Annotated in this window: 107 protein-coding genes, 2 pseudogenes and 1 other annotated feature (2 of these 110 running past the window's edge); of the genes and pseudogenes, 76 read left to right on the top strand and 33 right to left on the bottom strand. The window is 44.9% G+C overall.

The annotated features are described in order from the left end of the window. The 7 genes from parE to BLQ13_RS05945 form a co-directional block, all read left to right on the top strand. A protein-coding gene (parE, locus tag BLQ13_RS05975; protein ID WP_090917064.1) for a DNA topoisomerase IV subunit B crosses the window boundary here: on the top strand, positions 1-257 show its 3' portion. The gene continues 1,723 nt to the left of window position 1, outside the view; only the last 257 of its 1,980 coding nucleotides appear in the window; the start codon falls outside the window, past its left edge; the stop codon is at positions 255-257. A 12-nt stretch (positions 258-269) separates the two neighbouring features. Next, positions 270-2,732, top strand: a complete 2,463-nt coding sequence (gene gyrA, locus BLQ13_RS05970; protein ID WP_090917062.1) for a DNA gyrase subunit A — start codon at positions 270-272, stop codon at positions 2,730-2,732. Between the two features lie 225 nt (positions 2,733-2,957). Then, positions 2,958-3,404 (top strand): MarR family winged helix-turn-helix transcriptional regulator, encoded by a 447-nt coding sequence (locus tag BLQ13_RS05965; RefSeq protein ID WP_090917060.1) that lies wholly within the window; start codon positions 2,958-2,960, stop codon positions 3,402-3,404. 281 nt (positions 3,405-3,685) lie between these two features. Next, a complete protein-coding gene (locus BLQ13_RS05960) occupies positions 3,686-4,003 on the top strand; it encodes an ArsR/SmtB family transcription factor (RefSeq protein ID WP_090917058.1) in 318 nt (105 codons plus the stop codon). Continuing rightward, positions 3,996-6,476, top strand: coding sequence for an FAD-dependent oxidoreductase (locus BLQ13_RS05955; RefSeq protein ID WP_090917056.1), 2,481 nt, complete (start codon positions 3,996-3,998; stop codon positions 6,474-6,476). The genes BLQ13_RS05960 and BLQ13_RS05955 overlap by 8 nt, the downstream gene beginning before the upstream one ends. 366 nt (positions 6,477-6,842) lie before the next feature. After that, a complete protein-coding gene (locus tag BLQ13_RS05950) occupies positions 6,843-7,289 on the top strand; it encodes a MarR family winged helix-turn-helix transcriptional regulator (protein WP_090917054.1) in 447 nt (148 codons plus the stop codon). Beyond that, on the top strand, positions 7,286-8,803 hold the full coding sequence (locus BLQ13_RS05945) for a DHA2 family efflux MFS transporter permease subunit (RefSeq protein ID WP_090917052.1): 1,518 nt from the start codon (positions 7,286-7,288) through the stop codon (positions 8,801-8,803). Before BLQ13_RS05950 ends, BLQ13_RS05945 begins: the two co-directional genes overlap by 4 nt. Before the next feature lie 141 nt (positions 8,804-8,944). Here the strand turns inward: BLQ13_RS05945 and BLQ13_RS05940 are convergent, their stop codons facing one another. From BLQ13_RS05940 to BLQ13_RS05930, 3 genes are all read right to left on the bottom strand, one after another. After that, complete coding sequence (locus BLQ13_RS05940; RefSeq protein WP_090917050.1) at positions 8,945-9,301, bottom strand: MGMT family protein; 357 nt, start codon at positions 9,299-9,301, stop codon at positions 8,945-8,947. 166 nt (positions 9,302-9,467) lie between these two features. Then, positions 9,468-10,199 (bottom strand): RluA family pseudouridine synthase, encoded by a 732-nt coding sequence (locus tag BLQ13_RS05935; RefSeq protein WP_090917048.1) that lies wholly within the window; start codon positions 10,197-10,199, stop codon positions 9,468-9,470. A 2-nt stretch (positions 10,200-10,201) separates the two neighbouring features. Continuing rightward, complete coding sequence (locus tag BLQ13_RS05930; RefSeq protein WP_090917045.1) at positions 10,202-11,065, bottom strand: class I SAM-dependent methyltransferase; 864 nt, start codon at positions 11,063-11,065, stop codon at positions 10,202-10,204. A gap of 257 nt (positions 11,066-11,322) precedes the next feature. Between BLQ13_RS05930 and BLQ13_RS05925 the strand changes: the two genes are divergently transcribed. The 3 genes from BLQ13_RS05925 to BLQ13_RS05915 are packed head-to-tail and all read left to right on the top strand — an operon-like array spanning position 11,323 to position 13,199. Continuing rightward, positions 11,323-11,775 carry a flavodoxin gene (locus tag BLQ13_RS05925; RefSeq protein ID WP_090917043.1) on the top strand — a complete coding sequence of 151 codons (453 nt, stop codon included), beginning with the start codon at positions 11,323-11,325 and terminating at the stop codon, positions 11,773-11,775. Beyond that, positions 11,724-12,587: a hypothetical protein gene (locus BLQ13_RS05920; RefSeq protein ID WP_244159230.1), complete on the top strand. Its 864-nt coding sequence runs from the start codon at positions 11,724-11,726 to the stop codon at positions 12,585-12,587. The genes BLQ13_RS05925 and BLQ13_RS05920 overlap by 52 nt, the downstream gene beginning before the upstream one ends. A gap of 45 nt (positions 12,588-12,632) precedes the next feature. Then, positions 12,633-13,199: a nitroreductase family protein gene (locus BLQ13_RS05915; protein ID WP_090917039.1), complete on the top strand. Its 567-nt coding sequence runs from the start codon at positions 12,633-12,635 to the stop codon at positions 13,197-13,199. Between the two features lie 63 nt (positions 13,200-13,262). Here BLQ13_RS05915 and BLQ13_RS05910 read toward each other — a convergent pair whose 3' ends face one another. Together BLQ13_RS05910 and BLQ13_RS05905 are read right to left on the bottom strand one after the other, a co-directional pair. Further along, positions 13,263-14,720, bottom strand: coding sequence for a 4-hydroxyphenylacetate 3-hydroxylase family protein (locus BLQ13_RS05910; RefSeq protein WP_090917037.1), 1,458 nt, complete (start codon positions 14,718-14,720; stop codon positions 13,263-13,265). Positions 14,721-14,913: 193 nt separating this feature from the next. Then, the gene (locus BLQ13_RS05905; protein ID WP_090917035.1) at positions 14,914-15,066 is read right to left on the bottom strand and encodes a DUF1540 domain-containing protein; all 153 of its coding nucleotides are present in this window, start codon (positions 15,064-15,066) and stop codon (positions 14,914-14,916) included. Positions 15,067-15,428: 362 nt separating this feature from the next. On the opposite strand from BLQ13_RS05905, the gene BLQ13_RS05900 reads away from it, so the two are divergent. Continuing rightward, entirely contained in the window at positions 15,429-16,241 is an 813-nt protein-coding gene (locus BLQ13_RS05900) for an AAA family ATPase (protein ID WP_090917033.1), read from the top strand. Positions 16,242-16,312: 71 nt separating this feature from the next. Here the strand turns inward: BLQ13_RS05900 and BLQ13_RS05895 are convergent, their stop codons facing one another. Together BLQ13_RS05895 and BLQ13_RS05890 are read right to left on the bottom strand one after the other, a co-directional pair. Further along, positions 16,313-17,791, bottom strand: a complete 1,479-nt coding sequence (locus tag BLQ13_RS05895) for a HAMP domain-containing sensor histidine kinase (RefSeq protein WP_090917030.1) — start codon at positions 17,789-17,791, stop codon at positions 16,313-16,315. Next, positions 17,776-18,462, bottom strand: coding sequence for a response regulator transcription factor (locus tag BLQ13_RS05890; RefSeq protein WP_090917028.1), 687 nt, complete (start codon positions 18,460-18,462; stop codon positions 17,776-17,778). Before BLQ13_RS05890 ends, BLQ13_RS05895 begins: the two co-directional genes overlap by 16 nt. Positions 18,463-18,654: 192 nt before the next feature. Here BLQ13_RS05890 and BLQ13_RS05885 point away from each other — a divergent pair, with 192 nt between their 5' ends. From BLQ13_RS05885 to BLQ13_RS05860, 5 genes are all read left to right on the top strand, one after another. Then, complete coding sequence (locus BLQ13_RS05885) at positions 18,655-19,374, top strand: YceI family protein (protein ID WP_090917026.1); 720 nt, start codon at positions 18,655-18,657, stop codon at positions 19,372-19,374. 351 nt (positions 19,375-19,725) lie between these two features. Then, complete coding sequence (locus BLQ13_RS05880) at positions 19,726-24,099, top strand: glycosyl hydrolase 53 family protein (protein WP_167375650.1); 4,374 nt, start codon at positions 19,726-19,728, stop codon at positions 24,097-24,099. Between the two features lie 176 nt (positions 24,100-24,275). Beyond that, complete coding sequence (locus BLQ13_RS05875) at positions 24,276-25,319, top strand: SPFH domain-containing protein (RefSeq protein WP_090917023.1); 1,044 nt, start codon at positions 24,276-24,278, stop codon at positions 25,317-25,319. A gap of 229 nt (positions 25,320-25,548) precedes the next feature. After that, positions 25,549-26,568, top strand: a complete 1,020-nt coding sequence (locus tag BLQ13_RS05865) for a diacylglycerol kinase catalytic domain-containing protein (protein ID WP_420848905.1) — start codon at positions 25,549-25,551, stop codon at positions 26,566-26,568. Between the two features lie 199 nt (positions 26,569-26,767). Further along, positions 26,768-27,109, top strand: a complete 342-nt coding sequence (locus BLQ13_RS05860) for a cupin domain-containing protein (protein ID WP_090917019.1) — start codon at positions 26,768-26,770, stop codon at positions 27,107-27,109. Between the two features lie 225 nt (positions 27,110-27,334). Here the strand turns inward: BLQ13_RS05860 and BLQ13_RS05855 are convergent, their stop codons facing one another. The 5 genes from BLQ13_RS05855 to BLQ13_RS05835 are packed head-to-tail and all read right to left on the bottom strand — an operon-like array spanning position 27,335 to position 30,180. Then, positions 27,335-27,634, bottom strand: a complete 300-nt coding sequence (locus BLQ13_RS05855; protein ID WP_090917017.1) for a metal-sulfur cluster assembly factor — start codon at positions 27,632-27,634, stop codon at positions 27,335-27,337. 25 nt (positions 27,635-27,659) lie between these two features. After that, positions 27,660-28,892 carry a hypothetical protein gene (locus BLQ13_RS05850; RefSeq protein WP_090917015.1) on the bottom strand — a complete coding sequence of 411 codons (1,233 nt, stop codon included), beginning with the start codon at positions 28,890-28,892 and terminating at the stop codon, positions 27,660-27,662. 13 nt (positions 28,893-28,905) lie between these two features. Further along, positions 28,906-29,559 carry a DUF2249 domain-containing protein gene (locus BLQ13_RS05845; RefSeq protein ID WP_090917013.1) on the bottom strand — a complete coding sequence of 218 codons (654 nt, stop codon included), beginning with the start codon at positions 29,557-29,559 and terminating at the stop codon, positions 28,906-28,908. Beyond that, positions 29,552-29,929 (bottom strand): hypothetical protein, encoded by a 378-nt coding sequence (locus BLQ13_RS05840; RefSeq protein ID WP_090917011.1) that lies wholly within the window; start codon positions 29,927-29,929, stop codon positions 29,552-29,554. The genes BLQ13_RS05845 and BLQ13_RS05840 overlap by 8 nt, the downstream gene beginning before the upstream one ends. Positions 29,930-29,946: 17 nt before the next feature. After that, complete coding sequence (locus BLQ13_RS05835; protein ID WP_090917009.1) at positions 29,947-30,180, bottom strand: DUF2249 domain-containing protein; 234 nt, start codon at positions 30,178-30,180, stop codon at positions 29,947-29,949. 320 nt (positions 30,181-30,500) lie between these two features. On the opposite strand from BLQ13_RS05835, the gene moaA reads away from it, so the two are divergent. From moaA to BLQ13_RS05805, 6 genes are read left to right on the top strand one after another with little or no spacing between them, the layout of a single operon-like run. Next, entirely contained in the window at positions 30,501-31,502 is a 1,002-nt protein-coding gene (gene moaA, locus BLQ13_RS05830; RefSeq protein ID WP_090917008.1) for a GTP 3',8-cyclase MoaA, read from the top strand. A gap of 41 nt (positions 31,503-31,543) precedes the next feature. After that, complete coding sequence (locus tag BLQ13_RS05825) at positions 31,544-35,260, top strand: nitrate reductase subunit alpha (RefSeq protein ID WP_090917006.1); 3,717 nt, start codon at positions 31,544-31,546, stop codon at positions 35,258-35,260. Next, positions 35,250-36,722, top strand: a complete 1,473-nt coding sequence (gene narH, locus BLQ13_RS05820) for a nitrate reductase subunit beta (RefSeq protein ID WP_090917004.1) — start codon at positions 35,250-35,252, stop codon at positions 36,720-36,722. Before BLQ13_RS05825 ends, narH begins: the two co-directional genes overlap by 11 nt. A gap of 17 nt (positions 36,723-36,739) precedes the next feature. Next, a complete protein-coding gene (gene narJ / locus BLQ13_RS05815; protein ID WP_090917002.1) occupies positions 36,740-37,396 on the top strand; it encodes a nitrate reductase molybdenum cofactor assembly chaperone in 657 nt (218 codons plus the stop codon). Between the two features lie 14 nt (positions 37,397-37,410). Beyond that, complete coding sequence (gene narI, locus BLQ13_RS05810; RefSeq protein ID WP_090917322.1) at positions 37,411-38,124, top strand: respiratory nitrate reductase subunit gamma; 714 nt, start codon at positions 37,411-37,413, stop codon at positions 38,122-38,124. Further along, positions 38,125-39,636, top strand: coding sequence for a nitrate/nitrite transporter (locus BLQ13_RS05805; protein WP_090917000.1), 1,512 nt, complete (start codon positions 38,125-38,127; stop codon positions 39,634-39,636). A 186-nt stretch (positions 39,637-39,822) separates the two neighbouring features. Here BLQ13_RS05805 and BLQ13_RS05800 read toward each other — a convergent pair whose 3' ends face one another. Further along, positions 39,823-40,524, bottom strand: a complete 702-nt coding sequence (locus BLQ13_RS05800; RefSeq protein WP_090916998.1) for a Crp/Fnr family transcriptional regulator — start codon at positions 40,522-40,524, stop codon at positions 39,823-39,825. A gap of 57 nt (positions 40,525-40,581) precedes the next feature. Here BLQ13_RS05800 and BLQ13_RS05795 point away from each other — a divergent pair, with 57 nt between their 5' ends. From BLQ13_RS05795 to BLQ13_RS05785, 3 genes are all read left to right on the top strand, one after another. Continuing rightward, positions 40,582-41,331 carry a YwiC-like family protein gene (locus BLQ13_RS05795; RefSeq protein ID WP_090916996.1) on the top strand — a complete coding sequence of 250 codons (750 nt, stop codon included), beginning with the start codon at positions 40,582-40,584 and terminating at the stop codon, positions 41,329-41,331. 714 nt (positions 41,332-42,045) lie between these two features. Continuing rightward, complete coding sequence (locus BLQ13_RS05790; RefSeq protein WP_090916994.1) at positions 42,046-43,041, top strand: glycoside hydrolase family 43 protein; 996 nt, start codon at positions 42,046-42,048, stop codon at positions 43,039-43,041. Positions 43,042-43,233: 192 nt separating this feature from the next. Continuing rightward, positions 43,234-43,959 (top strand): ZIP family metal transporter, encoded by a 726-nt coding sequence (locus tag BLQ13_RS05785; RefSeq protein WP_090916992.1) that lies wholly within the window; start codon positions 43,234-43,236, stop codon positions 43,957-43,959. A gap of 153 nt (positions 43,960-44,112) precedes the next feature. On the opposite strand, the gene BLQ13_RS05780 is transcribed toward BLQ13_RS05785, so the two are convergent. The 3 genes from BLQ13_RS05780 to BLQ13_RS05770 all read right to left on the bottom strand — a co-directional run bounded on the left by BLQ13_RS05780 (position 44,113) and on the right by BLQ13_RS05770 (position 46,358). Next, entirely contained in the window at positions 44,113-44,538 is a 426-nt protein-coding gene (locus BLQ13_RS05780; protein ID WP_090916990.1) for a YlbF/YmcA family competence regulator, read from the bottom strand. A gap of 120 nt (positions 44,539-44,658) precedes the next feature. After that, the gene (locus tag BLQ13_RS05775) at positions 44,659-45,342 is read right to left on the bottom strand and encodes a Crp/Fnr family transcriptional regulator (RefSeq protein WP_090916988.1); all 684 of its coding nucleotides are present in this window, start codon (positions 45,340-45,342) and stop codon (positions 44,659-44,661) included. Positions 45,343-45,365: 23 nt separating this feature from the next. Then, positions 45,366-46,358 carry a multicopper oxidase domain-containing protein gene (locus BLQ13_RS05770; RefSeq protein ID WP_090916986.1) on the bottom strand — a complete coding sequence of 331 codons (993 nt, stop codon included), beginning with the start codon at positions 46,356-46,358 and terminating at the stop codon, positions 45,366-45,368. 282 nt (positions 46,359-46,640) lie between these two features. On the opposite strand from BLQ13_RS05770, the gene BLQ13_RS05765 reads away from it, so the two are divergent. From BLQ13_RS05765 to BLQ13_RS05735, 7 genes are all read left to right on the top strand, one after another. Beyond that, positions 46,641-47,249, top strand: coding sequence for an FmdB family zinc ribbon protein (locus BLQ13_RS05765; RefSeq protein WP_090916984.1), 609 nt, complete (start codon positions 46,641-46,643; stop codon positions 47,247-47,249). A gap of 30 nt (positions 47,250-47,279) precedes the next feature. Beyond that, the gene (locus BLQ13_RS05760; RefSeq protein ID WP_090916982.1) at positions 47,280-47,930 is read left to right on the top strand and encodes a hypothetical protein; all 651 of its coding nucleotides are present in this window, start codon (positions 47,280-47,282) and stop codon (positions 47,928-47,930) included. Next, a complete protein-coding gene (locus tag BLQ13_RS05755) occupies positions 47,927-48,487 on the top strand; it encodes a hypothetical protein (protein WP_090916980.1) in 561 nt (186 codons plus the stop codon). Before BLQ13_RS05760 ends, BLQ13_RS05755 begins: the two co-directional genes overlap by 4 nt. A 62-nt stretch (positions 48,488-48,549) precedes the next feature. Continuing rightward, positions 48,550-49,299: an SMI1/KNR4 family protein gene (locus BLQ13_RS05750; protein ID WP_090916977.1), complete on the top strand. Its 750-nt coding sequence runs from the start codon at positions 48,550-48,552 to the stop codon at positions 49,297-49,299. A 26-nt stretch (positions 49,300-49,325) separates the two neighbouring features. Further along, positions 49,326-50,627: a hypothetical protein gene (locus BLQ13_RS05745; protein WP_090916975.1), complete on the top strand. Its 1,302-nt coding sequence runs from the start codon at positions 49,326-49,328 to the stop codon at positions 50,625-50,627. A gap of 55 nt (positions 50,628-50,682) precedes the next feature. After that, positions 50,683-51,129, top strand: coding sequence for a hypothetical protein (locus BLQ13_RS05740; RefSeq protein ID WP_090916973.1), 447 nt, complete (start codon positions 50,683-50,685; stop codon positions 51,127-51,129). Then, on the top strand, positions 51,126-51,737 hold the full coding sequence (locus tag BLQ13_RS05735) for an SMI1/KNR4 family protein (RefSeq protein WP_167375649.1): 612 nt from the start codon (positions 51,126-51,128) through the stop codon (positions 51,735-51,737). The genes BLQ13_RS05740 and BLQ13_RS05735 overlap by 4 nt, the downstream gene beginning before the upstream one ends. Positions 51,738-51,851: 114 nt before the next feature. Here the strand turns inward: BLQ13_RS05735 and BLQ13_RS28230 are convergent, their stop codons facing one another. Further along, entirely contained in the window at positions 51,852-52,148 is a 297-nt protein-coding gene (locus BLQ13_RS28230) for a hypothetical protein (RefSeq protein WP_139168858.1), read from the bottom strand. A gap of 182 nt (positions 52,149-52,330) precedes the next feature. Here BLQ13_RS28230 and BLQ13_RS29080 point away from each other — a divergent pair. The 5 genes and pseudogenes from BLQ13_RS29080 to BLQ13_RS05700 form a co-directional block, all read left to right on the top strand. Then, positions 52,331-52,847: pseudogene (locus BLQ13_RS29080) on the top strand (cupin domain-containing protein); the annotation flags it as partial. Positions 52,848-53,454: 607 nt separating this feature from the next. After that, a complete protein-coding gene (locus BLQ13_RS05715) occupies positions 53,455-53,901 on the top strand; it encodes a carboxymuconolactone decarboxylase family protein (RefSeq protein WP_090916963.1) in 447 nt (148 codons plus the stop codon). Between the two features lie 55 nt (positions 53,902-53,956). Continuing rightward, positions 53,957-54,901, top strand: coding sequence for a sigma-70 family RNA polymerase sigma factor (locus BLQ13_RS05710; RefSeq protein ID WP_090916961.1), 945 nt, complete (start codon positions 53,957-53,959; stop codon positions 54,899-54,901). Positions 54,902-55,133: 232 nt separating this feature from the next. Further along, entirely contained in the window at positions 55,134-55,850 is a 717-nt protein-coding gene (locus BLQ13_RS05705) for a DUF1361 domain-containing protein (protein ID WP_090916959.1), read from the top strand. Positions 55,851-55,860: 10 nt separating this feature from the next. Beyond that, entirely contained in the window at positions 55,861-56,883 is a 1,023-nt protein-coding gene (locus BLQ13_RS05700) for a serine hydrolase domain-containing protein (RefSeq protein ID WP_090916957.1), read from the top strand. 179 nt (positions 56,884-57,062) lie between these two features. Here BLQ13_RS05700 and BLQ13_RS05695 read toward each other — a convergent pair whose 3' ends face one another. After that, positions 57,063-58,070 (bottom strand): serine hydrolase domain-containing protein, encoded by a 1,008-nt coding sequence (locus tag BLQ13_RS05695; RefSeq protein ID WP_090916954.1) that lies wholly within the window; start codon positions 58,068-58,070, stop codon positions 57,063-57,065. 130 nt (positions 58,071-58,200) lie between these two features. Here BLQ13_RS05695 and BLQ13_RS05690 point away from each other — a divergent pair, with 130 nt between their 5' ends. The 6 genes from BLQ13_RS05690 (at position 58,201) to BLQ13_RS05665 (ending at position 63,032) form a co-directional block, all read left to right on the top strand. Further along, positions 58,201-59,268 carry an ankyrin repeat domain-containing protein gene (locus BLQ13_RS05690; RefSeq protein WP_090916952.1) on the top strand — a complete coding sequence of 356 codons (1,068 nt, stop codon included), beginning with the start codon at positions 58,201-58,203 and terminating at the stop codon, positions 59,266-59,268. 273 nt (positions 59,269-59,541) lie between these two features. Beyond that, on the top strand, positions 59,542-60,849 hold the full coding sequence (locus BLQ13_RS05685; RefSeq protein ID WP_090916950.1) for an SPFH domain-containing protein: 1,308 nt from the start codon (positions 59,542-59,544) through the stop codon (positions 60,847-60,849). After that, complete coding sequence (locus BLQ13_RS05680) at positions 60,849-61,592, top strand: hypothetical protein (protein ID WP_139168857.1); 744 nt, start codon at positions 60,849-60,851, stop codon at positions 61,590-61,592. The genes BLQ13_RS05685 and BLQ13_RS05680 overlap by 1 nt, the downstream gene beginning before the upstream one ends. 23 nt (positions 61,593-61,615) lie before the next feature. Beyond that, positions 61,616-61,987, top strand: a complete 372-nt coding sequence (locus tag BLQ13_RS05675; protein ID WP_090916946.1) for a hypothetical protein — start codon at positions 61,616-61,618, stop codon at positions 61,985-61,987. A gap of 41 nt (positions 61,988-62,028) precedes the next feature. Beyond that, a complete protein-coding gene (locus BLQ13_RS05670; RefSeq protein ID WP_090916944.1) occupies positions 62,029-62,451 on the top strand; it encodes a hypothetical protein in 423 nt (140 codons plus the stop codon). Positions 62,452-62,534: 83 nt separating this feature from the next. Then, entirely contained in the window at positions 62,535-63,032 is a 498-nt protein-coding gene (locus BLQ13_RS05665; protein WP_090916942.1) for a hypothetical protein, read from the top strand. 81 nt (positions 63,033-63,113) lie between these two features. On the opposite strand, the gene BLQ13_RS05660 is transcribed toward BLQ13_RS05665, so the two are convergent. Beyond that, complete coding sequence (locus tag BLQ13_RS05660; protein ID WP_090916941.1) at positions 63,114-64,652, bottom strand: hypothetical protein; 1,539 nt, start codon at positions 64,650-64,652, stop codon at positions 63,114-63,116. Positions 64,653-64,899: 247 nt separating this feature from the next. Between BLQ13_RS05660 and BLQ13_RS05655 the strand changes: the two genes are divergently transcribed. The 5 genes from BLQ13_RS05655 (at position 64,900) to BLQ13_RS05635 (ending at position 70,948) form a co-directional block, all read left to right on the top strand. Next, positions 64,900-65,484, top strand: a complete 585-nt coding sequence (locus BLQ13_RS05655) for a cupin domain-containing protein (RefSeq protein WP_090916939.1) — start codon at positions 64,900-64,902, stop codon at positions 65,482-65,484. A gap of 172 nt (positions 65,485-65,656) precedes the next feature. After that, on the top strand, positions 65,657-66,340 hold the full coding sequence (locus tag BLQ13_RS05650) for a hypothetical protein (RefSeq protein ID WP_090917318.1): 684 nt from the start codon (positions 65,657-65,659) through the stop codon (positions 66,338-66,340). Positions 66,341-66,887: 547 nt separating this feature from the next. Beyond that, a complete protein-coding gene (locus BLQ13_RS05645) occupies positions 66,888-68,477 on the top strand; it encodes a methyl-accepting chemotaxis protein (RefSeq protein ID WP_090916936.1) in 1,590 nt (529 codons plus the stop codon). A 24-nt stretch (positions 68,478-68,501) separates the two neighbouring features. After that, positions 68,502-68,927, top strand: coding sequence for a chemotaxis protein CheW (locus BLQ13_RS05640; protein ID WP_090916934.1), 426 nt, complete (start codon positions 68,502-68,504; stop codon positions 68,925-68,927). 14 nt (positions 68,928-68,941) lie between these two features. Next, complete coding sequence (locus tag BLQ13_RS05635; RefSeq protein WP_090916932.1) at positions 68,942-70,948, top strand: chemotaxis protein CheA; 2,007 nt, start codon at positions 68,942-68,944, stop codon at positions 70,946-70,948. A 117-nt stretch (positions 70,949-71,065) separates the two neighbouring features. Here BLQ13_RS05635 and BLQ13_RS05630 read toward each other — a convergent pair whose 3' ends face one another. Beyond that, the gene (locus BLQ13_RS05630; RefSeq protein WP_090916930.1) at positions 71,066-71,971 is read right to left on the bottom strand and encodes a LysR family transcriptional regulator; all 906 of its coding nucleotides are present in this window, start codon (positions 71,969-71,971) and stop codon (positions 71,066-71,068) included. Between the two features lie 112 nt (positions 71,972-72,083). On the opposite strand from BLQ13_RS05630, the gene zwf reads away from it, so the two are divergent. The 4 genes from zwf to BLQ13_RS05610 all read left to right on the top strand — a co-directional run bounded on the left by zwf (position 72,084) and on the right by BLQ13_RS05610 (position 77,186). Next, complete coding sequence (gene zwf / locus BLQ13_RS05625; RefSeq protein ID WP_090916928.1) at positions 72,084-73,607, top strand: glucose-6-phosphate dehydrogenase; 1,524 nt, start codon at positions 72,084-72,086, stop codon at positions 73,605-73,607. 44 nt (positions 73,608-73,651) lie between these two features. After that, complete coding sequence (fsa, locus tag BLQ13_RS05620; RefSeq protein WP_090916923.1) at positions 73,652-74,317, top strand: fructose-6-phosphate aldolase; 666 nt, start codon at positions 73,652-73,654, stop codon at positions 74,315-74,317. Between the two features lie 66 nt (positions 74,318-74,383). After that, positions 74,384-75,802 (top strand): NADP-dependent phosphogluconate dehydrogenase, encoded by a 1,419-nt coding sequence (gene gndA / locus BLQ13_RS05615; RefSeq protein ID WP_090916921.1) that lies wholly within the window; start codon positions 74,384-74,386, stop codon positions 75,800-75,802. A gap of 280 nt (positions 75,803-76,082) precedes the next feature. Further along, a complete protein-coding gene (locus BLQ13_RS05610; protein WP_090916919.1) occupies positions 76,083-77,186 on the top strand; it encodes a metallophosphoesterase in 1,104 nt (367 codons plus the stop codon). A 58-nt stretch (positions 77,187-77,244) separates the two neighbouring features. On the opposite strand, the gene BLQ13_RS05605 is transcribed toward BLQ13_RS05610, so the two are convergent. Then, positions 77,245-78,261, bottom strand: coding sequence for a hypothetical protein (locus tag BLQ13_RS05605; RefSeq protein ID WP_090916916.1), 1,017 nt, complete (start codon positions 78,259-78,261; stop codon positions 77,245-77,247). A 267-nt stretch (positions 78,262-78,528) separates the two neighbouring features. Here BLQ13_RS05605 and licT (BLQ13_RS05600) point away from each other — a divergent pair, with 267 nt between their 5' ends. The 4 genes from licT (BLQ13_RS05600) (at position 78,529) to BLQ13_RS05585 (ending at position 83,611) form a co-directional block, all read left to right on the top strand. Then, entirely contained in the window at positions 78,529-79,371 is an 843-nt protein-coding gene (gene licT, locus BLQ13_RS05600; protein WP_090916914.1) for a BglG family transcription antiterminator LicT, read from the top strand. A 123-nt stretch (positions 79,372-79,494) separates the two neighbouring features. Then, positions 79,495-81,420 (top strand): beta-glucoside-specific PTS transporter subunit IIABC, encoded by a 1,926-nt coding sequence (locus BLQ13_RS05595; RefSeq protein ID WP_090916912.1) that lies wholly within the window; start codon positions 79,495-79,497, stop codon positions 81,418-81,420. A 16-nt stretch (positions 81,421-81,436) separates the two neighbouring features. Beyond that, positions 81,437-82,900 (top strand): glycoside hydrolase family 1 protein, encoded by a 1,464-nt coding sequence (locus BLQ13_RS05590; RefSeq protein ID WP_090916910.1) that lies wholly within the window; start codon positions 81,437-81,439, stop codon positions 82,898-82,900. A 138-nt stretch (positions 82,901-83,038) separates the two neighbouring features. Further along, entirely contained in the window at positions 83,039-83,611 is a 573-nt protein-coding gene (locus BLQ13_RS05585) for a 5' nucleotidase, NT5C type (protein WP_090916908.1), read from the top strand. 34 nt (positions 83,612-83,645) lie between these two features. On the opposite strand, the gene BLQ13_RS05580 is transcribed toward BLQ13_RS05585, so the two are convergent. Next, a complete protein-coding gene (locus BLQ13_RS05580; RefSeq protein ID WP_090916906.1) occupies positions 83,646-84,527 on the bottom strand; it encodes an AraC family transcriptional regulator in 882 nt (293 codons plus the stop codon). A gap of 137 nt (positions 84,528-84,664) precedes the next feature. Between BLQ13_RS05580 and BLQ13_RS05575 the strand changes: the two genes are divergently transcribed. From BLQ13_RS05575 to BLQ13_RS05540, 8 genes and pseudogenes are all read left to right on the top strand, one after another. After that, positions 84,665-87,355, top strand: coding sequence for a family 78 glycoside hydrolase catalytic domain (locus BLQ13_RS05575; protein ID WP_090916904.1), 2,691 nt, complete (start codon positions 84,665-84,667; stop codon positions 87,353-87,355). A 126-nt stretch (positions 87,356-87,481) separates the two neighbouring features. Next, positions 87,482-88,570: an acyltransferase gene (locus BLQ13_RS05570; RefSeq protein WP_090916902.1), complete on the top strand. Its 1,089-nt coding sequence runs from the start codon at positions 87,482-87,484 to the stop codon at positions 88,568-88,570. A 206-nt stretch (positions 88,571-88,776) separates the two neighbouring features. Next, positions 88,777-89,337: an AAA family ATPase gene (locus BLQ13_RS05565; protein ID WP_090916900.1), complete on the top strand. Its 561-nt coding sequence runs from the start codon at positions 88,777-88,779 to the stop codon at positions 89,335-89,337. A 75-nt stretch (positions 89,338-89,412) separates the two neighbouring features. Continuing rightward, a complete protein-coding gene (locus BLQ13_RS05560; protein WP_090916897.1) occupies positions 89,413-89,718 on the top strand; it encodes a hypothetical protein in 306 nt (101 codons plus the stop codon). 156 nt (positions 89,719-89,874) lie between these two features. Then, positions 89,875-90,714 (top strand): BglG family transcription antiterminator LicT, encoded by an 840-nt coding sequence (licT, locus tag BLQ13_RS05555; protein WP_090916894.1) that lies wholly within the window; start codon positions 89,875-89,877, stop codon positions 90,712-90,714. A gap of 340 nt (positions 90,715-91,054) precedes the next feature. Beyond that, a complete protein-coding gene (locus BLQ13_RS05550; protein WP_090916892.1) occupies positions 91,055-92,968 on the top strand; it encodes a beta-glucoside-specific PTS transporter subunit IIABC in 1,914 nt (637 codons plus the stop codon). Between the two features lie 63 nt (positions 92,969-93,031). After that, positions 93,032-94,474 carry a 6-phospho-beta-glucosidase gene (locus BLQ13_RS05545; RefSeq protein ID WP_090916890.1) on the top strand — a complete coding sequence of 481 codons (1,443 nt, stop codon included), beginning with the start codon at positions 93,032-93,034 and terminating at the stop codon, positions 94,472-94,474. Between the two features lie 300 nt (positions 94,475-94,774). Continuing rightward, positions 94,775-95,173, top strand: a pseudogene (locus BLQ13_RS05540) (RidA family protein). Positions 95,174-95,309: 136 nt separating this feature from the next. On the opposite strand, the gene BLQ13_RS05535 reads toward BLQ13_RS05540, so the two are convergent. After that, positions 95,310-96,470, bottom strand: coding sequence for a S8 family peptidase (locus BLQ13_RS05535; RefSeq protein WP_090916888.1), 1,161 nt, complete (start codon positions 96,468-96,470; stop codon positions 95,310-95,312). A 198-nt stretch (positions 96,471-96,668) separates the two neighbouring features. On the opposite strand from BLQ13_RS05535, the gene BLQ13_RS05530 reads away from it, so the two are divergent. The 5 genes from BLQ13_RS05530 (at position 96,669) to BLQ13_RS05510 (ending at position 99,166) form a co-directional block, all read left to right on the top strand. Continuing rightward, positions 96,669-97,190: a GNAT family N-acetyltransferase gene (locus BLQ13_RS05530; RefSeq protein ID WP_090916885.1), complete on the top strand. Its 522-nt coding sequence runs from the start codon at positions 96,669-96,671 to the stop codon at positions 97,188-97,190. Positions 97,191-97,207: 17 nt separating this feature from the next. Beyond that, the gene (locus BLQ13_RS05525) at positions 97,208-97,666 is read left to right on the top strand and encodes an SMI1/KNR4 family protein (protein ID WP_090916883.1); all 459 of its coding nucleotides are present in this window, start codon (positions 97,208-97,210) and stop codon (positions 97,664-97,666) included. A 51-nt stretch (positions 97,667-97,717) separates the two neighbouring features. Further along, entirely contained in the window at positions 97,718-98,578 is an 861-nt protein-coding gene (locus tag BLQ13_RS05520; RefSeq protein WP_208606754.1) for a Cof-type HAD-IIB family hydrolase, read from the top strand. Between the two features lie 37 nt (positions 98,579-98,615). Continuing rightward, on the top strand, positions 98,616-98,876 hold the full coding sequence (locus BLQ13_RS05515; RefSeq protein WP_090916881.1) for a hypothetical protein: 261 nt from the start codon (positions 98,616-98,618) through the stop codon (positions 98,874-98,876). A 104-nt stretch (positions 98,877-98,980) separates the two neighbouring features. Further along, positions 98,981-99,166: a YjfB family protein gene (locus tag BLQ13_RS05510; RefSeq protein WP_420848903.1), complete on the top strand. Its 186-nt coding sequence runs from the start codon at positions 98,981-98,983 to the stop codon at positions 99,164-99,166. Positions 99,167-99,290: 124 nt separating this feature from the next. Here the strand turns inward: BLQ13_RS05510 and BLQ13_RS05505 are convergent, their stop codons facing one another. From BLQ13_RS05505 to BLQ13_RS05490, 4 genes are all read right to left on the bottom strand, one after another. Continuing rightward, a complete protein-coding gene (locus BLQ13_RS05505; protein WP_090917314.1) occupies positions 99,291-100,004 on the bottom strand; it encodes an HAD family hydrolase in 714 nt (237 codons plus the stop codon). A 127-nt stretch (positions 100,005-100,131) separates the two neighbouring features. Beyond that, positions 100,132-101,169 carry a zinc-dependent alcohol dehydrogenase gene (locus BLQ13_RS05500; protein WP_090916877.1) on the bottom strand — a complete coding sequence of 346 codons (1,038 nt, stop codon included), beginning with the start codon at positions 101,167-101,169 and terminating at the stop codon, positions 100,132-100,134. Between the two features lie 73 nt (positions 101,170-101,242). Continuing rightward, entirely contained in the window at positions 101,243-102,481 is a 1,239-nt protein-coding gene (locus BLQ13_RS05495) for an aspartate aminotransferase family protein (RefSeq protein ID WP_090916875.1), read from the bottom strand. Positions 102,482-102,588: 107 nt separating this feature from the next. After that, on the bottom strand, positions 102,589-103,797 hold the full coding sequence (locus BLQ13_RS05490; protein ID WP_090916873.1) for an MFS transporter: 1,209 nt from the start codon (positions 103,795-103,797) through the stop codon (positions 102,589-102,591). Positions 103,798-104,107: 310 nt separating this feature from the next. Between BLQ13_RS05490 and BLQ13_RS05485 the strand changes: the two genes are divergently transcribed. Then, the gene (locus tag BLQ13_RS05485) at positions 104,108-104,824 is read left to right on the top strand and encodes a pseudouridine synthase (RefSeq protein WP_090916871.1); all 717 of its coding nucleotides are present in this window, start codon (positions 104,108-104,110) and stop codon (positions 104,822-104,824) included. Positions 104,825-104,957: 133 nt separating this feature from the next. On the opposite strand, the gene BLQ13_RS05480 is transcribed toward BLQ13_RS05485, so the two are convergent. Then, positions 104,958-105,887, bottom strand: coding sequence for a DMT family transporter (locus BLQ13_RS05480; protein ID WP_090917312.1), 930 nt, complete (start codon positions 105,885-105,887; stop codon positions 104,958-104,960). A gap of 5 nt (positions 105,888-105,892) precedes the next feature. Next, complete coding sequence (locus tag BLQ13_RS05475; RefSeq protein WP_090916869.1) at positions 105,893-106,744, bottom strand: AraC family ligand binding domain-containing protein; 852 nt, start codon at positions 106,742-106,744, stop codon at positions 105,893-105,895. Between the two features lie 212 nt (positions 106,745-106,956). Here BLQ13_RS05475 and BLQ13_RS05470 point away from each other — a divergent pair, with 212 nt between their 5' ends. From BLQ13_RS05470 to tyrS, 5 genes are all read left to right on the top strand, one after another. After that, positions 106,957-107,265 (top strand): Dabb family protein, encoded by a 309-nt coding sequence (locus tag BLQ13_RS05470; RefSeq protein ID WP_090916867.1) that lies wholly within the window; start codon positions 106,957-106,959, stop codon positions 107,263-107,265. Between the two features lie 159 nt (positions 107,266-107,424). Next, positions 107,425-108,894 (top strand): protein adenylyltransferase SelO, encoded by a 1,470-nt coding sequence (locus tag BLQ13_RS05465; RefSeq protein WP_090916865.1) that lies wholly within the window; start codon positions 107,425-107,427, stop codon positions 108,892-108,894. A gap of 129 nt (positions 108,895-109,023) precedes the next feature. Beyond that, positions 109,024-109,491, top strand: a complete 468-nt coding sequence (locus BLQ13_RS05460) for an Imm63 family immunity protein (RefSeq protein ID WP_167375648.1) — start codon at positions 109,024-109,026, stop codon at positions 109,489-109,491. Continuing rightward, positions 109,488-109,934 carry a DMP19 family protein gene (locus BLQ13_RS05455; RefSeq protein WP_090916861.1) on the top strand — a complete coding sequence of 149 codons (447 nt, stop codon included), beginning with the start codon at positions 109,488-109,490 and terminating at the stop codon, positions 109,932-109,934. The genes BLQ13_RS05460 and BLQ13_RS05455 overlap by 4 nt, the downstream gene beginning before the upstream one ends. 73 nt (positions 109,935-110,007) lie before the next feature. Next, positions 110,008-110,250 (top strand) — a binding site (T-box leader). 335 nt (positions 110,251-110,585) lie between these two features. After that, on the top strand, positions 110,586-111,848 hold the full coding sequence (gene tyrS / locus BLQ13_RS05450) for a tyrosine--tRNA ligase (RefSeq protein ID WP_090916859.1): 1,263 nt from the start codon (positions 110,586-110,588) through the stop codon (positions 111,846-111,848). A gap of 99 nt (positions 111,849-111,947) precedes the next feature. Here the strand turns inward: tyrS and BLQ13_RS05445 are convergent, their stop codons facing one another. The 4 genes from BLQ13_RS05445 to BLQ13_RS05430 all read right to left on the bottom strand — a co-directional run bounded on the left by BLQ13_RS05445 (position 111,948) and on the right by BLQ13_RS05430 (position 114,151). Next, the gene (locus tag BLQ13_RS05445) at positions 111,948-112,229 is read right to left on the bottom strand and encodes a YxcD family protein (protein ID WP_090916857.1); all 282 of its coding nucleotides are present in this window, start codon (positions 112,227-112,229) and stop codon (positions 111,948-111,950) included. A 5-nt stretch (positions 112,230-112,234) separates the two neighbouring features. Further along, on the bottom strand, positions 112,235-112,735 hold the full coding sequence (locus BLQ13_RS05440) for a hypothetical protein (protein ID WP_090916855.1): 501 nt from the start codon (positions 112,733-112,735) through the stop codon (positions 112,235-112,237). A gap of 99 nt (positions 112,736-112,834) precedes the next feature. Continuing rightward, a complete protein-coding gene (locus BLQ13_RS05435) occupies positions 112,835-113,401 on the bottom strand; it encodes a PadR family transcriptional regulator (protein WP_090916853.1) in 567 nt (188 codons plus the stop codon). A gap of 174 nt (positions 113,402-113,575) precedes the next feature. Continuing rightward, positions 113,576-114,151 (bottom strand): beta-class carbonic anhydrase, encoded by a 576-nt coding sequence (locus BLQ13_RS05430; protein WP_090916851.1) that lies wholly within the window; start codon positions 114,149-114,151, stop codon positions 113,576-113,578. A gap of 224 nt (positions 114,152-114,375) precedes the next feature. On the opposite strand from BLQ13_RS05430, the gene BLQ13_RS05425 reads away from it, so the two are divergent. Continuing rightward, positions 114,376-115,343 carry the 5' portion of a carboxypeptidase M32 gene (locus tag BLQ13_RS05425; RefSeq protein WP_090916848.1) on the top strand. It continues 547 nt past the right edge of the window, so only the first 968 of its 1,515 coding nucleotides appear in the window; its start codon is at positions 114,376-114,378; its stop codon lies off the right edge, out of view.

Below are 115,343 nucleotides of genomic sequence, written 5' to 3'. Positions count from 1 at the left end.
CGGACGAAGAACTTGCGAATTATATGAAAGAGTTCGGAAATAATGTCGAATTACAGCGTTATAAAGGACTTGGTGAGATGAACCCGGATCAACTGTGGGAAACAACGATGAACCCGGAGACACGCGCTATGCTAAAAGTGGAGATTGTGGATGCAGCCAAAGCAGAGCGTCGTGTATCTACATTGATGGGTGATAAAGTGGATCCACGCAAACGCTGGATTGTAGAGAATGTCGACTTTACAGAGTACGAAGAATAGAAGGTGCTTGGAATGAGTCTATCAGAACAATTTATGCCGGCCTTTCTTGAAGAGGTCGTTGGTGACCGTTTTGGTCGCTACTCCAAATATATTATTCAGGATCGAGCGATTCCCGATGTGCGGGATGGATTAAAGCCAGTACAGCGGCGTATTCTTTACGCCATGTACGACTCGGGCAATACACCGGAGAAGCCATATCGTAAATCTGCCAAAACGGTAGGAGACGTTATGGGTAATTATCACCCTCATGGTGACTCCTCGATCTATGAAGGTATGGTACGAATGGCACAGCCATGGAAAATGGGCCATATGCTTGTAGACGGACACGGTAACTGGGGCTCACAAGACGATGATCCGGCTGCAGCTATGCGTTATACAGAGGCTCGTTTGTCATCTATTGCAATGGAGATGCTTCGTGATATTGAGAAACGCACCGTGTTGTTTAAAGATAATTTTGATAATACAGCCAAGGAACCGGTTGTGTTACCTTCCCGTTATCCCAACCTGCTGGTCAATGGGGTAAGCGGAATCTCTTCCGGTTTTGCAACCGAGATTCCACCGCATAATTTGCGTGAAACGATCGATGCTTGTATTGCTGTAATGGAGAAACCATCCATTGAACTGGACGAGATCATGATGTTCATCAAGGGCCCTGATTTTCCAACAGGCGGCTTAATTATGGGCGGCGACGGTATCCTGGATGCATATCGTACAGGTAAAGGACGAATCTACATACGTTCCAAAACCGAGATCGAAAATATGCGTGGCGGCAAGCAGCAGATCGTTATTACGGAGATTCCTTATCAGGTGGTTAAATCCCGTCTTGTTACGGCGATGGAAAATATCCGCCTGGAGAAAAAGGTTGAAGGTATCGCAGAAGTTCGGGATGAAAGTGGACGCGAAGGATTACGGATTGTTGTTGAGCTGAAAAAAGATGCGGATGCACAAGGGATTTTGGCTTATTTGCTGAAAAAAACCGACCTGCAAGTCACATACAACTTCAATATGGTCGCGATTGTGAACAAAGCGCCGCAGCAACTTGGTCTAAAAGCGATTCTGGAAGCTTATATTGCCCACCAACGCGAAGTAGTAACTTTCCGAACCAAGTATGAGCTGGAGAAAGCGGAAGACCGTGCTCATGTCCTGGAGGGGCTGGTGAAAGCCCTTAACATTTTGGATGAAGTAATCGCAGCGATTAAAGCTTCGAAGAATCGTCAGGATGCTCAAAACAATCTGATCTGGATGTTTGGGTTCACGGAACGTCAAGCGGATTCTATTCTCACCTTGCAATTGTATCGTTTGACGAATCTGGAGATTAATTCGCTGCAAAAAGAGCTGGATGATCTCATGAAGAAAATTTCACAGCTACGCTCGATTCTCGATAGTGATCGGAAGCTGATCGGGGTCATTCGTAAAGAACTGCTGGAGATCAAAGAGAAATACGGAATTGAGCGCCGCTCCGCCATTCAGGGTGAAGTAGAGGAACTTAAGGTTAATCTCGAAGTATTGGTCAACGCAGAAGATGTATTTGTGACATTGTCCAAAGAAGGATATGTTAAACGTTCGAGCATGCAGTCCTTCACACGTTCTGGCGGTGAGCGAAGTGCTAGCGGTGTAAAAGAAGGAGATTATATCTCCCAGGTGCTTGAAGTAAATACATTGGAGAATTTGCTTGTCTTCACACAAAAAGGGCAATATTTCCTCCTGCCTGTGCATCAAGTGCCGGAGTTTAAGTGGAAAGATCCGGGTACCGCCATCGTTAATGTAATTCCTCTGGCGAAGGATGATCGGATCACCAGTGTACTGGCGATCAAATCGTTCGAGGAACCAGATCACAGTCTGGTATTTGTAACCCGCAAGGGACAGGTCAAACGAACTGAACTTAAGGAATACATTACAAAGCGCTCGGGTGCCGTAGCGGCATGCAAGGTTGCTAAGGATGATGAAGTGCTGTCCGTACATCTAAGTACGGGCGGGAAAGATATCATGCTGATTACCAAAGAAGCGATGGCGATTCGTTTCCGTGAAGATGAAGTGAATCCAATGGGACGAGTCTCTGGTGGTGTTCGTGGTATTCAATTGAAAGATACGGATGAAGTAGTCTCAGTGTTATGGGTAGAGGGAGATGAGGGAGAGGTAGCTGTATTGAGTGACCTCGGTTATGGTAAACGATCCTTGCTTCTGGACTATGCCCCGCAGAGCCGTGGTGGTAAAGGCGTGGTTACCTTTGAATTCAAGGAAGGTAAACGTGTTAAACCGAATGGTAGCCGTATTGCAGGTGCATTCTACTGTAAAGAGCAACGTCAGTTGACGGTGATGACCAAAGAGGGACAAGCCCATACGATCTCATCCGAGAGCGTTCCACTTACAGAACGTAAACACATCGGTAAATTACTTGTTCCTGTGGACAAACAGGACGAAATTACCGAGCTGATTCAGGATTTTAATGAGAATCAACCGGGGACAACCTCCTAAAAAAGATAAAAGACTCTTCGCTGGCAGTGCTGATTCTGTCGGGTGAAGAGTCTTTTTTTGTTGTTCTTGGGCGGATGAGAAGTGCATCATCAAGCGAAGTTTAACAACCTTCGTCGATTACAGTCGATCGCTGGGAAATTGAAAAAATGCAGCAGGAATGCGGCTTTGAAGCGCGAAAACTTAAGCAAATGAAATGATTATCCGTTGCAGGAGGAGTGATGTTCGATGTATAATTCCGATTTTGCTAAATGCTGGTCCAGATTAACCAAAGATTATAAACTGCATATGGATCAGGAATTAGCCCCTTCGTTAACAGAGGCACAGCTTGCGGTACTTGAGGTGCTCGAAGATCATGCAAAGATGAAACCATCTGATTTGATTCCATTTCTTGCGACAACACCTGCTGCAGTAACGATGTTATTGGATCGAATGGAGAAAAATGGCCTCATATGCAGAGTTCGTGATGATCAGGACAGGCGGATTGTGTGGGTTTCATTATCCGATAAGGGCAGAATGGAAACCACGCGCGGTATCACGATCCGCAATGAGTTTATGAATTCCGTACTGAGCAACATCTCGATGCACAATCAACAATTGCTTGTATATCTGCTTGGGAAAATGACTGCACCCAAAACGAATGCGAAAGAGCCTGCCTTAACGAGTTCAGGTTAAACGAGCAAAATCTGATCGTGAAATGAGTGTAGTAAATAATCTGATGATGTTAAAAAACAAAACGAATAATGCAATGATCATAAATAAGCATACTTCTGGTCATTAGGGCCAGGTGTATGCTTTTGTCTTTTTATTTTGTCTTGTTTATTTGAAACTTTCTTATGTACAGCCAATAAGACTGAAACTAAATTCGTTATTGAGTATGATTTGTAAAGAATACACATTGACAATTAAATCACTATATCGTAATATTACGTTATAACGTTTGAGGAGGAATCATTTTGGAGTTGCCTGCGTTCGATCGGAATCAATTAAAACAGTTTGACGAGCCAGCAGAGTTTCTTAAAGCGCTGTCTCATCCCGTACGTTTATGTATCGTTCGTGGTTTGATGCGCAAAAAAAAATGTAATGTTTCATATATGCAGGAATGTCTGGATCTCCCGCAGTCGACGGTGTCACAGCATCTGCAGAAGCTTCGCAGTGCGGGTATTGTTGCTACAGAGCGAAATGGCCTTGAAGTCAATTACGTACTGGCTGACTCACGCGCGGAGCAGTTAGTCATGATTTTATTTAAAGAGGATGGTTGCGAAGATGAATAAACCTAAAAAAGTGTTAATCGTGGGGGGCGTAGCAGGCGGTGCATCTGCTGCTGCACGCCTCCGTCGTCTAGACGAACATGCCGAGATTATTATGTTTGAAAAAGGCCCATATATCTCATTTGCCAATTGCGGATTGCCTTATTACATTGGAGGTACGATTGAAGAACGGGGGCGACTGCTCGTACAGACACCGAAGGGTATGGAGGATCGTTTCAATATCGATGTTCGTACACAAAGTGAGGTTATCGCTGTTGATCCAAGTAAACGAACCGTGCAGGTACGTAGTGCCGAGCGTGGTTTATACGAGGAAAACTATGATGAATTAATTTTGTCACCTGGTGCTCGTCCACTTGTGCCCGATCTGCCCGGCAAAGAGAATCCATTGATATATACCGTGAGGAACATTCCTGATATTGATCGAATCAAAGAACAGATAAGTTCTGATAACAACCGTACTTCGATTGTCATTGGCGGTGGGTTTATCGGTGTAGAGATGGCTGAAAATTTGAAAGAAGCTGGACTGGATGTAACTTTGATTGAGGGGAATGATCAGCTGTTAACCCCGTTTGATCCGGAATTGGCAGCTATGCTAGCTCAAGAGATGGAGCAAAATGGAGTAAATCTTTTATTTTCACAGCGGGTTCAAGGCTTCCGTACGTTAGATCAAGGTATTGGTGTGGAATTGTCCGATGGCAAAATATTATCTGCAGATATGGTCATTCTGGCCATTGGGGTTATACCCGACACCTCATTTTTGCAGGACAGTGGCGTAGCACTCGGTTCGCGTGGACACATCATAGTCAATGACAAAATGGAGAGCAGTGTTCCGCATATTTATGCCGTGGGCGATGCCATCGAAGTGAAGGATTACATTCATGGCACACAGACAGCAATTCCCCTTGCCGGTCCTGCCAACAAACAGGGACGGATCGTAGCGGATCAGATTGCCGGTCTTCCCACCACCTATAAAGGCACTCAGGGTACATCGATTATCAAAGTGTTTGGTATGACAGGAGCATCTACGGGCACTAATGAAAAAACGCTGAAACGAATGCAGAAAGACTATCGAAGTGTTATCGTACACCCTGCATCTCATGCTTCCTATTATCCTGGTTCTAGTGCAGTTACGTTGAAATTACTCTTTGCTCCGGATGGGAAGATTCTAGGTGCACAAGCTGTTGGTTATGAAGGTGTGGACAAACGAATTGATGATATTGCAGTGGCGATTCACTTCGGGGGAAATGTACGAGATCTTACGGAACTGGAACTCAGTTATGCACCGCCATACTCTTCTGCAAAAGACCCGGTTAATATGGTCGGATATGCTGCCGAGAACATCTTGGGCGAACGAGTGCATTCCTACACGTATGATCAACTTGCAGAACGTGACGCTGCCCAGTCCGTATTAGTGGATGTTCGGAGTGATCTGGAACACCGTAACGGTAACATTCCCGGGTCTCTATCCATTCCGGTGGATGAGCTTCGTCAGCGGCTTGGAGAGCTGGATGTAACCAAAGAAATCTGGGTTTATTGTCAGGTTGGACTTCGTGGTTATACCGCTACACAAATTCTACGTCAGCATGGCTATCAGGTGAAGAATTTAAGCGGGGGTTACAAGACGTATCGTCAGGCACAATTCAAACCTGCAGGCGTAGAACCCCAAAAAGAGCAAGGGAGAATTTTGATGAATGGGAATGCAAATGAAAACAAAGGATCAGGAGAAGATGCATCTAGGGAGCTCCATATTGATAATGAACTGAATGTATGTGGTTTGAGTTGCCCTGGCCCGCTAATCGAGGTTAAACAAAAAATGGATCAGTTGGCAGACGGACAGACCCTACGGGTCAAAGCTTCAGATCCAGGATTTTATGAGGATGTGAAGGCTTGGGCAACCATGTCGGGGTCTGACGTACTCAAGCTGGAGCGGGATAAGGGCGGGGTAATCGAGGCCGTTCTGGCCAAGAATACTTCGCCTGTCACAAGCGGTTCAATGCAACTTGAAAAAGCAAGTACAATGGTCGTATTTAGTGGTGAACTCGATAAGGCCATCGCCTCCTTCATTATTGCTAATGGAGCAGCAGCCAGCGGGCGTAAAGTAACGATGTTTTTCACCTTCTGGGGTTTGAATATCATTCGAAAACAAGAGATGCAACGAGCACCGGTCAAAACAGGCATGGCCCGTATGTTTGACTTCATGTTACCAAGCAACAGCCTGAAGCTGGGACTCTCCAGGATGAATATGTTTGGTGCAGGACCGAAAATGATCCGAGGGTTAATGAAAAAAAATAACGTAGCTTCGCTGGAACAACTCATGCAATCGGCTATCGCTCAAGGGGTTGAGATCGTAGCTTGTCAGATGTCGATGGATCTGATGGGCATACAACGTGAGGAATTGATCGATCAGGCTGTCATTGGCGGTGTGGGTTATTATCTCGGACAAGCGGATCATGCAAATCATAATTTGTTTATCTAGAGCGTGTATATTAATCAAAAGCTAAAACTGATCTTATGTTCAAACTTATTAACCGTATCCAACCTCTATTTCACCTAAAGTGGAATGGAGGTTTTTTTATTTTACATGATGACAAGAACATCAACATCGAAGGTCTAGACTACGGTGCATAATCTTATCACTGAGGGAAAAGCTACAACCAAACTGATTAGCTGCTATTGGGCTTGCTTATATAATGTATATATCAAATATAATATGTCTTAATATTATTTTCTTGAAATCATATGTAAAGAGTTGACTATGTAAATATTTTTGTTATAATAAGTAATTGTTCCCCTGATATTTCGTGTACGAAATATTATATTCCATAAGTAAAAGGGTGAAACAATGACGGATACGTACGAGGTATTTTACATTATCAACTCATTTCGACAAGTGAATCAGATGCTTTTCCGGGCATTCTGGAATGAAAACAAGGAGATCGAGCTCACTTCGATCCAGTTTATGGTGTTATCCATCCTTAAGGAGCGACCTGCACTTGGCATTAACGAGATTGCTGATCTGTGCCATATGGGTAGTAGTTCGATGAGCGCTGTAGTAGAACGTCTCGTGAAAGGCGAGTACATCGTACGGACACGATCTGATGCAGATCGCCGTTCTGTGGTACTACAGATTACAGCCAAAGGGGAAAAGGCTCAACAGGAGACACAACAGCTCTGGATGGAGCGTGTATCACCTATACTGGATATTTCGAAGGAAGATCTAGAGCACCTGCTTCGCATTCATAGTCTGATGATTGAAAAGTTACAAGGAAGAGAGATGAACAACTTATGAGCACAACAACTGCTACAGCTCCGTCCTCTGCGATGGACAACATCAAGAAAGGCCCCATTGTAGCGGCCTTGTTAATTGGTGCCTTTGTGGCATTTTTGAACCAGACCCTGATGAACGTGGCTCTTCCTAAAATTATGGAGGATCTCGGCATCGGGCCGAACAAAGCCCAGTGGCTTACGACGGGTTACATGCTTGTCAACGGGGTGTTAATCCCGGTTACGGCATACTTGATTGCCAAATTTTCAACACGGCAAATTTTCATAACAGCTATGACCTTATTTACGATCGGTACGCTAGTCTGCGGACTAAGTCCGAACTTCTCGATTCTTATGGTCGGCCGTGTTATTCAAGCTGCAGGTGCCGGTATTCTGATGCCGCTGATGACCGTTGTATTTCTGACGATTTTCCCGATTGAGAAGCGTGGACAGGCGATGGGTACGATGGGGATCGCGATGATCCTCGCACCAGCGATTGGGCCTACGTTATCCGGTTATATCGTCGAGCACTATTCCTGGAGATTGTTATTCTACATCATTCTGCCATTCTCCGTGATCGCGACAGCGATTGGTATTGCTTTTGTCAAAAACGTAACACGTCAATCCAAGCCGAAACTGGACTCTGTTGGCGTAATTCTATCCACACTTGGATTCGGTAGCTTGCTGTATGGTTTCAGTGATGCGGGTACAGACGGATGGGGAAGTGCTGTTGTCATCAGCTGCCTCGTCGTTGGCGCTATTTCCCTGATTCTGTTCGTTATTCGTCAGTTGACGACGGATCATCCGCTTTTGGAGTTCCGCATTTTCAAATACAACATGTATACCTTAACAACCATTATTAATATGCTTGTTACGATGGCGATGTTTGCAGGCATGATCTTGCTCCCAATCTTTCTGCAAAATATCCGTGGGTTCTCACCGATTGAATCCGGCTTGCTCATGATGCCAGGTGCCATCCTAATGGGAATTATGTCTCCGATTACAGGTCGCATCTTCGATAAAGTCGGTGCACGCTGGCTCTCCGTTACGGGTCTGGCTATTACAGCGGTTACCACATGGGGACTCAGCCGTTTGGCCATTGACACCACGTATGGATATATGATGTTTATCTACACTGCTCGTATGTTTGGTATGTCGATGCTGATGATGCCGATTCAGACGGCTGGTCTGAATCAGTTGCCTCAACGACTTAATGCTCATGGTACAGCGATGTCGAACACACTGCGTACAGTGGCAGGTGCGATTGGTACAGCGATTCTCGTAACGATCATGAGTAGCAAGCTCAAGTCGCATCTGGCGGAAACGATGGCTACGGGTACAATTGACCCGAACAATAAAACAGCGGTGCTGGCTGCTACAGCAGATGCAACCATCTATGGTGTCAACTATGCCTTTACGGTAGCCACCTTTATGACAATTGCAGCGCTGATTATGGCTTTCTTCATTCAGAAAACCAAACCAGCTACCGAGCCGGTAAACGCAGAGAAAGAAAAAGCCAAAAAAGTAGCAACAGCTTAAAATTAGACTTGAAATCTATAACGAATAAATAAGAAAAGAGAACTCTCAGGCTGCCAGTAGGACACATCTTCTACGGCAACGAGAGTTCTCTTTTTTTGTTTTACAGATGACATATCACTAAGCAAACGAAAGAATATACTGTCATTCATTTTCATCTTTAATTGAAGTCACATCATGCAGTAACCAATCTGGATCAGGTTCATAACCGAAACGTTGGAGATCAATGCTCCCATCCAGCTGGAATTCCACACCTTCACTGACAAGCTCGGTTTCCTGCATCATCCGTGATTCTTCATCGGTTATGGCAATTTGTCCTTTCGCATTGACGACCCGATGCCAGGGTAAGCGTTCCTTCCGGCTCATAGAGTGCAGAATACGAACGACCTGTCTTGCCGCCCTTGGGCTCCCAGCGCAGGCTGCAATCTGTCCGTACGTCATTACCTTTCCTTCAGGGATCGCAGCAATAATGGCGACAACCTGCTGTGTGAACGGGGTCATGAATATCGGCTCCTGTCTTAGAAGATTAAAATATTGAACGCAGATAGAAAGAGTTGTTATATGATTTTTCGATTAAAAAAGTGTCGCCCGGATGTAGCATCCGAACGACACGTTACAGGTGCAGAAAGCTACTGCTTCTAGTTGATCCAATCTGCTTATATGCAGTTTATATCTTCAATGTGAAAGCTTTTTCGTATATATCCAAAGGCCATTCAGCCCAAGGAAATTCTCGTGCAGGCAGGGATTGCAGCATAACTTCATCTTTGGTGACAGGATGGGGGAGTGCAGCAATGACAGACCATAACGCGATCTGTTGCCCCGGTTTGTTTATTTTGGCGCCATATTTCTGATCTCCGAATAGTGGACAGCCGGCTTCTTTCATCTGCACACGTATCTGATGGGATCGACCTGTATGAAGCTCGATATGCACAAGGCTGTAACGATCGGTTTCTCCGACGACCTCGTAGTCTAGAACCGCATCTTTACCGCCAGGCGTACCTTTGGGTACAGCGGTTACGGTGTTTGTTTTGCTGTCTTTTAGCAGCGTGTGCTTCAACGTGCCCTGACGTGCTGGCAACTTGCCATGAACAACAGCTGCATAGATTTTACGGAAATGACGTCCACGCACGGTTTCGGACAATCGGGAAGCCGCTTTGGAGGTTTTGGCAAAGATCATGGCACCTCCAACCGGGCGATCCAGACGATGCACCAGTCCCAGATATACATTGCCAGGTTTATTATAACGTTCTTTCAGATCCTGTTTGAGTAAAGTGAGCAGATCCGGATCACCGGAAGCATCTTCCTGCGTAGGGACATTCACCGGTTTTGTGATGCCTAACAGATGATTATCCTCATAAAGGATCTCGATATCTCCAGTTTTGTGCACATCATGAGACATAATCAGGACTCCCAGCGGCCCAAAATACCGCAAGGCAGATCGAGACCGCTGCGTGTAATCGGCAATCCGATTTCTCCGGCAGTAATCTCTCCACCATATTTGGCAGACATCGTCATCGTCAGCATGTTTCGTAATACCGTTGAAGAGATACCTGTGGTATAAGAGTTCACCAGCATAAACAACGGATTATCCGAAAGAATCGTCATACAGGATTTCAGGAAAGGATAGAGGTTTTCCTCCAGTTTCCATGTTTCACCGTTCGGGCCACGTCCATAAGAAGGAGGGTCCATAATAATCGCATCGTATTTGTTACCACGGCGCTGCTCGCGCTGTACAAATTTGAACACATCATCGGTGATGAAACGAACAGGTCGATCAGCAAGTCCGGACAATTGCACATTTTCTTTCGCCCATTGGACCATACCTTTCGCTGCATCACAGTGTACAACAGAAGCGCCAGCGTAAGCCGCTGCTACGGTTGCTCCGCCGGTGTAGGCGAATAGATTCAAGACAGAGATGGGGCGTCCTGCATTCGAAATTTTATCCATCATCCAGCTCCAGTTGGCAGCTTGTTCGGGGAACAATCCGGTGTGTTTGAAGCTTGTCGGTTTAATATGGAATTTCAGGTTTTCATATCCAATCGTCCAGCGTTCAGGAATGGGCTTTTTCATATCCCAGTTTCCGCCGCCAGAAGAGCTGCGGTGATAGTGACCGTGAGCTTGGCGCCATTCATGGGTTTCTTGTTCAAGCGGCCAGATAATCTGTGGATCAGGTCTGCGCAAGATGACATCTCCCCAGCGCTCCAGCTTCTCGCCGCCTCCCGTATCGATTACTTCATAGTCTTTCCAGTTCTTAGCTACGTACATAGTGGTTTATCCATCCTTCAAAATTCATTTGGATACTATTGTACAACAAAAAAGGGGCTGTACGCCAGTTAGCCTCAGGGGATTAAGGCAATGTGCAGACGAATTTCGACATAACATAAAATGAAGATCTGAATAAAATTAATTTGACAATGATAATCATTATCACTTATGATTTTGATATTGCAATATGCAATCTATGCGAAACGTATTTTAAGGGAATTCAATCCATATAACGAAACCAAAGTGGGGGACAATAGATGGCTAAATGGTTAGTGGCGTATGCCAGTATGACAGGGAACACAGAAGAGATTGCGGAACTCATTGTGGAAGGCATTACAGCAAGTGGTTATGAAGCTGACTTGAAATCCGTAACCGACTTTAATGCCGCAGAAGTTTTGAATTATGAGGGCTTTATGATTGGTGTGTACACATGGGGAGATGGTGAACTGCCGGATGAATTTCTGGACTTCTATGAAGAACTGGATGAGCTTGATTTACATGGAAAGAGAGCGGCTGTCTTCGGAAGCGGAGATACGTCCTATGAACAATTTTGCGGAGCAGTTGATCTAACAGCGGAGAAGCTGAAGGAACGTGGGGCGGAAGTATCACCAGAGATGTTGAAAATTGAATACAGTCCGCTCGAGCAGGAAAAAGAATCATGCCGGGATTTCGGCAGACGTTTTGTTACTGCTGGTGCGGAGATATCCTGATCGAAATGTTACAGCGTGATGCCTATACAGCAAAGGCTCAGGGGAGCGATGGGCTCCCTGAACGTTTGCTTGAGGACTATAAGCTGGAAGAGATGTTGCGTAGCCCGCACCGGTTTATCCGCCCTGAACCTTCGGCTGAGCAACGTCCAGCGCTACAATGGAGACATCGTGTGCAATATGCGGTGAGTCATGCCATTAATCATTTTTACAGTGTGGACCCTGACGTACGCAAAGAAATCCCGATTCAATATGTACTCGAAAAATGGTGGCCTAGAAAAACGGACGGTTTTGATTCCGTTCTTCATTATTGGGATGTGAAGCAGAAAATGATTGATGAACTGTCACTGGCCATTGCAGCGAATGATGACTTAAAGCGGCCTGCGATCTTGTTCGAACAATGGAAAACAGAAGTACCTTCTTTACAGATATCTTTATCCGTCATCTTTCAGGCGGCTTGGCAACCGGAAGGCTGGGATGCACTGCTTGTTCAGAAATATATGGTGGTTCATGATGCCAACGTTGTGGAAGCCTTTCAACATATGGTCAGCGTGTTTTGCTGGGAAGCATTTGGCAAGTTGCCAGGTATGATTGAAATTTACTGTCTGCTGGAAGGGCGGAAGATCAGGTATATACCAGGTCGCCAATCATTACAGCGTTCGATGGATTATATCCGTCTTATTCGGGACAGTATTCCCATTGCCGAAGAGCAAGAATCAGAGCACTTTACCTCAAAGGATAAGATCCGTGTGCATGAAGAAGTGGACCGTTGGAGAACGGAAAGGACGAAGCCACAAAAAACATGGTTGATGTGACACTCGAAGCTGTTGATAGCACTTATTTCGGAGGAGGGAATACAGGTGACGACGTTATTCAGGCAAGATATCGGTAATGGAAAAAGAAGAGCAGGAACATGTGAGTTCAGCTCCATGCCTGTACCTCAAGCTGTCATAAGAAAGCTGCTGGATGAAGCTGATCCATCATTATATGTTATGAGTCCAGCGCCCTGGCGTTTTATGCTGTTTTCCGGTGAAGGGCGACAGCTCTATATGGAAGCTGTAAGACAGAGCTATCCGCCTCATCTTGCAGATTCTCACGGGAGCTGGGCTGCGTATCAATACACGGAAGCGATCCCAGCTCATTTGGTGGTGGTTGCCCCCGGCAATTCTCCAGAGGATCATGTTTTGCCTGCGAAGGCATGGAGTAAACGATTCTCTATTCTGGCTGCTGAACATGGGGTACACGCCGTCTGGAAGATGAATGATTATCAGCAACATCCCGTATTCATGAACTTGATGGGACTTACATCGAGCGAAAGGGTGCTCGGCGTATTTCACATCGGTTACGGTGAGCAGTGTGGATTACCCAGTGTGGCAACAGGTAGACCAGCTTCAGAACTCATGACGGTATATGACCATTTGGTGTGAAGGGCAACGAGCCTGACAGCTGCGTTGCCGGGGTGCGCTTACGGATATTTGATTCAGTGAATGTTACCGTGCAAGGTTTCCGAGGAACTGACGAACACGTTCTCGCTGAGAATGATCTTGAGAACTGGCTTTATATAAGCGATTTGAAACGGTAATGTTGTTACCAAAGAAAAATCGTTCAAACTGAGTCTGTCTGCCTCCAAATGAACCTGCACCAAGTTCCCAGATCAGGCGAAACAGTGCGTTTCGTTCTTTGGATTCCATGTCGGAGCCTTTGAGGTAGACGTTTAAAGAGTCAGCTGTTCCGGACTGGAAATCCTCTTCCTGTAGAACCATGATCATGCCGCTGGAACTGAGCAACTGCAATGTCTCGATCATTTCAGGATACAGTTTCGGATAGAGAAGATTGGCAGCCATAAGCGGTTTAGGCGCTGGCAGGATATATCCTCGTCCGTCCGGTATTGCGCCTGCCTCAGCAGCTAGAGCAAGTGCTTTTAAGGATTCAAGACCTGCGAGAACACGTGCAGTTTTTTCTAAAACATGCGCCTCGTTCGACAGATCAAGCGTATCGGTTAATAGTTGAATGGTGCCGAGCATAAATTCGGTTTTGGCAATATAACGACATAACACCTGATGCCCCGCATGGATATGGAAGTTACTGCCGCTGAAAAGAGTCGAAGACATCTGTTCATGACCTGCAAAAAAAATGCGGTTATGCGGCACAAGCACGTGGTCAAAGATGACGATATTGTCCATCTCCTCATATCTGGAGCTTAAGGGGTAATTGTAGTTGGATTCAGCTGCATACGTATCTCGGCAGATCAGAGTGATGCCAGGCAGATCATTAGGAACTGCAAACGAAAAAGCAAATGGATTTTCATCATCAAAAGGTGCAGGAGAAGGTGACGGATAGACAAAAATTTCATCTGAAGTAGCAGCCTGTGTGGCCATCATAAATGCACCGTTTATAATGAGTCCTTCATCAGTCCGATCAACAACCTTGGCAGCGATGGCATCTTCAGTAGCATCCATCTCTCCTGAAATTTTACTGGCATGTGGCTGAATAAAGGCATGGGATAGTGTGATGTCATGATCACGACAATAGGCGTAGTAATTTCTCAGATTTTCAGCATATTGTGGGGAAAGATCGTTCAACAAGTCGGCAGCGGTAAAAAACGCCATCATCGCTGTGTTCATGTAATCGGGTGAGCGTCCCAGAAAACCGTGATGAGTCTGAGCCCATATCGTCATCGCTTCACGGCGTTTGCGGAGATCGTTGACGCTGGTTGGAGGCAGGAAGGACATTCCTACAGGCTTTCCATCGGTAGGAGAAGGATACGTCATAAGTTCTGTAAGCTGAGGGTCATACTGCAGGTCATACATATTCATTTGAGTTTTCATCAAACCGGAGAAGGCGATGTGCTCGGAGCGTTTAGCAGTAAGCAGTTCTCCTTTATACCAGCAGGGTACGGTCTGGGCGTTAATTCGTTCACAATACTGCATGCCGGTTTTAGCGGGCATAGTTCTTCACCTCTTGGTCATGGTTCATGAGCACATTTATTTCTATCCTATACTACGTGAAGCTGTTGTCTAATGTGCTACGGACCATGGGGTGAAAAATTTGCATCGAGGGCTTGATAATAATTATCATTCTTGCTACAATAAACAAAGAAAAAGGAACCCGAGTGGGCTCCTTGGAATGAAACAGATCTTTTTATTTAACTTCAAACGTTTTGCAGTCTGTTTCAGCAGACTCGCTTGCTTCTTTGGAAGCATGGCTCACGATATAGATGGAAGAAGCATTACATTTGTTTTCTTGAGCCCAGTGACGACAGGAGTTCACTTCACACAATACGTCTTTTGCCATGATTGTTAACCTCACTTTTAGTTGGATTTACATTCGTTGGTATAAAGATCCGGATTCGCAAGTTGCCGCTTGAGAATCTGGAACAATTTTTACGCTCTCATGAATTTGGAGGGCTTTTTTGTGTTATACACAACGATGCACTTTCAGAATAGCAAATTTTGCTTTCCCATGCAACTGAATGGCGGCTCAGTAGACATACGGATGCAGATCAGGAGTCTGATCTTTGCAAAGAGGCATCTGTATGTTATTATTTAATAGTAAAAATTACGATTAATTAGCAAGCAGTCCGCAACAACAAAATCTTTAACAATAAATAACGACGATACGAATGACTATCTTTTTTGAAGGAGCTACATATACACATGAGTAAAATGAATCACGCAAACCGCATCCCTCGTGCAAAAGGAATCGATATGGCGGCATTCTACACGCCGAAGGAATGTAAACGAAAAGCACAACATATTGTCTTCTCGGAGGAAAATGAACGCATTGTCGAAGAGTTCATTACCATTCTGGGCATGAAAGAAAAGTTCAGGGAACATGATGTATCCATCCCTAATAAAATGGTCATGTTTGGCCCTCCCGGCACAGGGAAAACGTTAACCGCGTCATATCTGGCTCAGAGATTGGAACTGCCTCTTGTACTGGTCAGGCTGGATGCCCTTATTCACAGTCACTTGGGAGAAACGGGAAGTAACGTACGCAAGTTGTTTGAATATGCTCGCCTTAATCCTTGCGTATTGTTTCTTGATGAATTTGATGCCATTGGCCGGACAAGGGAAAGTAACGACGAGGTAAAAGAGATGGCCAGGGTGGTGAATACCCTTTTGCAATGTTTGGATGAATTCGAAGGGGACAGCATTCTGATTGCTGCCACGAATCTGGAGACACAGCTTGATCATGCGATCTGGCGCCGATTTGATACCAAGATGACGTACGCGATGCCAGATGAAGATAGCCGCAGACTGTATATTAGCAAACTGGTTGGAACGTTTGAACAGGAGCACAGGCTGGAGGATTATATCTGTGAACGTCTGGCTGGCTGCAGCTATGCTGATGTGGAGCAGATTGTGTTAAAAGCAAAGCGTAAAGCTATTATTGGAAACAGTGCTCTGCACAGGCAGTTGATCTCTGATGCTTACGAGGAATACAGACCCCGAGTGCTACAAGGGTAGAGGTGAAGTCAGTACCTCGGCGAATAATGAAAGCCCGGCTTTCTTTTTTTAAGGAATACCGGGCCTTTTTATTACAATGCTGATTTGGCTTTGACAGGTGAACGATAGGTTTTCTCTGGAATAGATGTTTCCTGCTGAGCAATCCAGCGTGGCAAGCTTAATCTAAACGTACTTCCATCTGGACTGCTGGAAACGAGGGTTAACGTACCACCTTGCTCCTGTGCAAGAAGACGGCTGTATGTTAAACCGAGACCCAAGCCACGATTACGGCGTTTTTTCAACTCTCCCCGATAGAATCGTTCGAATATGTTACGCTGATCCTCTATGGAAATTCCCGTGCCGTTGTCCTGCACATCGACATGTAACATGTCTTCCTCTACGCTTAAATGCATCTGGAAGAGGGCTTGTTGGCCAGGTATTGTGGCATGCAGTCCATTGTTAAGCAAATTTACAATAATCTGTTGGATCCGGAGTGCATCACCCATCACGTATAATGCGTCTGACGGCGCATGAAGCTGAACTTCTGGCATGTGTTCTTCATAGGCAATTTTCCATTGGTAAATGATCTCACCTACAAGCAACTTCAGGTCGGTACGTTCCTTACGAACAGCAACACTTCCAGCGGTCATGGCATTATAATCCAGCAGATCCGCAATCATTCGTTCCATGCGTTCTGATTCTTTCAGAGCAATATCCAGAAACTCTTTGCCTTCCTGCGGACTGACGACATCATCGCGAACAGCCATCACCAATCCTTTGATCGAGGTGACAGGCGTTTTGAGCTCATGACTAACGCCTGCGAGAGAGAGTGCACGCCATTCTTCGAGTTGACGCAGACGGGTTGCCATATCCCCAAAAGAACCTACAAGTTCGTTCATTTCCCGTTCACGTGTTTTAATATCTAGGTTTACATCATAATTTCCACCGCGGATCTGTTCTGCCGCGTAAGCGACCTGACGAATCGGTCTAGATAGTTTGCTCGACAGGAGATAAATCGTGAACCAGCCGCAGAGAATAAGGCCTCCAAAAATCAATGCGACGAGCCAGACCGTTTCAGGACCGAAGGTGATAGATTGTTTGGATTGCATGACCCATACTTTGCCAATCGTTTGATTCCCGTCAGCAATATCTACCGTTACACCAGCATACTTGCTGTTACGCGGTTCAAGAAAATCATCGGACAGTCGGTAATAAACATCCTCTTGTTGCATTTTTGGCTGGGAGAAAATCAGTTTGTTGTTATTGTCGAGCACCATGACGCAAAAATAGTTATCGGTATTAAACAGCTTCTCCCGGCTGCTTACGATCGTATTCAGATCAGGTGGTACCTGAAGCTTATGATCCTTCACTGCTACTCGATCAGCAATCTCCCAACCGAGTAGCTCAGCCGTTTTCAAACTTTTCTCAATCGATGTTGTTCGTATCCAGTACAGCGCACCCGCGGCAATCACGGAGAAGCCGATACATAAAATCAGAAAGTAACGTAGTGTCCAATGTGACAAAATAGATGTTGTTCGTTTGGGTTTGGTTGATGTTAGTTGGCGATCCAAAATTGATACCCCATTCCTCGCAACGTCCGGATTTCTCCTGTGTCTGTTGTCCAGTGAGAGAGTGCCTGACGCAGTCGTTTGATCGATAGATCTACAGCACGATCACTGCCTTCATAATCGAGTCCCCAGACTTGTTCAATCAGATGATCTCTAGTGAATGTGCGGTTGGGATACTCGGATAGAAAAATCAGTAGAGACAGGTCACGTGGTGTAAGTGCGACCTCCGCACCGTTCAGTAGCACTTGCTTAGCCGCAAGGTCAATGACCAGATTGCCAAAAGAACGCTTGTCCTGCCCTCCGGAAGTCCAGTGCGGGTTCCGCCGCAGTACAGCGTTCACGCGTGCAACCACTTCTTCAGGTACAAACGGTTTGCTCATATAATCGTCAGCACCAGCATTCAGACCGTTAAGCCGATCTGTAATATCGTCCAGTGCAGTTAACATAATGACGGGACAAGCACTCTTTTCCCGAATAATTCGTAACAGATCCCATCCATCCATTCCGGGTAGCATAACATCGAGTAATACGATAGAAGGATTTTCGGAATCAAAAAGGGTTAAAGCAGTCTTGCCATCCGCTGCATGATGAACTTCAAATTCAGCTTTTCTCAGATAAGCAGCCAGAACGCGTGCGATTGCTTGCTCATCCTCTACGATGAGTACAGATTTCAAACAGGGTGTTCTCCTTTCACAGACAAGCTTGTGTACTGATTTTACATGAGGCGGGACATAAAGCCAATCCTGTTTTCACATTTTGAAAAAAAATGAAAAAGAATTTCATCTTGACTTCTTCCTGACACATTGGACTGTTACTATCCATATCAAGAGGTAACGAAACCATACTGTACTGGAGGAATAATAGAGATGAGTAAAAAGGCCAAAACGTGGATTATTACAGGGGTAGCAGCAGTAGCCATCATTGGTGGGGGCGGTTATTACTTTGCAAATAGTTACTTGGGTAACAATGTTGAGATTGAACAGGTGCTTCCAGCAAACGCGGCTGCATCCACTACAGCTGCAGATAGCGGCACGGGCAAAGCAGTGGAAAATAAAAAGGTTGGAGCAGACCAGCTGAACGGAGACTGGAATATCAGTCAGGGGTCGAAAGTATATTTCTCAGTAACCACTTCACAAGAAACCGTAAATTTTGTGGACGAGCAGGTTAGCGGGAAATGGACGATTAATGTGAATGACCCGGCCCAGTCGAAAGCAGATGGAACAATCGAGGTAAACGGCATTGATTCCGGTAATGGACAGCGCGACGAGCATGTGAAAAGTGCAGACTTCTTCGATATGGCTAAACATCCGCAAGCAACATTCAAAGCCACTTCATTTGAAGGTATGCCTTCCGAATGGACAGAAGGACAGACGGCTGATTTGAAAATGAAAGGCACACTTACCGTAAGAGGTATTGAAAAGGAAGTTACGTTTGACGCTAAAGCGGCTTATCAAAATAATGAAGTGCTGCTGTCCGGCACAACGATGGTTACATTCGAAGATTTTGGCATGAAAAATCCACACTCGGTTGTACTTTCTACTGAAAATGACATCCAGGTTCGTCTTGAGCTGAAGCTGGCAAAATAATAGATGGATTTAAACTATTCTATTGAAATATTCTAGTAAACAATTCTATTAAACGATTTTAATATAGTAAGCCACTAAATCTGTTGTGTTCCGCCTCCAGGCGGGCAAACAGATTTTTTGCTTTTGGTAAGCTTTTGCCGGAAAAAGAATACACCTGTTCATCTCCCTGAGGCTGGAAAATAAGGATTACGCTAGGCTGGATTATGTTTAGAAAAGTCGACATTGTTAAAATAACTGCTGTTTCCTTTGCATAATGCCGTGTTGCTAAGGATCGTGAAGCGCTTACAATGGGGAGGATTCATGACATTCATTGATCCAAGCATAAACAAACAGAAGAAGGGGAGATCAAGGGTGAACAAAAGGTACATAAGCGGCTGTCTTGTTTTGTTGTTGTTATTCTGTGATCTGGGTCTGATCGCCAGGCCCGCAGAGGCGGCAAAAAATAATATCGCGCTGAACAAAACGGTAACGGTGAGTTCGGATGAAAAAAGATGGGGAGGCGATAAAACGCATCTGGTAGATGGGGATGCGAGCACCTATTGGAGTACAGAAACGGGAGTAACTGCTGAAAAACCGGAGTGGGTCATCATAGATCTGGGTGAAACGTACAATCTATCCGGAGCGGAAATAACATGGAGAGACAGTACAGTAGTGAAGTATACGGTTGAAACGTCTGCTGACCAGCAGCATTGGTCTACCGTTACGGATCAAAGTGATAATGCAGATGCGAAACAGATTGCTGATCTGACATTTCAACAAAATAATGTACGATACATTAAGCTCAACATAGCCTTTTATAAAGAGGGCGGAGCGTGGCCACAAATATTGGAGTTTAAAGTGTGGGGAGAATCGGAGGGCATGGAACCGGCTAATATTACCCATTTTGATTCCGTTCAAGTGAGCACACTTCCACGAAGTGCGCCGGTTCTGCCGGCAGAAGTCAAAGCCAATTTTACGAATAATAAGTCGGGTCTCGTTCCTGTCACATGGGACAGCATTGATCCAACGAAATATGAAAAATCAGGTTCATTCTCTGTAACGGGTGCGGTATATGGAACTGAGAAAAAGCCTGAAGCGACGGTTGTTGTACAAGGTTATCGTTCTGATTATGTCAGAGGCGTTGATATTTCGACTCTTACGGCGATTGAAGCTAAGGGTGGGAAGTATCTGGATAGCAACGGCACCGAGCGGGACTTGCTTGATATTCTCAAAGATCGAGGTGTCAATTATGTACGTCTGCGGTTGTGGAATGACCCACAAAAATCAGGCGGCTATAACGATAAAGCTGACGTCATCACCATGGCCGTACGCGCGAAGCAAAAAGGGTTAAAGGTGCTGCTGGATTTCCATTACTCCGATGAGTGGGCACACCCGGGTCAACAGCTCAGACCGAAAGCGTGGGAAAAGTTAAGTTTCGAAGAGCTTAAGCAAGCGGTGTATGATTATACGGTTGAAGTCGTTGGAGATCTGAAGAAGGCAGGAGCCATGCCGGATATGGTGCAGATTGGTAACGAGATCAACAGTGGTCTTCTCAATGGATTAAGCAGCGATGTGAATTTTGAGGAAAATGCAGCTTTGCTAAAGCAGGGAATTAATGGGGTTCGCGCAGTTGAAGGAAACGTTAATGCAGCTGATCGGGCGAAGATCATGATTCATCTGGCTGAAGGTGGCAAGGCAGAGACATTCAAATGGTATTTTGAGGAGTTGAAAAAACAAGGACTGGACTCCGATTATGACATCATTGGACTATCCTATTATCCGTTCTGGCACGGGACATTTGCCGATGTGCAGAAAACGATGAACGAAGTTTCAGCAGCCTTTGGGAAAGATGTCATTATAGCTGAAACGTCTTATCCGTTCACTTATAAAAACGGGGACGCGCATGGAAATATTATCGGTTCGGATCAAGCGCTCTTTCATGGTGGAGCCACATTCCCGGCAACAGTGCAAGGTCAATACGATGCCATCGCTGGCATCATGGATTTGATTGCCAATGTACCGAATAATCGCGGTGCAGGTTTCTTTTACTGGGAGCCGGCATGGATTCCGGCAGATGTAGGCTGGATTGCATCCGAAGGCGATGCGTGGGAGAACCAGGGCATGTTTGATTACGATGAGTATCCAGCGAATGGCGGGCATTCTTATGAAGGAAGAGCGTTATGGTCACTCGATGTGTACAAAAGAGGAATGGAACAGATGCCGACAGATCGGCAGCAGCTCGCAGCGGCACTGACACGAGCAAACTCGCTTGTAGAAAGTGATTTTACACCAGAAAGCTGGGGCAGTCTGGCTCCTGCAATTGTTGAAGCTAAAGGGGTATACGCCAAAGCGTATACGTCAGGTGGTGTGAGTCAAGAGGAAACCGATGCTGCATCAGCATCTTTGGAAAATGTGATGTTACAGCTCGGCGTGATTACACCAGAACTGGAGCCACTTCAAGCGGCAATTGCAGAAGCAGAGAAGATTCAACGGAATAACTGGTCGGATGCAACATGGAGCGTATTCAGTAAAGCACTGGAACATGCAAAATCCGTTGTGGCTAACTCACGAGCTACTCAGACTGATGCAAATAAAGCGGTAGAGCGTCTCGAAGCAGCCATTAAGGGCTTGTCTGACGTGGATAAAACAGAACTGCACCAGTACATTCAGCTCATGCAGCTGGAAAATGAATCTTCATATACACACCGCAGCTGGTCAGTTCTACAGCAAGCTTTACAGGCTGCTATTCAGGTGAGAGACCAAGCAGATGCGATGCAATCTCAGGTAAATGCAGCACTGGATACATTAAAACAAGCTTTTACAAATCTGGTTAAACTAGAAGCCTTGACCACGGGTAAAACCGCTACTGCATATAGTAGTGCTGGAAATGGAGGCGGTAAAGACAACGCCCCGTCAGGTGCAATTGATGATAATCCAAATACGTCATGGGGAACGGATCAGGGCCCGGGTAACGATACTTGGTGGAAGGTGGACTTGGGACAGGTTGCCAATCTTCGGAAACTTGAAATGTCGATGTGGAGCGGTGGGATCAAATACAGAATAGATGTCTCCGATGATAATGAGCATTTCAAGACCGTAGTGGATACCACCAGTGATGTTGTCGTATCTACATCCCCAAGTCATGTTCTCCCCGAGGGCACAGAGGGGCGTTATATTCGTGTAACCATTACAGCTGGCCCGACATGGGTTGGATTCATGGAATTTGAGGCATATGGCACAATTCCGGGTGACAGGACCGTATTGAAATCAACCGTTGCTTCGGCGGAATCATTGAAACAAACGGATTACACGGCTTCGAGCTGGAGTGTATTCAGTAAAGCGTTGGAGCAAGCTCGGCAGTTTGTTCTGGATGTTGAAGCTTCAGAACAAGAGCTAATTCATGTGGATCAACTTCTGAAGGAGGCCATTGCGCAACTGGCACGTCAGACGACAAACCCGGGCACGGGACAGCCATCTCAGCCAAGTAATCCGTCCGGGTCATCGGCACCTTCAGTAAGTACGAACAATCCGGTAGTTACGCCTCAGCCAAAACCTGGGAGCGAAACAGCGAGTGGTTCTATTACTGTAAAAGGAACAGCAACAGGAGATGGTGCGTATGCGGTGCGCCCAAGTGTGGCTGAGCTTACTCAGGCTTTGAAATCAATGGACGCAAGCAAACGTACATTGAAGCTGGTGGCCGATGTACCAGACAGTTCCAAAACAGTGAAGTTCCAAGTACCAGCAGGTCAGCTCTCTTCATGGGTTCGTTCAGAGGAAGTGCAGTCTATTGAGGTGGTTGCAGGCAAAACGACAGTTCGGATTCCGCTTCGGTCCCTGCCCCTCACGATTGCCGAGAACACAGCTATGTTTGACGTTATCGTTGCGGAAGGGTCAGCTGCGCAAGTGAACGATACCCAGCGAGCCAATATGGGCAATCATCCTGTAGTTGATGTGCAGATGCTTCTCAATAACAAGTCAATCCAGTGGGCTGACAAGACGGTTGAAGTGCTTTTGTCCGATGTGCAACCTGTCAAAACAGATCATACGGTCATGGTCGTCAACTCCATCTCAACAAACGGTGAACTCCATCCTGTAACGTATACGAAGTATGAGCAGAGCACAGCTACGATGGCATTCAAGCCGTCTAAGCCTGGAAGTTACGTTATAACCAATGTTGAAGTGCCGTTAACCGACTTGCAGCAACATGCCTGGGCAATTCAAGAGGTTCAACATCTCTATAGCAAAGGCATCATCGCGGGAATGAGTGACACACGTTTTGAACCGCAGGGTGAACTCACCCGTGCCCAATTTTTACAGATGCTCGTTAAAGGGATTGGCAAAACAAATCTCACTGATTCTTCGGCTACCCAACTACCGACAGATGTCAAGTCAGATCAATGGTATGCGGATGCGGTTCGCGCAGGTCTCGCAATGAACATTATTCAGGGCAGAGCCGACGGAACATTCGGTGCGAATGATCACATCTCCCGACAGGATATGGGTGTTATGTTACATCGAGCGATGGAAGCAGCAGAACGTAATAACAACTCTGCTACTGTAGACACCGGTCAGATGAAGTTCAGAGATCAAGCAGACATTGCCGAGTATGCCATAGACGCTGTGGTATTCATGTCGCAACTCGGTGTGCTAAATGGCTTGCCTGATAGCACATTTGCTCCCAAACAAACCGCTAATCGTGCGCAAGGCGCCGTTGCAGTAGCGAGATTGATGGAACAGCTGTATTAGAAACGGTAACTTGATTTAATGGAAAGTAAATGACATGTAGACAAGAAAGAGGTCGAATCCATGATTCGGTCTCTTTTTCGTGCGGAATTTGTTAATGTCGTATTGACAATATCGAGATCGTTTGTTATCATTTCGATAATATCAAAACGACATTAATAAGAAACGAGGAATGAGCCATGTTTGGATTCCGATTTGTAAAGTTTCAGCCGAGTGAATATGTTATGAAAGTGAAGAACGGCAAGGTACAGCGCCAAGGCGTGGGCCTATCTTTTTATTATTATGAGCCAACGACTTCGGTGGTTGTATTGCCTGTTTCTTCGGTGGATGTGCCGTTTATGTTTGAAGAGATTACAGCGGATTATCAGACGGTTACCGTACAGGGACAGCTTAGCTATCGCATTATGGATTACAGCAAAATTACACAGAGTCTGAATTACACGTACAATTTGCGCAAAAATCAATATATGTCTGACGATCCTCACAAGCTGGATCAGCGGGTGATTACCATAGCAAAAGTGCTCACGAAGAAATATTTGGAGCAGTTGCCGTTAAAAGAGGCGATTCAATCCAGCGAACGGCTTGCCAGCAGCATGAAACGAGAGGTCGCACAGCATGAAGAGTTGGAAAAGCTGGGCGTAGAGCTGATGAATCTGTCCATTTTGGCTATTTTGCCTAATAAGGAAACGATGCGTGCGTTGGAGGCACAGGCGAGGGAAGAAATTTTAAGACAGGCGGACGAGGCTTTATATGTGCGGCGCAATGCTTCCATTGAGCAGGAACGCCGCGTGAAGGAAAATGAACTGAATACCGAGATTGCGGTGGAGACGAAGAAACAACAGATTAGGGAAACCCAATTACAGGCCGAACGCTCGGTGAAACAGAAGCAGAACGAGATGGAACAGGAGCAGCTCCAGTTTAATACCGCGATGGAAGAGCGCAAGCAACAGTTAATTGAGCTCACCATTGCGAATCAGAATGCGGAAGCGGATGCCAAAGCGTATGAGATTGCAGCAGTCATGAATTCGCTTCAGCATGTACAGCCGAACGTATTACAGGCCATGGCCAATATGGGCATGAATTCGGATAAACTGATTGCACTTGCGTTCCAGGAACTGGCCGAGAATGCTGGCAAAATCGGGCAGCTGAATATCTCACCAGATCTGCTACAGGGTCTGATGGCACCAGCAGAAGGAAGAGGTAAGGGAGGGGCAACACGATGATTGTTGGATGGGGGAAACAAACCAATCTATCCGCTTCCAGAACACGGTTTATACGATCCAGTCGAGTTCGTCAAAACGTGTCAGATAATCAAGTCAATCTGGTGAGTCGGGCAAGTCAGACAAGTGAGACAAATGAAACAAGTGAGAGAAGTTCAAAAATTCAAAAAAACCAAAAAAATCAATAATGGTTTTCCTCAAGTCAAAGGGAAAGCGGGAGGTGGAATCACAGATGGTTAAGATAAATGAACCCATGAGTGAGCATAAATTAATTTTGGTTAAGCGCAGAACCCGACTGGAGGAATTGATTGTACGTTACAACACTGTACAGCAGGCTCAGTTTTACATTGAACGTCTTGGTGCTGACTTTAGCGATTACGTCGAGGAAGATCGCCGTTACAAGCAATCGATACAGCTTGCTCAGCAGCAATTGAGTCAACTTGGACGTGTTCAGATGATTGACCGGGAGCATGTGCCAAACTTTATTTTTGGAGAGCAAGATATTGTGGTAGTGGTCGGACAGGATGGTCTGGTTGCCAATACGTTGAAATATGTTACCGAGCAGCCGCTTATCGGTGTGAATCCAGATCCGATGCGGTGGGACGGGGTGCTGTTGCCTTTTACAGTGGAGGATTTAAGCTTCATTGTTCCAGACGTGATACGTAGACAGCGCTCGCTTAAGGAAGTCACCCTTGCCAAAGTTGAGCTGAATGACGGACAGGTGCTGTACGGTGTCAATGATCTCTTTATTGGTCGGAAGACACATGTATCTGCCCGTTATGAAGTGCGTTTGGGAGCCTCTACTGAAAATCAATCATCCAGCGGTATTATCGTATCTACAGGCATGGGATCAACCGGATGGTTTAAGAGTGTGCTGGCTGGTGCCTCAGGTATTGTCCGTTCAGCGGCTTGGCAACATGTGAGCAGGGGGGAGCACCAGCAATTGACTAGTGATGAAAGATCAGTTGATTTAAGAGGAACGGCTTCTGAGGGAGGATTGAACAAGAACGAGTTTTCGTGGGATTCCCCTTATTTATATTTTACGGTACGTGAACCGTTCCCGAGTCGAACCACGGCGGCAAATCTCGTGTTTGGACAGATTCGTGCGAAGCAACCCCTTCACATTGTTTCACAAATGCCGGAGGATGGAGTTATTTTCAGTGACGGGGTGGAGCAGGATTTTCTGGAATTTAACTCGGGTGTGCACGCAACGATTGGTTTGGCGGAAAAGAGAGGACAATTGGTAATATGAATGAGTTTCTTCTATTATAATATGGATATATATTATATTGGTATTTGTTCTTGTATTTACTGATATATAAAACAAGTGATATTTTAGAATGTAAATCCTGAATTCACGCCTGCATTTTCTTGATTTGAATCAAGGAGTTGCAGGTTTTTTCGCGTTAAAATGAATACATAACCAGAACAAATACAGGAGGATGATGATCATGAGTATCACGTCATTACAAGAAGTTAAAGCATACAGTACGGAACGTTTCACGAAACGGGTGTTGTTTCAACAAGGAGGTGGTGTAACCTTCATGCTTCATTTTCTGCCAGGACAGCAGCTTCCCGTTCACAAACATCCCGGTGCAGACCTCACGTTGCTGGTCGTTGAAGGCAAGGGCACACTGATTCTGGACGGAGCAGAGCATGAGATTCAGGCAGAAGATGTGGTATCCTGCGGAGGAGAGACGGAATTCGCGTTCCATAACACAAGTGATGCGGAAGTTCGTTTGTTCGTGGTATTGAATAAAGTGCCGGAAGCTTCTTACGCCAAAGATATCTAATATCCGATAGAGCCGGATGAATAATAGGGAATGGGGACTCCGCGAGGAGTTCTTTTTCTTTGGTGAAGTGCCTCTCCTTTCCATGCAAAAAGGAACACATACAAAAACGTACCTTGGCCTGACTGGATCAGAGCTTGGGTACGTTTTTTCGGGTATTGATGTTCATCAGACAGAGTTGTTTGGACATATATCCTTGTGCCGACATCCTTAATTATAAACACCTGTTTAAAAATATCCGAGCATTTCTTTGGCTTCTCTGGACATCAGCTGCGGAGACCATTGCGGTTCCCATACCACCTGTACGTCAATATCGGTTTTGTCGGTATTTTTTTGTAAAACCCATTTCACCGCACCAACGATGGTGTCATGCAGTGGACATCCTGGCGTAGTCAGCGTCATTCGCACCTGAATGCGCTCAGGTTCTTCCTTTACTTCATACACAAGGCCGAGGTCAACGATGTTGACACCAAGCTCCGGGTCGTAGACTTCTTTTAAATACTCTAGTAACTGTGAGGTTTGTTCCATCTTTTCCACGCTCCAATCCATCTTGTTAACGTCTGAATACCAAGGCGATATTTGAAATATACACGATAGAGATCATAGACAGTAATGTTCCGCCAACCATCATCACTTCCGCCAAATTAATCAGAATACCGCTGACTAAGAGCAGACTGGCTGCAACCATCGCAAGTATTCCATGATTGATCCTTTTTTCACTTAACATGCCAGCCATGAGTGGAGTGCCAGGACGTCCTGCAAGCTTGCCGTATTTGTGGGTCCACCATAGAAAAGGCACGATTTTGGAAGCATACCCGAGGATCGTCAGAGATACCCAGCCTCCAAGGTATACCCAGCCAGTCAGAAGCACAACGCGTGAATCAAGGAGTAGCTCTACATCTTGCGCACTATAGATTAACAGAGCCATGGAATATACGAGCAAGGCACGGCTTACATAGACCGTCCAGCGGATTCCGGGTCCAGGGTTGCTTTTATGCCGTTTCTCCTGAATTTGCTCCAGGTGGTATACGTAACAGATCAGTGCTCCTGTCAAAAGCAAAAGCGCAAACCAGAGCAAGCCACCTTGGATACCTGTCAGGAATGCGATCACTCCTGTAATAACAGCAGCATTCCACAGGACCAGAACCATCTTTTGCAATCGGATAGAGAAATCATGGGACAAATAAAACATCGGCAGCATTTTGTAACTGAATCCGGTGATTAACATGCCAAACCATCCAAGGGTTCCCATCCAGATATGTGCGCCAAACAATCGTTGATGCAGACCATTCCAGTCACCAAAAGCAAAATTCAGTCCCATCAGCATGCCCGATAAACCGGTAAGTACAAGGTACAGACAGGCACACGCTGCACTGATCGTTACAGGGTTCCATATGGAAGCACGGTAGAGGGTGATACCCATGTTCAAGCCAAATAACAAAATGCCGGATAGTGCAAGCGTTGCTGAACCTGCAATCCAGATTACATCTGTGCGAATAAAACCAATCAACATGCCTGTAGCACCGACGGTGAACAAGAAATAGTGACAGTAACCAAGCACTGCACTATATATATTCGTTTGTAAAATGACATGTATCAACTGATAAACTGCACCCATCGCCAGCATGGTGGCCCATCCGAGTACGAACAAATGCGCATGAAACCAGCCTTCGGGTCCCCTTAATTCATCACCTAGCCAGCCTGTCAGGGAGAGCAGGGAGAATGCGTGATACATTACAAATCCAACGATGCCCGTGATGATAAAAAGAAACGGCAACCTGGACATGGCTTTCGCCCCCTTACCCTTTTTCAATTCTGACTTTGGCTGTACCATCCGCTTGATCCTCAACGGTGTAGAGACAACCGAGCTGATTCAGTTCCTCGATCAAAAAAACGGGTACGCGGTCATTATGAATAAGTACAACTTCTCCCGGTTTGCAACGTTCAAGTGCAGCTAATGTGCGCATCATTGGCTGGGGCGGCTCCAGTCCGCGATTGTCCAGTACAATGGTTGGCTCTTTCTGTTCCTGTGTTATGGGCTCATCTGACAAAACTGCGGATTTCGAAGGTTCAGCTATTGCTGGAGGTTGCCCTTCACAGGAATTCATGGCATCCTCTGAACCCGAATCCTCAATCGACGATGAAGTTAATTCAGTTCGAGCCAACGTATTGAATTGAACCGCCGCAGAAATCTTCTCTGCAGCGGTTTTATTTTTTTTATGCACAAATGTGGTCACCCAATGATTGGATTCCAGACGCTCCGATGTACTGGAGTATCCTTTCATTTTCAGAATGCCAAGCAATGGAGTCGGCTTGAACGGCGCATGCAGGACCAATACATCTTCGTGTTTCAGTTCTTTAACGGTATCCATAATGAGCTGAAAAGGCTCCAGTTTTTTGCTCAGATGAGGGCGTACGTCCAGTTCAACAATATTAACGTCGGTTTCAAGCATGAACGTTCACATCCGTTTCGGTGCTGACTGCCGTAGCTGCTTGCGTCTGCTGAACCAGCTTGATCGAAGATTCATATAAAGCGGCCATGCCTCCGTACAGGGCATAGAAGAATGAATCAGGTGCATCCAGGGAGAAGGAGAGATAGGTTTTGGGGTCCATCTCAAGCACACGTTCAAACAGTCTCGCACTGTCATAGGCATAGAAGCAGAAATGAGTGAATTCGAACACGGGCATTTTCTCGTAAATCGTAATGATCTCCTGTGCATAGGCTGCCTGCTCACGCTGAGCGATCTGAATCATGGATACAGCATCTTCGAGTCCCAGCGTCAGACGCAGTGTAGTCTCGTTAATGATTTCAACATGCGCCATTCCCGTTCAACTCCAATCTATCGTTTAGTGATTTTAACCTGAAACGTTATAGGACCTTGTTCGATATATTCCCAGTCAAAGCCGTCAGGATGTGTCGATTGAAACTGGAAGCGGAGCGGTTTTGGATCGTGATCGTTAACGAGTAACATCGCTTCCTCAGGCTGAAGAGCTTCAAACGTTTCAAAGATAATTTTATGTTTCAAATGAGGTGGATACTCTGTGGCATTAATGGTTGCAGCGTATGTGTTCATGGGTCATTCCTCCAAATTGGGATTAGTGTGGTGTTGCAACTTGATTATAGAAAAGCAGACAGCGGGGCTGTGTGAGCCTGCTCACACCTTTATTTTTGTCATAATCTCGCCTTATTTGGACTGAAATCCTGTTCGGAAAAGGCTTGCGGAGCTTTCATAAATGTGCAACTGTGCGTTATGTTTCAGTTCTTGTGATATTTTGCACAGTTAGCAAAGCCAGACATCATTATGCTTAGCCCATGATTGACAATACATGTGAGGAAGCGAGTGTTCTCCTTTAGCGATGTCATGACAGCACCCGAGAGAAAGGAGGTACGTGTATGGAATCAAAACTAATAGACCCTTTTGGACGTGTGCACGATTACTTGCGTATATCCGTTACGGATCGTTGCAATCTGCGGTGTGTGTATTGCATGCCGGAAGAAGGAATGCAGTTTGAACCGACAGAACGCATTTTGTCCTATGAAGAAATTACATCGATTGTCCAGGCACTTGCTCCGCTAGGCATAAGGAAACTGCGATTGACTGGCGGAGAACCTCTCGTTCGCAAGGGGCTGGATCAACTGGTTGCGATGTTATCCGCTATTCCAGGGATTGAAGACATTGCATTGACAACCAATGGCATATTTTTGGCAGCTCATGCCGAGATGCTGAAAGCTGCAGGTCTGACACGCGTGAACATTAGTCTGGATTCGCTCAAGCCGGAGCGATTTGCGCGTATTACACGGGGCGGTAAGGTACATCGCGTGCTGGAGGGCATCAAAGCCAGTCAAAAGGCTGGATTCAAGCCCATCAAGCTAAACGTTGTACTGATGAAGGGTGTAAATGACGATGAGGTGGAGGATTTTCTACGCATGACGCTGGAAGCTCCAATTGATATTCGTTTTATTGAATACATGCCCATCGGAGACAGTGGAACCGGTTGGAAGTCGAGTTATTTGCCGCTTGAACATGTACTGAAGACTTGCGGAACCAAGTGGAACTACGAAAGTTGCGGTGATGTGTATGGCAATGGCCCAGCAGATAGTTACCGGATCGTTGGAGCCGCTGGAACATTCGGACTGATTCATCCGGTCAGCAGCCATTTCTGCGGTAGCTGTAACAGGCTCCGGTTAACGGCCGACGGTAACATTAAGCCTTGTCTGTACTGGTCAGATGAGTACAATGTTCGCCCGCTCGTTGGTGACGACAAAGCGGTGCAGGATTTATTTTACAAGGCGCTCGGCTCCAAACCCGAAACTCATGACATGGTAAAAGCCTTAAAAGGGCAAGAGATTAACGGAACACCTACGCTGCGGCATATGTCGCAGATTGGAGGATAGGAAGACCAGCATCAACAGGTCACAATTGTGGGAGGACAACAATGAGCAGCAAAAGCATGCCCTGGATGGGCAAACTGAAGTATTTTGCCAAACGTGAAAAAAACGCGGAAGGCTGGAGTGAGATGTCCCCGGTTAACCGGGACTGGGAAGATGTGTATCGCCGTCGTTGGCAGCATGATAAAGTGGTGCGTTCCACACACGGCGTGAACTGCACGGGTTCGTGCAGCTGGCAGATTTATGTGAAAGATGGCATCGTGACATGGGAAACACAGGCGACGGACTATCCATCAACCGGACCTGATATGCCTGATTTTGAACCGCGTGGATGTCCGCGTGGAGCAAGCTTCTCATGGTATCTATATAGTCCATTACGTGTGAAACATCCTTACGTGCGTGGTGCGCTTCTTGAAATGTGGCGTGAGGCTCTGAAGACTCATGGCGATCCAGTAAAAGCATGGCAAAGTATCGCGAATGATCCGGTCAAAGTGAAGAGATACAAATCGGTACGCGGTAAAGGTGGACTGGTTCGTGCATCATGGGGCGAAGTAACACAGATTATTGCTGCTTCCATGATTCATACGATCAAAGATTACGGCCCTGACCGCATCATTGGTTTCTCCCCGATTCCAGCGATGTCCATGGTCAGTTACGCTGCTGGATCCCGTTTCTTATCTCTGGTGGGTTCACCACTACTCAGTTTCTATGACTGGTATGCGGATCTGCCGCCGGCATCCCCGCAAATCTGGGGAGATCAGACAGACGTGCCGGAGAGTAGTGACTGGTACAACTCAGGATACATTTTGGTCTGGGGTTCCAACCTGCCAATGACCCGTACACCGGATGCCCACTTCCTCGCTGAAGCCCGTTACAAAGGGACAAAAGTAGTATCCATTAGTCCGGATTATGCGGAATATGTGAAGTTTGCAGACACGTGGATGTCCGTAAAACAAGGAACAGATGGCGCGCTTGCCATGGCAATGGGGCACATCATCCTGAAAGAATTTTATCTGGATCATCCTACGGAGTACTTCATGTCCTATGCGAAGCAATATACGGACTTCCCGAATCTGTTGATTGTGGAAGAGAAGGATGGCGCAAACATTGCAGGCCGTTTCTTGCTAGGGGAAGACCTGGGCATCCAGGGCAACAACATGGCATGGAAGACCCTTGTATATGACGAAAATACGGCATCCTATGCGATTCCAAAAGGTAGTATGGGCTTCCGCTGGGGTGAAGAAGGTACATGGAATCTCAAAATGGAGCAGGTGGATACCGGCGAGCCGATTGATCCAAGACTTTCCATGCTCGGTGTGCACCATGATCTCGTAACCGTGCAACTGCCTTACTTCGATGACGAAGGAAGTCACGTAATGGAACGTCAAATCCCGGTTCGCCGCATCTGGGTTGATGATCGCTGGATTACGGTTACTTCGGTTTACGATCTCGTGCTGGCGAAGTACGGGGTTGATCGTGAAATGACGCGTTCAGCAGACTCTACTGAAATCGTTGCAGGAGTCGTTATGGAAGCGGAAGAGGATAAACCATTTACACCTGCTTGGCAGGAAAAAATCACCCGGGTTGACCGGGATACCGTCGTTCAGATCGCACGTGAGTTTGCACAAAATGCCGTGGATACACAAGGTCGCTCTATGATTATTATGGGTGCCGGCATCAACCACTGGTACAACTCTGACGTAATCTATCGTGCCATTATCAACCTGCTACTGATGACAGGCTGTCAGGGGGTTAACGGTGGTGGTTGGGCTCACTATGTAGGTCAGGAGAAACTACGTCCGGCGGAAGGCTGGCAGACGATTGCGTTTGCGCGTGACTGGAGTGGACCTGCGCGTCTGCAAAATGGTACATCCTTCTTCTATTTTGCAACAGATCAATGGAGATATGAGGAGACTAAGGTCGGAGAGCTGACCTCGGCACTTGAGGGTGATCCGCGCTTCGAGCACGTGGCTGACTATAATGTTATGGCTGCACGCATGGGCTGGCTTCCATCTTATCCACAATTTAACCGCAATTCGATTGATTTGCATCAGGATGCACTGGATGCGGGAGCAAAAACGAATGAAGAGATCGGAGCTTACGTGGCATCCGAACTGCAAAATAAAAATCTGAAATTCTCCATTGAACAGCCTGATGACCCGGCGAACTTCCCGCGTGTGCTGTTTGTCTGGAGAGCCAACCTGATTTCAAGCTCAGGCAAGGGACATGAGTATTTCCTCAAGCATTTGCTTGGTGCCACGAACGGATTGCTGAATGATGATGATCTGGGACTTCGTCCAGAGCATGTGGAGTGGCTGGAACATGCTCCGGAAGGCAAGCTGGATCTTATGGTCAATATGGACTTCCGGATGGCGGGTACAGCAATGTATTCCGATATCGTACTTCCAGCAGCCACATGGTATGAAAAAAGTGACCTGAGCAGTACGGATATGCACCCGTTCGTGCATCCATTCAACCCGGCAGTAGCCACACAGTGGGAATCCCGTTCCGACTGGGATACGTTCAAGGAGATTGCACGTGTGTTCTCCGACATGGCTGCACAGCAGTTCGACGGACCGCAGAAGGAGATTTTGACTACACCGTTGCTGCATGATTCACCGGATGAACTCGCGCAGCCGTATGGTGAGATCAAAGACTGGAGTGCTGGAGAATGTGAAGCTATTCCGGGCAAAACGATGCCGCATATTCATGTCGTAGAACGTGACTACGCTGCGGTCTACAACAAAATGATCAGTCTCGGACCTAATGTGAAGGATAAACCGATTGGTACGAAGGGGATCTCATGGTCTGCAACCGAGGAGTATGAGAAGTTGAAAGGCATTCTTGGTGTTAACCGAAAAGATGGTATTGGACAAGGATGTCCAGATCTGAGTACAGATCGCAACGTTGCTGAAGCAATTCTGACGCTCTCTACCACCACAAACGGCAAGATGGCTGTACGTGCGTGGGAGTCACTTGAGAAGAAGACGGCACTGCACTTGAAGGATCTGGCAGAAGAGCGCTCGGAGGAGTGTTTCACATTTGATGAGATTACTTCAAAACCGAAAACAGTCATTACATCACCTGCATTCAGCGGATCGGAAAAAGGCGGACGGCGTTATTCACCGTTTACTACCAACGTAGAGCGTCTGATTCCATGGCGGACATTGACGGGTAGACAACAGTTTTATATCGACCATGCGATGCTGCGTGAGTTCGGTGAGACGCTGGCGACCTTCAAACCGATTCTGAAACATACACCGTTCCATCCAAACAGCAAACGTCCGATCGAGGGCGGCAAAGAAATCGTACTGAACTACATGACACCGCATAATAAATGGTCCATTCACAGTATGTACTATGATGCACAGCCGATGTTGACCTTGTTCCGTGGTGGCCCAACGATCTGGATGAATCATGAAGATGCTGAGGACGCCGGCCTGGTGGATAATGACTGGATCGAATGTTTCAACCGTAACGGGGTCGTTGTGGCAAGAGCAGTCGTTACGCACCGTATTCCACGCGGAGTAGCCTTTATGTATCATGCTCAGGACCGTCACATTAACGTTCCGGGTACGAAAATATCACAGACACGCGGTGGTACGCATAACAGTCCGACTCGTATTCACGTGAAACCAACGCATATGATCGGTGGTTATGCCCAGTTAAGTTATGGTTTCAACTATTATGGCCCGACAGGCAACCAGCGTGACCTGAACGTCATCATTAGAAAACTGCAGGAGGTGGATTGGCTTGAAGATTAAAGCACAAGTCAGTATGGTCATGAACCTGGACAAATGTATCGGATGCCATACATGCAGCGTTACATGCAAAAACACCTGGACGAATCGTCCAGGTGCAGAGTACATGTATTTTAACAATGTCGAAACGAAACCAGGTGTCGGTTATCCGAAACAATGGGAGGATCAGGAGCGTTATCGCGGCGGCTGGGAGATGAAAAATGGCAAGCTGGAGCTGAAATCCGGTACGCGTGCCAGACGTTTGCTTAACATTTTCCACAACCCGGATCAACCAACGATTGACGACTACTACGAGCCTTGGACTTACGATTATGAAAAACTGACCAACAGTCCGGAGAAAAAACACCAGCCTGTCGCAAGACCGAAATCACAAATCACGGGAGAGTACATGAACCTCGAATGGGGTCCAAACTGGGAAGATGACCTCGCCGGTGCTCATATAACGGGGATGGAAGACCCGAACATGAAAGGTGTCGAGGAATCGATCAAAATGGATTTTGAACAGGTATTTATGATGTACCTGCCGCGAATCTGTGAACACTGTCTGAACCCGTCTTGTGTGTCCTCTTGTCCATCAGGTGCCATGTACAAACGGGAAGAGGACGGTATCGTACTGGTTGACCAGAATGCTTGCCGTGCATGGAGATTCTGTGTATCCAGTTGTCCTTACAAAAAAGTATATTTCAACTGGCAGACGAACAAAGCCGAAAAATGTACACTATGCTTCCCGCGGATTGAAGCGGGTCTGCCAACGATCTGCTCCGAAACTTGTGTCGGACGTATCCGTTACATCGGTCTGATGCTCTATGATGCAGACCGCATTGAAGCGGCAGCATCGGTTGAGAATGAAAAGGATCTGTATGAGTCACAAATGGATGTTTTCCTTGATCCGAATGATCCTGAAGTCATCCGTGAAGCACGGGCAGCAGGCATTCCAGAGGACTGGATTATAGCAGCGCAGCAGTCGCCGATCTACAAAATGGTGATTGATTGGAAGATCGCACTGCCACTGCACCCTGAATACCGCACGATGCCAATGGTATGGTACATTCCGCCGCTAAGCCCGATCACGAACCGGGTAGAAGGCCAAGGAAGCTCGCTCGAAGCAAACGATATTTTCCCGGCGATTGATAACATGCGTATTCCGGTTGAATATCTGGCGAACCTGCTTACTGCTGGAGATACAGGACGTATTCGTGAAGTACTGCGCAAAATGGCTGTAATGCGTATTCATATGCGTAACCAGCAAACCGGCAAAACAAGTGAGTCCGACCTGCTGGATATGGTAGGCATGAGTGCGCAGGAAGTTGAAGATATGTATCGTCTGCTCGCTATCGCGAAATACGATGATCGTTTTGTGATCCCACCAGCTCACCGTGAGGAAGTGGCGGATCTCTTCAGTGAACAAGGCAGCTGCGGTCTTGACTTTGCAGGCGGCCCGGGTTCTTGCGGCGTATTCTCATAGGAGAGGAGACAACAACGATGACAATTGATATCGATCCAGAACCAATCGTTAAGCCGGTGTACGACACGGAAACAAGACGAATGGTCTGCAAACTGATCTCCTATCTGCTGCAATATCCGGATACCGAGTGGAGAGAGGGATTACAAGGCGTACAGGAAGCCGTTCTTTCGATCTCTGATGAAGAAGTGAAGCAGACCGTGTTAACCTTCATCAGTAGTGCTCAGGCTCTAGATGCCATACGGTGGCAAGACGCGTATGTTCGTTCTTTTGACTTTGATAAAAAATCGAATCTCTATCTGACGTATGCTTTGCATGGCGATGAGAGGGATCGCGGGCCAGCATTGATTGATTTGAAACGCAGATATGAAGCGGCTGGTTTCTATATGGAAGCTACCGAACTCCCGGATTACTTGCCCATGGTGCTTGAATTCATTGCCGAGGCTCCGGAGCAGGATGCCATTGGAGTTCTGGACAGTTGCCATAAAGCACTGGTATCGATGACCGAAAGTATTGCAGGACAAAACAGTCCATACGGGCCGCTCCTTACGCTGATGTTACAGGTGATGCCCGAGCCGTCTGTTTCGGACGTACCTGAACCAAGCAAAGAAGAACAGAAACAACCGCTTGGCGGTCTGAACGAGATCGTTGAGCTGATGAGGAGGGGCAGTCGGTGAGTACACTGGAATTAATGTTATGGGGTGCTCTCCCGTATATGGTCATCGTGTTTTGTATCACAGCGACCATCTGGAGATATGTAACCAATCCGTTTAGTTGGACATCCAAATCAAGTGAGATGCTGGAGAAACGTATGCTGCGATGGGGAAGTTTACTCTTCCACATCGGCATTTTCGCCGTCATCTGCGGACATATTGCCGGTTTGCTAGTACCGATCGAATTTTACCACTGGATTGGTCTGAGTGACGAAGCCTATCATATGGGCGCTGTGTTCGGCGGATTACCGGCAGGAATTATTGCATTTGCCGGTTTGGTTATTCTGTTGGTACGCCGCTATACGGCTCGTAGAGTGCGCGCAACAAGCAGCGTTGGGGATTGGCTGGCCCTCGCCATGTTGATTATTGTTATTGTAACTGGCATTCTGGCAACATCCGCTAATGCGGTAAACCACAGTGGGTTTGATTATCGTACAACGATTAATCCATGGCTGCGTGGACTTCTGGTCTTCCAACCTGATCCGGCTCTAATGCAAACTGTGCCAATGAACTTCAAAGTTCATATCTTGCTTACATTTGTGCTGTACTGTGTGTTCCCATTCACACGTCTCGTTCACATGCTGAGTATGCCTCTCGGATATCTCAGACGTAGCTACGTGCTGTATCGCAGAAGAGACGGAGCCGTGTATCCGAATCAGAATCAAGAACAACATAAGGAAAGGGCGATGTAAATGCAACAAAAAGGTAAAGTTCAACTGCCCTTGCAAACCGCAAGTCTGATTCTCGGTTTCATGGTATGGGTGATTCTGTCATCACTCATGCCTTTCATTAAAGAAGACATCGTACTTACGTCATCACAGCTGGCTTGGGCAACGGCTATTCCGGTATTGATCGGTTCGATTGCCCGTATTCCGATAGGGTATTGGACGAACCGATACGGGGCACGTAACATTTTCATGATCAGCTTTGTATTGTTACTCGCTCCAGTATGGTGGGTAAGCCGCGCAACATCTTTCAGTGATCTGGTCATTGGGGGATTTTTCCTCGGGATCGGTGGAGCTGTGTTCTCTGTTGGAGTAACCTCATTACCGAAGTATTATCCCAAAGAGCGTCACGGTTTTGTTAACGGGATCTATGGTATTGGTAACTTGGGTACGGCGCTTTCGGCGTTTGGTGCTCCTTTGGTTGCTGCTCAGGTGGGTTGGTCCAAAACCGTATTATTTTACAGTATTCTTTTAATTGGTATGGCGGCACTCAACTTTGTTTTGGGAGACAAAAAAGAAACACGTGTCACCCTTCCTCTGATGCAGCAGCTAAAAGATGTATCACGCAATAATAAACTGTGGCTCTTGTGTCTTTTTTATTTCCTAACGTTTGGTTCATTCGTGGCGTTCACCGTCTACTTGCCGAACTTCCTCGTAACCAATTTCCAGATGGATAAGGTTGATGCCGGACTTCGCACCGCGGGATTCATCCTGGTCGCAACAATTATGCGTCCGGTTGGCGGATGGCTGGGTGATAAATTTAATCCGTTCAAAATATTAATGTTTGTATTTGGCGGATTGACGGTAGCAGCGATTGTGTTATCCTTCGCGCCATCCTTCTATATCTATACAGTAGGCTGTCTGACAGTTGCGCTTTGCGCGGGGACAGGTAACGGTACGATTTTCAAATTGGTGCCAATGTATTTCGTCAAACAAGCAGGGATCGCGAATGGTATGATCTCAGCTATGGGTGGTTTGGGTGGTTTCTTCCCTCCATTGATGCTGACACTGTTGTACAGTATGACAGGGCATTATGCGATTGGATTCATGGCGTTATCCCAGATTGCACTGGTAAGTCTCGTGCTTGTCATCTGGATGTTCTATCAGGAGAAACTTCAACTGTCTGCCAGCATTTTGGAGAATACAATTGAAGCGATTCTGGTGACAGATACGAACAGTGTTATTCGTTCTGTGAATCCAGCCTTCACGGCAGTTACAGGTTATACAGCTGAAGAAGCGGTAGGACAAAAGCCAAGCATGCTGAAATCAGGCAAGCAGGATAAAAAGTTCTATGATCAGTTGTGGCAGGAACTGCGTGACAAAGGATACTGGCAGGGAGAGATCTGGAACCGGAAGAAAAACGGTGAGGTCTATCAGGAATGGCTTAGTATTACAGCGATTCGTAATGAAGCTGGGGAAGTCAAATATTACGCCGGTATGTTCAGTGACATGAGTAAACCCGATCTTACGATTGCCTGAGCAAATCACATAAACGGAACAGGTTTTGAAAAAGTGATCCAACATACAGCAAGAGACCTTAACTTGATTTACAGTAGTTAAGGTCTCTTTTTGCACAAGTGGCAGTCTCCACACTCGGATAGAAGTAAGAAGTAAGAAGTAAGAAGTAAGAATAAGCAAAATGCATGCGGCGTTTTATCGTTATGCTCAGGCGTCTCGTTGTTCCTTTAAAGCCTGCAGGTTATGAATGATGATGCGACTTCGATCAACCTCAAGCAACTCATCTTTCGCAAGCTGATTCAGCAGTCGATTGGCTGTCTCCCTTGTCGTTCCTATGGAATTAGCGAATTCCTGGTGGGTCATGGGCAGATTGATGACAATTTTATCTGCTTGTTGCTGACCATGTTGCTCTGCCAGCATGAGAAGAAAGGAGAGTACACGATTACGCACATCCTGACCGGAAAGCACTTGTAACTTATCTTGTAATTCGCGTATTTTATCGCCAAGTACACGCATAATTTTGATGGCAATGGAAGGTGTGCTGAGCATGAGCCGTTCAAAATGACGGACAGGGATCGCTAGCAGACTTGTCGGCGTAATCGCAACAGCGGTAGCGGGATATGGATGCGCATTGAAAAATCCGGTATGTGGGAACATATCTCCTGTTTTGAGAAAGGAGACAATCTGTTCATGTCCGTTCTCGTCTGTTTTGTACGCTTTGACAATGCCGGTACGGATGAAGAAGACCGCTTCTTTTTCACTGCCTTCACTAAAGATCACTGTTTTTTTGCTGATGCTGCGGGATATGGCGATTTCTTCAACTTGTTTCAACTCTTCAGGGCTGAGATCCTGAAATATAGGGAATTGCTGCAGAAATTCAGCTGCGTTTTCTTTATTTACCCGGGTCATACGAGTTTCATCCTCTCTAAAGCTCTAATTTTGTAATGGTAAATCGGATAGGAGGTTATGATTGAATTGAAAATCAATGCAAGTACGAATCTAAAACCGATCGTTATCCCTCATGAGCACGGTGGGTGGGCGATGGTTAGTGTGCCTTTCCTCGTCGGTGTGGCGGCTAGTAGCCCCCAGTGGCTTCATGTGCCTCTGTTCATAGCCTGGCTTGGCCTATATCTGACCGCATATCCTTTGCTGCAATCGCTCAAACGAAACGCGAATCGGCATCGCTTATACACATGGGCCGTCATATACGGCACGGTAGCTTTGGTCTGTCTCATCCCGGCCGTCGTTGGGCAATCCTCGCTGTTATGGTTTGGTCCTATGCTCGTAGGCCTACTCATGGTTAACATCTGGCATGTGAGACATAAGGCAGAAAGGTCACTGACCAATGACCTTTGTGCGATGCTAGTGTTCTCCCTTGGCGGAGCAGCAGCTTATCTAATTGGCAGTGGTGAATGGGATTATGGCATGTTGATCGTTGTATTATTTTCCTTTTTACATTTTACAGGAAGTACGTTCTTTGTGAAATCTGTCTTTCGGGAACGCAACAATCCTCGCTGGATCAGGTTGTCACGTCTTGTGCATGTTATACTGTTATTCATTCCGGCTATCGTTGGGTATCCATGGATGGGGCTGGCCTTCGTCTATTCTGCTGCCAGAGCGTTCCGATATGCAGGTCAAACTCTACGTCCTATGAAGGTGGGCATCATTGAGATCATTGGAGCGGTGCAGTTCCTGCTCTGGTTTATCCTGCTATAAATCACATCATGTTATCATAACGTGATTTAAGTCCACATCAGGTGACATAGGTCACATCGTCATCGGATTGACATGGAATGATGCTGAACGTTTACTAACCATGAAGACATGTCCAGGGACAAGAACATATTCCCATTGAAATTGCTATTCAAAAAACGTTAGAGGACGGATCGTTTATAGCGATCAGTCCTCTAACGTTTTATTCCTACCACGACATATTGCCAAAGGTTGACGCCGGAATAAGCAATAAAGCATATATCCGTTTTTACAACCAACATCGACCAAAAAATGTTCACTCAAGTAAGTAAAACGCGAGCAATAGGTGTTTATTTCCAGTATAATCGGATAGGGGGAATTGTACATTTTTTCGGGGGAAGATCTTAAGTATGAGTATAGGAAAAAACAAGCGGATCTAGTACAATTACACTTGATATTGTAAGCGCTTGCTTTGATTTCAGAGGGAGGTACGATGCATTCAATGAATTACCGTAATCCCGTAATCGGCCGGATATTTGAGCGCTATTTCCGGACCGAGCAGGAAGGCCTACACGCTGGACGATGAGGGTCCTACCATGTTCGCGTGTCTCAGCTAGTACCATCTTATGATGAAGACGGGCTTTGTCCTGAACTTCACGCCTCGGGCAACGGTATAAAGAACGCTAGTCCTGCTTATTATGAAGGATTCTATTATTCCAATACCAAAGGAGATGCCTTATGAACCAACAACATTTACCTAAGCCCCACCAGCCGCTTGTAACCCACATCTTCACTGCGGACCCGTCCGCCCATGTCTACGAGGGCAAAATCTATATCTATCCTTCCCATGACCTCGATCATGACGAGCCGAGCAACGATAACGGTGACCAGTATAAAATGGAAGACTATCATGTGCTCTCGATGGACAACTTCGATTCCCCGGTAGTCGATCACGGCGAAGCGTTGCATCTGAGAGATATTCCGTGGGCTTCCAAGCAGCTCTGGGCTCCGGATGCTGCTTATAAGAACAATACCTATTACCTGTTCTTCCCGGCACGTGATCATGACGACATCTTCCGTCTGGGTGTGGCAACATCAGAGTCTCCGGCAGGGCCGTTCACGCCGCAGCCGAATTACATGGAAGGCAGCTTCAGTATCGATCCGGCCGTACTGGTGGATGATGACAATCAGTCATACATCTATTTCGGCGGACTCTGGGGCGGCCAGCTGGAGAAATGGCAGACCGGAAGCTTCGTACCAGATGCAGAAGGACCGGCTCCTGACCAGCCGGCGCTTGGACCACAAGTTGCACTGCTCAGCGACGACATGCTGTCCTTCCAGGATAAACCTGTCGAGATATCCATTGTCGATGAATATGGGAATCCAATTCTGGCCGGGGATGAGGAACGGAGATATTTTGAAGGCCCATGGATGCATAAATATAACGGCTATTACTACCTGTCCTACTCTACAGGAAGCACGCATAAGCTCGTATATGCGATCGGCAAGAACCCGATGGGGCCGTTCACATTCAAGGGTGAGATTCTCTCTCCAGTTATCGGCTGGACAACCCACCATTCCATTGTGCAAGTCGAGGACAAGTGGTATCTGTTCTATCACGACAGCTCCCTGTCGGAAGGCGTCAACCATAAGCGCTGCGTTAAATATTCCGAGTTGAAATACAACGAAGACGGAACGATCCAGAAGATCAATCCTTATCCGGATGCCGAGTAAGCTGGCGGGTTAGCGGAAACAAATCAGATTACAAGATACGGCATGACATGAGGCAGCTCCTGACGGGGCTGCTTTCTTTAGCATACAGCGCAGTCTGAAAATAGAATCTATTGAAACAGGTGATTGTTTTTAATCTGTCACGCAGGGTTAATGGGAGATAAAACGATCTGGAAAAAGGGAGGGCCTACCCGAATGTGGACTGCATTGATGTGGGGCGGCATCTCCGCCTCAGCGGTTGTAATTGGTGCTCTTGCCGCATTATTCATGAAGATTCCGAAAAGGGTTATCGGTTGGATTATGGCTTTTGGAACAGGCACGCTGATTGGTGCAGCAACGTTTGAGCTTCTTGGAGATGCATTGAATGATGGAGGCATGTTGCCAACTGCTGTCGGTTTTACCGCAGGAGCTGTGGTGTATACCCTGTTTGATTGGCTCATCTCGGCCAAAGGCGGGTCCAATCGGAAACGTTCCAGCAAAAAAGATTCAAGCCAGCAAAGTGGACTCGGCATATTTGCAGGCACAGTGATGGATGCCATTCCCGAATCGATCATGCTGGGTGCCAGTTTGCTAGCAGGTAAAGGTGTCAGTGTGGTGCTGGTGGTATCGATCTTTGTCAGCAATATTCCTGAAGGGTTATCGAGTACGGCAGGACTGAAAAATAGCAAATATAGCAAAGGAAAAATTCTACTGATGTGGCTTGGTGTATTGCTGATCTCTGCCCTTGCCGCAATGGGCGGGTATCTATTTCTGGAACAGCTTCCGAAAGAGATCGGAGCAGCGATTGGCGCTTTTGCCGGAGGGGGTATCATAGCTATGCTCTGTTCAACGATGATGCCTGAGGCTTTTGAAGAAGGAGGACCTGTGGTAGGGTTGATCGCATCGATGGGACTGCTGGTGTCCTTGCTGCTGGATATTTAATTTGGGTGTACTCTGAAACATCATATAAAACTCTTATCGCATCAAACCGAAGTCTGAATCTATCAAAGCAAAAAAGTATCCTCATCAGTTCAATTCTGAATGGGATACTCTTTTCTTATAGATTGATGATGAAGTTTCAATTTTATATTGAAATTAGTGACCCAAGCAGCTTCCACCGCAGCCACAGGCTTCTTTACCTAGTTCTTTGGCTTCTGGTAGCCGATTTAATTCAACCGATTTAGTAAAATAGTTGCTGATCTGCTGATGCAATTGACTGAATTCACGCTGTGCATAGATAAATCTGCGAATCAGCGGATGATCGTAAAGCGCTCTTTCTTCCTCTTCGTAGATTTTAATCTCGGATTCGAGCAACTCAATATTTTGACGTTCTTTCTCTTCAAGGGCCTGATGTTTCTCCATGAAGCGTTCATACTGCTCTGTCGCTTGTTCATCTGCGGCAAATTGGTCGATCATCTCACGCATCTCTTTGTAGCCTTCATCCTGTAACAATAGGGAGCATAGCTCCTGCATTTTATGCATAATGAGTTGTTTGTCCAATTTAACAACGGTAGTCGTCATAAGGTTAGCCTCCTGAAAATTCTTTTCTTGTTATTCACTTTATACTGTAAATCAGACGTTCACTGTGACGATACTCACAACCTGGGTTAAATAGTTTACATATGCGAGCAGACGAATCGATCAGGAGATCATATCTTTCAACTCCTGTAGCTGCAGAATCCGAATCTCATTGCCGTTTACTTGAAGCAGCATTTGATGTTGCATTATGTTTAATTTCCGGCTTAACGTCTCTGGAGTAATTCCTAAGAGCAAGGCTATATCCTTTTTGAAAACAGGCAGTCGGATCTCAGGGTTGGCATGATTCCGGGTATGGAAATCAAGAAGAAGCTTTGCAATTTTTTGCTCCGTCGTCATAGCGCTGAGGGAGCTGTTCCACTCGTCGGTCTCATTGAGCAGACGGGTGATGGCAAGCAGGAAATGGTAAGCAAGTTTGGGGTCTTGCTCAAGTAATTGGTCGAAATCCTCTTTGCGGATAGAACATATCGACGAGGTCTCAAGAACCTCCGCATTCGATTGATGCGGTGTCTGATGCAGTAATGAATTCTGTCCGAAAAAATCACCGGAGAACAGGAAGCGAATAATATGTTCTTTACCATTCTCATTATACTTGGAGAGCTTTACACTGCCCTGATGTATCACAAAGAGGGTGTCTGAACGTTCGCCTTCTTGCACGATATATTCTCCTTTATGATATTTTTGGGTATGGAGAAGCGAGGTCAGCAATGTAGCGTCCGCAGGTTCCAGATGCTGAAAAAGCGAAACTTTGGTGAAACAGGCATCGTTTTTTCCATGGGTACAAATCATTTCTTAGTCACCTCTTTGTATATTTAATGAGCCATGGTCTTACCACCGTGATTTTTACCATCTTTCGTGACACGGAGCACGGCAGAAGCACCTTTGTCTACATGTTTGAATTGGTGGGTTACGATGGGATAGTCACCTTCCTCAGTGACAGTAAATTCAACGACTGCGCCTCCGCTGGCAGGTAGCATAACGGTCTGAATACCATACTCGATGTTTCTTGGATTGCCGTCCTTGTATACACGATCCATAATCGTCCCTACGACATGGAAGGAAGAGACTTCATTTGGACCAGCGTTACTGACATAAATGCGCACGGTATCTCCTACTTTGGCCAGTAAGGGATGTTCTTTCAAAGTAAAGGTATTGCCATTAAAAACAACATACTCAGGTTCCCCGTTAACAAAAGAATTGTAATCGTGCTCTTTGTACCATTCGCTCTGCACAAGGGTATACGAACGATCAACGAGGTGATCCGAAGGATAGCCAGATTTGGGCTCAACAATGATCATGCCGTACATGCCGTTGGCAATGTGAGCTAGGGTTGGTTTGCTACCGCAGTGATACATAAATACGCCGGGATTGGAGGCCGGATAAGTGAAAGTACCTTCTTTCCCCGGCATGACATCAATGAATTTGCTGCTCGGAGAAGCATGAACGGCATGCATGTCCATCGAGTGATTCATGCGCGTATCTTTATTTTTCAACGTAAAAACGATCGTGTCGCCCTCCTTCACACGCAGGATTGGGCCAGGTGACGTTCCATTAAACGTCCAGGCGTTATAGATGACACCTTTTGAAATTTCAATATCTGTAACTTGAGAGGTCATTTCGATATATACGGTTTGGCCATCTCTGCGAATAACCGGATCAACGGGCGGCTGGCTGGGTGCAGTGCTTGAAAAGGCTTCTTCATTTTGGCTCTGCTGAATTGGACTTGTCGAACTGCAATGAGAGAGTGCAGCAGTAAAGATGGTCAGGATCAGCGTGTATTTATAAATGTTGGGAAACGAGAGCATAGATTCACAACCTTTCAATTAGCAAGTGATGATTTTCACAAAAACGAACTTGTGCAAGTAATATTTCAGGAATCTCCTAAGTCCAGATTACGATATCGATGGGATCATCGGTGTGATGAAGCACACATTTGTGTAGGACCAAGGGCGTTATTTTTAGACAATGCGCCAGCATTTGTTGTGCTTGGGTTAAGAGTTTCATATAATTTTATTAACGGCTCATTTGGAACAATGTGGGATAAACGACTGTTTCAGCGTAAGGTTCAACGAAAGGAGAGGGTGAATGTGAAACGTTTCGAAGACGAAGGGGCATACAAATACAGCTTTTATTCTGTGCTTTACCGGGGAGAGCGAGTTGATGTCAAATGTCCAGAATGCGGCGGGTACGCTTATATCGAGCGCTCTAATGGAAAAGTGCAGTGGAGATGTAATCAGTGCTATGCTCATGCAGTCAAAGAAGCTGACTACGAGTATGCAGCTAAAGGATACTGTGCTGTATGTGAGCGGTGGTTTACGGTGCTGGTAACCGATGAGAAGATGACACCCCATCCGCTAGTCCATATTACATGTCCACACTGCGGGGCGAACAATCGAGCTACACTGCATAAAAGGCAGGTCAGTCGAGGGTATTACAACGAAATTCAAAAGGGCAGGGACCCGCTTTTTGGTCTGGAACTCTATTTTCTGGACTACATTCGAGGCAAGCAGATCTGGGCGGTCAATCGGAAACATCTGAATTATCTTCTGCAGTACGTATCGGCTGATTTACGTGTGAAATATGGAGGCAGATCTCAGAAGACTGCATCACACAGTATCCCTGTCTACATCAAGGAGGCCAAGAACAGGGAAGCTGTAACCCGCGTGTTAACGAAGATGCAGCATAACTTCAGATAAATGATTATCATCAGGAACAGGGGAAAAAAGATGAATAAGCGAATTAAATTTAGTGTTTTTCTGTTTGTGTTTGCCATGATGTGCATACCTGCTTATTTTATTATGCAGACGTATGGTGTATTTCAAAAAGAAAAGGTGTTATCAGGCTACGCCGTTGCTGTGGATGTCGAAGGTAAATCTTATCAGACATGGCCGCTGATCAACGGATATACAGCAATGGACAAACGAGGAGACGACCGCCAGCTGTATTACCGTATTGACACGAGCGGTCTACAGTATTTGTTTCAATTGGCTTATAAGGAGTACGAAGTTCAACCGGGGGGAAACAACCCGTATTTAGCAGGTCAAATCGATTACTCGCAGAGCGATCATGTGTATGTGCGAAGCGAAAACAAATATACCAATGCGAATGACTTTGTTACGGTAATCACGCTGCTGGACCGTGAGGGAAAGATAATCTATACCTATGAACAAACGGGTAAAGGGGACGATAAGCTGGTGAAGTCTATCATTCATCAAGGCATGAGCCGGTCTAGCAATCGCGGCACGGAAGCCGCACGTGATCCCTACCTGAATATTACGGCGTTGTTTCGTGAAAAGCTGGGCATTGATGTAAAATTGACCGTGGATGATGAGCATAAGGTTGTCACAATTCGAATGAGCAAAGTGGAGGAAAAATGATGAATATGTATGGTGTAGAGCATGGACCTGTATATCTGCAAGGGCTGACAACGAGTGTGATGGCAGAAAAAACACATGAAGTGGAATGGCAAGGAAAATTACAAACCGGCGATGGACATGATCAGTTTCATATTTTTTATTATGGTGACCTGGATGAAGATGATCTGATTATGTGGCATGATATGACACCATTGTTGATTTATGCAGAACACGCGGTTACTGGAGAACGCTATCTGCTTATTGATGCAGCGAAGCATGGTTACGATGCGATGGTGTGTGAGACGTATCCCGAGGAAGAATTGAACAACAGGCCGCTTCGTCCTTATCTTGACGTTGAGGGTGAGGATACATTTGAAGTATTTCTGACGGCATATTACAACGTGCATTGGGATGAAGAGTTTGGCGAGGATGTGGAGGCAGATGGGACGTATGAGCTGATTACAGGTGAACGAGTGCATTTCAATGAAGTAAAGCGTAATGGTTATGATGCTTTTGCCATCCGAATTCGTAATCGCAAAGGCGTAGAGACTGAAATCGTACAGGAAGAGTTGGCCTAATGTGTTTTGTCTATCCATCATCTTATGAATTTGATGATTCTAATGTTAGGAGCTGATGCTGAATGTATATCGTGTCTCACATGTTAAAGCCTGTCTCTCATCTGGAGTTGCAACAAGTGGAGCAAGAACACGCCGTTCGTCTGCCTTTGGCTTATCAGCGCTGGCTGCAACAATACGGAGAAGGAACTTATTCAGGCTGGATGAACATTCAGCGGCCGGATCCTGAAGTTTTAAAACCATTTGCAGCATATGATCTTTGGGAGCATACGGAAGCAACGGTCATCAGCCAGTCCCAATTGCAAGAGTGCATTAGCATTGGAAGTTCAGTAGACGGCGATTTCCTGGTTGTTCATGCAGATGTGGAAGGTCTGATCTGGCTCCCGCGGCATGATGAACAGATTACGGTGTGGCCATCGAACGAGGTGTCTTTCGCTGATATTCTTGATCGTATCTACTGCGGATATTACAACAGGGACGAGCCGTTCAGACCAGCGTATTTCGAACCGTGGAACGAGGAGAAGCAACATATTTTTTATCATTTTACGGGAAAAGAGAACGGAGCATCAATGAAAGAACTGGCAGATCTGTGCGAGTCGGATCTTTCATGGGATCTGGTCATTGATAATGAATATACATGCAAGCTGTTCAGCGCCATGATTGGCGGGTATGTTCGTTTTAATATGGCGAGTGAGCGCGAAATAGGTTTATTTTATGAAAAAAATAATCATGCAACGGAGGCGCAAGAAGCGCAGCAGCAGGTGCAGGCGATACAACAGTTTTTGCAGGCACATCATTGCACTGCATTGGAATAGAGAACAGCAGAGGGCGAGGAGATTTTATGGATTGGCTGGATACAGAAATTGCAGAACAGTGGCGTAAGGAAGGCAAGCGGTATGCCAGCGATGTAAATGCATTTGTACATAGAATTCTTCAGGGAGAGCATCCGGATGAATCTGAACTGGCAGATGATGCCCGGCATTCGCTCAGTTCCAAAGTGATGAAATTGGTGAAACAGGCTAATCTTCAAGGTGAGGTGGAGCGTCTTCGAGAAGAATTACCTGCGGCGACGTGGCCGCTGAGCAATCATTTTCAGGATTCTATGCAGGCCGTGCAAGTTGTAGGTTACTTGAATGAGGATACGATGCTCTGTAATACAGGAGTATTGTCGAATAACGGGCAGTTATATACGATGGATCAGCAGGGATGGTGGTGTAGTCCGGATTACACCATGGCAGGCTGTTCAGCGGTCGGCGGTTACGTTGCTCTGGCGAGTCATGAAGGTATTCGCGTCATTCGTGAACCAGACCGCAAGCTGGAAGGAGAGCAAGTCGCATACTACCCATGGGACAAGATCAAAGATCGAATCAAAGCTCAATTGCCTGAAATTGAATCCCTGGCAGATACGGTACATCCCGAGAACACGATTGAAAAGCTGATCCCCATGGATCAAGGACAGGCGCTGCTGCTTCAATCCCGGTACGGCATCTATCTGATAGAGCGGGAACAGGTGGTCATTCTTCATCCCGATGTGGCGGAGATTCAGGAGTACGAATATGAAGACACCCATCTTTTTATGGGACATACCGCAGTATCTTCGGATGAGCGCTGGATTGCCTGGGGAAGCCAGATGAGTAGCCATACGGTGCTGGATCGGGAAAGTAACAAGACGTATCAGGTGGAGCCGGAGTCGAGTTATCCGCACTGTGCGGCATTCAGTCAGGACAATCAAGTTGTCTGGTTTAATGCCTGCCATTTCTACAATGGAGTAACGATTCAAGTTCCGCTAGACAGCATTGCTAATCGTAAACAGGATGAAGAGTGGCCTATTATGGAAGAGAATGCTCGTGTGTATACCATGATTGAGATGGAGGCAGGCATGGTGATTGGTGATGCATACGGTTATTTGTATTGCATCAACCGCGAAGGACAAGAGCTATGGCGTCATTTTGTGGGCTCAACGATCTGTTCTCTGGCTGTGTCACCTGAGCAGTCTCAGCTTGCTGTGGGAACATATGGCGGTATGTTGCACATCCTTGATCTGGGTTCGGAACGGATGGACGAATACGGAATTGGCACAGGTACGTTGCGTGAACGGGAGCGTTACGTATTATGGCGTGAACAGGAGCCGCTGCGCTGGTAGCATAGATTGGCAGGCCTTGAATGAATGAATTTGATTTTGCTAAAGGATGATGAGGGTGGAACGTCAAGAGGCTATAGTGTTGTTGAAATATCACGCCTTTGCTCACGATGATGTGAATCATCCGAAAATGGAACATGGCTTTCTCGGCAGCTTACGTCCGTTTCGCGGTCAATTGATTGAAGAGAACTTCCATGAATTAATGCGCATATTACGCACGCTCGCTCCAGATCTTTCACATGCAGCACTGGATCGGGAAGTAATCGCTTGCCTATGGAGCATTACTCATCTGGCGAGGGCTTGGGCGATTGAACCCGAGGGCATGCTTCGCAGTAATCATCTCATCTCAGATGAGCAGGTTGCAGTGATGGAGGAATGGCTTAATCTGTTCTCGTATGCAGTTATGATCCTGATTGAAGGCGGCGATGAACAAGAGGCGTTCTGGGGATATGAACAATATGTGTTGGACCGAAGTGTGCAGAAAGGTGAAGGTGACGGGATATGAAGTCTGGAGTGGATACTGTTATCAATGATCTGCGGATAGAATTGAACCATCTGTTAGACCGGAAAATACAAGATGAAGAGATCCGGTCATTGTATGACACGTATCTTCAATTGTCAGGTGTATCCGAGGCAGAACTGGATCAGTTCGAGAAACTGTATGAGGTTCGCCTACCCTCTGATTTCCGTGCTTTTTACCGCCATACGGATGGCAGTGGTTATGGTCTGCATATGTTGTACCCGGGGGATGTAGAGCAGGGGTCTTGTCAACCGTTCTATCTAATGTCACTTGATGAGATAGTCGAGACCAAACAATATTTCTGTGATGTGGACGAGAAGCTGGAGGAGCATTACGGGGATGAGGAAATTCGCCAGTTAGATCCTGAAATCAAACCGTATTTGTTCCATAAATCATGGATTCCTTTTGCCACAATGGCTGGAGGTTCGCTCTACTTGATGTTTGATTTTGATCCAGCAGAGGCGGGGACATACGGACAGATTATTATGTATGTGCATGATCCGGACTTTGTTTATTACGTTACATCATCGTTTACGGAGCTTCTCCGTATGTCTAACCGCAATTTGAACCTAATGGATGAGATTGAATACTAGGGCCCTTGATATTCGTTGTACACCACTATGGATATAAAAAGATGAAATAGCCAAAAGGCAGGAGCTACATGAATAGCTCCTGCCTTTTTGACTAAAACGTAAAGGCTTCCGGTTCTACCACTGAAAAAAACGGTGACCATGAAATCCACCGGGTCCGCCCGGTCCGCCATGGCCCCCATGTCCTCCTGGACCGCCGCCGTGAGGGCCTCCCGGATATCCCGGATAATGTCCTGGATAACCACCATGCCACCATGGTCCAAGTCCACCTATGGGAAAAGGAAGAGGAAAAGGCACTACCGGTGGATAAGGATAGGGGTATGGATAAGGGTAAGGGGGTGGCGGTGGCGGATAATAAGGATAAGGATAGCCTACAGATTGCTGGGTTGATGATGCACCTGGAACATATGACATATCACAAGCCTCCAATGTCTGGATTGATGATATCAGCCTATGCGGATTCTTCACTCGCTGACACAGCAACTTAGCCCAGTAGAAATGGGCTCACCGATCTGGGCGCTAGGCATACGCTGAGGTATAGGGTACCACCTAAACCGAGAGCGAAGGGCAGGCGTTTTATTTTGGCAACCTCGTACATGGATTTCACTTTACCGACTACGCAGTTTACGTATGATCTGAGCAACAATCCGCTTTTCAAGAAAGATGAGCATAATTACATTAATGCACTTTCGGTAAAACAGCTCAATACGTTGGGCGACAGCTCTTTATTGGATATTTTTTTGAGTGCAGGCAATGTCGTTGAACCTCACATTCATCAAAACGCGACCGAGCTCGTTTATTGCATCAGCGGTGCGGCGGTTGTTTCCCTCATTAACCCGTTCACGAATGAACTGCTTCATTTCCCCATTACACCAGGGCAGACCGCTAACGTACCGCAAGGATGGTGGCACTATGAAGTGGCGACGGCAGATCACACACATCTGCTCGCGATCTTTGATGCCCCTGTGCCTGAAGCGATCTTCGGCTCTGATATTTTGCGACTGACTCCCGCGAAAGTACTGGCTCACACCTATTGTCTGGATGAACATAAAGTGCAGGAAGCCTTGGCTCCAATTCAAAAAACGGTGATTATCGGCCCGCCAAAAGATTGTAAAACACATTTTGCTCCTGCATCCAATCCTATGCCTAATGTGGGGCCGAATCTTCAACCTAACATCGAACCACTTCAACTCCAACCAAACATTCAACCGAACGTACAACCGAACGTACAACCGAACGTACAACCTAACACTCAACCAAACACGCAACCCAATGTTCAACCCAACATCCAGCCTAATGTACAGCCTAATACGCCACCCAACATCCAACCCAATATGCCTCCTTATGTGAATCGTCTTCCACATTGGGGTACTTGGGTAGATCCGCGTATTATCCACGAACCGGGATGCCCATACTATAGCGAAATCCCGGTGCAATTAAACTCGGATGATAAGGCCTAAATTGAATCATATTCCTCTATTTACTCTTGCTTGTACGAATCTATTTCGTATTTTGTTCTCATTACTGTGAGCTTTATGATAAGCAGATCTGGCATGATTACGATAATCTTTATTATGAAGCATCATAACGATAAGGGCGTTCAACTAAGAGCGCCTTTTTTGTTTTTTAATCTTTTTTCTCGCGAGATGTCACAAACTTCATACGTTATTTGTCTTCAGTATGTAGACCAAATGAGAGCAGATGATGGAGGAGAATGAATATGAATTTACGTATGAATTACAGAGCGGCGAACCCTGGTGCTTTCAAAGCTATGATGGCGTTGGAGCAATATGTATCCGGGCAATTTGAAGATAAGGTGTTATATGAGTTGTTGAAAATTCGTGTCTCTCAGATCAATGGCTGTGCCTTTTGTATAGATATGCATGCTAAAGACTTGATGAAGCTTGGCGATTATGGGGATCATATTCTTTTGCTCAGTGTGTGGCATGAAGTGCCTATATTTACGGAGAAACAACGTGTTATGCTTGAGATGGCCGAGGTTGTGACGCGAATATCGGAGCATGGGGTTCCACTTGAGCTGTATAATAAAATTCGTGAACACTTCAGCGAAACTGAAATCGTTAATTTGATTATGGCGATTAATTCAATCAACAGTTGGAACCGTATTGCCATTACGACAGGCATGTACCCAGGATGTTTTAACTAACATGATAAACGAGAAAAATAAACGATAAACGAACCAAGCCAGAGGAGGCGATCCTATGCAGTCCAATCTTAATTCTGATTCTAATCAACATAAGTATACGCCGGAACCGTCTTCTCTGGATGTTGGTGCATTGTATAAACAGTATAAGAATTATGCCTTCGCGATCGCATATCGAATGCTGGGCAGTGTGACTGAGGCGGAAGATATCGTTCAGGACTGCTTCGCAGAACTTCAAAGGTTGAGGAATCAGCTTATTCACCAACCCAAGTCTTACATTGGAAAACTCATCGTGAACCGCTGTTTGAATCTGTTGAACTCTGCTCGCAACCAGAGGGAGCATTATGTCGGGGAATGGCTTCCCGAGCCGCTTGGTGTTCATGAATTAGTTAATACGCCAGAGGAAGCGATACAGCAAAAAGAAATGATTTCGTACGCCTATCTGGTTATGCTTGAACGTCTGTCACCCGTGGAACGGGCTGTTTTTGTGCTACGCGAAGCGTTTGAGCATGACTATTCGGAGATTGCGGGATGGCTGGGGAAAACAGAAAGCAACTGTCGACAGATTTACAGTCGTGCCAGACGAAATTTGCCTGAACAACTTCCAACGATAGAGCATGTGACTGCCAATTGGAAAACTAAAAAAGAAGTGCTTAGCCGTTTCACCACGGCATTTCTACAACATGATGTTTCAGCTATGCTGGAGCTGTTGACAGATCAGCCTGTGTTCGCAGCGGATGGCGGCGGCGTAGCACGCACGATTATGCGAACAATGCATGTGCATAAAGGTGTGCTCGCCATCCTTACCTCTCCTAGAGTGCTACGTTCGTTAAGAGAAAGAATGTGGAAGCCTGCATTCATTAATGGCGAGCCTCAGCTCGCTTTAATGAAAGATGGGCAGGTCACTGAAGTGTTATGTTTGGAAATGGATGCTTCAGGGAAGCGAATCCATGGCGTGTATCTCATTATCAATCCAAACAAACTGGCAACTGTGCAACTATGAACTAATAATAGTAATGAAATGTTTAACTGTGACTACTCAATTAAGCGACATGATTCTTTTTAAAAAGGACTGTCGCTTTTTTGTTTTATATACCGTCTAATATACTTTCGTTTATCTATCATAAATTTGATTCTAGGTTTATACATGGTATGATCTAATAGATTTCAAAAATAGTAAATATATGCCATGAATGAAGTAGATTTTGAATTCAACACAAGTGAGGTTGTACGTATTGAGAAAACTAAATTATATGCACATGTTTGTTTTTCTTAGTGCAGTTACGGTTGTCACGCTGGGGTTGTATTACATAGCGGCCGACTGGCTGAATCAGCGGTATTTCCGTTTCCTAATCTGGAATTTGTTTTTGGGCTGGATTCCATTTGTATTCTCATCCCTAACCTATGGTTTGGGCCGTCTGAAATGGAAAGGAGCCATATGGATCGCGATACCGAGTGCGATGATGTGGCTGTTATTTTTCCCCAACTCTTCGTATATCGTTACGGATTTGCTTCACCTGACGTCAAGGAGTTCAAGGTATTTCTCTGGAAGCCTTGCCGAGTTTCACTATTGGTATGATCTGATGGTTGTGCTGATGTTTGTGTGGACAGGACTGCTGATCGGCTTCCTATCCATGTATCAGATTCAGGAAGTCATCTATGATCGGTTGGGACGTGCGGCGTCATGGATATTTGTACTGGGTGGAACAGCTCTTGGCAGTTATGGTGTTCTGCTTGGACGGGTTTATCGGTTAAACAGTTGGGATGCATTGACTAATCGTGAGTTGTTAATCAGGCTGATGCACGAAAGTGTTAGCCGGCCCTCCTTGGCGTTTTGTATGTTCTTTGGAACGTTTCTTCTTACTGTCTATCTCACGTTATATTATTTGCTGAATGCGAGAGGGTCTGGACCAGATCAACGAAGTTTACAAACCAATGATAAGAAAGTGTAGGTGCTTCGATATGCTGGATGCAGTAAAGGTCAGGGAAAAAGTCAAAGAGGTTATGGAACAAAAAGATTTTTCGGGTGTTGTGCTGTGCAAACAGGAGGGGGAGACCCTTTTTCAGATGGTGCGAGGGTATGCGAACCGCAGTGATGAACTTCTGAATGATGTGAATACACGTTTTGGTATTGCTTCGGGTTGTAAGGTTTTTACAGCTGTAAGTATAGGTCAGTTGATTGAGCAAGGACATTTTACGTTAGACTCCAAATTAAAGGATGTCCTAAACCTTACGTTTCCGGCGTGGGATTCAGAGATCACAGTGCACCAATTGCTGACCCATACTTCTGGCGTACCGGATTATTTTGATGAGGACGTGATGGATGATTTTTCAGCGTTGTGGAGAGACAGACCCGTGTATGTGATGCGACAGCTCAGTGATTTTCTGCCTATGTTTCAACATCTGCCAATGAAGTCTGCTCCTGGTGAGAAATTTCATTATAACAATGCGGCATTTATCGTACTCGGACTCATTGTGGAGCAATACACTGGCTTGGCCTTTACAACATATGTGGAGGAACATATTTTCAAACGTGCGGGTATGCAAGATTCAGGTTATTTCCTGACAGATCAGCTTCCGCGTAACACAGCTATTGGATATATCGATGCTGACGACGGGACATGGACTAGTAATATTTTTTCGATCCCTGTTCAAGGTGGAGCAGATGGCGGAGCCTATGTAACCGCACCAGATATGATTCGTTTCTGGGATGCTCTGCTGGGGCATACGTTGCTCGGTGAGGAGATGACACGGTATTTGTTGACACCCTACGCGCACGATGAGGACGAGGAATTTTATGGTTTGGGGATATGGCTGGAGTTACGTGAAAAAGAAATATTTAAGGCTCATATCATGGGTTTTGACCCAGGTGTTTCGTTTATGTCTGGCGTGTATCCCAAGCATGGGATTCAACTTGTGGTTATTACAAATCAGGAGTCAGGGCCTTATCCTATAACGTTGGCTGTAGAGGAAGCAATGGTGTAAAGGGAGAGTTGAGGTTGGAAAATATCGGATCGTAGACAATTGCCCTGAAACGGACAGAAGGGAGAACGCCGTAGCAGGTTAATTCCCAACGTCTGAGTTGCCCTTGCCTTTCCGCTTAACGATCAATCCTTCCAGGCAAGGGTTTAGGTTTGCAATATTCACTTGGAATCATTGTAAATTTATTCGGAAAAGGTAGCTAGCTTCCACAATTCAGGCACAATGAATCTGGGGAATACGTCGATGGGTGGCTTTTCCTTCTTGCGTTTGTCATTGGTCAGTACTGTCACAAGTTCCAACTCGGGAACAACATATACATACTGACCTCCAAATCCTCTGGCGTAGTAATAATCTAGTGATTGGAGAAGCTCTGAATCCGTAGGTCGGTGTTGGGGGACCGAGTTATCGTCAAGATGTTGACCTGCATATTGATCCACCCACCAGTGCCATCCGTAACTGCCATGGTTTGGTGGTGAGACCGTGATGAAGGGCTGGGTTGAACGTTGGACGAGTTGGCTGGAAATAAGCTGTTTTCCTTCCCATTTCCCTTCCTGAAGGTAGAGTTGTCCGAATCTGAGCAAGTCGGTTGGCAGCAGTCTCAGGCCAAATCCACCCGTGTGTACACCTTGGGGATCTTGCTCCCATTCATAATCTTGAATGCCAAGTGGGCCAAATAAATAACGCTCGGCATACGCTGCTACACTCATGCCTACATGTTGCATTAATATTGAGGATAGAATCTGGGAAACTCCCGAATTGTATTCCATATGTGTGCCAGGTTCATGTCGCAAACGCTGTTCTAAAGCGAAATTAACCCAATGATCCGTACGTGTCATCCGTGGAAACGAATTTTGTCCGCCGAACTCGTCCCAGTTAAATCCGGCTGTCATTGTAAGCAGTTGCTCTAGGGTAATTGCTGGTTTACGTGGGTCAGGATCAGAAGTAAGCTGCGGGAAAAAGGTAGATATGGGCGTGCCTGCCTCGGGCAGTAGCCCTTGATCCATGGCGATACAGATGAGCGCAGAGATGATGCTCTTGGTACATGAATTGATTTTGGCGATATCTGTCTCAGCCTGTGTGTTCCGAAAATGCTTGTAAACGATCTCCCCGCGTACACTGACCAGACAGCTTCTGAGATCCAGCGGTGGAATGATCTGTTGCAATGTATGATGAAGGTTTAGGGAATTCATAGTGTCCTTTCTGTGTTCGTTATGTATTTAGTATGTAGATTCCAAAGGGTTGCCCACTATGTTAGCATATTCATTTGGGTAGCTCAACAAACATCAATTTCATTATTTCATTGCAGAGGAGGCCAAACTTATGTACAAAATCGGTAATCAAGGCACGTTCAAAGCGTTGCCTGATCCAGCCCTCGCAATCTACCAAGGAGATGTTGCCCGTGTTGAAGCATATATACAGCAAGGAATGGACTTGGAAGAAAAAATAGCATTAAGCTCGAACATTACGCTTCGTCCGCTTGACCTGGCATTGATCTGTAATCAGTCGAAGGTGATCAGACTTCTTGTGGAGCGAGGAGCCGAGATCAATGCTAAAGACCATCCAGCCATTTTATATGCGGTGCGCTACGGTGGAGCAGATGTGATTCGTTATTTAGTTGAGCAAGGAGCCAAATTGAACGGACTAAGCCGGTTAAAATCAAGTGCATACGACGAGGCATACTACGGGAACAAAAAGAATATTTCGGTGTTGAACGACCTTGGGTTGGACATCCGCAAATATGGCGGCAAAACGTTACGAAAAGCAGTATCAGATCATGATATGAAAACGGTTCAATACCTGCTGAATGAGGGTGTGGACATCAACTACAACGAGCCGGATATGGTTTATCCGTACAAAGCGACACCGCTCACCGTAGCTGCACGGCAGAACAGTATGCGAATGGTCAAATATTTGGTCGAACAAGGTGCGGATGTGACATTGCAGGAGAAGGATGGGGAGCGGGCCTACACGATTGCGGTCAGTCAGAAAAATAATGAAATGGCTGAATACTTGAAATCACACGAGCCTGAGGAGTTCCATAATCTGAGCAATAAACTGCATGCACTACAATCATACAAGCTCCCCGAAACGTTAATCCGTTTTATGACCGAAGGTTCACGCCGAATAGACCTGCCAAGCTGTCCCGCTGGCGTTGGTTATATTGAATTCTTTTCGTTGACAGATACGGTGGAGATGAAGATGGGCAGGCAGAAGCTATTGCGTTTATCCTCTGATCTGGATCAGTACTCTCATATGCTCATCGTCTGGAATCCAAGCAAAAAGATGATAGGTTATGCCGATATTGAACATCAGGAGCAGGGCACATTATGCACATTTGAACAATTTTTGGAAGAACCAGAGGTTTACATTGAACGGCTTTTGAATTAGATAGAGTGGTGTCTTGATTTGTGAAACCTCTTGCATAACGCGTTTGCGATTGCAAGAGGTTTTTGAGTTTTCTCAAAGTGGTGCCTAATTAGGAAAAATATCTCATGAAATATGAACTATACTAGTGCGTAAGAAGGTTAGAAATGGTAAAATAGCAATGCCTAAACATGAAAAAAGACGATAATTGACGAATATTAATATATCTTATGATTGTGTTGGTTGGGATCATAGATGTTGAAATCTAGTATTTTAAGCTAAAGTGAGGAATAGAATATGGCTATTATTGATGTAATCAAGTATGACGGTTCGCCCGACGTGTTTGCCTGGAAACATCCGGAGACTGAATTGGGAACTTGGACTCAGTTAATTGTAAATCAATCTCAACAGGCTATACTCTTTAAGGATGGAAGGGCCCTTGATCTGTTCGGTCCAGGCAGGCACACTTTAAGTACAGCGAACATCCCGATACTAAACCGACTTATTAACCTTCCTTTTGGAGGGAAGTCCCCTTTTGCTGCAGAAGTCTGGTATGTGAATCAAGTAAGTGCTATGGACGTCAAGTGGGGAACTGCGAATCCGATTCAGGTTCAGGACCCGAAATATAATATTATTGTGCCTGTTAGAGCTTTTGGGCAAATGGGCATGAAAATCTCAGATTCACGAAAATTTTTAGTCAAACTTGTAGGAACACTGCCAGAGTTTAATCAGCTCAATATGGTGAACTACTTCCGTGGATTAATTACGATGAATATCAATTCGATGCTATCTTCCTATTTAATACATAGAAAAGTAAGTGTGTTAGAAATTAATGCCTATATCGCTGAAATATCACGACACTTTGCGGACAACATCGCTTCTACATTTGACGAGTTTGGAATCGAACTTATCAATCTATACATTCATAATGTCAATTTGCCCGAAGAAGACCCATCGGTCATTCGATTACGGGAAGCACTCGCGCGCAAAGCGGAAATGGATATCATTGGATACACCTATCAGCAGGAACGCTCATTCGACACGCTTGAAGGTGCAGCCAAGAATGAAGGAAGCATGCAGTCTGATATTATGGGCGCAGGTCTTGGTATGGGCATGGGCGTTGGTTTGGGAGGTTCGTTTAGTAGCGGAATGTCTGAAATGTCCAAAGTCATGTCTACAACAACAGAAACGCCTGCCGTACGCTTGTGCGGGCATTGTCAACATCCGAATCAGGAACAGAGCTCTTTTTGCAGTAAATGCGGAAAATCATTAGCTGGAAAATCTGCAACAACGGACTGTAATAATTGTGGTCACACGATGGAGAAAGGAACTAAGTTTTGTCCGAACTGCGGTGACAAATATTATGCTTGTCCTTCATGTGGGGCTGATAATGCGGAGAATGCGTCTGAATGCATGAAGTGTCACGAGCCGATGCCAAGGCCATGTCCTAATTGCAACCACATGAATGGGCCTCACACTAAATTTTGTGGAAACTGTGGTACAGATTTAACGTTGAAGTGTAATCAATGTCAACATGAAGTACAACCTGGTCAGAAATTCTGTCTCGATTGCGGAAATAATCTGCAAGAAGGGGGGCAGGCTTAGTGATGGTGAAACGGAGCAACGTTTTTATTCTAGATGTAATCTATCTTGTCTGTTTAATTTTAAGTTCGATCATCTCATTTACGATGTTTAGCAACGATATTCTATCATTTCCATTCTGGATCAATCTTGCCGCATCGTACGTTGCGATGACGACTTTGTGGATTTATGCGCGTCATGTGATGCAAAATATGGATCGCTTTAAACGTTTTGTCCCAGGTTACACAGCTATAGGCATTGTATTAATCATTTATCTGGGGTGTGTCATTTTTTATGCGTTATTCGTAGGTTTCGCAGATTATGCACTGCGTTGGTTTGTTTTGTTACATGTAATCACTGCGGCTCTTGCTTTCATTTTGTGCGCTATTTTAATGATCTATATTCGATCAGGAAGTGAGCAGGAAGCCAACGAGCAATTGAATATTACTGACTGGAAATCGATTGAGAACGCCATGTATCAGTTGCTTGATATGATGGATAAACATCCAATGTTGAATGTGGAAAAGGACAGGAAGTCAGTAGAAGCCATCATTGAGCTGGTTAAATATAGCGATCCAGTCGCTCCAGCTGCCGTGCAGTATAATGATCGTCAGATTCTTATAGATATTGAATTGTTGAAAGAAGAACTGTCTACTCAGTATGAGGCAGGAGAAGTAGTAAATAGTGAACGTGTGGCTATGCAATTATCCCGATTGATGTCTCGTCTAAAAGAAAGAAATCAACAGATTCTTTCGCTCAAATCTTAACCATGTTTTAGGGGGAGAAGCAAGTGAAGAGGTTTTTTGGAATTATATTAATCATCATCTCGTTTATAACCATTCTATTCTCATTAATGATGATGGCGGATGAAGCGGGTCTAGCCGTGTTTAGTTTAATCGTACTTTTTATCCCTGGTGTTATTGTATTGGTTACGGGAATAAAAATGTGTGGTCGACCTAAGTCTCGTTCTAAATCGACTCGTAATGATCAACATGCAACAAATGATCAAGAACATCTTAAGGATATACACCCTAAAGGTAACTACAACGAATCAAATAAACCAGTATCCGTTCATTGCTCGGGATGTGGGGCCAAAGTGGAGGTTTATTCAAATCTGTCGGCAAATTGTGAGTATTGTGGGACAACGGTGAGAACTTCTTAAGTTTTATAACTTAATGGAAGGTTGTATTAGGAGGGTGTACGTTGAGGAAGTTTTTTGGAATACTACTTATTATTTTTGCCATAGTTCAAGCGATTGCATTTATGGATACTGAGAATGGAACAATATGGGCATTTATCCTTGTTGAATTTATTGTTATATTTTCCGCTATTCAATTACTTAAGAAAAAGAAGGTTCCTCAAAAAAAATTATATGGTGGGGACTATCGGAGTGATTTGGGTCGAGATCATGAAAATGGGGACAGCTATAGTAACTCCAGCTACACAGAGATAAATATAAACAGTGACAAGTATGATAAAGAAGATGAAGAACAGCGGGAGGAAAAGGTTGAAGAAGCACCAAGACAAGTTTCAGTGACCTGCTCGGGGTGTGGAGCGAAGGTAAAGGTGTATCGGAAACAGTTCACGGACTGTGAGTATTGTGGGACAACGATGAGAACTTCGTAGTTTCACTGACTTGCTTGAAGCTTGAGAGTGAAGACTTGTGATAGATTATTTGAGTGTACAGAGTGTTCTTTGGAGGAATTATCATGATCAGAGCGATTTTTGGATTGATATTTTTGATCTATGCAATTGGTATGCCTATTGCCTTTTTTAATGCAGGTGATCACAAAAACATTGGAAGTAATCCGGTCACCTTCGTAGTGCTTCTGGTATTAGAGTTTATTTTTATATTTTCAGCGATTAAATTACTCCAAAGAAAAAAGGTTCCTCAAAAACAATTTTATGGAGGGGACTATAGGAGTGATTCAGATCCGGCACTAGAAAATACTTATCGGCCCCAAGAAATTGGAAATGGTTACTCAAGTTACAATAGTAATACGGTGATTTATACCAATAACCAATCACTTAGCTACACAGAGATAAATATAAACAGCGACAAGTATGCTAAAGACGAAGAAGAGAAGGTTGAAGAAGCACCAAGGCAAGTTTCAGTGACCTGCTCGGGGTGCGGGGCGAAGGTAAAGGCGTATAGGAAACAGTTCACGGATTGTGAGTACTGTGGAACAACGGTTGAGGCTTCATAACTCATTAGATAACATAAGGAAAACCACAGATCCTTCCCTTTGAATAGGGGATAGGCTGTGGTCTTCTTTTTACGATCTGCTCTAAAAGTCTCTAGTCCGATCGAAGACTTCGTATAACTGCTCCCGATCAATCTTCAAGGAATGTGGCTGGTTTGTTTTCAACTGATCCTCTAGTTGATCGATCAAGCCCGCAAGTACAGCAGCAATCTCTTCAAGCTCAATCGTCCCAATCCATTCACATTTGGCATCCATTTGATTAAACGTCTGTGTATACTCCTGAGTAAACGAAATGAGTTGATCGGAGAGTGTGTCTTCATAATCATTTCTCTGGCTCAATTCACGAATCCGCTTCAGAAATTGTTTATACAACTGCGCGGCTTTTTTGGCATGTACTGCCTTGATCTGTTCCCGTCCGTCCCAATCCCGAAATGGATTGTTCAGATTTTCAGCGAGCCATTCCGGTTTACGAGGCTGAGTGATATCGAGATCGATTCGGGTTTCAGCAACTTTTTTATATCGGGTTTTAATCGACTTGGCTGCTTCTGCCGGGAGACTGCTCATCCAAAGCGTATGTAATTCAGGAAGTTGCTCGGGACTTGGAAATTGATCTCCATCAAAACCAAATAGATCATTCGTGCTGAACATTTGCAAGGACTTTAAATGTTGAATGGAATGAATACCGGATACTGTGCCGGGTTTACCCCACAAGCGTAATTCGGAAAGTTCAGGATATCCTTGAACGACAGATTCAATATCAAGCTCCTTGATTTTGTACAATTGAAGGCTACTTAGACGAGAAAGACCGCGAATTTCTGGCAAAGTTTCCGCTATACTTAAGGTCAGCCGCTGTCCGTCTCCAGTAGTATCAATAAGAAGACCTGGACTGATCTCGCCAGTGAGACTTAGGAAATCCATCATGTCATTTAGTATAATCTTTTCCATCCCGCTAGCATCCACAACAAGCCGGGTCAAATGCGTTTGACTGAAATTCAGTATACGTTGCCCGTGGTTCTGTACATGAAGTTCATAAACGAAGGGATTCTCCTTCAGAAAAGGAATGATAGCCTCGTGGTACCCATTCATCTCGATATGGGTCAGACACGGAAGTGCCTCAAGTTCAGCTACATCGTCAGCTGAAGTTGGAATAAAGTTACGAATCGTGCTGGTGTTACGTCGCATTTTAATCCCGCGGGCGGTGATGTCACTGTGGTCATGAGCTGCCTGCTTAAAAAGAGTTCTGCGGCTTTCATCGATGAGTTCCCATTGCCGCTGACGATACAGGCTTTCTCCGACCGGCCAACCCGAACTGTAACTTCGTGATTCTTCGGTAATTAGGGGAGGTCGGTTGCCGACTAAAATATAGGATACAGGAACATCCGCTTTTACATAGTTATGCTCTAAGGTACCATTCCAAAAAAAGAAATTGCAGATCAGCGGTTTCATCACGTCAAGCTCGGATTCCGTTGGGAGTTGATCTCCAGACCAGTTCAATTGCAGAATCGCGGCTAGTTGACGTGGTTTTTTATCTTCTGTTTCTTTCAAAGCAGTGATCTGACACGCCGTATATTGTTGCATTTGCTCATTAAAGCTGCAGTATATATCCCCGATAGATGGAAACATAATAAACTCCTCTCAACATATTAAGAGTACCTTGGAAAGAAAATGAAGCCCAATTTCGTTATCCGAATTATATCATCTAAGTCTCATAAACTTCCAATTCAAGGCAAGCACAGCCCACGTTCTTCTTATCCGCAGCACGCACAGTTTGACTTAGTTATACGCCAGAGCTTGAATGCAGTATTATCTCATGATGTCCCAGCATACAGTACAACAACGAGATGTTTGCCCAAGGAGGAGAATATAACTGATGATCAATCCGATCTTGAAATCCCCCAATGTTCCGCTTGCTGCTGATTCCAATGCTGTGGTGAATTACCGGAGAGATTCAAGCAACTACGTCACTCAGTTATTTGGAGAGCAGTTGCCAACGATTGAGAATGGTTTTTTTAATGTGTATCTGAGTAAAGGGATTATTGTGCAGCCCCACTGGCACCCCAATGTAACCGAGATGGTCGTGGTAATCAGCGGTGAGATTACAGCTTCCGTGTTCAATCCGTTCACACGTGAACGGATAACGTATCGTTTGAAGCCGGGGCAAGTGGTTGTTTTTCCAAAAGGCTGGTTTCATTGGTTTGTTGCGGAGACCGATGGCGTATATGTGCTGACCATATTTGATCAACCGACACCGGATATTGTATTTGGGGCAGATTTTCTTGCGGCTACACCGCCGGAGGTTGCTCACCGTGCATATTGTCTGGATGAAGAAGCTTATGCCAAAGCGGTTGCGTCCATCCAGAATGATGCCATTCTTGGCCCTAATATTGGTTGTGGAACAGACGTTTCGGATACCTCCGTTCAAGCTTCAAAGGCTTCTAAGGCGCCAAGGGAATAACGTTAATAACCGAAATCATCCAGGCTGTTTATACCTGTCTTAATTGAATATTATTCCCTAACCTGCAACTGCGTATATTCGGTTGCAGGTTTTTACATTTACATAAGTTGACGCCATTCACCTTCTCTCTGTTACTATAGGAGTAACAACAATGAAAATGGAGGATTCTTCTATGACTATTGCTAAAAATGAATGGCTGGAAACAGCATTAAGTTATGCACCAGTAATCATGTTTGATCAGAATGAGCCTTTTTATCCGGATTTCGTTGGCGTGTCCGTGCTTGAGCATTCTGGGCCGTCTCCTTCTTTTCGTAGAGAGCTACAGTTTCCTTCTGAAGCAGTAAAGTATGTTATCGAATATGCGATATGGTGGGATTACGAGATCGGACATCTCTATGAGCTGGAGCATGTATGGGTGTATGTGGGACATGATGGAGAAGTCGTGGATTGCGAAGCCAGCTTTCATGGGAGAGTATTAAGAGGGCTGTTAAAAGATAGAGTTAATCTGGTTGGTCATCATGTGTGCCTGTACTCCCAGCCGGGGAAACACGCCTTTTCACCATTGCCGGTTGTATTTGAGTTGTTGCCCAATCTGTATAGTGTAGCAGGCGCTGAGGCGGGATGTGATGGCTTGCTTGTAAACGAAATGTTTGAACCGTTTTTTCAAACCAGTGAACAGATCGATGCGCGAGTCAAAAAATATCTGCAAACCAAAGCATTTGTACCCTCGATGCAGTTTGAAGAGTATTTGTTGAAACCGGAGATGTTTATGACATGGGACAAGCTGTTTGAACTTATTCCACAGCGAATCAAAGACCGTATAGCAGAGCTTGAGCAGATGGAAGGATATGAATAACTCGTATTTCGATTGAATCAAAGGAGCTTAAAAATTGCATATGAATCTAGAAAACAATCAAACTCCTGCATAGTGAATTTGGTTGTTTTTTTAGTTCAATTGAATCATGTATTTTAATTTTATTATTAGTCTTAAGTCGTATTTATTACATATTTTGAACAGGTAAGTAGAACTATCTCGATTAGATATCATATGAATTAGTCCAAAGAACTATGAACTAACATATAGGTCTAAGTGAAAAAGATAACATTGAGCTCACATCATCAAAAAAAGAGATATGTACAAAAATGTATATATAAATTTCGTTAATATGAATGTTTATTCTATTAAATTTAGATTAATAGTATTTAATATGATAAAAACAAGAGTCTTATTTATCATAAAAATTTTACATAAAAATGAAAGTTTGCAAAAATAAAATTTATCTATTCAGTTTTCTAATATTTCTGTCGAAATACATCGTATGTTGTCTGGAGAGCGATCCATAGAATGGATTAGCAAACTTTATTTACATAACTAGACACGAAGAAACTTAGGGGGAGATAAAATGAAGTGGTTTAGCAACTTGAAAACAGCAACAAAGATTATCTCAGCATTTTTGGTAGTATCTCTGATTCTTGCGATTCTGGGAGTGTATTCAATCACGACACTTAGAAGTACCAATGAGCACATGAAAGAAATGTATAACAGCAATCTAATCTCGGTAAAAGAATTAAGCGGAGCCCAAATGAATTACCAGAGAATGCGGGTTAACATTCGTGATCTCAACTTTGAGAAGAGTGCCGCAGAGCAAAACCGTATTGTCGATAATATTAATACCATTAAAGATAACATTAAGAATCAAATTGATGGCTACCGTCCTCTGGCAACGACCCCCCAAGAAAGCGAGCTCCTTAGCAAATTCGATACACAGTACTCAAATTACATGCGAATCTTTGAGCAAGGTATAGAGCTCGCGAAAAACGATGATGATCAAGGGTTTATCGTTTTCTTGAAAGATACACTCAAACCTCCTGGTGATGAAGCCCTCGCTACGATGGGTGAAATGGTGGAATTGAATGTGAAACTGGCGGAAGAGAACAATTCAAAGTCGGAAGCAGCGTACACAAGTGCATTCTCGGTTACCGTTGCTTTGGTCATAGGCTCTATTATTTTTAGTATTATCATTGGATTTGTCATCTCGCGTTCCATCTCCAGACCTCTTATGGCTATGCTTGGTCTAGCTACGGAAGTGTCTAACGGAAACTTAACTCTCAAGTCTGATATCTCCTCAAAAGACGAGGTTGGGCAACTGGCCTTTGCGCTTAATCGCATGGTAGACAATCTGCGAGAATTAATTAATAACATTGTCATGAATTCACAGAGCGTTGCAGCATCGTCTGAACAAATCTCGGCAAGTACACAGGAAATTGCTAGTACAAGCACAAGTCAGTCCAGTGAAGCAGCAAACATCTCCGAATTGTTTAAGGAGTTGTCTCTGGCGATTAACTCTGTAGCCGCAAGTGCTGAAGAAGCCGCTGAGTTGTCTAATGATACGGTGAAAACGGCACGTGAAGGCGGTCATGTTGTTCAAACTTCCCTGGAAGGTATGCAAGCCGTGAATATGAAAATGGCGAAGCTTGAAGAAGATTCACGCAAAATTGGTGACATCATCGAAGTTATTGACGATATTGCTGAACAGACAAACTTACTTGCATTAAATGCGGCGATTGAAGCAGCCCGTGCAGGAGAGCAAGGAAGAGGATTTGCTGTTGTAGCTGATGAAGTTCGCAAGCTTGCTGAACGCAGTGGCGAAGCGACCAAAGAAATCACAACAATTATCAAAGTAATGCAGGAGAATACGAGACAAAGCGTGCAAGCCGTTTCGGATAGTGTAGAGCAATCATCCAAAACAGGACTAGCCTTTGATCAGATCATTGAGATGGTGAATAATTCTTCTCAGAAAGTCAATGAAATCGCGGCTGCGTGTGAGGAAGAGGCGGCACAAGCTGCTGAGGTGATGAGCTCGGTAGAGTCGATTTCTGCATCCAGTGAGGAATCTGCGGCGGCATCGGAAGAAACGGCGGCCACTTGTCAATCACTGGCACATCTTGCAGAAGAATTGTCTGTATCTGCGTCTGCTTTCAAAACCCAGTAATAATAACGAATTGAGGGTGAAACGATGTCTTCACTTCAGAAAGAACAATATATCGAATTATCTGTTGGCGCAGAGACCTGTGCCATTCGAATCGAAGAAATTCATGAAATTATAAAAATGCAAAGTATTACAGATATTCCGTTTAGTCGTACCGAAATCAAAGGAGTCATGAACCTGCGTGGTAAAGTTGTCTGCGTCATGAGCCTGCGTAATTTACTTGGCATGTCAGACGAACCGGCTACCCGGGCGACCCGAATCATTGTGGTACGTTATCAAGATGAGTATATCGGTTTGATTGTAGATCGAGTCAGCAAAGTCACAACTTATTCGGAAATACATCCGCCTACTGGAGGTCATGGACGCAACCTTGAGATATTTTTTCAGGGTGTGGGCCAACAGGGAGACAGTCTGGTTGGTATATTGAAACTGGATGAAATATTGGGCGGTTAGGAGGGAATGCACCAATGATGGATTTGTCCGCCTATCGCGACATATTTATCGAAGAACTGAATGATCAGTTGGAACGGATGGATCAGTCCTTGCTTGCACTTGAGCTTTCACCTTCTGTGGAACTTGTGCAGACCTTATTTCGGGCGGCTCATACGATTAAGGGCTCGGCTTCGACTATGGATTTTCGTGAATTAAGTGATCTGACACATGAAGTGGAGTATGCATTGGAATGGGTGCGATCCAAGAAACCGGAAATTACCGCACAACTCGTTGACACCCTTTTTCGTTCGTTGGATGCCATGAGAGTGCTTAGGGATCAATACGTGCAAGGCGAAAGTTTTACTGATTTCCGTACAGTGGTTAAAGAAATACAAGACATGATTCATCAACCGGCCTTGGCTCAGCAGACCAAGTCACCCGTTCTACAGTCTGTGGAGTCGAATCTGTTCGATGAAGTACTTGAACCAGGTCAGCAGATTTTTTCCATTCGCATTGTATTAAGCTCAGATTGTTTGATGAAAGCAGCTAGATATCATATTTTGTGCAAACGGGTTGAAGATGTATGTGGCAGTGTACTAGCCACATCCATTGAAAAGCAGGGTCTTGATGAGGAACTGGGAGAGGCGCACTATAACGAGTTTGTGATCGTTACAGCATCTTCTCTGGATCAAGCTCAGATTGAGAGTGCGTTATCCGGAGATTCGGATATTCGGAGCGTGGATGTCGGTCCATATATTTTGGCGACAGAAGAGGTTGCTGTAACATCTGAATTAATAGAGACTGAAATGACAGTTAGCAAAGAAAAAAGCGACACGTCAGTGCCTCATCAGGAAGATAAGATGAAGTCAACCCAGCCTACGGTTCGCGTAAGTGTTGAGCGACTGGATCATTTGATGAACCTCGTGGGTGAGCTGCTTATTGATCAGACCTCTCTTGCTGATTTGAGCCGCACTGGTGCCCGTAAGGAGCCCTCCCCAGTGATTCAAAGTATTGGCGGAGTGTCCGACCATATGGGTAGAGTCATTAAGGAACTGCAGGACGGAGTTATGAAGACGCGGATGTTGCCAATTGATCAATTGTTGAACCGGTTCCCGAGGCTGGTTCGGGATTTGTCGCAGAAGCTGGGCAAAGATATTGAGCTGGTCATTAAAGGCGGAGAGACTGAGCTGGATCGCATGATTATCGAAGAACTCAGTGATCCGTTAATCCATCTGATTCGGAACAGTGCAGATCATGGCATTGAGAGTGCTGAGGTTCGTGCCCAACAGAACAAGCCTGCCAAAGGACGAATCAAACTGACCTCATACCACGAGGAAAATCATGTGGTCATACGTTTCTCCGATGATGGTAAGGGTATTGATGGAGAGCAGATTAAAGCTTCTGCACTGAAGAAAGGCCTGATCACCGAAGAACAAGCGGCTCGTTTGAATGCACAGGAAGCCGTCCATCTGATTTTTGAACCAGGATTCTCCACAGCTTCATCCGTTAGTGATGTATCCGGCCGAGGTGTCGGTATGGATATCGTAAGAAGCCAGATCGGAAGGTTGAATGGCATCATAGATATTGATACAGAGGTTGGTATCGGAACGACGTTTACGATTAGGTTACCGCTAACCTTAGCCATTATCAAAGGGCTTCTGGTGAATGTATCTGGTAGGGTATTGATTTTGCCCATGTACAACGTAGCGGAGATCGTGCGCATTAAACCGGAAGAGATTCAGATGATTCAGGGACAGCAATCCATTTTGAATCATGGACGTATCGTGCCTTTCTACCGACTGTGTGACAAGCTCCAGTACCCGCGTACCGACCGTAAGTCCAAGACGATTCCACTCGTCATTGTGCGTTCGGTCGATAAAATTGCAGCATATGCAGTAGACGAAATTATCGGTAATCAGGAAGTGGTAATTAAGTCTCTTGGAACATACCTCGGAGCAATGAATCATCTATCTGGTGCAACCATTCTGGGGAACGGTAAAGTGGCTCTCATTCTGGACGCTTCTTATCTGGTCAGCCATTAAAAGTTGAAGAACTCACTTCATTCAGTAATCAATATAATTTATTTAAAATAAAGAAGATAAAGAGCCTCAAGATCCTGCATGCAGGGCCTTGAGGCTCTTTATCTTGTTCTCAACGGATCATGTTCTCGAGGTGTCCGCCTGTCCTTTGAAAATCAAGTCCATAAAGTGATTCGCAGCCGAAGAGATCGGCATATTCCGTTTTGTCATGATCCCTACATGAGAAGGAGGAAGAGGAACGTCGAGCTGAATCTCAAAGAGAGAGCCTTCTTCCAGCTCTTTGGAGATAAATTCTCGTGTGACATAAGAGATTCCCAAGCCGCGGCGAGCAAATTCAATCAGGAGGTCAACGCTGCCGACCTCTATTTCTGGTTTTAACGTGTAATTATAATGATTGAAGAGTTCTGTGATGGCCATCCGAACCCGGCTGTTCCGGGAAAACAGAATAAGCTCATGTTCAAGCAGTTGTTCAAGGGTCAACACTTTTCCCTTCAACTGGGCATATCGTTCGCCGGCAACAAAACAATCCTTAAGTTGGATGCTCTCGCGTACTTCCAGCTGTGGGTCAACGATGGGCATACGCACAACGCCAAGATCGATTTTGCCTTCTTTCAGAAACGTAATGACTTCCGGCGTCGTTCCATGGCTTAGATGCAGCTTGATGTTAGGGTACTGAATGTGAAACTCCTCCAGATACGATAACATGTAATGTTTGAAGAGGGAGTCGCTACCGCCAATCCGAAGTTCCCCGTTATCCAGATTTTTTAGCGCAGCCATTTTTTCTTCTGCAAGGGAGATGAGAATCTGGGATTGTTCAATATAGGAGTACAGGCTGGCACCTTCCTGAGTTAATGCAACTCCCTTGGAATTTCGATAGAAAAGAGTAAGTCCGAAGCTGTCTTCCAACTGTTTGATCGCGTGACTGACGCTGGGTTGTGTGATGTAAAGGGCTTTGGCGGCTTGGGTCAGACTGCCTGTTTTGGCAGCCCAGTAAAAGACTTTATATAATTCATAATTTGTTGTCATAGATATCGTCTATAGCTCCTGTGAAATATATTAATTACTTGTATAGCTATAAAACGTATTATAGTGTAACTACAACAAAGAAACCAGAGTTACTTGGAAGGAGCACGGTAAGATGGAACCAACAACAATTGTTTTATTTGGTGCTACTGGAGATTTAGCCAAAAGAAAAATATATCCTGCCCTATATAATCTGTACCTTGAGAAAAAGCTTCCTGAAACCTTCTCCCTGATTGGCATGGGCCGCAGAGAATGGTCGGATGAATTTTTCCAAGCTCAAGTGGAAAAATCTTTGCATGAGTTCTCCAGACGTCAAGGAGATCATCAATCAGTAAAATCATTTGTAAAAGCTTTTCGCTACAGTGTATTGAATATCACACATAAGGAAGATTATATAAAGTTGCTTCAATTGGTTGAGCAAAGAGAAGCTGAATTGGGCATCCCATCCAATCGCTTGTTTTATCTCTCGGTTGGTCCGGAATTCTTCGAACCGATCGCTGAAAATATTCAGGCAAGCGGGCTTGGTTCAACACAAGGGTGGAAACGTCTCGTCATCGAGAAGCCATTTGGTCATGATTTGCAGTCAGCACGTGACCTTAACCGCAAGCTGAGTGAATCCTTCACAGAGGAAGAGATTTATCGGATTGACCACTACCTGGGAAAACCGATGGTTCAGAAGCTGGAGACACTTCATCAGAGTAACCCGATTATGAAGGCTCTCTGGAACAACCGTTACATCTCTAACGTGCAAATTACGGCAAATGAGACTGTAGGTGTCGAAGAACGCGCATCCTATTATGATCATGTAGGTGCTGTGCGTGACATGTTCCAGAATCATATGTTGCAATTGCTTATGATGATGGCAATTCAGCTTCCATATAACAGCACTTCCGAAAATGTGGGCCAGAAGAAGAAACACATTATGGAGTCCATTCAGCCCCTTCAGAAACAAACAGTCGGTGCAAGCATCATCCGTGGACAGTACGCTGCAGGTAGCATTCAAGGAAAACCAGTACATGCTTATGCAGATGAACCAGGTGTTGCCGAGAACACGATGAATGACACATTTATTGCCGCAAAGCTGCAAATTGATGATTTCTTCTGGAGAGGTGTTCCGTTTTACATCCGTACGGGTAAAAGAATGAAGGAGAAATCAACACGAATCGTGATTGAGTTCAAAGAACCTTCAGGCCAAGGTCACCTGATCAAGAACAATGGTTCGAAGCCGAACCTGCTTGTGATTGAGATGAGCCCGGATCAAAGCATGACACTGCAACTGAACGCAAGTGATCCTGAAAATAAAGGGGAGTTCAAACCCGTTCACATTGATCTTGCTCCTAATCAGGGAGATCTGGCAGAAGCTTATGAGAACTTGATTCGCGATGCGTTGCATGGTGATCCAACATTTTTTGCACATTGGGACGAAGTTGAGTTATCCTGGGCTTGGGTGCAACCGATTCTGGATGCATTCAATGAAAATCTGCTACCACTTCACTTATATCCGGCAGGAAGCTATGGACCAGCGGAGTCGGATGCTATGCTTGAGGCGGAAGGTCATCATTGGTGGTTTGATGAACCAAGTGAACTGATTTCTGAGCAAGACAGCGATGTACCGATGGCAGTTAACGGCAACAGCTAATTCAAAACAACTAAAAAATCAAACTAATCGGAGGTTATTTAATCATGAAATTTTTTATCGATACAGCTAACGTGGAAGACATTCAAAAAGCATACAAAATCGGTGTATTGTCTGGTGTAACAACGAACCCTTCCCTGGTAGCCAAAGAAGGCGTGAAATTCGAAGACCGCATCGAAGAAATTCTGAAGCTTGTGCCTGAAGTGGAGTCTGTTTCCGCTGAAGTAACGCCGGATGCGCTGACTGCTGAAGAAATGATTGCTCAAGCGAATGAATTGATCAAAATCAACAACAACGACAAAAACATTACGATTAAATTGCCAATGACGCTTGCGGGTCTGGAAGCTTGCCGTTACTTGACTAAAAAAGGTGTAAAAACAAACGTGACTTTGATCTTCACCGTGAATCAGGCGTTGCTTGCAGCTCGTGCAGGTGCAACCTACGTATCCCCTTTCTTGGGACGTCTGGACGACATCTCCGAAGACGGCGTACAACTGGTAGCCAAAGTAGCTGAACTGTTCCGCACACATAACCTCGATGCACAGATCATTGCTGCATCCGTTAGACATCCGGATCACGTTACACGCGTAGCGATGGCTGGAGCACATATTGCAACAGTTCCATTTGCCGTCATTGAACAAATTTCCAAACATCCATTGACAGATCAAGGCATGGAGAAGTTTGCAGCAGACTGGAAAAAAACAGTACAATAATAGCCATACGTGTGGATAAGGTTTAATGAAAAATATATATAAATCATGGAGTTTCGGGAGGACATAATGAGTAAACAACAGATTGGTGTCATTGGACTTGCAGTAATGGGGAAAAACCTGGCTTTTAACATTGAAAGTAAAGGTTTCTCGGTATCGGTATTTAACCGCTCACCAGAGAAAACGCATGATCTTCTGAAAGAAGCAGACGGTAAAAACCTGATCGGAACGTTTTCCATTGAAGAGTTCGTAGCTTCTTTGGAATCACCACGCAAAATCTTGATCATGGTACAAGCGGGTAAAGCGACGGATGCTACTATTGAGCAATTGCTTCCTCATTTGGATCAAGGAGATATCATTATCGATGGCGGTAATGCGTACTTCCCTGATACACAGCGTCGTAGCAAAGAGCTGGAAGCCAAAGGTTTCCGTTTCATCGGTGCAGGTGTATCCGGTGGGGAAGAAGGTGCACTGAAAGGTCCTGCAATTATGCCGGGCGGTCAGGAAAGTGCTTATGAGCTTGTAGAACCGATCCTGACAGCAATCTCTGCCAAAGTTGGCGATGATGCGTGCAGTACGTATATCGGACCTGACGGTGCGGGACACTACGTTAAAATGGTGCATAACGGTATCGAGTATGGTGACATGCAGTTGATTGGTGAAGCATACCACTTATTGAAATCCGTACTGAACGTTTCCGTGGAAGAATTACATGAAATCTTCACAGAGTGGAACCAAGGTGAACTTGACAGCTATCTGATCGAGATCACAGCGGATATCTTCTCCAAATACGATCCAGAAACAGGCAAACCAATGGTTGACGTTATTCTGGATGCCGCTGGACAAAAAGGAACAGGCAAATGGACAAGCCAGAGCGCGCTGGATCTCGGCGTACCATTGTCCATGATTACGGAATCCGTATTCTCCCGTTTCTTGTCGGCGATGAAAGACGAGCGTATCGCTGCAAGCAAAATCCTGAACGGACCTAAGGCCGAAGCATTCTCTGGTGACAAAAAAGCATTCATCGAGAACGTGCGCAAAGCGCTGTTCGCAAGTAAAATCGTATCCTACGCTCAAGGTTTCGCACAGATGCGTGCCGCATCCGACGAATATGGCTGGGATCTGAAATACGGCAACATCGCGATGATCTTCCGCGGCGGTTGCATTATCCGTTCACAGTTCCTGCAAAACATCAAGGAAGCATATGACAAAGATGCAGCCCTGAAAAACCTGCTCCTTGATCCATACTTCCAAAACATCGTGGAATCTTACCAGGATGCATGGCGTGAGGTGGTAGCCGCTGCGGTGAAACAAGGTATTCCGGTACCAGGCTTCTCCAGCGCGTTGTCTTACTACGACAGCTACCGTACAGAGCGTTTGCCAGCCAACTTGCTGCAAGCACAACGTGACTACTTCGGAGCACACACATTCCAACGTGTGGACAAAGAAGGTTCATTCCACTTCCAATGGATGGATACTAACGTGTAATTTTAAATATAAGCACCTCTGCAACAATCCTTTTGAGTTTACTCAGGGGAGAGTTGCAGAGGTGCTTTTTTGGTTTTGGCACAACTTCGATATGTATGGTTGATAATACAGAGGTGGAGACTTTTCAAAATTTGATATCATAAAATTGTAATAAAATGTACCCATCTGGAGTCTGTAAAAGATGCTGAGGCACCTCTATTTAAGTTATACTAGTTCAGACGGAACTGTATCCGTTAAAATTGCAGTATATAACTTTTTGAAGGTGGGGGTCAGGCCAGGCATGTTTGTACTCGTAGGTATTTTGTTTTTGCTCGTATATGGATTATTAGTCTTCTACATAGGCTGGAGCGGCTGGAGTTGGATGAAACCCGTAGTGGCAGCCAGATTTCGCTGGTTGTATATCGTAGCACTGGTTTTTCTAGCGGCTTCCTTTATTTTGGCGCGCATATTTGGCAGCATTTCGTTTCTCGGTGTCATTGGTTCCTATTGGCTGGCGGTTTTCTCGCTGTTATTGCTCATATTACCTGTAGTGCACCTGACGTTGTGGCTTCTACGCTTGACGCGAATTCCTAGACATCACGCTCATAAATGGGCGGGTGTAGTTACGCTGGTTTTACTTATCTCTACAATGGGATACGGAATTTTCAACGCGTACAGTCCAGTCGTCAGACAATATAACATTCAGATTGATAAAAAGGTGGAAGGCGTCGACAAGCTGAATATTGTCATGGCTGCGGATATGCATTTTGGACTGTTGTCTGGTCCTGCTCATGCAAAACGCATGGTAGAGGAGATTAATGCCCTCAAACCTGACCTCGTCTTATATCCAGGTGACCTGATCGATGACAATCTGGCGATGTATGAGAAGAGTGGTATTGCCGATATCATTAGTGAAATCAAGGCTCCGTATGGCGTATATGCTTCACTGGGAAACCATGACAAGTTTGACGGCCCTATAGAGGATTTAATCGCTGCATTGGAGAAAAGCAATATTCAGGTGCTGTATGACGACAAGATCGTATTGGACAACAAAATTACGTTGATTGGACGGAAAGACCGAACGGAAGAAGATCGGGCAGACGTAGCAACGCTTATGCAAAATGCAGATCTGAACCAGCCTGTAATCATGCTGGATCATCAGCCGTACGATCTGGATATCGCGGAGAAGAACAAAGTTGATTTAGTTGTATCAGGTCATACCCACCGGGGGCAGATTGCACCTGCTCAATTCATAACACAAGCAATCTATGAGAATGATTGGGGTTATCTGCAAAAGGGCTCCATGCACTCGATTGTCACCTCGGGATACGGTTTCTGGGGACCACCCATCCGGACAAGTAGCCGTTCCGAAATTGTGCAGATCAACGTGACTTTCAGACAATAAACAAAGCAGCCCCTTCGTGATAGAAGGGGCTGTTTTGCTTAGTTCTGCAAACGGACAGTTAGTTTCGTACTCCATTTACGGGAATCGCTTCAAACGAATAAAAAGCGCCTTTTTTGTTGATTTTACCGATGAGCGTGGTGGCTCCTTTTTTTGTAAAGGTGTATTGGTTATCTTGGATACGAACACTGTATCCTTTCAAATTCAGGCCAAAGATCGATTTTACTTTTGGCGCTGCGGCGGAGAGGGCTTTCTTTTTACTCAGCTTAGGTTTGGCAAAAGACTTTTTAAAATCAGCATCATTGTTCCAGTCCGTGCCAAATTCGTTGATTACCTTCCACACCTTGCCGGTGCTACTTCCAATATGCACTGAGTTTATACTACTATCATCCTGATATACCCAGAGTGTATCTTTGTTTTCTTTGGTAAGCAATGAATAATCAAATGCCTTAACGGATGAGATGCCAAGCATTTTGAGTGAGTTTCGGGCTTTGTTCGTAAGTGTAGCTCGTGCTTCCTTAAGGTCATACAGAATACTTGCTGACAATTGGTTGTTATGATCCACATCGACGTATAAACTTTGGTCATGTCCCCAGATCACCCAGTAGTTTTTGAGTCCGCTGTCGTTTAGATCTTGTTTAACTCGCCAGAAGGCATCCGCTTTAAATTTTTTGTCTTTGTCGAAAGACTTCAGGAACGATTGTATTTTGTTGTATAAAGCTTGATCCAATACTTTGTTAAGATCATCCGCTTTATAATTGATTAAGGTAGAAGTAACTTTTGCCTTTTTGGAATTATAATTTTGAGTGACATCAGCCTCGGCTGCACCAGTTAATGTGCTATTTACAACCCAATCATCAAATGCAGTGTCTGCCGATGTGAATTGAATCGTTTGTTTTCCAGCCAGTGCTGTGATGGCATCGGTTAATTGCTTAGTCACTTTTTGATCGAGATTCAGCGTATTGGAAACATCCTGAACCACGGAAGTAGGACTTGATTCTGCCCAAGCGGCGGGAGCTATGGATAATAATAGTGACATAGAAGTGATAGCTGCGGTGATCGAGACAAATTTTTTCAAGACGTATTCCTCCTGTTACGTAAATGTAATTGTGATTGCATTAGATATTTGTAGTTGGATACACTATTAACGTGGATGAAAAGGAAAATGTTGCATACTCTATATTTTTACCTTATGCTCTTAGTTGACACCGTTTTCAGCTTATGCTAGACTATTTGCGAGGCTTGTTACCGGTAAAGCGGGCAAAACCACAATGGAAATGATCTTATTATTTCTATTTTGGTTTTGCCCTTTTTTATGTCTCAAAATAAACCAGGTGGGTCCATTATGATTATTAAACAGATATTTAATAACAATATCGTCAGCACAGTAGATGATAAAAATCAGGAATTGCTGATCCTCGGCCGGGGTATCGGATTTAAGTTCAAAGCTGGCGATGAGATTGACGAAGAGCGAATCGAAAAGGTGTTTCGTCTTCAGGATACATCGATTTATGAGAAATTCAAATCCATTGTAGCTGAAGTACCAATTGAGATTCTGCAGGCAACCGATGACATTGTAACGTTGGCGCGAACACAGCTGAGTAAAACGATTAGTGACGGGATTTATGTCTCCTTGTCTGACCACATTCATTTTGCTGTTCAGCGGTTGGAGAAGGGAATGATTACGCGCAATCCGCTCTCGTGGGAAGTACAGCATTTCTATAAGGCAGAATACGATGTGGCCAAAGAGGCGTTGACCTTGCTAAAGGAAAGACTGGATATCGAATTCCCTAAAGATGAAATATGTAACATTGCACTGCATTTCATCAATGCGGAAGTCAACGACTCTATGAATGATGTTACACATCTGATGCAGTTGCTGCAGGAGATTATGAACATTATCAAATATCACTTTAATGTCGAACTGGATGAGGATAGCGTGAACTATTTCCGTTTTATCACACATCTAAAATACTTCTGTCAGCGAGTCATTACACATTCGACTCATGATGATGCGGAGGAGTATCTGTATGAGGTGGTCCGGAAAAACTATCCGGAGACCTTCAAATGTATCGGCAAGATTGAGACATTTATCCATAAAAATTATCAATACGATATGACTCACTCGGAGCAGTTGTACCTTACCCTGCATCTGGAGCGTCTCATGAAAACAAAACGGGAAACGTAACGTTTTCCTAAACGCTATGGGCTTGTTACTGTTCAATCAGGCAATACCCGAATGAAAGTATGCAGGTACATCTGCGTATTTTTGTTCGGGTATTTTTTATGGGGAAAATAAGGAGGAAATCAGATGAAACATCAAGACACGGCACAGCAGATCATCAAAGCCGTTGGTGGAAAAGACAATATTAATTCGGTGTATCACTGTGTTACTCGGCTGCGCTTTGATCTGAAGAGCAATGAGAAAGTCGACAACGGCGCGCTCAAACAGCTGGACAAAGTGATGGGTACTAACATTTCGGGGGATCAATTCCAGGTCATTATCGGTAACGATGTGTCCAACGTATTTGATGCGATGGTGAAGGAAGAACCGTCCATTCAGCAAAACGCAGATAACAAGCAGGCTAAGCCGGAGAAAAGTAAAAATGTAATCCTGAACATCTTCGAAACGATTGCTGGTGTATTTGCTCCCATGCTGCCGGCCATAACAGCCGCAGGTATGTTAAAAGGGTTACTGGCCCTGTTCGTTTCACTGGAATGGATGTCCGCTGGTACAGACACATATCGTATCCTGTCCGCGATTGGTGACGGTGTGTTCCATTACTTGCCACTGCTGATTGCAGTCAGCGCTGCGCGCAAGTTTGGCAGTAATCCATTCGTAGCGATTGCACTAGGTACAGCCTTGATGTATCCCGACATGGGGGCCTTGCTCTCCAGCGGAGAAAAGGTTGCATTTCTAGGCATTCCGGTCACAGCGGTAAGTTATGCTTCATCGGTTATTCCGATTTTGCTGGCGGTATGGTTGATGTCTTATGTTGAAAAATGGGTGGATCGAATCATTCCTGCAGCGCTCAAGCTCTTGCTTGTGCCACTGATTACGCTCCTGGTGATGGTTCCTGTCACACTGATTGCGATTGGTCCATTGGGTACATTTGTTGGTAATGGCTTGTCCGATGGGATTAACTGGCTACTGAACGAAGGTGGTTTGATCGCTGGTATCGTACTTGGCGGTGCCATGGCACTGATTATCATGACCGGTATGCACTACGCTTTAGTACCGATTATTCTCAGCAATATTGCTACACTTGGTTTTGACAAATTCCTACCTCTGACGTTCATTTCCAATATGGGTCAGGCTGGTGCAACACTCGGTGTATTCTTCCGTGCTAAAGATAAAAAACTCAAAACCGTGGCCTTATCCACGAGTTTCACGGCTCTGATGGGTGTAACCGAACCGGCGATGTACGGGGTTAATATGAAATATAAAAAGCCATTTGCCGCTGCGATGATCGGTAGTGCAGTAGGTGGCGGTTTCGCCTTGGCTTTTGGCGCTAAAGCTTATGTACTCGCGGGGAATGGCGGACTTCCGGGGTTACCGTCCCTTGTTGGACAGACCTTCCTGTATTCCTTTGGAGGTATGATTATCGCTTTTGTTGTAGGTACGATTGTATCCATTCTGTTCGGAATTAAGGAAGAAGAGGGTGATGCAGAGGCGCTGGCCCAATTCGCTCCAGGTGCTTCTAACGCTACCTCATCAACAGATAAGGCTAACATGGTTAACGCGCCTGTCAACATAGAGGATCTTGGTGTCCCTGCACCTACGGGTGATGCTATCGCTTATGCTCCGATGACAGGCAGATCCATCCCATTGCAAGAAGTGAATGATCCGACATTTGGTGATGAATTGATGGGCAAAGGTGTGGCGTTTGTTCCTACTTTGGGTGAACTGGTGTCCCCGGTTACAGGCACGGTGATGAACGTATTCAAAACCAAACATGCGATTGTTGTCCGCAGTGATGAGGGTATGGAGCTTCTTATTCATGTTGGGATCAACACAGTGAAACTACGCGGACAATACTTTGAAGCTCATGTAGCAACGGGGACTCGCGTACAAGCTGGTGATTTATTGCTAACCTTTGAACTGGATGAGATTGCGAAGGAATATGACATAACCACTGCTATGGTTGTGACCAATACAGCCGATTATAAAGAGATTATGCCTATACAACTTGGAAATATGCAAATGGGTGAGAAGGTATTGAAAGCAAATCTGTGAACAAGGAGAGATTGATATGAACAATAGACAAGGATTTCCCGAAGGATTCTTATGGGGCGGCGCAATCGCTGCCAACCAGGCTGAAGGGGCGTTTGATGTCGGAGGAAAAGGCTGGTCTACGGCAGACATGGTTCCTTATTTTGAGAAGAAGGATTATACCAATTTGCGAGAGTTGATGCATGTCACAACTGCCAAGGTGGAGAAGGCAATGGCACATCACAGTTCGGAAGGTTATCCGAAACGATATGGTATTGATTTTTATCACCGTTTCAGAGAAGATATTGCCCTGTTTGCCGAGCTTGGTTTTAAAACGTTCCGTCTGTCCATCAACTGGCCGCGTATTTTCCCGAACGGTTATGATGAGCAGCCAAACGAAGAAGGCCTTCGTTTTTATGATGAGGTATTTTCCGAGCTTCGGAAATACAATATTGAGCCACTGGTAACCCTCTCTCATTACGAGATGCCAATGTCACTTGTACTGAAATATAACGGTTGGGCAGGTCGTGAAGTTATTGAGCATTTTGTGAGATATGCAGAAACGGTCATGACAAGGTACAAGGATAAGGTAAAATACTGGCTGACGTTCAACGAGATCAACACGACGATTATTGAGCCGTTTACAGGTGGTGGCATTATTGAGGATCGGGTGGATAACGTTATGCAGGCGTCCTACCAGGCGCTTCATCATCAGTTTGTAGCCAGTAGTCTGGTGACTGAGAGAGCACGGCAGATTAACCCAGAGTTCCAGATTGGATGTATGCTGGCCCGTATGATCCATTACCCGGCGACGTCCAATCCCGAAGATGTGCTACAAGCTCAAATCGACAATCAACTCAACCTGCTGCATACGGATGTACAAGTTCGCGGCAGTTACCCTGTGTTTATGACTCGTTACTGGTCAGATCATGGAATTAACGTGGTCATGGAGCCTGGAGACGAGCAAATACTACGTGAGCATACGGTAGATTTTATCTCATTTAGTTATTATACTTCGCTTGTCTCTGCGGTGAACCCTGAGGTTTACGGGGTAACGGGCGGCAACTTGTACAGTACCATCAAAAACCCGAATCTGGAACGCACAGAATGGGGTTGGCAGCTTGATCCGGTCGGGCTGCGTATTGCACTGAAGGAGCTGTATGATCGTTATCAGTTACCGTTGTTCGTTGTGGAAAATGGGCTTGGCGCGAAAGATAAAGTGGAGGAGGATGGCTCCATTCAGGATGATTACCGAATCGATTACCTCCGTAAACACATTACACAGATGAAGGAAGCGGTCATGGGCGGTGTAGAACTGATGGGATACACGAACTGGGGAGCCATTGATATTATCAGTGCATCTACCTCGGAAATGTCCAAACGTTATGGTGTAATCTATGTGGACCAGGATGATAACGGACAGGGGACATTGAATCGGTATAAGAAAAAAAGTTTTGGTTGGTATAAAAAAGTAATTGCTTCAAACGGCGAGGATATGGATTGATCCTAGAACGAATATAAAGGGCTTTGTTTCGTAGAATTTTGCTACGGAGCAGAGCCTTTTTCGGATTGTTCCTATGAAAATGAATGACTGAATCCCGGATGAGATGATATACTGTGTTCGTATCAGGGAGGAATGAAAATGAGAAAACCGATTATTGCCGTAGATATGGATGACACGATTTGTCAATTGGTTAAACGGGCTATATACCATAACAACAGGAGTTTCCCGACGCACCCTCTCCAATATGAAGATATGGTCGACTGGGATACAACGCACTTGCGTCACCCTGATAGTACACATGAGGTGTTTTACGGGCGTCCTGGTCTGTTCGAAGAACTGGAACTATATGACGAGTATGTGGTAGAAGAGATGCAGAAGTTAAACGAGGTATATGATCTCATTATTGTTACAGCGGCAGAACCGAGAACGGTTAATGAGAAGTGGAATTGGCTACAACTACATATGCCGTTTATTAAACTGGAGCAATTCATTACGTGTAAACGCAAAAACTTGCTCACATTTGATCTTTTAATCGATGATGGGCCACATAATCTGATTCCGGCTGTGGAAAGTGGTCGGAAAGTAATCTGTATTCCCCATCCGTGGAACAGACTACATTGTGAGCAGTATGGCTTTCCTCTAATGTCGTCCTGGAAAGATGCGAAGCTGTACATCGATGAGATGATGCTACCTTCAGGTCTTCATATTTAATATTAAAAAATACTACCGTAATCCAGAGCAGAAGTCATACTCTGGATTTTTTGCGATAGGCTAGCGGGCTGTCACCCGTTATTTTTTTGAAGGCAGCATGAAAGGAATCCATATCCTGATAACCAACCATTTCAGCAATCATACCCACTTTATGGTCCGATCGCTTTAACAGCTCACAACTTCTTTGAATGCGTAGATGTTGTACATAGGATCTAAATGTCTGCCCGGTATAACGGACGAACATTCTTCCAATCTTTTTCTCACTCCACCGCGATAACTGAACCAAATCACTCATAAGGATACGTTCGCCAAGATGTTGCCTGAGGTAATGAAGAATGGCTTCCATGTCATGAAACATAGGGGGATGTGGAGTGGAGTCCATACACTTCTTCTGTTGATCCTGTCTGTAAGTCATGATAATTAATTGGCTAACCAGTGTGTCTAACATCGCAAGTGAACCTGGTCCGGGAACGGAGAATTCACGGTATAACTGATGCATTAATTCTTCCAAACGTCCTGTATGATCTGTGACGGAGATATACTTCTGCCGATTTTGCTCAAGGTCCATCAGATGTTGCATAATGTCCTCATCCCGAAGAATATGTCTCAAAGATTGTATTAATTCGGCGTTAAACAAGCAGTTATAGATGACCAAGGGTGTTTTTGTTGCATCTGTACTCACGGGGCGGAAGACGTGAGGGATTCCGATAGGAATGACAAATAACATGCCCTTGTTGACAGGTACAATATCTTCACCGATGTGGTGAAACCCACTACCTTCGGCAACATAGCTGTATTCAACAAAATCATGGGTGTGAAAGGGCATTATAAAGTTCTCAAAGCAGCGATTAACGAATAACTGTAGTGGACGGTTCAGGAACGCTTCGCTTTTCAATAGTTCTACAGACCTTTTCATACACCGTTTCTCCTTCCCACAGATGGCTGTATAAGGGGGTAAAAGAGTCCGTTTTACCGGATAATTCACACCCTGGAATCGATATAATTATATCGTAACCTACCAAGGGAAGCCATGATGGAGAGGATGATCACAATATGTTAAAGATCAGTGACCTTCGGTGTGAATATCGGTTGAATCCAATTGGTCTGGATGTCAAATCGCCCCGACTGAGCTGGAAGCTAGAATCAGATCGTAGGAACTGTATACAGGCGTCTTATCAGGTTCAGCTATCTCATACACCGGATTTTGCAGTTATTATATGGGATTCACAACAGCTGACATCAGATCAGTCTGTTCATGTCGAGCTCGAAGGTTTTCAACCTGCTGCTCGAACACGCTATTTTTACCGGGTTCAGGTTTGGGATGCATTTGAAAATTCCTCAGAGTGGTCTGATGCCGCTTATTTTGAGATGGGACGCATGGAACTAAGCACCGATTGGACCGGAAAGTGGATTACAGCCAACAGATCTGGTGAACCTGAATCATCCTGTCCACGCATGAGAAGATTCTTTCACATTGTGAAACCTGTTCTGCGTGCAACTATTTACGCTACGGCACTTGGAATGTACGAGTTACATTTGAATCATACTCGGGTAGGTGAGGATTATTTTACGCCAGGTTGGACGACTTATAGTAAGCGCTTGCAGTATCAGACGTATGAGGTGACCCATCAGCTTAAGACTGGAGAAAATGTGCTTGGAGCCTATCTTGGAGATGGCTGGTACCTGGGACATTTTGGTTGGAATAAAGAACGAAAGATTTTCGGTTCTACATCTGCTTTACTGCTGGAGCTTCATATTCGATATGTTGATGGCTCGGAAGAGATCATCGGCTCGAATGAGGAGTGGTCTACTGCACCAAGTGCCATTCGCATGTCAGACATTTATATGGGGGAAATCTATGATGCGCGTATGGAGAGCGACTGGGGAGACCAATCTCAAGGTGCGTGGGTACCTGCTCAGGTCCTTTCCTATCCAAAGGACATCATCGTTGCGCAAGAGAATGTACCTGTCATGCAGATAGAGCAACTACAGCCCATAGCTTTACTGACAACACCGCAAGGAGATCGGGTACTCGATATGGGACAGAACATGGTAGGCTGGGTGAGATTCAGTATTGAGGGGGATGCAGGGTGGGCGGTTGAACTGCACCATGCCGAAATATTAGATCACCAGGGGAATTTTTATATCGATAATCTTCGTGCTGCCAAACAAAGGATACATTACACCCTCAAAGGAGGAGGGATGGAGACATATGAACCTCATTTTACTTTTCAAGGATTCCGCTATGTAAAATTAATTGGGTTCCCGGAAGAGGTTGTTTTAGATCAGTTTACAGGAGTTGTCCTTCATTCCAGCATGGAACGCACGGGCCACTTCTCTTGCTCCAGCCCGTTGGTTAATCAACTCCATCACAATATTTTATGGGGACAAAAAGGGAACTTTGTTGACGTGCCCACGGATTGTCCGCAGCGGGATGAGAGGCTGGGATGGACAGGAGATGCGCAGATGTTCATTAGAACCTCCGCTTATCTGATGAATACAGCTCCCTTTTTTACGAAGTGGCTTCGGGATTTGCGAGCAGAGCAAGGGGAAGATGGGGGCGTGCCGTTTTTTGTTCCAGATCTGAAAAGCTTGATACCTGAAGGCTGGGGAGAGACAAGTCATTCCTCATCTGCTTGGGGAGATGCGGCGGTGATCTGTCCTTGGGTCATGTACGAAATGTATGGGGACATGCGATTGCTCAAGGAGCAATATGAAAGTATGCAGAGATGGATTGCGTATATTTATGATCAGGGAGAGAATGTCTTCCTCTGGAATACAGGGTTTCATTTCGGGGATTGGCTTGCACTGGATTCCAAGCCAGGCAGTTACGTTGGGGCGACGGACATTCATTATGTCGCAACTGCATTTTATGCATACTCCGTTTCATTGACTCGTAAAGCTGCGGCTGCACTCGGTAAATTGGAAGATGTTAAGGTTTATGATGAGCTGCATCGAAATATTGTCAAGGCATTTCAAGATGAATATGTCACTCCTGCAGGCAGACTAGCAGTTCCAACACAAACAGCGCATGTGCTCGCCTTACAGTTTGATCTGCTTGAGACATCAGCCTCTAAACGTGTTGCTGCTCAATTGACTGAACTATTAAAAGAAACACAGAATCATCTTACAACCGGCTTTGTAGGAACACCTTATTTGAATCCGGTATTAAGTGATATGGGCAGGAATGATCTAGCCTATGAATTATTGTTGCAGGAAGATTATCCGTCCTGGCTATACCAGGTGACGCAGGGAGCAACAACCGTGTGGGAGCATTGGGATGGCATGAGAGAGGATGGGAGCCTGTGGAGTGCTGATATGAATTCGTTTAATCATTATGCCTATGGTGCTATAGGAGAATGGTTGTATCGTTATGTGGCAGGGATTCAGCCTGATGAAAAGCAACCCGGATTTAAGAAGGTTCGTATCAAGCCATATCCAGGTCCGGGACTGGAATGGGCAGAGGCTAGTTTTGAGAGTATGTATGGCCAAGTAAAGTCTAGTTGGCGTCGACAGACACATGGGGAAATGGAACTTTGTGTTCAGATTCCTGCCAATACGAGAGCGGAGATACATCTGCCACATGCCGATCGTCAAACGATTAGGGAGAACGGCAGCCTGATTCATCAATCTGCTGATTATGTATTTTTAAACAAATCAGGCACAGATGTAGCTATTACTGTAGGATCTGGGAAATATCGATTCACCTACAGGATGATTACTGAAGAGGGTGAGTGTAGCTAAACCTTGTTAATTGAATATACTACAAATTAAGATTGTAATCTCCTCGCTAGCTGATTAAAATAAGATTTGGAATCTGGATTGACGGAGACTATCTTTCTATTATCAGACACAAGTGAGGTTACAAGTATGAGTCCACCGGTTAATCGTCCCCGACGCATAGAGTATCTGGATCTCTATCGCGCTATTGCGATTATGGCAGTTGTAGCGATCCACGCAACATCAACTGCTGTTGCGCATTATCCCAAAAATACATGGGATCATGATCTGTTTTATTTCTGGAATACATTTCTGCAATTTGCAGTTCCGGCGTTCTTGTTTTTATCTTCACTGGTTCTGTTCTATAACTACAGTGCTAAGTTAAACGAGAAGGACTGGATCATTTCCTTTTATAAGAAGCGAATGTTCTATATATTTGTGCCGTATGTCGTGTGGTCGCTGATCTATTTTGTCATCAAGAAGTTGATTGCAGGAAAGGAACCATTAGCATACAGTGTTCAGTTTGTGAAGCAATTAACCCTTGGGACCGCTCATACACATTTGTACTTTTTTCTGATTATTCTCCAGTTTTATATCGTTTTTCCATGGATATTATATTTAACAAGGAAACCATGGTTTAGAAAATATTTACCTTTGTATTTTATTGCAGCGCAAGGGCTGTTTTACGTATTGAATGTAAAGTTTGACTTCGAACGAACAGGCAGTCTGTTACCCAGTTATTTGATAGTGATCGGGTTTGGAGCATGGATGGGACTGAACTTCGAATGGTTGATGAATAAAATGATGCACCTGCGTTATGTGCTGCTGGTTGCACTTATAAGCGGAGCAGCGATTTCGATGTACGCCTCTGGCATCATTAAAACAACGTTAATCGAATGGCCGGTTTTGATGTACAGTGTGTTGTTTATTGTACGAAATATATTTACACTTTCTGCTTGTCTCGTGCTCTTGGTTTTGAGTGAGAAAGTGGGTACGAGAGGCCGCAGGAGCGAATATAAAGTGTCACGCTTCACAGACTCTCTGGGCAAAGTTGCATTTGGAATCTTTTTAATTCATCCTTTAGTTTTGATGATCTGGAGACTTGTGCTCACCGACGATTTTGCCCGTCACTTCAGCCTAGGCGTTGTGTTATCATTTATCGCATCATTGTTGCTTTCATGGCTCTGTGCGGTGGGACTACGCCGACTAAAATGGGGATGGGTTCTCATCGGACGGTAATGATACGTTCATTTTTTAATAAAATATGTGGAAAAGTACAAAGAGATTTCAATCCATTTTAACAAGGAGATTTTGAAATCTCTTTTTTATTTATTACAAGAAAGGTATGATGATAGAATACCCTTAAAAAGAAATGAATGGGAAAATAGATTAAATATATACTGTTTAAGGATTCGCATCCGATTATATTTAGGTGGAGGAAACCAATGAAACTAATTATTATCTTTGGACCGCAAGCAGTTGGTAAAATGACCGTTGGACAGGAACTGGAGAAGATCACCGATCTGAAGCTGTTTCATAATCATATGACGATCGATCTTGTATCCCCCTATTTTAGCTATAGCACTTCAGAGGGGAAGAGACTTGTAGGATTGTTTCGGGAGGAGATCTTTCGTGCGGTTGCTCAGAGTGAGCTTCCGGGTCTTATTTTTACATTTGTATGGGCTTTTGACGTGGAGCAAGATCATGCCTATATTCGTCATCTTACCGATATGTTTGTTTCCCAAGGTGCGGAAGTATGTTATGTAGAACTAGAAGCGAACGTTGCAGAACGACTGGAACGGAACAAAAGCTCCAATCGTTTACTTCATAAACCAACCAAAAGAGACATTGCTTGGTCTGAGGGAGAATTATTGCATTCTATGAGAAAATATCGATTAAATTCCGAACCGGGAGAAGTTAAACATGAGCATTATCTTCGAATAGATAATACAAATCAAAGTGCTGAGCAATCGGCGCAACGGATTCGGCAACACTTTAATTTGTAGTTTAATACAACTGACCAGCTTGTTTAAGAATATTCATACTAAGGTTGAAATACTCTACTAAACAGGAGGATACGAATGTATTTCTTAATGCTTGTATTGGTAGGCATTGTTTCGTGTATTATGTTTCCTTATGGCCCAATCATCGTGGGAGGTATCGTCTTTGCCGTTGTTATTGATCAATACAGGCAGACGATGTATATGCGTCAAGATATACAGACGATCAAAAATCATCTGAAATTAATGACTAAAGAAGAGTCAGAAGATTACGAGGCGAATCAGGCATACAAAGATATAGATCGAATCTCATCCGAGAGAATGGAAGTTATTAATCGTAAGATTGAGGCGGAATTGGAGCGGGACAGCAAACATAAAAAAACGTAATCCCAATCAGAGACTGTTAGCGTTTTCTAGTTGCATAAAACAGTGAAATGTAATACCATGAACGCACATATAGTTCACATTGAAGAGATAAGGGCATGTCCAGTAACCTCAAGGCGCAGGTATGGTTTGCCTTTTTCTGTATATTGGAGTGATGAAGTGAGAATTGAGAAGGTGTTAAACAATAATGCGGTAGTCGCCATCAAAGATGAACAGGAAGTTATTGTTATTGGTAGAGGTATCGCTTTTCAAAAAAAGGCGGGTGATCTGATCTCTGACCAGCATGTTGACAAGATCTTTACTTTACAGAATGAAGATATTCAGGAAAACTTCAAGGCTTTAATTGCCAGCATTCCACTTGAGTATATGAAAGTGTCCGAAGAAATTATTGCGTATGCCAAGCTGAAGCTTGGGAAGAAGTTAAATGAGAGTATCTATCTGCATCTTACGGATCATATTCATTTTGCCATTGAGCGGTATCGCAATAATCTTCCGATTCGGAATGGGTTGTTATGGGAAACCAAGCAGTTGTATAAGGATGAGTATGAAGTGGGGCTTGAAGCGTTAAATATGATCTGTGATCAATTTGGAGTGCTTTTGCCGGAGGATGAGGCCGGATTTATGGCATTGCATTTTGTGAATGCAGCACTTAACGAAGAGATGCCCAATATACGTAGCATGACGCAGGTGATGCAGGAGATTCTGACCGTTATTAAATATCACTTCAAAATAGACTTTGATGAGAATGCGTTGAACTATACTCGTTTTGTTACTCACCTGAAGTATTTCGCGCAGCGGATGGTGAAGGGGAAACACTATAAGAGCAACAATGATGATGAATTGTTTCAGATGATTCAGAAAAAATACCCGGATGCATACAAGTGCTCTGTTAAAATCAAAAAATTCATTGAAAATAACTACACCTATCAACTGACTGACGAAGAAATGATGTATTTAACCATTCATATTGAGCGAGTGGTCAATGCAACATCTGAATAATCATGACGATTAACCAATAAATTAAAAAAGTGCTTGCAAACATAGTGCGGATGTACTATGATGATGTCAAGAAGTAAGCGCATACATTATCCAAACGGATTGTTACTGTTCAATCAGGCAATGCCGGACCGAAAGGTTTGAGGATGAATCAATGTGCTTGCAGTTTATAATCAAATATCAATGTGTACAGCCTTACAGGGTTGCAACCGTTAAGGGCAAAACCTGAATTGCTGAATAACATGACTGATTTCCGGATCTCCGGTACGTTGTGATTGTTCAGTAGTTCAGGTTTTCTTTGTTTCACAAGCATGGGGAGTCTACTTAGAGAGGAAGAATGACAATGAGCAACTACGATCAATTAGCAAAAGACATTCTGTCACGGGTTGGTGGACCTGAGAACGTAAACAGTGTATTCCATTGCGTAACGAGATTGCGGTTTAAACTGAAAAATGAAAGCGTAGCCAAAACAGAAGAACTGAAAAATATGCCTGGTGTAATTACCGTTATGCAGAGCGGAGGACAATATCAAGTCGTAATCGGCAACGAAGTGCCGGACGTATATAAAGCTGTGGTTAAAGTAGGCAATCTGTCTGCTGAGGGTCAAGTCGATGCGGATGATGCAGACTCCGGTCCAAAAGGCAATTTGTTTAACCGTTTTGTCGATATGATCTCCGGTGTATTTACTCCGGTTCTCGGATTGCTTGCAGCAACAGGGATGATCAAAGGTTTCACGGCGATGTTCGTGTCCCTTGGTTGGATTAATAATACGGAAGGTACGTATGCGTTGTTAAACGCTATTGGAGATTGTTTGTTTTACTTCTTCCCGATCTTCCTTGGATACACAGCCATTAAAAAATTCGGTGGAAGCCCGTTCCTGGGTATGGCCATCGGTGCATCGTTAGTCTACCCGACACTTGCGGGAATACGCGCTGGGGAACCGATGTACACTTTGTTTGCAGGCACTTTGTTTGAATCACCGATCCGGATAGAGTTTCTAGGTATTCCGGTCATTTTGATGGATTATGCCTCATCCGTTATCCCGATTATTATAGCTACGTTCTTCGCGGTTAAAATTGAACGTTTCTTCAAAAAAGTTATGCCTAAAGTAGTCAGTAACTTCTTGGTTCCATTTTGTACGTTGCTCGTTATTGTACCCCTTACATTTTTGGTTATTGGCCCGATTGCGACATGGGCAGGTCAACTGTTAGGTGCATTTACATCTTCCATTTACGGACTGAGTCCGTTACTTACAGGTCTTGTAATCGGTGGTTTGTGGCAAGTATTCGTCTTGTTCGGACTCCACTGGGGACTCGTTCCATTGGTATTCGTTAACCTTGCTACGCTTGGTTATGATTCGATTCTGGCACTTTCTTTTGCAGCTTCCTTTGCTCAGATCGGTGCAGTGCTGGCGGTTATGCTGAAAACGAAAAGCCAAAAAGTGAAAACACTCGGTGCACCTGCATTCATTTCCGGTATATTCGGTGTAACTGAGCCAGCGATTTACGGTGTGACACTACCACTCAAAAAACCATTTATTATGAGCTGTATTGCTGGTGGTATTGGTGGAGGTATCCTTGGTTTGTTCGGAGCGAAAGGTTACATCATTGGTGGTCTAGGGATCTTCGGTTATCCGAGCTATGTAAGCCCTACAGAAGGAATGAATTCCGTATTCTTCTGGGTTGTAGCAGCTACAATTATCGCATTCATTCTTGGTTTCATCTTGACTTATGTTGTGGGCTTCAAAGATCCAGTTGAAAAAACAGCCGCTCCGGCACCTGTACTTGATCCTAACCCGAATAACCGTTATGAAATCGTTAGCCCAATGGCTGGTGAAGTGGTTGAACTGAAAGAAATTAACGATGTTACGTTTGCAGGAGAACATATGGGTAAAGGGATTGCCATCCGTCCAACCAGTGGTAGAGTTGTGTCCCCGATTACAGGTGTTGTGCAAACCGTGTATCGTACCAAACACGCAATTGGTCTTGTTACAGATGATGGTGTAGAGATGCTGATTCACATTGGTCAAGATACGGTGCAATTGAAAGGCCAACACTTTACTGCACATGTCAAAGATGGTGATCGTGTCAATGCAGGTGATCTCATTATGGAGTTTGATCTGCAAGCGATTAAAGATGCGGGATACGAGATCGTAACCCCAGTAATTATCACCAATACTTCCAGTTATCTCGACGTTGTCCCTACTAAAAGTCAGACTGTGAACGAGCAGGATAAACTGCTGACAGTACTGAACTAATACGTGCTTGAACGGATTGAACTGGATCATAAATGCCTATGATGAATCGGAGGAATTATTCAAATGGTTGAAAAAATGAAGGCCTTTCCAGATGATTTTCTCTGGGGAGGAGCAACGGCAGCGAATCAACTGGAAGGTGCTTATCTTGAAGGGAGGAAAGGGTTAACTACGGTTGATCTGATCCCGATTGGAGCCAATCGTTTTCCGATTGCGCTGGGTAATCTGGATTCGTTTGAACCCAAAGAAGGAGAATTCTATCCTTCACATGACGCGATTGATTTTTATCATCGGTACAAGGAAGATATTGCTTTATTTGCAGAAATGGGATTCAAGTGCCTCAGGCTTTCGGTAGCCTGGGCACGGATTTTCCCGAACGGTGATGATGCAGAGCCGAATGAAGCGGGGCTTCAGTTTTATGATGATGTCTTTGATGAACTGTTAAAACACAATATTGAACCCGTCGTGACCATATGTCACTTTGATGTACCTGTGAATTTGGTGAAGAACTACGGTGGCTGGAAAAACCGCAAGATGGTCAGCTTTTTCGAAACCTATGCCAAAACACTGTTTACTCGTTACAAAGATAAAGTGAAATACTGGATGACATTTAACGAAATCAACATGCTGCTTCATCTGCCTTATATTGGTGCGGGGATCGTGCTTCAGGAAGGTGAGGACAAAGAGCAAGTGTTGTATCAGGCGGCTCACCATGAGCTGGTTGCAAGTGCACTGGCAGTTAAAGCTTGTCACGAGATTATTCCGAGTGCACAGATTGGATGTATGCTGGCCGCGGGTACGGTGTACCCTTACAGTTCACATCCGGATGATGTGTGGAAAGCGATGGATAAAGACCGGGAATCATTCTTCTTTATTGATGTACAGTCCAAAGGAGAGTACCCGGGTTATACCAAACGTTTCTTCAGAGAGAATAATATCCGTATTGAGATGCAGCCAGAAGATGCCGAAATTTTGAAGCATCATACAGTGGATTACATTGGTTTTAGCTATTATGCAAGCCGTTGTACAAGTGCTGATCCTGAAGTGTTGAAGGACTCCACCGAAGGCAACGTGTTTGGATCGGTGAAGAATCCGTATCTTCAAGCGTCCGAATGGGGCTGGACCATTGATCCCAAAGGGCTTCGTATTACGTGTAACCAGCTTCATGATCGCTACGGCAAACCGTTGTTTATTGTCGAAAATGGACTCGGTGCGACCGATGTGTTGCTGGATAATGACACGGTTGAAGATGACTATCGCATTGAGTATCTGAATAGCCACTTCGCTGAGATGGCCGAAGCGATTCAGGATGGTGTAGAACTGATCGGGTACACCAGTTGGGGTCCCATTGATCTGGTTAGCGCAGGTACGGGTGAGATGAAGAAGCGGTATGGCTACATTTATGTAGACAGAAATAACGATGGAAGCGGAACACTTCGTCGGGTAAGAAAGAAAAGCTTCCATTGGTACAAAGAGGTTATTGCAAGTAATGGCGCAAAATATTTCTAGACCAAGAACAGTCCCGTTCGCACGGGATTGTTTTTGGTTTTTATAAGGAATCAATGGCTTGACGTCCGTTTGACTCGTGTTATGGGTTTTATTATAATTTATAAATGTAGAAAATCTTGTCAACTAAGAAGGGGGAGTCATCAGCCATGAAGAAAAAATCACTTGCGTTTATATCTTCAGGATATGGATACTCCACTGCGGTATTTTTCTAGAATCCAAAACACGGGACAAGTCTGCCCAAATGGAGATCAAAATAATGAAAAACCGTAGAAAAATCTTAGGAATGATGAGGTAATGAACATGACAAATGAAAAAATTACGAGAAAAAATCCAACCAATATGCCATCCCCTGTAGGGAATTATACGCATATCACAAAAATTCCGAGAAATGCAGAGTTGTTTGTGACATCAGGGTAGGTTGGCGTAGATGTGAATGGTCAATTTCCGAATACGTTGAATGAACAAGTCACCAATACATTTCACAATATCAAAATCGTTATGCAATCCGAAGATTTGCATGCTGAACATATTATAAAAGTGAATGTGTGGGCAACGGAGAAAATAGACTGGGATTACCTGTACAACGAATGGGAGCAATTATTCGATCATGATTATCCTGCAATGACGATTGGATATATTACAGAGTTAGGTCTGCCTGAGATCAAGATTGAAATCGAAATTTGGGCTGCAAAACTATAAAACCAAATACATTTCTATAAATGCGATGGAGCTTCTATCTTGTAGAAGCTCCATCGTTTTATTTGCATAATGACGATGAAATATAAGGCAATAAGGGTCAACCTAATAGGTTAGCGGTAAATGAACACACGCATCTTTATGGGACTTGCACACTTTGATTGGCATTCAGCCGCCCGTACGTCCAATAGATGCCTGAACCCGATACAGGGTCTGAAGCGAAACATAGGGCATCCCGAATTTGGGCGTTCGTTTTGCCTTGGGATGCGAGTAAAGCAGCCACGCCAGCAACTTGCGGAGCGGCCATTGATGTTCCACTAAGATAAGCGTACGATCCACCAAGGTACGTGGAGAGAATAGTATCACCCGGTGCAGCCATATCTACCCAAGAACCGTAATTGGAGAAATTCGATTTCAGGTCGGATGAGTTGGTGGATGCAACAGCGATGACGTTAGCATACGATGCTGGAACAATCGGAAATGACGTATTGTCATTACCTGCTGCTGCAATAATGACAGCTCCCCGATCCCATGCGTACTGAACAGCAGCCTGAAGGAAAGCATCTCCTGTCGGTCCACCCAGACTCAGATTGATCACTTGAACGCCGTTATTGGCTGCAAAAACAAGCCCATTGCCCACGTTACCAATCGTCCCTTGGCCGTTGTTGTCGAGCACACGAAGCGGTACGATGGAAGCGAGAGGTGCTGTGCCCGCAATCCCAACACCATTATTGGTAATGGAAGCAGCGATACCGGCAACATGGGTGCCATGTCCATTTCCATCCTCAGGGATGTTGTCATAATCAACGTAATCGTAACCGGGCAAGAGCTTGGATGCAAGTTCAGGATGATTCAACTGTACACCCGTATCAATGATGGCAATTTTAATCGAGCTGTTACTCTGAGTGATATCCCATGCAGCAGGTGCATTGATTTTGGTGAGATTATATTGATAAGGGAAGAAGGGATCATTGGGTATGAATGAAGCTTCAACCAGATAGTTGGGATGTGCATGTTCAATGAGATCATGATCCTTGTACTGCTTGAGCATCCTGTGCATTTTTTTGCGAGATTCGATTCGGTACCACCCGAGGTCTTCATAGGTTTCGGCGACTTTGCATTTCGTTTTTCGATGAAGGGTGTGCATCTGATCAGGGGTTGTACCTTCTTTGAACTTGAGTAACAGTTGATGGGGGGCGTGAGGATCGAATGTATTTGCTTCCCTTTGGTCGATATAACGAAGGGTGAGCCAGGTGGAGATCAAAATGAAAACGGCCAAGATGCCTAACCATAACCACATCGGCTTTACCCCTTTCCATATTGGATTCTGACACGCCTTATCCTATGCGGAATCTATGAAAATGCGCGGGCTTGCTTCCAAATTGGTCGTGAGTATAGATAGATTCATAGGTTTGAATATCGCTAATTGATAGGTTTATAAGAATTCGTTAAGATGAAGAGAAGTATTTTATAAAAGAAAATAAGGAATGTGATATGGTTGACAGAACATCAGGTGAAGCCCGAAGTAAGACCTGTTCGATCCTATGAGATTCAGGAAGCGATTGATTTTGCTATGCGTGTGCGTAGTGAAGTATTTCCGATGATGGATCATAGCGTATTGCCTAAGGATTTTAAGCAGTTCGACGAATATTACATGAACCGGAATGATACTGTTTTTGTGATTGCACGATCGGATGAAGCAGGTATTATCGGTTCGATTGGTATTGTTCCTTATGATGGGCGAATTCAGGTTATTGAAGGTCGTTACTCGGCTCATACCGCAGCTGAGATTGTAAAATGTTACGTTGATCCTGCTTACCGAAGGTATGGCATTGGTTCACGATTGGTACAAGAACTGCAACGGACCGTGACTAAAATGCAGTATACAACGTTATATCTGCATACCCATCGTTTTCTGCCAGGAGCCGTGAATTTCTGGGAGCGTCAAGGGTTTACATTTATTACGGAAGAGCAAAATGAATGGCAAATCGTGCATATGGATAAACCCATCAACATTTAGATCGGAGAGATGTAGGAATGTACACAAGTCTGATTGAGAAACTGGCCCACACAAAGGCGTTAAAATGGTTCCCGAACCATCAAGTTCAAGAAAGCTGGATTGTCGAGGTTGAACAGGAGCTGGGTTTTTCATTGCCTCCTTCCTACCGATGGTGGCTTCTCAATTATGGACAAGCGATGTTAAGCGGGACAGGAATTCTAACCATTACTTCATCAGAGCACAGAGAGTACACGGATACGGACATTCTCTATATCTACAGACTGGCAGATGAACAGGCAAAGCAGGAAGGCAAGCTGGAATTGTTTATCCCGGATGAGGATGAATATTACTATTTCGATACAAGAATGGCTGATGCACGCGGAGAATTCAAGGTGATGCGTTTAGATTACTTTAATGGAGAGCCTGAAGTGTATGCGGATTCTTTTGCCGAATTTCTAGAAAAGTTGATTGATCAACGAACACCTCGGAACGCTTAGTACAGTAAAACGTAAGGTTTCAGACAGAGAATACAACTGGGGGAATAACAGATGAGCAACATAAAACCAAAAATCGTATTTATTGATATTGATGGCACGTTGGTAGACGATGACGGTAATATCCCATTGTCTGCTCAAGAGGCTTGTAAACAAGCGCGTAAGAATGGACATCTGCTGTATTTATGCACAGGCCGCTCTAAGGCTGAGATCTATGATTCGATCTGGGATGTAGGCTTTGACGGATTGATTGGAGCAGGCGGCGGATACGTGGAGTATGGTTCTGACGTGTTATATCATAAAAAAGTAACGGCAGAAGATGTTCGTCATATGGTCGATTTCTTCAATGAACACGGCATTGATTTCTATCTTGAATCCAACTCGGCATTGTACGCAAGCAGTAATCTTCAATCCCATTTGGAACGCCGTATCTATGGCGATATCGAGAATGATCCAGTTGCGCGGGAGAAAAAGGAAACAAAACCTCATCCGTTTATCGCAGGATTAACGTACGGCGAAGCCGATCTGTATAAAGATGACGTAAATAAGGTCTGTTTTCTGGAAAGTACAGTCGTCCCGTTTGAACGAATCAAACAGGAATTTGAAGGCAAGTTTGAGGTGATTCAGTGTACGGTACCTGTTTTCGGGGAAGGTAGTGGAGAGCTGATGATTCCAGGAATTCACAAAGCGATTGCGATTGCTGATCTGTTAGAGCATCTGGGAATGTCGAGAGAAGATACACTGGCCATCGGTGATGGCATGAATGATGCAGAGATGCTGGAGTTCTGTGCTGTAGGGATTGCGATGGGCAATGCGAAGCCTGGGCTGAAAGCCATTGCTGATGATATCACGGGCTCCGTGGAAGAAGATGGATTGTATCATAGTTTTGTGAAATATGGATTAATAGAGGCGTAAGGTTACTTGTATGGAACCAGAGAGGAGAGGTGAGTACATGCCTGAGAGCATAAAAGTGGAATTTGAACTTAGTGCTTGGGGACAGGAAAACACGCAAGATGGAGGAGGCTCTTTTCAAAAACATGAGCTGTTGAAAATACGTACGGTATCTAAAGACATCACGCTTGAGCAGCTTGAAGCAATGGTAAAAGAGATGATCGCAGATATCAAAAAGGTATATCCCCAGCCAGAGCAGTTGGGCGTTAAAGTTACATTAAGAGCCAAAGAAACAGATGGCATATTCACATATCTTGACTGATGAATAACTTTGATACGTTATTGGATCTCGTATAACATTTGCCTTTCTTTGACCGATATATGAAGAGGTATACGAAATAATAAGACAAGGCGAAAGGAGTGCACATGATGGATATCGCAGCACTATCTATGGCCAAGAGTCAGGCTTCGCTAGCTCAGGCGGCAAGTCTGCAAGTGATGTCAATGACCAAAGATATGGCACAGCAGCAAGGTCAGCAGATGGCCGAGATGTTGAAGTCGGCGCAAGCTCCTCACCCCAATCTGGGAAGAAGTCTTGATATTTCGGTATAATCCCTTTCGGGATGAAGATCAAGATGTTTTGTTTCACAAAACATGCAGCAAGCACAACGTGAAGCCGTTTCAATTCGAAGGAATTGGAACGGCTTCACGTTTGTTTTTCCCGATAAAATCTATATTAAACTGATCTTGGTAAGTCCGGTGCTACGTTCTCAAAAGGCAGCTTATCTTTCAATGTCCACAGCTCATCATAGCTGGAAATTTGCACATCTGCTTTGGACAGATTCTGATTGCCCGACCCCGGATTATGATATCCGATACAACGCATGCCTGCACTTTTGGCGGCTTGAACACCGTTGCGTGAATCCTCTATAACCAGACAATTCGCCGGAGATACACCGATTCGCTCGGCTGCGGCCAGGAAAATATCCGGAGCCGGTTTGCCGTGTTCAACCTCTTCACCAGTCAGGCGAACATCAAAGAACGCACCCAATCCCGTTTTCTCCATGATTAGATCAATGAGTGCCCGAGGGGATGAGGAAGCAACGGCAATCGGGATGTGTTGCTCATGTAGCCAGCGAATCCACCGTTCTACCCCAGGCATAGCCACAAGCTTGGCATGAGCTAACATCTTTTCCATGACATGCTGTTGATGATACGCAAGAATCTCTTCCAGCGGCACCTTGACCTGATATTTGTCGATAACTTGTTGCCACATGGATTCTAGCGTGACACCGACAAAAGAATGATGTTCTTTCAACGTCACGGCTGCCCCAAAATGATCAAATGAACTCCGCTCTATCTCGAAATAAATCGGTTCACTGTCGATCAGAACGCCATCCATATCAAAAATGACCCCTTGAATAGAAAGATGACGATGTTCATCCTGCATCTGATTCCTGTCCAGACGTCCAGCCACTTGATCTGCTGTCATGCTGCATTCCTCCTCTGAATGATGTCTCATATGTTTTAGTGTAACTGCTTTTTATTCAGCATTCCAGCAAGCTACGAAGAACGAATTAATTGGATTGCAGTACAACCTTGATGGCGTGAGAGGAGGCTTGTAAGGTGCGTCCCTGTATATCGCATCCAAGTGTGCGGAATGCTTCTTCGTAATCTTCCAGCGGAAAAGAATGGGTTATAATTTTTTTGGCAGGAATAATCTGTTGTTCAATCATATAATGTGCGGTAGCAAACGTTCCAAGGGAGTCAATAGAGCCGATAATTTTCAGGCTGCGATCCACAACTTCCTTCGGGTTAAAGGACGTATTCCCATCCCGTAAACCAACCAGCATCAGATAGCCGCCACTAGCAAGCTGTGATAATACTTGAGTGCCTACAACACCAGTGGTATCTACAATCATATCGACTTGTCCGGTTGCAGGGGCAATGTCTGCGATCGCCTGCTCAAAGGAAGCATGAACTTGCCAGCGGTCTGGTGCAATGGAGCCTGCAATAGATAAGCGTTCTTCGGAGATGTCGACAAGACTTCCCGTTACGCCTTTGGAAGCGAGTGCGTAGCTGTATAGGATGCCAATGGGCCCGGCACCAAGAATAATCGTTCTGAAATTCGGCAACAAGTGAATCTGGTTAATGCCTGTCAACATACAGCTTAGCGGCTCGGTTAGAGTGGCTTCTTCGTAGCTAACATGATCTTTTAATTGATATAAAAAGCGATCTTCTGTCACGTAATAATCCGTAAACGTGCCATCTGCACTTACTCCCGTTTCCGTAACGGACTTGTGAGTACAGTGGTTCTGCCTTACTGTCCTGCACATCTCGCATTGACCACAGTAATACGTAGGGTCGATGACCACACGATCTCCTGGTTGCAGAGTGGTGACGGCGGAGCCGACAGCAATTACTTCACCTGCGGATTCATGTCCAAGAATGACGGAAGGAATCGCATGATATTTTCCGCTAACAATGCCTAAATCTGTTCCACAGACCCCGGTTGCCCGTATACGCACAAGCACCTGATTATCTCTGGTAATTTCGGGAACGGGTCGTTCCTCGAGTGCGATATCCCATGCAGATTTATATACTAATGCAAGCATGATGGAACCTCCTTTTTTTGTAGGAACTACATTTTTTCAAACTACATTTTGATGCTAAAATAACTTCCCATCATTAATGAACGCTGGCGAGGACAGAATCCAATCGATCGACAATCTCAACCAGTTCGTCTTCGGTCGTTGTCAGAGAAGGGCGTACTTTAACGACGTTGCCAAAGCCGTACCGTGAACTGCGTAGAATCAAATGTTGATCTTCAAAGGCACGGTCGATGATCGCATTGGTTTTTGGAGTATCTGGCTCATTTTGATCACCCACGATTTCAAGTCCCCACATGAGTCCCACTCCGCGGGCTTCTCCGATGCTAGGATATTTAAGAGCGAGCTCGTGTAGCAGTCCGCCAAGCAAAATTCCTTTTCGTTTGACCGCATCCAGAAATCCCGGTTCTGAGACCACTTCCAGTGTGGATTTGGCAGCGGTGACCGAGATGAGATTACTGCCTGAGGTAAAAGAATGCTCATGTTTTTCCAGTACATTTAATCGAGATTGCATCAGAACTGCAGCTACAGGTACACCGATACCGCCAAGGCCTTTGGCAAGTGTAATCATGTCGGGCTGGATATCAAATAATTCGCTAGCAAACATCGTACCCGTACGTCCGACACCCGTTTGAACTTCATCAGCAATGAGAAGCATGTTGTTCTCATCACATAATTGGCGAAGGCGCTTGAAATATCCTAACGGTGGAACGATGTTGCCGCCATTTCCGAGAATGGGCTCAATAATCATACAAGCAACCGAGCCTGAGCTGGCATACTCTATAGCATCAGATATCGCTTCAACACATTGATATCCGCACTCGCTACTTTCACTTTTGAACGGGCAACGATAACAATATGGTGCGGGTACATGAACCGCATTAGGCGCTGACGAATTAGGAAAACGCTTGCGTCTAAAGGCATTACCTGAGATGCCCGTTGCGAATTGGGTCTGTCCATGATGAGAAAGGTACAAGCTGATGATGTCCGTTGATCCTGTATACTTCTGGGCAATTTTAGTTGCGCACTCATTGGCCGTAGACCCGGTAATATCCCGCATCCATCCGGCATCGATATTGTTCGGAGCGTACTCAATCAAGTGTTCCAATACTTCATTGACGTAAGGTTCCGTGAAGGAGGAAGACATATGCGTAAGATTGCCGACTTGTTCCTGAATTTTATTGACTACATGTGGATGATTATATCCCAAGGACAGATTAAACGTACCCGAGACGCCATCTAGATATTCCACACCTGCATCGTCAATCAACTTAATCCCTTTTCCGACTGTAAAGCGGTTATTGGTTAAAGTTTGCATTCGGATTCCTCCAATAGTTTAGTGTACTAGCTAGGTGAACAATATGATTCATTCCGGATGGTTTGGGCATCCCCCCTTTCAGGTGTTGAAGTCAGTAGCCTTGCAAATTATATTTCTTTGGTTTGTTGCGGGAATGCAGAGCTCAACGATTCATCTCGAGTGTTCCACAGGTGGGAGAGGATCAATGTCAGCAATAAAAGCAAACAAAATCCCGCTAAAATCATGATGGTGCCGACGATCGGCCATGCGCTCATACTCCATCCCGTGAGATACTGTAACGTTGCACCGCCAATACCGCCGGAGGCAATCAATATACTCGTTGTCCTTTCCGTCATGCCAGGAATCAGTACATTCGCATAGACGAGTGCGATGCAGAATAAACCCGACATAAATAATCCTGTTCCAAAGATTAGCCCATATGTTACCCATTGACCGGACACGAATATCATAGATACCGTAAACAGCAATGTTCCTATCGTGCTCCAGATCAAGAAGGGCATATAATTGACGGCTTCAGCGATTTTGCCAGAGAAAAGGCGTCCTACAATCATGGCAATCCACAGAATAGATACACTTAGGGAGGCGATAGATTCTTTCAGCTCCAAACGTTCTACCAGAATGGAGGGCAGGAAATTCATCAATCCAAGCTCCAGTCCCATGTAAACAAAGAAAAAGACAACGAAGAGGGAGAGCAGCCCCAGATTTTTTTTGGAATAACGGACTTTGTTTGCCCCCTGTTGTGTCGTGTTTTCTCCAGCCTGTTCGAGGTATTGTGCAGCAGGCCGAGGCATGGTGACCCATGAAACCATGAGGATGAGTGCGCAGGCAGCAACCGTGAAGAACGTCAAGTGCCACTGACCCAACCATATGAACAGAGCTGCCGCCGCGGGGATGAGAAGTGCGCCAAGGGCGAAATAAACATCCAGTTTGGACATGGCGACCGCTTTCTGATTTTCCGTAAATTCAATAGTGAAGGCTCCAACAGAAGGTTCGATGATGCCTGAGCCAAACCCGACAAGAATGGTTAACAAAAGCAGGACGTTCCACGAAGGCAACCATCCGAGCACCAAATAAGCTGCAATAATGAAGATCAACGCAAGGGTGAGCATCCATTTTCGACCAATTTTAGCCGTCATGGACGGTGACACAAGTACACCGACAAGAAACCCGAGAAACTGCAAAAATAGTAGAAATCCCCCGTCACTGTAACCGCGTTCATAATGAGGTAATAAAACGGGTAGAAGCGCACCAAGTACTACGCTGGTTATGCCAATCAGCAGATAGAAGCCGCAACTTAAAACGAATATTCTTTTCAAATGTCTACCTCCTTGAAGTGGATAACATTTTTATAAATTGAAATAAATGTTTATTTTATATTTAACTTATACCATAATTTTGAAAATGTACAAGCTTTTTATTGTAAAATTATGTTAAAGTTTGGCGAGGTCATTCTTTTTTTAGTTCATCCTGTCCGATTACAAGATTTATGTCGAAGGTGACTCAGTTGCGTCACTTTTCATTTCATGAGAAGATGAGGTTCAACGCTTTTAAGGTAAACGGAATAATTGTTCAAATGAATGAAAGAACAGTTGTATATACAGATCAAATAATGAGAAGCGGTGAAATATGTTAATCAACAAATACATAAGTGAGACGGGGCATTTTTCCCGCAGGGAAACGACTCGGCGCATTGCAGCCGGAAGAATTACAATCAACGGCAGGGTATGTGTAAAAGGAGATACGGTTGCACCAGGAGACATCGTGCTGATGGATGGGGAGCGCATTCCAGAGCGGAATCCTGAGGCCGTGTATATCGTTCTGAACAAACCCGTTGGCATTACATGCACGGCAGCTGAACATATTGAGGGCAATATCATTCAGTTTGTGAATTATCCTTCACGCATTTTTGCAGTCGGCCGGCTGGATAAAGCGTCAGAGGGGTTGATTTTACTCACCAATAATGGAGATATCGTGAACAAAATGATGCGTTCGGAGCATCATCATGAGAAAGAATATGTCGTTACCGTGGACAAGCCGGTCACTGTTGCATTTCTTCAATCCATGTCAAAAGGTGTGGAGATTCTGAATGTGGTTACCAAACCATGTGAGGTGTATAGACAAGACGAGAACGTCTTTCGAATTATTTTGACACAAGGGCTTAATTTACAAATCCGCCGAATGTGCAAAGCGCTGGGGTACAGGGTTTTAAAGCTGGAGAGAATTCGGATTATGAACATTACACTGGATGAACGGTTGAAAAGGGGAGAGTGGAGACATCTGGAGAAACAGGAGTTGGAGTTACTTATGTCTCAGTTAGATCAAGACAAAGCAGGGGATGAGTAGTGATGGACTTGCCCAATCTCTGTGATATAAGCTAATTTTTTTCGAAAAAGACGCAGAAGACACGACCCCGTTTGCTAGGGATCGTGTTTTTTACATTGTGAACGTGATTACGTAACTTCTAACGAGAAGTGAGTTAAGTGTTGCGACGTAATTTTGCCGAAAATACGTTGCGCTTTTTGCCTCTCGCCGTGCTCTCCGAAATGTAAGAGCCATACAACGTAAGGGATGCACCTAGTATGCTAACCCATGTCAGTTGCTCATGAAGAATAAGTGCAGATGAACCAACTGTAATCAGAGGTACGAGATAGATGTATACACTTGTTGGAATCGCTCCTAGTAGCTTAACGGCTTGATTCCATGTCACAAAACAAAGGGCTGAAGCGCCCACACCGAGAAAGAGAAGGTTCGATAAATGGGTGAGGTGTGTGAATCTAGCGACATTCAGGTCAGATTCTACTAAACCCAACGCTGGTAGCATGAATAGCAGGCCATAGAAAAACACTTTACGTGTTGCGCCTATAACGTTGTAGTTTCGTAATCCGATTTTACGCATCATAACCGAGTACACTGCCCACACCACAGGAGCGATAAATGCGAGTAGATCACCCAAGGGATTAAGTTGCAACATATAGCTTCCGTTCAGGGTAATCAGGATAATCCCACAGATCGCAATGCCAAATCCGCTTACAAAGCGGGGGGTTAACCGTTCCCCATCCAGAAAAAAGTGGGCAAGTACAGCGGTGAAGAAAGGAGCAACGGATACAATGATGCCTGCATTGGAAGCTGTTGTATGTACCAAAGCCATATTTTCAATGAGAAAATATAAGGTCACTCCGCATAAACCTGCACCGATAAATAATGCTTCTTCCCGCCAAGAAACGACTTTTTGAGTACGTGGATAGATCATCCAAAGAACGAGATAACCAATCAGAAAACGGAATAGTAAGATTTCAACAGGTGTAAAGTCCTTCAGTAACACTTTTGTTGAAACAAAAGTGGTTCCCCAGATGAGAATGGTAAATAAGGCAAGCAGGTGTCCAGCAACATGGTTGTGATTACGCATTAAAATCATCGCTTGTTTTCCTGCAATCGTTTAGTCTCGGCACCGTGATTAAAAATACGACGATATTGTTTGGGCGTAAGACCAATCAGTTTTTTGAAGAAATTGGTGAAATGGCTTTGATCACTAAAGCCCGTCTGAGCAGCAACATCTATAGGCAATAGTCCCTGTTCCAAAAGGCGTTTGGCTTGATTGATCCGTATCGTTTCAAGATAGCGGTAGGGAGATATGCCTTTTTGACGAGTAAACTGTCGAAGTAGATGGTATTTGCTTATCCCCGATATCTCGGATAATTCATTCAAGCTGATGTTTTCCGAATAATGGACTTCCATATAATCACACAGTTGCCGAATCTCCAACGTTATATTCTGTTCAGTTTCAGCCATCTCTGCACCAGCGTAGTCTTTCAGCAGTTGATCTAGTAGCAAGAAAAGCATTTCTTCTTTGCAAAAGTCAGGTTGTTCCTCAATGATGAACTGATGTAGCTCATGGAGCGAGGAGACCAGCTCACTATGGTATAGAACATGGGTGGAGAACCTTGGCAAATAGGTTTGTCCAGTAATTTCACGCACGTACTCCAGCATCACTTCTGGCTGAATATTGATGCAACGGTAATCCAATTTTCTTCCATCTACCTGCTCACAGGCATGAGGATCTTGGGGGTTGAAAACAATGATGTCACCGCTGTTTAACAGGTATTCCTCGTTATTACAGACGAGATGCCGTTTCCCTTCTTCAATAAAACCAATCACATAATAGTCATGAAAATGATTGGGAAATTTCTGCATGATGCCTTCAAATTGATAAGCTTCCAGTTGCAAATCTGAATCATACACGACGGTTCGCACTTCGCGACTCATGATGCACCTTCTTTCTGGTATGTTTAGGTGATTATAACGTGCATCTGAGGCTGAATTCTTGAACAATATTGCTTATTATACCGAAGCGGTGAATCGAGAACATCTATTTGAGTTCAGTTTAGGTTTAATTTAAAATAAGAATGGTAGAGATGAAAAATTTTCCGTCAATGAAATAAATGATTTTCCTTCAAAGGATAAGGAGATGGGATAATATGTTTGAACACTTGGTTATTTTTAAATTTAACGATAAAATCACACCTGCGAAGCAACAGGAGTTTGTAGCTCAGTTGCTTGCGTTACAGGATCAGATTCCTGGAATTGTTGATCTGACGGCTGGCGTGAATGTAACGGAGGAAACCGATCGCATTCAAGGATTCACCCTGGGTTTAAGAGTGACATTTGAAGATCAGGAAGCCTTGCGAGCATACGGTCCGCACCCTGCACATCAGGCATTCGTAGCCTCTCTGGATGGCTGGATTGAGAACGTGATTGTAACAGATTATCCGATCCCTGCGAAGTAAAATACCAATAAACACTTGGTTTTATGCCGGATGATCACGTCAGATAAGAACTGTTTTTACTTTGGAATTTCCATGCGACGACATAAATGAGTATGGGTTCACAAATGCTACATGAAGATAAACAAAGGAATCTCTTTGTTAGGAGAAGGAGTGTGACCCATGGAAAAAAACGATTTAAACGCAGGCTGGAATCTGGAACACAGTTATGCAGAACTGCCTGAAACGTTTTATACAAGACAACAAGCTGTGGCTGTCCAGTCTCCAGACTGGATCATTTTTAATCAAACACTGGCGGTCAGCCTGGGGTTGAATGCAGATGTACTGCAATGCCCCGAAGGCACAGCTATTTTCGCGGGTAATAATATACCAGACGGAGCCGAGCCCCTTGCACAAGCGTATGCAGGTCATCAATTTGGTAACTTTAATATGCTTGGGGATGGACGTGCTTTGCTCCTGGGTGAACAGATTACTCCGCAAGGGGACCGAGTGGATATTCAGTTAAAAGGTTCAGGACGGACGCCGTATTCCCGCGGAGGGGATGGACGTGCTGCCGTTGGCCCGATGCTTCGGGAGTACATTATCAGTGAAGCAATGGCTGGCCTGGGAATTCCTACGACACGAAGCTTGGCTGTTGTCTCCACAGGAGAGAGCATTTATCGTGAAACAGAGCGCCCAGGGGCTATTCTCACTCGAGTCGCGGCCAGTCACATTCGAGTCGCAACTTTTCAGTATGCAGCCCAATTTGGTTCGGTAGAGGATTTACGTGCGCTCGCAGACTACACGATACATCGTCATTTCTCGCAAGTAGAAGGTAACGAACAGCGTTATCTAAGCTTCCTACAGGAAGTGATCAAACTTCAGGCGCACCTTGTTGCAAAGTGGCAAAACGTAGGCTTTATTCACGGGGTCATGAATACGGACAATATGGCAATTAGCGGGGAAACGATTGATTATGGTCCCTGTGCCTTTATGGATACGTATAACCCAGCGACGGTGTTCAGCTCAATTGACAGACAAGGCCGATATGCTTATGGCAATCAACCATACATTGCGGGCTGGAATTTGGCTCGTTTTGCTGAGACATTACTGCCGTTACTACATGAAGATGAAGAGCAGGCTGTTCAAATCGCTCAGGATGCCATTGCACAATTTTCGGAGCACTATCATCATCACTGGTTAACGGGTATGCGAGCCAAACTCGGTTTGTTTACGGAAGAAGCGGAAGATGAGACCTTGATTAAGGACCTGCTCGATCTGATGGAAAAGCATGCTGCAGACTTCACGAATACGTTTGTGACATTGACTCTGAATAAACTGGAAACCTCCACACTTAGTGACGAGTCCGACTTCAAGGAGTGGCATACACGCTGGCAAGACAGATTAGTTAGACAGCCGGAATCCAGCGATGAAGTGATGGAACAGATGAAACGAAACAATCCCGTAGTGATTCCGCGGAACGAGAAGGTAGAAGAAGTACTGGAGCGAGCAGAGCAGGACGGAGACTACAGTTTGATCCAGCCTTTGCTGGATATTCTCCAGCGTCCTTATGCGTATACTCCTGAACAGGAAGCATTTGGTGCGATGCCAGTGTCCTGTGACCCTTCGTATAAGACATTTTGCGGGACTTAACCTCTCTGTGAACCTGAGAGGAAAAGGTGTGGGCTGCCGAGAGGCAGCTTTTTCATTGTTAGCCGTTATAATCGATTATATGAGGTTGATCTCACACTCTAGATGTTAGAGAGAAGGAAGGTGAATCTTGTGTCAAATCTGTTAAGCATGGAGGAGCTAGCCCAGCAACTCCTTGAATTGTTATCACGCACTTCTTACCCGATGGAACAGATGGAAAGTTATGTGAACCGATTGGGCGAGTCGTTCAAATGGGAAGGTGCACCCTATGTCGAAATAGGCGATGGACATTATATTGTTACAATCTATGAACGCGGTGTACCATCCCTGATTAAAAAGCTGAAGCACGTGGAGGAGGTCCTCTACTGGTTGCTGGAAGATATGATTTTTACAGCCGCCCATGTAAGCCTGCTTAAGAAGTATGGTGTCGATAACGTTAACACCCATCTCGATTATACAAGTGAAGTGTGGCAAGAGATCGAAGACAACGTACGGGCAGCTTTTCGAAGGATCGGTGAACCATATTTAACTTGGCATCAAGAGGGTAAACGCCGGGAACTGGAAACGGTTCAACCCAGGAAGGGGAAATCTTCGATATGAGCGAACGGGACATTCAGGATGTGTGGTATGATTACGCACTGACTTTTGTGGAGAAAAAGAACCGGTCTGCGCAAGGATGGACTGCGCTTTCCCAGACGGAACAAGAGATTGCAGCGTTGTGGCTGTTTGAGGCAGATGTCTATAATGGTGGTTTTATACAATTCTTCTGCAACTGGGGAGAAGAGGCTTATAAGTTCGCATGCAAGGCACTTGAAACGATCGGGGCAAACCAGGTTCTGAGTAATGTGAAGCAGCAATATGCTTGTTTTGAGCATTTGGAAAACGATTCTAGACTAACGTGGTTGTGGGACATCCCAAAATATCTGGAGACGGAGCAAGAAGAACGTTTGGATGAGCTGGACCAGCAACTCTGGAATAACGAAGATCAGGTTGCGGAGAAGGCTTACGCTCATTACCATGACGAGCTACGGATCAGGTTATAGTTTTGTTGATGATTTGAATACTTGCGCTTGCAATGTGCAGAACGTTTCGCTATACTGGCTATAATTAAATACATGAATTACGTTGATAGAGCGCAGTAGCGGCTTTGTCCCTGTTACAGAAAGTCAGGGGGTGATGGAACCTGATACATACAAGGGCTGCGAATTACACTCTGGAGTACTTGGGTAATGCCAAGCGGATGGGCAAACGATAACTTGCTGAAAGTGGTATGGATCGCTATTTCTTGAACATATGAATGTTCGGAGAGGTTGTCCATGCAATTTGGGTGGTACCACGGTTATTCTAATCGTCCCTGTGTCTGTGAAGACAAGGCGGCGATTTTTTTGTGTCCAAAATACCACTTGCAATGTTAGTTCCAGATAAGTTGAACTAATTTTACACTTTAACGGAGAGGACAGAAAAAACCTGAAAAAGCGAAGCGTTCGCCTAAAAGCTTTCTGAAAGAAAGCTACATCGGAAGCATACGCTTATCACCGGATTTTCCCCTTTGGGAAAGGGAACCAAAAAAATCTGGGGATAACAGCGATTGGAGGGTTATTCTGTCATCGAAGTGGACGGTGTAAATTCCTTGGTTCAACTTATATAGAACGTAAGTCATGACTGAATTTTGATGATGAAAAGGGGTTATTACAATGAACATTATTGACGAACTACAGTGGCGCGACGCCATTAATCAACAAACGGATGCGGAAGGGCTACGTGAACTGACGGAGACCAAAGCGATCTCCCTGTACTGTGGTGTAGATCCGACAGGTGACAGTATGCATATCGGACACTTGATTCCGTTTATGATGCTGAAACGTTTCCAATTGGCAGGGCACCGTCCGGTAATTCTTATAGGCGGCGCAACGGGTACGATTGGTGACCCGAGTGGTCGTCAGTCCGAACGTTCTTTGCAGACGTTGGAGCAAGTGCAAGAGAATGTAGACGCGTTAACGGCACAGATGAAAAAGTTGTTTGTTACCGAAGGTGACAATCAGGTTCGCATGGTTAACAACTATGACTGGACACATAAGATTAACGTTATCGAGTTCCTGCGTGACTACGGGAAAAACTTTAACCTGAACACCATGCTGGCAAAAGATGTCGTAGCAAGCCGTCTTGAAGGCGGAATTTCATTCACGGAATTCTCTTACCAGATTCTGCAATCACTAGATTACCTTCACCTGTTCCAAACGGAGGATGTACAACTACAGATTGGTGGATCTGACCAATGGGGTAATATTACGAGCGGTCTGGATCTGATTCGTAAAAAAGAAGGCTCAGAATCGAAAGCTTATGGCTTGACCATCCCACTGATGCTGAAGTCGGACGGTACAAAGTTTGGTAAAACAGCTGGTGGTGCGATCTGGCTTGATCCGAATAAAACGACACCGTTTGAATTCTACCAATTCTGGGCGAATACAGATGACCGGGATGTGATTAAATACTTGAAATACTTCACATTCCTGAGCAAAGAAGAAATCGAAGCCTTGGCTGAGAAAGTTGAAACAGAGCCGCATAAACGTGAAGCACAGAAAGCCTTGGCAGAGGAAATGACCAAGTTCGTTCACGGCGAAGAGATGCTGGAGCAGGCAAAACGTATCACAGCAGCTTTGTTCAGCGGAGATATTCGTTCCCTGACAGCAGATGAGATCGAGCAGGGTTTCAAGGAAATGCCAACATACGAAACAGACGGTGAAGCTAAAAATATTGTAGACTGGCTTGTTGATCTTGGTTTGGAGCCTTCCAAACGCCAAGCTCGTGAGGATGTGACCAAGGGAGCCATCTCTATAAACGGCGAAAAAATAACCGAGCTTGAATTTACGGTATCTGCAGAGCACGCGATTGGCGGTAAATTTATCATCATCCGTAAAGGTAAAAAGAACTACAGCCTGGTTAAGCTTCAAGCATAGTTATTTGCAAATCAAGCAACCAAAAAGACCGTCTCCCATGCTGTCAGATGACAGAGGGTAGACGGTCTTTTGTATAACAAGCTAGAAGCTAGCCATATTTTAATGTTGATTGACAATCGCAGTGATCTCTTCATCCAGATCCAAGGTAACATCTTCACGATACGCACGAATGTTGTACTCGCTGTGCAAGTAGCGAAGAATTGCTTCGATCATGTTGGATTCTACCAGGAACTGACTGCGGCCTTGAATCCAGACTTCTGCGGAATAACCTGTATCTTCTTCCCAGCTTAACTCCACATTTACGTCCGTAGGACGCACACCTTTACGCTCTGCCATGTGAATGCAAATTGCATTCACAATCTCATCCATACTTAGAACCATAGAGCTTAGTACCGTCCGTTTCTGTTACGATCATCATCACGATCGTCACGGCGGTCATAACGACCATCCGCAGCAGGCTTACGGCGATTTGTAATGGCTCTGAACAATGCCATAGCCAGCATAACAATCAACATAATTGCTGCTACGTTCACGAGCAATCCAAGAATGTTACCCAGTGCTCCCATACCGCCAAACAGTCCGCCGAACAACATACCGGCCAAACCACCCAGCATCATACCTTTCATGAAGCCGCCGCCACCGCCAAAGAATCCACCACGGTTATTTGCCGCTGCGCCAGTATTGGAATTGTTACGGGAATTGGACTGACTTACGTTATTGTCTGATTTCTTAGGGGTATTCGTGTAACTCTTCGTACCGGATTTGAATCCACCGCCGCCTCGTCTTGCATCAGCACTGTCCGGATTCGTAACACCAACCGTTGCGAACAGTAGTGTGAATGCCATGAAAACCATCATTAGATGTTTAATTCCGAATTTTTTCTTCATTGTATAGATCGTAACCCCCTGAATAAATTTGTTTAACTCCCCAAAATGGGCCTTACTCTAGTAATACGGGTCAACCTGCTGGAACGTTTCAAAATTAATTTAAATTTCTGAAATACTTGGACTCGGGTCTTGAATAGCCGCTTGACCATCGAGAAGCTGGGTGACCCAATGACACCATTCCAACCCCGTCTGGGCATGCATTAACCCTTTTTGCACCAAAATGTAACTTCCAAAATCCCGGTTGCCTACCCGAAGATTATCCTGCGGTATCCGTGATTTCAATTCTTCGAAATACCGTATACGTTCCATGAACCAGCTTTTCCGCTCATTCAGGATACGTCTCATGCTTCCATCTTCGGCAATACCTACACAAAGAATGCGAAGATTAAATTCATCGCGCGTAACGGGCGCCGTAACCGGAGTAATCATCCACTCCAGTAACTTCTGAATGCCTTTTTCCGTAACTGCATACATTTTTTTGTCCGGTTTGTCAGACTGTTGTACCCAGCGGGAGGCGAGTAACTCTTCGTTTTCCATTTTGGACAGGAGCGGGTAGATCTGGCTGTGTTTGGCCTGCCAATGCGGCTGAATCTTCAGCATTAGATCATAACCGGAAGACTCCTCGCGGGTAAGCAGCCCGAGTAATCCGTAGGAAAGTATGTTCATGCACATGTCTCCTTAATATTAGGGCTGGGCCAACGAAACAACCCTTGTTTTGTTTCGTTGACCGCTTTCATAAAAGTGTACACTGAAACTGTATGGTTTGACAACCTGACAGGATAACTGCCTTAATTTAGACAAAAAAAAGTACGAACCAAGAAGGTCCGCACTCCAAACCATTTAGAGAGATGCCTGTTGTCCATACCCGTCAGCGACAAGATCAAGCTCGCCTGTGGCAGAGTCAATCACCATACCGTGAACAGGTACATTGGGAGGAAGTAATGGATGCTTTTTAATCACGTCCACAGTTCCTTTTACCCCTTCTTCAACACTATCAAACCCGCGTAGCCACTTTTGCAGACGAATGCCGGAATTTTCAAGCGTAGACATGACCTCTTCGGAAATTCCACGTTCTGTCATGTGACCAATCATTGTTTCAGCATGCAGGGAAGCCATACCACATTCTGTATGACCTACCACGAGCACCTCATCGGCGCCCAATTCATAGATAGCAACCAATACAGAACGCATAACACTACCAAAAGGTTGGGAGATAATTGCACCTGCATTTTTGATGATTTTTACATCGCCATTTTTCAGGTTCATCGCTTTCGGCAACATCTCTACAAGACGGGTATCCATACAAGTGATGATGACCATCTTTTTGGTTGGAAACTTGCTAGCCGTATACTTCTCGTATTCTTTAGTCTCGACAAATGATTTGTTGTAAGCCAAAATCTCTTGAATGTTGTTCATGTCCATTGCCTCCTGTTATCCAATACGACGAGCACGGCCATTTGCATGAGATGCAGCTTGTCCTACACGCCTTTGATTAATTAGAGCACCGCAGTCAGTAGACCGCGCTATCCCTATTTTAGAAGCATAATGCATTATACTTCTGTCAAAAGTTGATTATACGCAATGCAAAAAGTATCATCAATAGGGTGTACAAATTTTTTTTGAAGAGGTGAACGGTAACCATGGACAAACAAACACAGCAACATTTGCAATCTTTCCTTATTCTGGCCCGTAAAATAAAAAGTTATCACGAAGCCATTGGTTTGCTTCACTGGGATTTACGCACAGGAGCACCGAAAAAAGGCGTTCCAACTCGCTCGGAGACGTTGGGCTTGCTCTCTACAGAGGCATTCAAACTGCAAACCTCCGCTGAGATGAAAGCTTATCTAGATACGTTGACTGAGCCGGAGGTGCTGGAGCAACTCGAAGACACCGACCGCCGCCAAGTGGAGGAGTGCAAGAAGGAGTATGATCGCAGTCAGTCGGTTCCACCTGAGAAAGTTCAAGCCTACACCGTACTTACTGCCAAATCGGAGACGGCTTGGGAAGATGCCAAACATAACAGTGACTATGCCGGATTCTCACCATATCTCACCGACATCGTGAAACTTAAACAGGAGTTTATTGACTATTGGGGTGTCAAGGATACAAGGTATGATACACTGCTGGACATGTACGAACCCGGATTGACTGTGGAAAAGGTAGATGCTGTATTCGCCCGCCTCAAAGCGCGTCTCGTTCCACTACAAGAGAAAATCAATGCGGCTGAGAATAAGCCTAATACTGATTTTCTGAATCAAATTTTTGACACCAAACAGCAGGAGAAGTTCAGTCTGTTTATTCTGGAACAGATGGGATATGACTTTGAAGCAGGCCGTCTTGACGAAAGTGTGCATCCATTTGCTACAGGTTTGAATCCCGGTGACGTTCGAATAACGACTAACTATTTACAGGATGATGTAACCAGTGCGATCTTTAGTTCTCTGCACGAAGGCGGGCACGCACTATATGAGCAAAATATTGATGAGAGTCTCGCCGGTACGCTTCTTGCCGAAGGCACATCGATGGGTATCCACGAATCTCAATCCCGTCTTTGGGAAAATATGATCGGACGCAGTCTGCCTTTCTGGACACGTTATTATAAAGATCT

This window comes from Paenibacillus polysaccharolyticus (genome assembly GCF_900102085.1).
Lineage (GTDB): Bacteria > Bacillota > Bacilli > Paenibacillales > Paenibacillaceae > Paenibacillus > Paenibacillus polysaccharolyticus.
The sequence above is the reverse complement of the archived record's forward strand: the minus strand, read 5'-3'. Positions and strand labels throughout refer to the sequence as shown.

Coding starts and splice junctions, on each gene's coding strand:
- gyrA (WP_090917062.1), top strand. CDS start 270: ATGAGTCTATCAGAACAATTTATGCCGGCCTTTCTTGAAGAGGTCGTT.
- BLQ13_RS05965 (WP_090917060.1), top strand. CDS start 2,958: ATGTATAATTCCGATTTTGCTAAATGCTGGTCCAGATTAACCAAAGAT.
- BLQ13_RS05955 (WP_090917056.1), top strand. CDS start 3,996: ATGAATAAACCTAAAAAAGTGTTAATCGTGGGGGGCGTAGCAGGCGGT.
- BLQ13_RS05950 (WP_090917054.1), top strand. CDS start 6,843: ATGACGGATACGTACGAGGTATTTTACATTATCAACTCATTTCGACAA.
- BLQ13_RS05945 (WP_090917052.1), top strand. CDS start 7,286: ATGAGCACAACAACTGCTACAGCTCCGTCCTCTGCGATGGACAACATC.
- BLQ13_RS05940 (WP_090917050.1), bottom strand. CDS start 9,301: ATGACCCCGTTCACACAGCAGGTTGTCGCCATTATTGCTGCGATCCCT.
- BLQ13_RS05935 (WP_090917048.1), bottom strand. CDS start 10,199: ATGTCTCATGATGTGCACAAAACTGGAGATATCGAGATCCTTTATGAG.
- BLQ13_RS05930 (WP_090917045.1), bottom strand. CDS start 11,065: ATGTACGTAGCTAAGAACTGGAAAGACTATGAAGTAATCGATACGGGA.
- BLQ13_RS05925 (WP_090917043.1), top strand. CDS start 11,323: ATGGCTAAATGGTTAGTGGCGTATGCCAGTATGACAGGGAACACAGAA.
- BLQ13_RS05920 (WP_244159230.1), top strand. CDS start 11,724: ATGCCGGGATTTCGGCAGACGTTTTGTTACTGCTGGTGCGGAGATATC.
- BLQ13_RS05910 (WP_090917037.1), bottom strand. CDS start 14,720: ATGCCCGCTAAAACCGGCATGCAGTATTGTGAACGAATTAACGCCCAG.
- BLQ13_RS05905 (WP_090917035.1), bottom strand. CDS start 15,066: ATGGCAAAAGACGTATTGTGTGAAGTGAACTCCTGTCGTCACTGGGCT.
- BLQ13_RS05900 (WP_090917033.1), top strand. CDS start 15,429: ATGAGTAAAATGAATCACGCAAACCGCATCCCTCGTGCAAAAGGAATC.
- BLQ13_RS05885 (WP_090917026.1), top strand. CDS start 18,655: ATGAGTAAAAAGGCCAAAACGTGGATTATTACAGGGGTAGCAGCAGTA.
- BLQ13_RS05875 (WP_090917023.1), top strand. CDS start 24,276: ATGTTTGGATTCCGATTTGTAAAGTTTCAGCCGAGTGAATATGTTATG.
- BLQ13_RS05865 (WP_420848905.1), top strand. CDS start 25,549: ATGGTTAAGATAAATGAACCCATGAGTGAGCATAAATTAATTTTGGTT.
- BLQ13_RS05860 (WP_090917019.1), top strand. CDS start 26,768: ATGAGTATCACGTCATTACAAGAAGTTAAAGCATACAGTACGGAACGT.
- BLQ13_RS05855 (WP_090917017.1), bottom strand. CDS start 27,634: ATGGAACAAACCTCACAGTTACTAGAGTATTTAAAAGAAGTCTACGAC.
- BLQ13_RS05850 (WP_090917015.1), bottom strand. CDS start 28,892: ATGTCCAGGTTGCCGTTTCTTTTTATCATCACGGGCATCGTTGGATTT.
- BLQ13_RS05845 (WP_090917013.1), bottom strand. CDS start 29,559: ATGCTTGAAACCGACGTTAATATTGTTGAACTGGACGTACGCCCTCAT.
- BLQ13_RS05840 (WP_090917011.1), bottom strand. CDS start 29,929: ATGGCGCATGTTGAAATCATTAACGAGACTACACTGCGTCTGACGCTG.
- BLQ13_RS05835 (WP_090917009.1), bottom strand. CDS start 30,180: ATGAACACATACGCTGCAACCATTAATGCCACAGAGTATCCACCTCAT.
- moaA (WP_090917008.1), top strand. CDS start 30,501: ATGGAATCAAAACTAATAGACCCTTTTGGACGTGTGCACGATTACTTG.
- BLQ13_RS05825 (WP_090917006.1), top strand. CDS start 31,544: ATGAGCAGCAAAAGCATGCCCTGGATGGGCAAACTGAAGTATTTTGCC.
- narJ (WP_090917002.1), top strand. CDS start 36,740: ATGACAATTGATATCGATCCAGAACCAATCGTTAAGCCGGTGTACGAC.
- narI (WP_090917322.1), top strand. CDS start 37,411: ATGTTATGGGGTGCTCTCCCGTATATGGTCATCGTGTTTTGTATCACA.
- BLQ13_RS05805 (WP_090917000.1), top strand. CDS start 38,125: ATGCAACAAAAAGGTAAAGTTCAACTGCCCTTGCAAACCGCAAGTCTG.
- BLQ13_RS05800 (WP_090916998.1), bottom strand. CDS start 40,524: ATGACCCGGGTAAATAAAGAAAACGCAGCTGAATTTCTGCAGCAATTC.
- BLQ13_RS05795 (WP_090916996.1), top strand. CDS start 40,582: ATGATTGAATTGAAAATCAATGCAAGTACGAATCTAAAACCGATCGTT.
- BLQ13_RS05790 (WP_090916994.1), top strand. CDS start 42,046: ATGAACCAACAACATTTACCTAAGCCCCACCAGCCGCTTGTAACCCAC.
- BLQ13_RS05785 (WP_090916992.1), top strand. CDS start 43,234: ATGTGGACTGCATTGATGTGGGGCGGCATCTCCGCCTCAGCGGTTGTA.
- BLQ13_RS05780 (WP_090916990.1), bottom strand. CDS start 44,538: ATGACGACTACCGTTGTTAAATTGGACAAACAACTCATTATGCATAAA.
- BLQ13_RS05775 (WP_090916988.1), bottom strand. CDS start 45,342: ATGATTTGTACCCATGGAAAAAACGATGCCTGTTTCACCAAAGTTTCG.
- BLQ13_RS05770 (WP_090916986.1), bottom strand. CDS start 46,358: ATGCTCTCGTTTCCCAACATTTATAAATACACGCTGATCCTGACCATC.
- BLQ13_RS05760 (WP_090916982.1), top strand. CDS start 47,280: ATGAATAAGCGAATTAAATTTAGTGTTTTTCTGTTTGTGTTTGCCATG.
- BLQ13_RS05755 (WP_090916980.1), top strand. CDS start 47,927: ATGATGAATATGTATGGTGTAGAGCATGGACCTGTATATCTGCAAGGG.
- BLQ13_RS05750 (WP_090916977.1), top strand. CDS start 48,550: ATGTATATCGTGTCTCACATGTTAAAGCCTGTCTCTCATCTGGAGTTG.
- BLQ13_RS05745 (WP_090916975.1), top strand. CDS start 49,326: ATGGATTGGCTGGATACAGAAATTGCAGAACAGTGGCGTAAGGAAGGC.
- BLQ13_RS05735 (WP_167375649.1), top strand. CDS start 51,126: ATGAAGTCTGGAGTGGATACTGTTATCAATGATCTGCGGATAGAATTG.
- BLQ13_RS28230 (WP_139168858.1), bottom strand. CDS start 52,148: ATGTCATATGTTCCAGGTGCATCATCAACCCAGCAATCTGTAGGCTAT.
- BLQ13_RS05715 (WP_090916963.1), top strand. CDS start 53,455: ATGAATTTACGTATGAATTACAGAGCGGCGAACCCTGGTGCTTTCAAA.
- BLQ13_RS05710 (WP_090916961.1), top strand. CDS start 53,957: ATGCAGTCCAATCTTAATTCTGATTCTAATCAACATAAGTATACGCCG.
- BLQ13_RS05700 (WP_090916957.1), top strand. CDS start 55,861: ATGCTGGATGCAGTAAAGGTCAGGGAAAAAGTCAAAGAGGTTATGGAA.
- BLQ13_RS05695 (WP_090916954.1), bottom strand. CDS start 58,070: ATGAATTCCCTAAACCTTCATCATACATTGCAACAGATCATTCCACCG.
- BLQ13_RS05690 (WP_090916952.1), top strand. CDS start 58,201: ATGTACAAAATCGGTAATCAAGGCACGTTCAAAGCGTTGCCTGATCCA.
- BLQ13_RS05685 (WP_090916950.1), top strand. CDS start 59,542: ATGGCTATTATTGATGTAATCAAGTATGACGGTTCGCCCGACGTGTTT.
- BLQ13_RS05665 (WP_090916942.1), top strand. CDS start 62,535: ATGATCAGAGCGATTTTTGGATTGATATTTTTGATCTATGCAATTGGT.
- BLQ13_RS05660 (WP_090916941.1), bottom strand. CDS start 64,652: ATGTTTCCATCTATCGGGGATATATACTGCAGCTTTAATGAGCAAATG.
- BLQ13_RS05655 (WP_090916939.1), top strand. CDS start 64,900: ATGATCAATCCGATCTTGAAATCCCCCAATGTTCCGCTTGCTGCTGAT.
- BLQ13_RS05650 (WP_090917318.1), top strand. CDS start 65,657: ATGACTATTGCTAAAAATGAATGGCTGGAAACAGCATTAAGTTATGCA.
- BLQ13_RS05645 (WP_090916936.1), top strand. CDS start 66,888: ATGAAGTGGTTTAGCAACTTGAAAACAGCAACAAAGATTATCTCAGCA.
- BLQ13_RS05640 (WP_090916934.1), top strand. CDS start 68,502: ATGTCTTCACTTCAGAAAGAACAATATATCGAATTATCTGTTGGCGCA.
- BLQ13_RS05635 (WP_090916932.1), top strand. CDS start 68,942: ATGATGGATTTGTCCGCCTATCGCGACATATTTATCGAAGAACTGAAT.
- BLQ13_RS05630 (WP_090916930.1), bottom strand. CDS start 71,971: ATGACAACAAATTATGAATTATATAAAGTCTTTTACTGGGCTGCCAAA.
- zwf (WP_090916928.1), top strand. CDS start 72,084: ATGGAACCAACAACAATTGTTTTATTTGGTGCTACTGGAGATTTAGCC.
- fsa (WP_090916923.1), top strand. CDS start 73,652: ATGAAATTTTTTATCGATACAGCTAACGTGGAAGACATTCAAAAAGCA.
- gndA (WP_090916921.1), top strand. CDS start 74,384: ATGAGTAAACAACAGATTGGTGTCATTGGACTTGCAGTAATGGGGAAA.
- BLQ13_RS05610 (WP_090916919.1), top strand. CDS start 76,083: ATGTTTGTACTCGTAGGTATTTTGTTTTTGCTCGTATATGGATTATTA.
- licT (WP_090916914.1), top strand. CDS start 78,529: ATGATTATTAAACAGATATTTAATAACAATATCGTCAGCACAGTAGAT.
- BLQ13_RS05595 (WP_090916912.1), top strand. CDS start 79,495: ATGAAACATCAAGACACGGCACAGCAGATCATCAAAGCCGTTGGTGGA.
- BLQ13_RS05590 (WP_090916910.1), top strand. CDS start 81,437: ATGAACAATAGACAAGGATTTCCCGAAGGATTCTTATGGGGCGGCGCA.
- BLQ13_RS05585 (WP_090916908.1), top strand. CDS start 83,039: ATGAGAAAACCGATTATTGCCGTAGATATGGATGACACGATTTGTCAA.
- BLQ13_RS05580 (WP_090916906.1), bottom strand. CDS start 84,527: ATGAAAAGGTCTGTAGAACTATTGAAAAGCGAAGCGTTCCTGAACCGT.
- BLQ13_RS05575 (WP_090916904.1), top strand. CDS start 84,665: ATGTTAAAGATCAGTGACCTTCGGTGTGAATATCGGTTGAATCCAATT.
- BLQ13_RS05570 (WP_090916902.1), top strand. CDS start 87,482: ATGAGTCCACCGGTTAATCGTCCCCGACGCATAGAGTATCTGGATCTC.
- BLQ13_RS05565 (WP_090916900.1), top strand. CDS start 88,777: ATGAAACTAATTATTATCTTTGGACCGCAAGCAGTTGGTAAAATGACC.
- BLQ13_RS05560 (WP_090916897.1), top strand. CDS start 89,413: ATGTATTTCTTAATGCTTGTATTGGTAGGCATTGTTTCGTGTATTATG.
- BLQ13_RS05550 (WP_090916892.1), top strand. CDS start 91,055: ATGAGCAACTACGATCAATTAGCAAAAGACATTCTGTCACGGGTTGGT.
- BLQ13_RS05545 (WP_090916890.1), top strand. CDS start 93,032: ATGGTTGAAAAAATGAAGGCCTTTCCAGATGATTTTCTCTGGGGAGGA.
- BLQ13_RS05535 (WP_090916888.1), bottom strand. CDS start 96,470: ATGTGGTTATGGTTAGGCATCTTGGCCGTTTTCATTTTGATCTCCACC.
- BLQ13_RS05525 (WP_090916883.1), top strand. CDS start 97,208: ATGTACACAAGTCTGATTGAGAAACTGGCCCACACAAAGGCGTTAAAA.
- BLQ13_RS05520 (WP_208606754.1), top strand. CDS start 97,718: ATGAGCAACATAAAACCAAAAATCGTATTTATTGATATTGATGGCACG.
- BLQ13_RS05515 (WP_090916881.1), top strand. CDS start 98,616: ATGCCTGAGAGCATAAAAGTGGAATTTGAACTTAGTGCTTGGGGACAG.
- BLQ13_RS05510 (WP_420848903.1), top strand. CDS start 98,981: ATGATGGATATCGCAGCACTATCTATGGCCAAGAGTCAGGCTTCGCTA.
- BLQ13_RS05505 (WP_090917314.1), bottom strand. CDS start 100,004: ATGCAGGATGAACATCGTCATCTTTCTATTCAAGGGGTCATTTTTGAT.
- BLQ13_RS05500 (WP_090916877.1), bottom strand. CDS start 101,169: ATGCTTGCATTAGTATATAAATCTGCATGGGATATCGCACTCGAGGAA.
- BLQ13_RS05495 (WP_090916875.1), bottom strand. CDS start 102,481: ATGCAAACTTTAACCAATAACCGCTTTACAGTCGGAAAAGGGATTAAG.
- BLQ13_RS05485 (WP_090916871.1), top strand. CDS start 104,108: ATGTTAATCAACAAATACATAAGTGAGACGGGGCATTTTTCCCGCAGG.
- BLQ13_RS05480 (WP_090917312.1), bottom strand. CDS start 105,887: ATGCGTAATCACAACCATGTTGCTGGACACCTGCTTGCCTTATTTACC.
- BLQ13_RS05475 (WP_090916869.1), bottom strand. CDS start 106,744: ATGAGTCGCGAAGTGCGAACCGTCGTGTATGATTCAGATTTGCAACTG.
- BLQ13_RS05470 (WP_090916867.1), top strand. CDS start 106,957: ATGTTTGAACACTTGGTTATTTTTAAATTTAACGATAAAATCACACCT.
- BLQ13_RS05465 (WP_090916865.1), top strand. CDS start 107,425: ATGGAAAAAAACGATTTAAACGCAGGCTGGAATCTGGAACACAGTTAT.
- BLQ13_RS05455 (WP_090916861.1), top strand. CDS start 109,488: ATGAGCGAACGGGACATTCAGGATGTGTGGTATGATTACGCACTGACT.
- tyrS (WP_090916859.1), top strand. CDS start 110,586: ATGAACATTATTGACGAACTACAGTGGCGCGACGCCATTAATCAACAA.
- BLQ13_RS05445 (WP_090916857.1), bottom strand. CDS start 112,229: ATGGTTCTAAGTATGGATGAGATTGTGAATGCAATTTGCATTCACATG.
- BLQ13_RS05440 (WP_090916855.1), bottom strand. CDS start 112,735: ATGAAGAAAAAATTCGGAATTAAACATCTAATGATGGTTTTCATGGCA.
- BLQ13_RS05435 (WP_090916853.1), bottom strand. CDS start 113,401: ATGAACATACTTTCCTACGGATTACTCGGGCTGCTTACCCGCGAGGAG.
- BLQ13_RS05430 (WP_090916851.1), bottom strand. CDS start 114,151: ATGAACAACATTCAAGAGATTTTGGCTTACAACAAATCATTTGTCGAG.